Genomic DNA, 115343 nt, shown 5'->3' on the forward strand with positions numbered 1-115343 from the left:
AGGCCTATCAGACTATCGCGAGAATAATTGCCAGCGATGCAGTAAACGTTTGGATTTTCAGTCCCCCTTACTTAGTCGCCACAACGAACCACATTCATGGTTTCTGGGAAAGCCAACCCACACCTTCAATAAATATGACTGAAGTCTACCGAACCCGGTAAGCTTTGCATTCTAGGGGGTGAACTTGTAGGGGTTAATGTCTCCTTCTCTTTCCCAATGGTTGTTTACTTTTTACAACGTTCTATTTCGGCTGCGATAAGCATCCTGTTGGTTTCGATTTTGGTTTTCATCGCGGTTCTTGCCGTTCCGGGAGACCCAGCCGAGATTATTCTTGGCCTCAACGCTCATCCTGAAGCCATCTCAGCTCTTCGGGAAACACTAGGGCTAAATACACCGCCTTTTACGCGGTTCTTCAAATGGCTCGGAGGAATATTTACCGGTGATCTAGGCGAAAGCCTAAACTACCAAAAACCTGTAATCCACTTAATCGCTGAACGTCTCCAGGTTTCTTCGCTCTTGGCTTTTGGCAGTGTAATGGTTGCGATGCTAATTTCTATTCCGCTTGGAGTGTTAGCTGCCCGCAAGCACGGAACGTTGCTTGATCCGCTAGTCATTACCCTTTCTCAATTGGGAGCTGCCGTACCATCATTCTGGTTGGGACTCATGCTTATATTGTTGTTTTCAGTTGAATTACGTTGGCTTCCTGCTGGCGGATACGTTCCTTGGGAACGAGATCCCTTAGGGACCTTACGTAGCCTATTACTCCCAATCTTAGCTTTGGGGTTGGGTCAGGCAGCAGTGATGACCCGGATGACTCGTGCCGCTATGCTGGACATTTTAGTTAACGATTATATTAAGACAGCCCGTGGAAAAGGATTACCAGAATTCCGAATCATCACATTTCACGCCTTTCGGAATGCCTTAATTCCCGTTGTAACCATAGTGGGGTTAAGCCTAACTAATATCTTCATTGGTTCGATAATTATCGAACAGGTGTTCGCTCTTCCGGGACTCGGACAGTTAGCGCTCACTGCTATCGGTACCCGTGATTACCCCCTAATACAGGGTGAAATCCTAGTATACGCGATTGCAATAGTAACCTTCAGCTTCTTGGTAGACATCAGCTATGGTTTACTTGATCCTCGGATTCGTTACGACTGATGCCCTCCTTCCGTTTCAATTTTCTGGCTGGTTCGGTGCTAATTGGCCTTTTATCTGCCATGAGTTTTGTTAGTTTTTTTTGGTTACCCCATGACCCTAGCGCCTTAAATTTTGAAGTACAGCTACAGGGAATTTCACGTGCTAATTGGCTTGGTACTGACGAATTCGGTAGAGATTTGTTTAGTCGACTATTAGTCGGCAGTCGAGGCACTTTCTACGTAGGATTTGTTTCAGTTGGAATTGGACTTTCTATCGGTAGTTTTGTAGGTTTAATGGCCGGGTATATTGGCGGCGCAATAGATGAAGTATTAATGCGGCTAATTGATGCTGTTTATGCATTTCCGGCTATCCTCATGGCCCTTTTGTTGGCTACGGTGTTAGGACCAGGAACGTTCACAGCGGTTCTTGCTATTGGGGTCGCTACAATCCCGATGTTTGCCCGAATCACTCGTGCGTCGGTTATTTCCGTTAAACAGAAAGCGTTTATCGAGGCTGGCAAAGCATTGGGCGCTGGACATATGAGACTTATCTTCCGATATTTTCTGCCAAATATCAGCTCTCCCATTATTGTGCAGGCAAGTATAGGTCTTTCACTGGCGATTTTGGCGGAAGCTGCATTAAGTTTCCTTGGCCTCGGAACACCACCGGATGTGCCTAGTTGGGGCAACATGCTTCGTGAATCACAAACCTTTTTGGCATTTAGTCCCTTACCCGCTCTCGTTCCTGGGATTGCGATAACCATCGCTGTCTTTGGCTGGAGTCTCCTTGGGGACGGTATACGCGATATTGTCGATCCTTTTACACGGGACGGTTAGTTAAACAACTAAGAGTCTGCAAGTCCACCCTTCGCAATTTTTTATAGCTTGCCGCATGACGACAACCTTAAACCCAAAATGGGTTTTGAGCCACAGACCTTTTCGGTGCGTTTTCAACTCCTGTCAGGGCAATGAAAAAGCCTGTTAGCCTGCCTTATACTGATGGGACATTTTGGATATTTCTCTTAGGATTAGGATGGTGGAAACAATCATGACCCAAGAAGAAAAATTTGTTTTCGACCTACAGGGCTTCCTTTTGATTAGTAACGTTTTGTCTCAAGAAGAAGTAACTCGGTTAAACCAAATTACCGACCGTGTATACCCAAGGAATTATGACGACAGCTCCGGGAACCGAAAAAACTACAAGAATATGCCGAACGTCTCAAGATGGGATCCCGCATGCCAAAATTTAATCGACCACCCAAGAATAGTGACCTACCTCGAAACGTTGCTAGGTCCTCATTTCAGGCTTGATCACGATTATTCAATTTTCATGAACCCGAGTGGCCAGGGAGGACCTCTTCACGGCGGTCCTGAAAGAGATGCGGGAAGTCACTTTTACAAACACTACGAGGGTACTATTCGGAACGGCCTATCAGTCGTAACTTTCTTTCTTAGTGACGTGGGTCCTGGTGATGGTGGTTTTGTTTGCGTCCCTGGTAGCCATAAAACTAATTTTCTTTGGGACTTGCCTGAAGACGTCAAGCATCATCAGCGATTTCCACCTTACGTAGAACAGCCTATCGCTAAAGCCGGGGACGCCTTACTATTCACAGAAGCTCTCATCCACGGAACGCGCCGCTGGGAAGCAGCCCATGAACGTCGCACCTTTCTGTTTAAATACAGCCCTGGGAATATGTCTTGGGCGTCGGAGTATTACGATACTAACGATTATGTGAATCTCACCGACCAGCAACGCCGTATTCTTGCGCCCCCGTCCACTGGCGGTCGAGAAAGGACTTTGCAGTGAGAGAATTTCCCAACGTTATTGTTGTCTTAACTGACGACCAAGGGTACGGAGACCCATACCGCCACGGCAACCCTATTTTACTCGTGAAACCTTGGGCGATTTCCTCATGACGATACTGGTAACAGGAGCAGGAGGTTTTATTGGTCAGGGCGTTGTCACTGAACTGTCAAAGCGGCATGAGGTTGTGGCTATTACAACTGGCCCAAAGCACTCTTGGATGTCAGAGATTGTTCGTGGTAACTTCGGCAATCCTGAAGATTTAAGGCAACTCGACAACTACAACATAGAAGCTGCCGTACATTTAGCCGCCGTGACAGGAGGCGCACCTGAAGAAGATGCATTTTCAGTCAATGTACTCGGGACTCGTACTTTATTGCGTTATCTTGCTAACCGCGGTTGCAGAAAGATTGTTTGTGCTAGCTCAATTGCGGCTGTCGGCTTCCAGAACACCTCATTCCGTCCTTTAGCCCTGCCAATCCCCGACGAGCACCCTTGTCTAGACCGCGACGGGTATGGTGTATCTAAATCTTTGATGGAAGAGGTTACGCGTTATATCCACCGTAGCGTCCCAGAGTTAGATATCATTAACCTTCGGCTTAGTTCTGTTACTCCGAACGATCCACCCCGACCGCTTGTCGGAGTGAGTCCTTTGCGAATGTGGTCTCTCGGCACAATCACCATAATGAGCTTACGCGACGCGGTATCGGCGTTCACCCTCGCTGTTGAGTCGAAACTAGTTGCTGGCGTACGAACTATGAACGCTGCTGGTCCGCGGGCCTGGGTAAATGAACCAGTAGCCGACGTTTTGAGGAACTGGTATGGAACAGCTATAGATGTTTCTCATTTCGGCCAGAAGGGGTATGAGTGGGCCGGGGTTTTTGACGTCACTAAGATACGTGACGAATTAGGTTTTACGGCCCAGGACGGACCCGAGGTTTTGCACCCAAAAGACTACCCGGGACCACCCGGAATTTAGCAACCAGACTGGCTCCGGATCAACGAACTAGCAAGAAACCTGTTTTGACTGTTGTTTAACACCAAGCGAACCATTTAGCTTCAGGTACCACCGTCAAACTCAAAGACCTGGGTCATTTTGGCCCACCACTCCCCTACTTGTCGGGTTTTAAGAGGAACTTGCATTGGACCGCACAAGTCCCACCAATCCTGGGTAGTTGGATCGCTAGCGATTTCCGCCATATCTTGGTCGTAGTTATTACCAACGTACTCGTAATAACTAAATAGCACATGTTCCCCGCTATCAGGCTGACGATGAAAAATCGAATAGTTTGTAATATTTGAATTTGCTATCCGCTCCAGAACAGCCTCCCATACATTAGAGTGCAAACGAATGTATTCTTCTAAATCCTTAGGGTTGACTCCTATGACCATGCCATGCCGCTTTTTTGACATTTCGTGGCCTCCTAAGAACTATGCTACTGCTCCCATAAAAACAATTGTAAAGTTCGCAGACTTTGGCTTCCATTAACTTTCCCAATTCCACACGTAATTTCTCAATAAAACAACCGCTACTTATTATTTTTGAGAGCGAATTAGTCTCTTAGGACCTAGTCCTAGAGTTCTCCTAAGATTTGCATTCTAGGCAAAGTCTGGAATAAACTTTCTAGTATGAATCAACATGAGAAGTACCTTTGGGACTTACGAGGTTATCTGGTGGTAAAAAACGCACTTACATCCGATGAGGTTGCTTCTATGAACGCCTTCGTTGACGAACATGTGACGGGTAGGAAAGAATCGGGGACCTACCACCCTCGACAAACTTCAGACAACAAGGTGGGCTCTTTCGCGGGTTCCGACCGGACAAGATTCACTGATGGGGATGACCGCGCTTGGTCTTCAGCTTCCCTTCTTTCTTGGGGGGGTCCATTTATCGACCTTATCGACCATCCGTCGATCGCTCCCTACTTAGAAGAGGTCCTACAGCCTGGCTACCGACTAGATCACGACTACCTAAAAATCGATAATAAGGTTGCGGACCGACTCCTGTATTTGCATGGAGGTGGACAAGGCGCAGGTGGACCAACAGATCTGGTAGGTCCCACTGACGGCGGCCAGTGCTACTACCGTTATAACAATGGCAAATTCTATAGCGGCTTAATTGCGGTGGCGTACGAATTGCGTGACGTCCAAGAAGGCGATGGCGGTTTTGCTTGTGTTCCAGGCAGCCATAAAGCTAACATTGAATTGCCGCAAAACTGGAAAAAAAGCGAGACTCAAGATGAAATCCCGGAAGTGGTGGATCGGGTATCAGCTAACGCAGGTGATGCCATCATCTTTACTGAAGCCTGTGCACATGGGACTATCCCCTGGCAAGGAGACCGCGAACGGCGAACTCTCTTTTACAAGTACACTCCTCATGCTGTTGCCTGGAGCCCGTGTTACTACAATGCCGACCATTACGGGGATCTCACCGACCGACAACGAAACATGTTGATGCCGCCAAGCGCATACGGCGCAAACACCACAAGGGATGAAATATGGAAAAGGGCGCAGGAGGAGCAGGCTGAACTCTTGCGTTTGCGAGAAGAAGTAGAAGCGCTTAGGGCTTCTGCCTAAATAGTTCTATTAATATACAAAGAGATAAAGTAGGGGTCGCTAGGGTCATGGCGACCCCTACTTTATCTCTGAGCGAATCATCTAGCGGTTATCCCTAGAATAAATAAACCCTATCTCGGGTTCATTTATGTATATCCCTAGATTCTATTCTTTCGAAACTCGAACCCCTAACGTAATCTAGAAACCTGCTTCGGTTCCGAAGAACCCCCCAAAACCTCCGGCCTCCTCACTCTTAGACGCCAACTAGAGCGTTTCATTATTCATTGTTGCCTACTGATCACTCCTGTGAGCTAACGAATTTTGGCCATTTCTTTGCCCACGGCAAAGCAGCCTCGAGCTGACCTGCCAACTGAAACAAAACATCTTCTCGGCCAAATCTAGCACCAAATTGTACTCCGATCGGAAACCCCTGATCGGTCCAAAAAAGCGGTAAAGTAATTGCAGGTTGACCTGAGACATTAAAAGGCCAAGTGAAGGTAGCTAACCCGAGAGGCTTTTCCTTATCAATGCGATGTGTTTCTAATTCTCTGAGCCCATATTGATTCCTATCGTGGTTTAAGAATCGAAACGGTAGGACCGGTAAAGTGGGTGTCACCAATATATCAAAACCCGTTTCCCACCATCCTGCCAATTGCCGGGCAAATTGATTTTGTTGGCGGAAAGCATTTGTAAGCTCTACCCCGGTTATCTCCTTCGATGCTTCGACAGCTCTCCATGTGTTCCTCTCCACATCATCAGGACCAATCTTTCGACCTATAAGCTGACTAACCCGATCTACTTCACAAGCCACGTGAGTATTCTTAATGGCTAAGAAAGCATTGCGAATTGGATCAAGCCTTAGATCGTCGAAACACTTAGGGCTACTCTCTTCAACCTCGTGCCCAAGTTCAGTTAAAAGATTTCCAGTTTCTTCTACAGCCCTAGCGCAAGGCAAATCCCAACCGGCATCAGATTGTCGTAACGTTCGTAGTCCAATACGAAGTCGTCCAGGATCCGATGTAACTTCTTCAAACCAGGGTCTCTGGGGAAGAGCGATTTGGAAAGGATCACCGGGCTCTGGACCAGCGCAGGCATCAAGAACCCCAGCAGAATCTCTAACTGACCGGGTCAGAACATGTTCCTGTGATCTCCGTCCAAATCGGTCTCCAAACTCAGGGCCAAGACTTATGCGGCCGCGGCTAGGTAATAAACCCACTAAGCCACACGCACTCCCTGGAATACGTATAGATCCTCCAGCATCACTGCCGTGAGCGACCGATACAAATCCTGCAGCAACCGCCGCCGCAGAACCACCGCTTGAACCTCCAGTAGTTCGTTCTTTATCCCACGGATTAATCGTGGCCCCATAAGCTGCCGAATCAGTAATAGGGCTCAGTGCTAGTTCAGAAAGATTTGTCTTACCGAGAACCGCAAATCCGGCTCGCTTGTACCGCTGAACTAAATAACTATCATGATCTGCCCGATAACCGTTTTTCTTAAGGACATACATTCCTAAATGATACGGCTCGCCCTGCAACGGGATTGAGTCCTTCAGTAATACGGGTACACCCTGGAAAGGTCCATTCGGTAACCCAGATCCTACCTCTCGCTTTGCGCGCTCAAACCGCCTATGGATTACAGCATTTAGTTCTTGATCTAAACTTTCGATTCTTGCGATAGCGGCTTCTAAAAGTTCAAGTGCCGAAATTTCCCTGTTTTTTATCATTGCTGCTTGAGTAGTGGCATCCATCTTCAAAAGTTCACCCATAACCACACAATAGCCGACGCCATGTAGATTGCTCTGATAAGCCACTATCCTATGATCTCCTACTTCGTAAACAAAAAGAGGCTTACCCAGCGTCCCAAAACTTAATTTTGGCTATCACAGAGCCTTATCGGGGTCTAGTCCTTACAGTAATGCTATATGTATTGGAGCCAATGGTCGGATTTGAACCGACGACCTATCGATTACGAATCGATTGCTCTACCACTGAGCTACATTGGCACTCGATTAAAATTGTAGTCAACCCCTGTTAACAAATAATGCCCAAGGTTCCTTATCACTTGTAATCTTTTCTCTTCGTTTCACATTAAGGCGCCCGGTCTAATAAAAACAGTGTTCCTGGTGGCCAGGGGCAGAATTGAACTGCCGACACCACGATTTTCAGTCGTGTGCTCTACCAACTGAGCTACCTGGCCATGAGAAGGCGTTCTATCTTAACTTCTTGCAGCGAAACGCACAGCTCACTTGAGTTTTTGGCGGAGCCGACGGGATTCGAACCCGCGACCTTCTGCGTGACAGGCAGATATGCTAACCGCTACACTACGGCTCCATAGTCCCGAGGCACAGGCGCCCGGCATCATACCGGTTGACTCATAAAACTGTCAACGTAATTGGTGGCTGGTAACACCCTCCTCATGAGACTGTACTTGCAAGGCCAGTCCCAACTCTTTAATTTTGGCCCGAAGGGCTTCAGGTCCATACCCAAGTTCCTCATGCTGATACAACGGTTCTCCATGAGGAACTTGGGTATCAGGTACACCAAGGCATAAAAGGCGAGGTCCACCACCCTTTTTCTGTAACACTTCAGCAACTGCAGAACCTAATCCACCAACAACCGTATGATCTTCCACGGTAATAAGCACCTTTGAAGATTCTGCCAGTTTGAGTAGAAGTTCTTTATCCAGCGGCTTGACAAAACGTGCATTAACTACCCCTACACGTGGATTATCATCAACCGCATCCAGACCATATTGAACTGTAGGACCAATTCCTAGGATATAAGCGTCTATACCCGGTTTGACAACCTCCCAAGTGCCCCATTCTATTTCCGGCCATTGCTCGAACGGCACCTCAGGCACCTTTTCTGTACCCCCCCTAGGCCAACGAAGGGCAACGGGTCCATCTATTTGGAGAGCTGCTTTAAACATAGACCGGAGCTCAAGGACATTGGTTGCCATAGCAATCGAAATGTTAGGAATAATACGGAGGTACGCCATATCGTATATTCCTTGATGTGTAGCTCCATCCCCACCAACAAGACCAGCACGATCAATCGCAAAAATAACGTTTAGGTTCTCAATACTAATGTCGTGAATAACCTGGTCAAGGCCTCGCTGCAAAAAGGTAGAATAGATTGCCAGTATAGGCTTTTCTCCCCGAAGAGCTAGCCCTGCACTTACAACCACCGCCACGTCCTCTGCAATACCTACATCCAAGTATTGATCGGGATGTCGTTGGCTATATTCTACTAGTCCGCTGCCTTCCCTCATGGCTGGCGTAATGACCCAAATTCTGTTATCTCTCTCAGCCAGCTCTATAGCGATATCGCCAAAGGCATCAGACCACTGGTAAGATTTACCGCCATGCACCGGATTGCTCAAGTCAAACTTGGTTGCACCATGCCACAGAATCGGATCAGCCTCAGCTATCTCGTAACCCTTACCCTTGGTGGTTACTATATGGAGCATTGTCGGACCCTCTAGTTCATTTACGCGTTCTAGGAAATATAGTACTTCCAAAACATTATGACCATCAATCGGTCCAACATACCGCAATCCCATAGCGTGAAATGGGTTAGCGCTAGCAGGGTCTAGGAAACGCCGAGCTGCTTTTTTCGCTCGACTGCCAAATTCAGCAAGGGGCGACCAAAACCCACTTAAGGCCTCCTTGCTGGATTTCTCTGCTCTTTGAAACCATCTTTGTACCTGAAGGTGTTTCATGTGGTGGTTTAGAGCCCCAACGTTTTCGCTTATAGACATTTCATTGTCATTCAGAACGATCAACATTTTAGGTTTAATGTGCCCAATCTGGTTTAGGGCAGCCAGAGCGATACCCCCGGTAAGAGCTCCATCCCCAATCACGGCTGTAATATCAAATTTTTCGCCATGAGAGTCACGGGACAGAGCCATTCCTAACGCAGCAGCTAAACTAGTACTAGCATGACCCACGGTCAGGGCATCGTACTCAGACTCGCTAGTTGCAGCGAACCCGGCAAGCCCACCTGTGTTCCGGATTGTACTGATGAAATCTTTCCGTCCAGTGAGAATTTTATGGCCATAAGTTTGATGGCCAACGTCCCATATTATACGGTCCTTCCGGGCATCAAATAGATAATGCAGGGCAACCGTTAACTCAACTACTCCAAGGCTGGACGCTAAATGACCACCGGTGACGGAACAAACCCGAATTATTTCTTCCCTAAGTTCTTTGGACAGCGCACGAAGCTGACTTTTCTGCAACTCCTTAACGCCTTCCGGATTGTTTATGTGTTCCAACAGGCTCATAACGGCTACACTGCCCTTTCAGCTGACTCTCAATTGTTTATTTTAGCAAAATCGTTTTACAAAACCTGTAGGCACGGTTCCTAAGTAACCTAATCCTTACATAACGGTTGTCTTAAGAGAACGACTAAGAACCAATTTTTAGGGACTGATCAAAACTAACCCCTCGAAAGTTGCTAGATAGACTGCTTGGCTGTATATACCTATCAAGAGTACACTCGGATTAAGGAAATTTTGAATCACTAAAGGTTTTAGACTCCCCTCAATCGACCACCAATGTCGGTCCGATAGTGCGCACCTGGAAACTGGATTCGTTTAACACTGGCATAAGCACCGATAACGGCTTCTTCGAGAGAAGGTGCACGAAAAACCACGTTGATAACCCGACCACCTGCCGAAACCGGGCTTCCCAAGATTTCATCAGTCCCAGCGTGGAATATAAGGGCTTCTTCGGAGAGGTCCTTTGGGATTTTAATTGGAATCTTAGTTTTATACTTCCCTGGGTAACCCGGCGCCGCCATTACGACACAGGCAGCAAACTCTGACGACCATTGCAGGTCAATCTCTGCCAGGTCTCCATCGGCAGAAGCCTCAAGTAACGGTAAAAGATCAGATTTCAATAGGGGACAAAGCACTTGAGTCTCGGGGTCTCCGAAACGTACATTGTACTCCAGTACCTTCACACCTTTCGCACCAACCATAAGCCCAATGAACATCACCCCCCGAAAGGGCATCCCATCAACCTTGCAAGCTTCTAACGTCGGCCGGACAATCGACTGCTCAACTTCTTGTAATTTGCCCCCACTAAGTAAATCAACCGGAGCCACAGCCCCCATACCACCGGTCATTGGCCCCAAATCATTATCGTAAGCCTGTTTATAATCCTGAGCAACTGTGAGAATTCTGTACGAAGTTCCATCTGACAAAAGATGAAGGCTCACTTCCTGACCTTCAAGGAATTCCTCGATAACTATCGTTCGGGGTCCTTTTTCAAATAAAGATTTAACGGCAAGCTGAGCCTCAACATTTGTTTTGGCAATAGTTACCCCTTTCCCAGAAGCTAATCCGGAATCTTTAACAACGATAGGGGCATCGATAGAATCTATATAAATATTTGCCGCGATAGGGTCACTGAATATTTCATGTTTTGCTGTAGGGATGCCATGCCGAACCATAAAGCCTTTAGCGTAGGCTTTCGAACCTTCAAGCCGAGCCGTAGCTCTAGAAGCGCCGAATATCCGCCGTCCGTCCTTTTTGAACACATCAACTATGCCCTCAACAAGAGGGCTCTCAGGGCCGACAACAGTGAAGTCAATTCCCTCTTGCCTCGCGAGGTCGAGGAGATCCCGAGGTGATATTTCTCCAGGAACGATGCGCGCTACGTTTCTCATGCCAGGGTTTCCAGGACAAACTAAAACTTCTGACACTCTTGGGGATGCGTTAATTTTCCAAGCTAGAGCATGTTCTCGGCCACCGGATCCTACTACTAGCACTCTCATACTGAACCCCAACTAACGTCCTCATATTCCCCCCGGAGTAGCCGACGCAAAGCTTCTGGGTAAGCCATATGTTCTTCCACGAGGATACGCTCTGTTAGGCTCTTTTCGTTATCCGTGGAGTAAACCTCGATACAACGCTGCAGCAGTTGTGGCCCAGTGTCTACCCCAGCGTCAACAAAATGAACTGTACAGCCAGCTCGACCTACATGAGCTTCGATAGCTTGCTTTTGTGCATTTAAACCTGGAAACAACGGTAACAGACTCGGGTGAATATTAATTATGCGGCCGCGGTAGTCTGTAACAAAGGATGGCGAAAGAATCCGCATAAAACCAGCCAAGCATATAACATCGATCTGCATTTGTTCGAGTTTATTTCTAACATCCGCCTCGAAATCACTAGTGTCCTGGTATGGGACGTAGACACTTTCTATCCGATTCTCTATGGCTTTCTTCAAAGCACCAGCACGCCTCCTATTACTTATAACCAAAACAATCTGACCAAGTTCATTGTCACTCGGGAAAGCCTCAATAAGAGCATTTAGATTACTCCCTTTTCCTGACGCCAACACCGCGACTCTAGCTGGCCTACTGATTGGGAATAACCCCATTCAAGACCCTCCGTCACCGAGTTTAGGACATCGTTTTCGCCAATACCGAGAGAGCCCCATCACGGTCATTTCAGCGTTACTGGATTGGTGATACTTTGCGGCCAGTGTGGAAGTAGCTCCCGCTTGGGTTAAGTCCCGATCGCTAAGATCACAGACTCGTCGTTGCAATTGAAGTTCAGTTTCACCAGCTTTGATACCGCTCAAGATTTCCTGAGCCCATAGATGGTTTTGTTCCTTCACGCTTTTTAGGTGCTGTTGGACATCATTTACCTGCCCAAAGTGAGTCAATAGAAATCTTTTCGGTGAACACGATAGGATCTTATCTAGGGTAATATCCCAAAGATCTATATCTACCTCGGGGGGAGGTAGGGCCGGTCTAGTTACTGGGAAGCCAGAAAGCTTGATCCCGAGTGCATCGCCACAAAATAATGATCCGTCATCAAGAAGATATGCTACATGGTGAGAGGCGTGCCCAGGACTGTAGATAACTGTTGCTTGACGTTGGCCTAGTTGCAGGATTTCTCCCCCGGCCACCGTTTGTATCCGATCCTTCGGCACAGAAATCATCGGGCCCCACAATCGGTTCATCTGTTCCCCATAAATACGAGCGGCACTGGCTAGCAACTTTGCTGGGTTATTTAAGTGAGAACCACCTCGCTCATGGACAATCACTTCAGCGTCGGTCATGGAAACTAAAGCACCTGCGGCGCCTGCGTGATCTAGGTGGATATGAGTTACAAGAATGGCGTGAAGCGCTTCCAATTCAAAACCAGCATCCCCTATACCAGCAATAACGGTATCCAATGTGCTACCTGGACCCGTTTCTACCAGTACAAATTCCCCTCCCCCAATAGGAACTAGGTAGACTCCGACCGTGCCTGTTCTGCCGTCGTGTTGAGAATCAACAAGGAAAACATCTCCGAGTCTCTGAAACGTTTCTCCCTGGATCACAGTCACAACAGTTCTTCTTCGTCTTCTACTCTTGACACTAACTCTCCTACACCTTCTAGGATAATCTGGATGGTGTCCCCTACGCTTAGGGGGCCCACACCTTCAGGGGTTCCTGTCAAGACAACATCCCCAGGTCCCAGGGTCATGAATTGACTGATGTAACTCAATATTACAGGCACCGGGAAAATAAGGTCCTCAGTATTACCATCTTGTTTAAGTTCCCCATTAATAAGAGTCTTTATAGAGACGTTATTGGGATCAAGGTCGGTTTCTACCCACGGGCCAATCGGACAAAAGCCATCTGCAGATTTACCGCGGGTCCACTGAAGATCACCACGTTGCTTGTCTCTTGCAGTAACATCACACGCACATGTATAACCAAGTACATAATCTAGAGCATCCTCAACCTCAACATTGCGCATTGTCCTGGCCATCACAACAGCAAGCTCACCTTCATAGTGGAGATTTTGCGTCCACCGAGGGTAAGGAATCGGGTCACCAGATCCCCGTATCGAGTTAAGGCCCTTTAAAAACAATCCCGGTTCAAGTGGGAGTTCATCTACGCGCCCGCCCATCTCTCGAACATGATCCGTATAATTCCTTCCCACACAGACAACCACCTTTGGATCACACGGAGGCAATAAAAGTAAATCCGAAAGCGGGGTAATTTTACCAGTCCGACATCCCAACAAAGCAGCAAGCTCAAAAACCTTGCCTCCTTCGATCTCCCCCCAATACTCACCGTCACAACTACGATAGCGCACTCGTTTCATAAGTATTCCCCCAGTAAGTCTAAGCTGAAGTTTCTACCATCATAATATCCTGAGCGCAACAGTTTTATGGAACTCTAACTCCACTTATTGAGTTTTCTCAAAAATATGAAGTTGGTAAATATGCTCCTAATTTTGTGACAACCCAGCAAGTTCAGATGAAGATTTTTCCCATTGCTCAATAGCTGCTAGCAGAGCTGCTTGGACATCTTCGTACTCAATCCCCAATTCTGCAATACGCTCCACACTAATCTTGTCAGGCTGCGCAAGGACCTGATCGAAATCCTCGAGTGTTTTCTCGAAATAGTCTATCTGTTTTTCTAAATGGGAGACTTCTTGCTCCAATTGCCACTTCGACTTCTTGGTTCTATTTTTCGGTGAAGACGTCCGAAGAGCTGCTTCTTGAGGATCTGCACTCGGTTCTTTAGATTCCCGACCACGTAAATCCTGATAGTAATCCCAATCACCGTCAAAAACTCTCAAACGCCCTTCACGCATCTCCCAAATTTTGTTACTGACTCTCTGCACAAAACGTGTGTCATGAGAGACAATCAGAATGGTGCCATCGAAACCGCGCAAGGCTTCTTCCAAAGCCTCGATCATTTCAAAATCCAAATGATTAGTAGGTTCATCCATTATTAACAAATTGGCCTTTGAAAGCGTTAATTTCAATAAACCAAACCGGGCCCTCTCCCCTCCCGATAAGTTAGACATCAATTTATATTGTGATTCGTAGGGAAACATAAACCGACCTAGTAGATTATGCGCTTCTACGTCGCCAACCAGTCGTATTAATTCAGTTATGAGTGTAGCTTTTGGGTCAGCACCTTGAAGAGTCTGTTCATAAAACCCTACTCTAACTCGAGCTCCGAAACGTACTACACCCTTCAAATCATCGCTTGATACTTTACCAAGAAGCATCTGTAGTAAAGTCGACTTCCCTGCTCCATTCGGACCGACAAGGGCAATTCTTTCGCGTTTCCTGACAACAACACTGAAATCATCGAAGAGCGTGTTTTTGTAGCTCTTTGTTAGGTGCTCTGCTTGGATAACCATGTTGCCACTTGGGGTACTCGGGAATGTGAATGATGTTTTAGGCAGAGGGCCCTCTACCTCTTTAATCATTGTCTCTTCGAAGCGTTCTAACCGACGCTCCATCGCTCTAGCCCGCCGGTGTAATTTCTCATTCTGCCTAGCCCATCGCCTCATCCTTGTGCTAGATTCTGACAACCGAGCTTGCTCTCTTTCTTGTTTTTTCCGGGTAGCTTCTTGAATCTGCGCCTGCTTACGCCACAACTCGCGACAAGTTGTAGGATTTCCTTTTCCTACACGAATTCCGCCCCAAATAACCTCAGCGGTGCGATCACAAATCCTGTCAAGAAACTCTCGATCATGGGAAACCACTAGTGCGCTACCGGGATACTGCCCAAGGTAAGACCCCAACCAAGCACGCATATCTATATCCAAATGGTTCGTGGGTTCATCAAGAAATAGTATTTCAGGCTGTTGCATTAAAAGCCTGGCAAGGCCTAACCGGGTCAACTCGCCGCCAGAAAGACTAGAAGCCCTTTCGTGCACCCGCCCCTTAAATCCAAAAGCATGGAGCACGGCTTCTTGCCTAGCTCTAGTTTGGTCCCCTCCCCGCCGCTCGAAACGTTCATGGATGACTTCCCACGTAGAATACCGTTTATGGTCGTCCAGGCCAGCCTTTTCTAATTCTGCGAGTTGGGCACCAAGATCATGAAGAGGTATGAATGCTTCTTCAACAAGCTCCTGCACCGTCTTATTTTTGACTTCTCCATCTTCTTGAGTGAGAAGTCCACACGAAGTCTCTTCTCGGACAAATACAGAACCTCCGTCGACCGGTTCTGTTCCCGAAAGTAACCTCAGAATCGTGGTCTTTCCGGCGCCATTTCGGCCGATGATTGCAGTATTCGATCCCGAAAATAGCTCTAAGCTAGCCCCTTTCAAAACGGTTTGGCCGCCATAATATTTATCAACTGAGTGGAGAGCTGCGAGGAGCATGGCCTCATTATGCCCACAATGGCCTGAAAAACTATCAAATATACCAAATTAGCTGTAAAGCGAGACTGCTTGACTGGCTCAGAAGAGTTGCCACATTTATCTTCAAGCGGCAACACTACCGTCAGAGCAATATCACCGCTTGCCAATATTTGCCCCGGCAAAACCCTAGGCTTGCCGGGGCAATATGGTGGAGGCGGCGGGAGTCGAACCCGCGTCCGAAAGCGGCTAGGCTAGCGTCTACAGACATAGTGCTCGATTTATTGTCGGCGCCAAAGTAGCTCGAGAACAAGCGTCATTCTAGCGCTTACGCGTCTAAAGTTTCACCCAATATACCAACGCGAAAATACGTGGGCTAACCCCCTTTAGGACACCTTACCTGCGAGCCAGAGGTAGAGCTTCAGGTCGGTGGCTTCGCTTATGCAGCGAGAGCGTAAGTGTTGCTATTGCCAGATAATGGCGTAGCGGATTGATAACCGGGCCAACCGCTATCCCGGGCCTGCAACTATGCCGTCACAACGCCTCCGTCAAAACCAAGTCGCCCCCTCGCGTTACACAGATATCGTATTGGGACCAAAAGGGGCTTTAATATACCATAGGCAGGGTTAACCGGTGAAATGCATCGGGCTTTAATTTACCTTTCTGTTACACCAATCAACCCAACTCAGCAACCTCGGTATACTCTTATACCTATATGAGTTACGCAGTTTCGATGGAAGGAATAGTCAAGGAGTTCCCGTTAGTCCTCGCAAACGACTCGGTTAACTTCAGAGTAAGTTCGGGAGAAGTTCACGCCCTCATTGGTGAAAACGGCGCAGGAAAAAGTACTCTCGTCAAAATACTTTACGGCCTACAACAGGCTGATAGTGGAAGAATAACTATCTATAACGATACGGTCTATTTCAAGAGCGCTAAAGATGCCATCAATCTTGGGATTGGAATGGTTCACCAGCATTTCATGTTGGTCGACACGCTAACTGTATTAGAGAATTTGATCTTGGGAGCAGAGCCGACCACAGGACCTACTCTCGACTACCAGGCAGCGCGCCGATACACTAAAGATTTGATACATAAATTTGGTTTCGATATTGACCCAGACATTCGAATTGAGGAATTGCCCCTCGGTTTACAACAACAAGTTGAAATCTTAAAAGCCTTGTATAGAAAAGCCAAAATCCTTATCCTAGATGAACCTACGGCAGTCCTTACTCCTCAAGAAACCACGGGACTATTTACCTTTATTAGAGAATTCGCTACACAGGGCAATTCCGTTATTTTTATCAGCCACAAATTAGACGAAGTAATGGATCTTTGTGACAGAATGAGCGTAATGCGGGACGGGAAGATGATCGGGACGGTGAAACACTCAGAAACTGATCAAAGGGAACTTGCGAACATGATGGTTGGCCGCGAAGTAATACTTCGAGTAGAGAAGGGTCCTGCAAAGCTTCAAGAAGCGCGTTTAGCAATGGAAAATGTAACCGTAAAGCATCCAGGGACTCCACGGCCTGTGCTGAATAAGATTTCTTTTAAGCTACGTGCTGGCGAGATTCTCGGCGTAGCAGGCATAGAAGGTAACGGTCAATCGGAACTGGTTGAATGCATAGCAGGTTTGTTACCACTCGAATCGGGTTCTGTGATTCTAGACGGGACAAACATAACAAACCTCTCAGCTCGGGAACGAAGAGAAATGGGGCTTAGTCACGTCCCGGAGAATCGGAATGTTCGTGGTCTCGTCGCGAGCTACAGTTCAGCGATGAACAGCATCCTTGGTGACCACTATAGAGCTCCTTATAGTGGTATTTTCGGTATGCTTCAGATGCCTGCGATAGAAGGTCACGCAAAAAGCTTGGTTAATGCTTATGATATTAGGCCACCGTCTATTACTTTACCCGCCGACAATTTCTCTGGAGGCAACGCTCAAAAACTTGTGGTAGCCCGTGAACTTGAACGTGATACACGTGTTCTAGTATTGGCACAACCCACGCGCGGCGTGGACATTGGTGCGATAGAGTTCATTCATCGGCAAATAGTGCTGGCTCGCGATAGAGGCCTTGCGGTCCTTCTTATCTCTGCTGATCTTAATGAAATCATGAGCCTTTCTGATCGAATCTTGGTTATGCATGAAGGCGAAATAACGGGAGAGCTAAGCGACAAAATCGCTACTACGGAAGAACTCGGGTTACTTATGGCTGGATCACGAATAGGTCGCAACTAAAATAGACTCTAGATAATTTGTTTACTTTGCCCTCTCAAGGAAACTACGAACGTGTACAGCAATTTGGGGAAACTCTATAAGGAACGCGTCATGGCCGTGAGGCGAATTAATTCGAGCATAATCAGCCTGAGGTAAAGCATCGACTAGGCCTTTTTGCTCGTTTTCTGGGTAAAGCACGTCACTGCTAATCCCCATAACCAGGGTAGGAATATTCACACCCTCCAAAACATCGCCCAACCGACCCCGCCCCTCCGAAAGGTCAAAATCATCCATTGCCCGAGTAATATAAAGATATGTATTTGCATCAAATCTCTCAACAAGTTTTACACCCTGATACGCCAAATAGGACTCTATCTCAAAACCTACGTCTAGCAACTCCCGAGATGCACTGACCCGCTCCCGTCCAAATTTTGCCTCGAGGGAATCGAAACTCCGATACGACAACATAGCTATAGCCCTAGCAAGACCTAGACCACTTTCAGGTTGACTGGCTAGTTGATAGTTACCACCTTGCCAGGTTGGGTCGGCCGTGATAGCTCGACGGGCAACTTCATTAAGCCCTATTGCCCAGGCTGAGTGCCGAGATCCAGAGGCAATCGGAATAATTGAACGAACTAATTCTGGATACATAACGGCCCACTCCAAAACCTGCATAGCCCCCATGCTGCCCCCGATAACCGTTGCCAACGAAGTAACCCCGAGATGTTTTACTAGCCTTGCCTGAACCTCGACCATATCTCGAATTGTGTAGCGTGGAAATTCGAGACCGTACGGTTTACCGGTAGATGGATTAATAGAACTTGGCCCCGTAGTTCCGTAGCAGCCTCCTAGGACATTACTGCTAATAACATAGTAGTGGTTAGTATCTAAAGCTTTGCCAGGACCTACCAATGGGTCCCACCATCCGGGTAACTGTTGGCTTTCGTGTCTACCTGCAGCATGGGCAGACCCAGTCAATGCGTGACAAATTAGAATCGCGTTCGTCCCTTTTGCATTTAGCTGACCATAAGTTTCATATGTCACCGCAACATGATCAAGATGGTTACCAAGAACCAGCTCTAGGGGCCTTTGAAAAGTAGCAACATCAACCACTTTCGAGCTTACAATTCCAACGCTACCAACTTCACTGGCTTCACTCCGAGCCACCAAAACAGTGTGGTCTCCCCAGGTTTCGTGAACAAGCGTTTTCATGACCGGCTACTATCCCAGTCCAATGCCTGACGGAAGTCTTGCTTGAGGTCTTCAGCAGATTCTAAGCCTACACTAACCCTTATCAACTCAGGTGTTACCCCAGCTCCATATCTAGCTTCCTCGGACAGACTAGAGTGAGTCGTAGCCCAAGGACTTATTACGACTGTTTTGACATCACCAATATTGGCTAAATGCGATGCGATTTCAACCCGATCCAGGAATGCCTTCGCCTGCTCTACGCTTTCTGTTTCGAAACAAAACACACCCCCATGGCCGTTTTGCAACACCTTAGAAGCCACGCCATGAGAGGAATGAGTGGGGAGACCTGGATAAAGCACTCGTTTTACTCCATCTTGACTATCAAACCACCTAGCTAGGTCTAGTGCAGAATCACAAATTCGTTGAACCCGAATTGGCAATGTCTCAAGTCCTTGCAGCGCTAGAAATGCCGAAAACGGACTTAGAGTCATTCCCATAGCAAACAGTCCCAAATCATGGACACGGGCTGCAAATGGAGCAACAGGATCACGCTGCAAGTAGCTTTTCCCTCTTACATCTTGCACCCCAAAAGCAGGAAACCGTTCAGTTGACCAGTCGAAAGTACCCCCATCAATTACTGCCCCTCCAATAAAGGTTCCGTGACATCCGATCCACTTCGTAGCCGAATGAGTCACGATATCCGCACCAAGTTCTAGGGGTTTACAAAGATAACCAGCACACCCCCACGTATTATCAACAACCAAGGGCGCCCCAACCTTATGACAGGCTTCAGCAAGAGCCGAAATGTTTGGAACCGTAAGGCTTGGATTAGCAATGGTTTCTACCCAAACACCAACGGTATCTCGGCTAGCATGCGAGGCCACAGCTTCCGGGGTTGGGTCAATTGATTCTATTCGACAACCCCAAGGATGCAAAAGTTTCCGGACCACGCTCATCGTACCCCCGAATACCTCTTTTGAAATCAATAATTGAGCATCCGGTTTTGCAAGACTAAAAAGGAGGGCTGTTGTGGCAGCTTGACCTGAGCTAAGCGCGACTGTCCGCGCGCCACCTTCCAAAGTATTAAGCCTGTCCTCCAATACCTTTGTCGTAGGATTGTGCATTCTCCCATATTGATTACCAGGAACCGATCCAGAGAATATTGCAGCTGCGTGGTCAGCGCTGTCAAAGACAAAACTACTAGTCGCCGCAATAGGCACGGCGCGAGAACCAGTGTTCTTATCTGGATCCTCTTGACCAGCGTGTACCGCCTGGGTTTCAAATCCTTTGGGTTTAGTCATGTTGATTCTCCAGTAATCTCAAAACAGAAACTAATTTCTCTAGAGCGTCGAAACGCTTACCTGTTTGCCTGCCCTATCACTCCGGACCGCCCAGGGCTACTAATAGCTCGATTAATACACCTAAACCGCTACCAGGTCTTTGACAAAACCTGAAGTTGCCTCCTATCCTGACTACAAGGCCCATTTTCAGCGCTAAAGGCCCCTTATCAAGTGTCAAAAGTAAAGCATATCTGAACCTGAGGAAGCAACTTTTGTCCGCCCCAGAAGTAAGACTGCAAACCAAAGTCCTAGGAAAGCGGGTTACCATCTACTCATGAGCAACTCCCCAATTATTGAAATTCCATTACTCAACCTGAGGGGAGAAATTAACGAGCTATGGGATGAGATTAACGAAGCGTTTCAACGGGTCCTCAGATCAGGTCATTTCGTTCTTGGACCTGAGGTCGAAGCTTTCGAATCAGAGGTCGCTAATTTCTTAGGAGTACGCTTCGCAATTGGCCTTAACTCCGGTACAGATGCCCTCACGATCGGCCTCAAATCCTTAGGCATCTCCGAAGGCGACGAGGTAATCACTACTGCGTTCTCCTTCTTCGCCACAGCAGAGGCTATTATCCATGCAGGTGCTTCGCCGGTTTTTGTTGATATAGATCCGGAAACATTTAATATGGACCCCAAACGCATAGAGGAAGCAATTACGTCACGAACTCGGGCAATAATTCCGGTCCACCTTTACGGTAATCCAGCACCGATAGAAAACATTGCATCGTTAGCTGGGAAATATAACCTTTCTGTCTTGGAGGACGCTGCCCAAGCATTTGGCGCTATATACGAGGGAAAACCCTTAGGAAAAACAACTACCCAACCATTCGTTGAGCAAAGAGTTGGTTCGCGCTCTGAAGCAACGGCTTTTTCGTTTTATCCGACCAAGAATTTGGGCGCTTACGGGGATGGCGGTTTGTTGACCACCAACGACCCTGAAATAGCAAAAAAGGTCCTAATGTATCGAAATCACGGAGAATTACCAAATCAACGATATAGACATCAAGTAGTTGGTTATAACTCCCGCTTAGATGAATTTCAAGCGGCGATTCTGCGCTTGAAATTAACCCGGATCGACAATTGGAACGACCTACGACGAAACGCAGCTGCTTCCTATCGGAACTTGTTAGAAAGCACTAGAGATGCCAGAGCTCCTACTCATTATGACGGTCACATATACCACCAATTTTCCATCATGCTACCACCCGATGTTCGTAAGGCAGTTGCTACCTACCTTTACGACCAAGGTATTTCTACAAAGATCTACTATCCTGAATCGTTGACCGTGCCACACCAGACCCGGAAAACATTTACTCCGGTATCAGACAACACGGCTAAATCCGTGTTGTCAATACCAATTTGGCCAGGCATTCCATCGGATTCTCAGGTCAGAGTTGTCGATACAATAAAAGAGGCGTTGAGGTTATCTGGAAAAGAGGCTTAGTTAATGGGACTACTAATTCATGTTACCGCGGACTCGATCTAGTCATTCTAGCCTAAGCGCCAAAAACACAAATCGTGATTTGACTCTGGATTTAAAAAGATCTTAAAAAGTTATTATTCTGACTTAGTTAGCGGTTGTGCTGGCAAACCTCACGACCTTACTCACATCACATTCCCATGGTATCTTGCCTTTCACCCCGCCGGCTCAACGCGGTGGCGACCCCCGAACCAGGTCAGGCCGATAGGAGCAGCCTTAAAGGGTAATCGTCAGGTGCCGTTGCTTACCCGGCGGGGTTTCTAGTGTTAGAAATCAAGGGCATTCTTAGCAACTTTGAAAACACTCCTAAGGCAACCGGCATTCCCACTATTCTTAGCTCCGCACTATCAGATTCTCCTGATCTTGGTGTGTTTTCAAATACGGTAAGTCCTAACCAAAACCCTGGAATATTTATCCCTTTACGCCTGGCTTTGCTCGGTAAATCCTCGTTACATCAGGAACACGTTGAACATTCTCCTTGATAAATTCGATTTCACTAAGATCCTTTACATCTACTCGAAAGTGGATCCGGGCAGATAAGGCATCTTGGACGTCAGCTGAAACCCGGGTAGCAGATTTGTTCATTGAGGCAACGATGTGGAGGATATCTTTTAATAGGCCAGGCCTGTCGACTGCAATGATCTCGAAATCAGCGGGAAACACTTCGCCAGAAGGCGCATCCCATGTCACATTAGCCAAACGACCTTGATCGTTAGTCATCAACCGTTTCACACTAGAACAATCAAATCGGTGTACTGAAACCCCCCGACCGCGCGTAACGTACCCTACTACCTCATCTCCCCTAACCGGCGAGCAGCATTGGGCAAGTTTAGCAGGGGCATCCATTCCATCAACAAGAATCCCGTTTACCCCACGCTTGATAGGTTTAGGGAGGGCACTTTTGGTCTTTTTAGATTCAGCCAAACCTGGTACTAAACATTCTATAACCTCTTTGCTTAGTAGCTTGCGATTGGCAACCGCCAAAAAAAGATCCTCAGCTGAGTCCGAGCCTAGTAGTAGTTTAGCTGCCTCTTCTAATCGTCCTCGCGTAACATACTGGGAAACTGCTAATTGCCGCCGCCTTAGGCCTCGTTCTAAAGATCGCCTTCCGGACTCGAGTTGCCCCTTTTTCTCCTGCTGACGAAAGTACGTACGAATTTTTTGCTTGGCGCTTCGCGTAACAACCACATTCAACCAATCAGCAGACGGACCATTTTGAGAACTTCTATTGGTTAGTATTTCAACACGGTCACCAGTTCTAACTTGGTAGTTGAGGGGAACAATTTCGCCGTTTACTCGAGAACCGATACACCGATGGCCTACCTCAGTATGCACCTGATAGGCGAAATCAAGTGGGGTGGATCCCTTAGGCAAATTAATAACATCGCCTGCAGGAGTAAAAACGAACACTCGTTCGGAAAGAAGATCGGTCTTCACGGTTTCTAGGAAACCCCCAGCGCTTTCTTCCTGAACATCTAGATCTAACAGTTGTTCCATCCAATCTAGTCGGCGACGAATCTCCCCAGCATCATCTAAGCCTTCCTTATAAGCCCAATGGGCAGCAACCCCATACTCTGCAACCCGATGCATGCGCCTCGTTCGGATCTGAACCTCGAGGGGTTGTCCTAACTGTGCGATTACCGTCGTATGAAGTGATTGATAACCATTTGTTTTTGGTACGGCAACATAATCTTTGAAACGGCCTGGAATAGGGGTCCAGAGGTTATGCACAATCCCGAGAGCTCGGTAACAGGCAGCCTCTTCGTACTCGACATCGACAGCTCCATGAGGTTCTATAATCACCCGTACTGCCATCAGATCGAAAATCTGATCGAGATTTTTATTATCCTGATCCATTTTTCTGTAAATACTATAAAGATGTTTACTCCGACCGCCAATCTCGAAGTCCAGGCCCTCCGCTCCTAACCGCCTTTGAAGAAGTTCTATTGAACTCGCAACATATTCCTCACGTTCAGCATGCCGAGTAGTCACCATTCTGCGCAAAGAAAGAGCTTTCTCCGGATCGGCATAGGTAAAACTAAGGTCTTCGAGCTCGCTCTTTATGTGTCCGATACCAAGCCGATGCGCTAAAGGCACAAAGATTTCAAGGGTTTCACGAGCAATTCTTAGCTGCGTGCTTGTTGGCATAACAGCTAAAGTCCGCATATTATGCAACCGATCGGCTAACTTTACTAAAATGATCCTTACATCTTCAGCCATTGCTAGAAGCATTTTTCGTAGATTTTCAGCTTGTTCGTCTTCGTAAGCTCGGACCGCCAGCTTGCTAATCTTGGTCTCTCCCTCTACGATTCGTCGTACATCTTGGCCAAATGCCTCTTCGATTTCCTCGAAAGTTACCGAGGTATCCTCGACTGTGTCGTGAAGAAGGCCTGCGATTAGCGTGTCAGAATCTAATTGCATATCAGCCAGAAGAGCTGCAACCGCTACTGGATGAGTAATAAATGGCTCACCTGATACACGACGCATGCCCTGATGAGCTTTTTCTGCCATTCTAAGAGCTGAAATGACCCTGTCCTGATCTAATTCTGCCAGGTAATTAGTCTTGTCTCGAAGGGTACCGAGTAGGCCTTCCATCTAGAGGAAGCAGTTTAGCACCCTTGTGGTTCTTATCGCTCGAAACAAACTTATCGAAAGCTAAATCTAGTACCAAGAAGATAAAGTCCTATTGCTCCTAGCACCGTATTACCGAACCAAAGGCCGACCCAGACAGGTAGGACCCCGGTTTGAGAAAGTAACTGCCCCAATGTAAGAAGTAGATACCAACTGATTATCAAAACTAACGAAAGCCCGAAACCCACGCTCCTACTACGTCCGTAAAGGATGCTCAACGGTAGGGCAACAAGCAACAAGGTGAAATTAGCTACGGCCTCCGCTAATTTTCGATGGAACAGTACAATCGCCCGTCGCTTTTCATTATAGTTAAGATTATTGTCAAACAAGCTACCCCGAAGTTCACTGATGGAACGCGAATCCTCAAACCCCCCGCGTCCGAACCGCGAAACAAGGTCGTCCAAATCCATTTCAGCCGTTAACAAAAGACTTTGATCAGAAGATTCTGGTCGGTTATAAGCGGGAATAAGATCGCGAATCACAGACTGGGGATCATCGGTAGTTTTTTCCAAAACACTAAAATCTACAATAATTGCTTTGTAATCGAATAAACGCAATCCCGCTTCCTCTAACCTTGCCTTACTAGCAAACACGATAGTCAATTGTTGACCGTCCCACCTCTCAACGCGCACCTCTTTAAGCATTTGACTTCCCCGATCGATCGAATCGAAATGGAAAGAAAACTCGCCAATTGGAATATTCTGCCTTGCGAGTCTAAATAGACCACTACCTCCGCCTGTCAGCGTCCAATAATTTGTTGCTGATGCCTTATTCGCTCTTGGTACCACCCATTCGTTTAACGCAACGGACGAGAAGGTACAGGCGACTGCCAAAAGAAGGGAAATAAGAACGAGCCGCCAGAAGCTAATACCACCTGCCTGTACAGCCAAAAGCTCGTTGTCCGTTGCCAGACGACCTACACCCAGCAGCACTGCAAGCACCAAAGATGCCGGTATTGTCTGAACTACGATCGAGGGAAGTAATGTAGCGAACCATCCGAACATCTCGAGGACAGGTGTGCCTACAACCCATTGGAGTCGGGGAAGCACCCCGGTCAATACCGCTAGGCCGCTGAATAAAACTAACCCGAAACAGAACGGGGGAAGGATAAGCCTTAGGACATACTTGTCTAAAAGCCTGAAAGCTTGCATCTCAAACACTATACCTATCACTAGAGCTACTTATAACCGGAACCCCAAAATGATACTAAAGTCATTCCTCTCATATCGATAACCGGCTGTAAGGTCTCCACAACAAGTAAACCATTCGACACTAATTCCGTGCCCAAGAACCGTTGGCTTCTCATTGCCAGTAATCGCGGCCGTTAGATTAACAGCTGCAAATGGTGTAACTACTAAATCTCGATATGCAATTGGTAGAGCAACTTGTACACCGAGTTCTTCCCAACGGGATTGATGCTCCCGGAATTCGTAGTCGGCCCATACACCGACATCAAGCTTCTCTCGCTTCAGACCAGCTGAACCACCGACCCTTAGGGCATTCCTATGGGCTTCATCTTCAGAGATAGTACCTACCCAGGCTTTACCAATAAAGGACATACGGTTGACATTAAACCTGATCCCTGCCTCGGCTTCCAACTCTAGAGCATCCTGTCCGGGAGCCAAAAAATCGTAGGTTAGCTGCAAACTAAAATCTCCCTCAGCGTCACGTGGGAGTTTTCCTTGAACCGATGTTAGAAAGTCAATTTTACTAGTATTTGCGAGACGGTCTAATGCTTCCGAAAAAGGAGATTCTGCGTTGGTATGCACGCGTGTATACCTAAATTGACTTTCGGTGGGACCAAATCTTAGGACCCATGTTGGTTCTGCAAAGAGCCCAAATTGCGCCGAACCTAGAGTGGGATAACTGGTAGCCTCAAATCCACCTTTAAATAAAAAATATCCGATTGAGGTAACAGGCGACTTGACAATCCCCTCTAAGCCAGCACCCAAACGCGCCCCAACTACAACGCCGCTATTAAGCATCTGGCTGCTCGTTGCCCCAAAACCGTTGAGGTTGAGGCTTACCACTAAGCCTTTGTTCCATTCTTTATCTAAAAGTGTTGCTTCAAGCCCAAGGACTCCTTCATGCAGATAATCAGAGTTAGCTTGGTGATGGTTTCTAATGTGTAATCTACCGTCCAAGCCCTGGAAAATCTCCTCTTCAAGCAAAAAATCGAACCTGGGACCCTCTCGGGTAAGCCCAAACTCAGCATCAACAACGGCTGTTTTAAGACTTACGTTCCCGTAGCCTAGTAACTTTGGTTTCTTTCCATAGGAGCCCAAGCCAAGACTGATGTCGATTCCAGGAGAAAGCCGAATCTCAGAAGCAGTCACTTCAAAACCAGATTCGACTTCCCCCGTCTTTGAATCAACACTCGCATAGTTAAATTCAATATCAGGAATCAGTTCTGCTAGCGCTGCTTCATTAAGTTCTATCGCTTCCCCTAAAGGGAGGCTAATACCTCCTGTTTGGAACAAGCCGTTACGCAATAAGATTTCTCCTGTATCGAGATCAAGATCGACTCCCGTACCCCGAAACTTGTAAAAAGGTTCGCCCTCACCGATGCATGTAGTCGCCGTGCCGTGGAAAATTGTGAATTTCTCGCCATCCAATAAAGCTGAGTCACCCTCTGCTGCAAATTGTTCCCCGACGATATTTACCTCTGTGAACCATGCCTGAAACACTTCTAACTTCATTTGAATTTGACTAGCGATACCCGAAAATTTGGGACCTACAAACGACGCGGTGGTAAACATCAGATCAGCACCTAAAGATTGAGTTTCTTGAGACTCGATGACCCAATCTCCGATAATCATTTTTGATTCTGGAATTCGTATCTCTGTTTCCTGTTCGTCTTGCACTCCAAGAACCAACATTTCATCACTGATGATTGCCCACCCATTTTCGGCATCTGTTAAACAGACGCCGTCGTAAAATTCGATTGTTCCGCGTAAGCTGTTACTACGGAAGTTACCAAACAAAGCAGTGCCGAATTCAGCAACTGTTACTTCACCAACATAAGTTTCGATGTCTGGGCATTGGGCTAGAGCCTGCGACAGAGCAGAGGCGCCTACCAATACAGATACTATAGCTACTAGCCAACGGATCACAACTAATGTTACGGCAAATATTCTTGGAACCGGGCTAGACTTTCAGGATCGACTTCGGTAGCAGCTTCAAATATGGACGATCCCTCATTTTCAACAGCCACAAGTTCCAATAGGCTATTTGCTATCTTTGAACTAAGAGTGAACACCCCATCTGTAAAAGTATAAGGCCCTACCAATAAAGATATACCAGAAGAAAATTCAAGGATTATCGCCTCGGCCTCTATAGCGGGTGATTGGCCAACGACCCCGCCGCTTAGTCGGAGAATCTTGGTATCTACAAAATAAGATAACTGTTCAGCTTGGATGGTCGTAGCATCTTTACTGAGGGTTACTTCCCCTCCAGCTCTGATCACCGAACTCTCAAAATCGATGTAAAACTCAGAAGCCTGAAATATGCCAAACTCTCCACTAGCTTCCACGGTTTTGGCCTTGATGAAGACACCCTGCTGTAGTTCTATGAAGGGCGCAGTAATGACAACTCCAGAAACACGGTCTGTTATCTCCCCACCTTGAGGCAATGTGGTTAACCCGGTGGCAATATCAAACGTTTGCTCACCGAACGGAACCACGGTTAGGCCAACTAAAGGATCCCCCTTTTTTGTTTCATTTTGCACATTAGCGGAAAAACCCGCAAACATGAGTAAAAGAATGCAAAGGGTTTTAAGGTTGAGAATTCTTTTCACCATCTGTCGTACAACTCCCAAAGACATTAAATTTCTATATTCGTGTTGGAGCCAAAGTAAGACTGAAATCATCGTGGAATACACCGTCTTTAAGCAAGGTCATTCCTTCATCTAAAAAGGCGTTGTTAACCCCTTCCAATACCTCTTCCAGGGTCTGATGTCGTCCGAGCTGCTGATACCCAACTCCCATAGACATTAAACGGCCAAAAGGCGTTTCCATCCTCAACATCAATCCAGTAGCAAGCTTTTGCTTGACCCTAGACCATTCTGCCTCTGTAGGTCCCTCCTGGGTGATCTCGGAAATTACATCAGCAAACCTTTTCTTTACCTCCTCTTCTTGTTCAGGTTCGCAAGATAGGTAAGCCATGTAGGCCCCATATCCCACACCGGCGCTGTGGCCTAAAGAGGCTATATCTGCCAATCCATTATCCACTAGCGTCCAATAAAGCCTACTACCCACAGAGTCTCCAACAAGATTGCCCAAAATAGTCGCCGCGTAACGCCTTGGATCAGAGGCGCTTACCCCAGGGCTGAAGGTTGCCATATGAACCCGATGAATATTTTCGTCAATTATTCTGTGCTGCCCAAATTGGGGAGTAAATTTATCAAATTCAGGAATATCACTTCTTTTTGTTGACCACGCTGTTGTCAATTGGTTGATTTGTTCCAGGACTTCTTCCCAAACAAAATCTCCACATATTGCTAGGATTAACCTGTTTGACCGATAACTGGCTGAAAAATACTCTCTCATTCTTTCGGGAGTCAAGCTTTCGATGCTATCTGAAGTCCCTAAAATACTGTTACCATAGGGGTGTCCACTGAAATACCTGAGGCTCGCTTCGTCGAAAACCCTGAATTGGGGCCTATCGAGATACATTCCAATTTCCTCGAGGATTACTTTCCTTTCAACCTCGAAATCTTGTTCTCGTAAAGAGGGAGTCATCATATCAAAAAGAAGGTCAAGAATCCCTGGCAATTTGTTTGGCAAAACGGCAGCATAGTAAACTGTTCTATCTTCACTAGTGTAGGCATTAAAACTTGCGCCTAACTCATCAAACTCGCGATTTATATCGTCTGCACTACGCCTGGAAGTACCCTTAAAAAGCATGTGTTCAAGAAAGTGAGACACACCGGATTCAGAGGGGTTCTCATGACGTGAGCCAGCCCCAACAAAAATACCTGCCGCCACGCTTTGGGCGTTGGGGATTTGTTCGCCAATTATTGTTAGGCCACATCCTAATTCGGCCTGAAAGATTGGTAACTCACTCACGGAAGCGTCCTATCCGTTTCTATTTTGCCCTGTAGCCGAACCGGACCTAGGGTAACTACGGTCGGTGACGGAGCAGGTAAAGCAAAAAGATATTGGTTCACTTCGTCAAGCGAGAGCACAGTGATCTTCTTATGGATTTCATCTAACGATCTTGACCGGCCCCTCAGATAGGCATCTTGCGTTAACGCCGTCGCTCTAGCTCCGCTTGACTCACCTTGCAAGACTAGGCTCGATAACAAACCAGTTTTTGCCCTCTCTAACTCTTCTTTGTTTATGCCTTTCCTCATCTTAGACAACTCATCTTGAACAACTCTTAATGTTTCAGAAGCCCGATCTGGTTTTGTACCAGCATAACCAACAACGTAACTAAAGTCCTTTAACGCTCTGGTGCTAGCGCCCACACTATAGACTAGACCTCGTTTTTCACGAACCTCCGTGTGTAATCGTGACCCTGTACTGCCGCTCAGAACTTGAAGGCCTATAACGTGGTGGTACCAAAAGGGACTATTAGGCGCCGTAGTTTCGAACGCCAGTCCTATCTGTACTTGGTTAATGTCCTCTTGAGAATGAACATACGTCCTGGGAGCTACACTCACACTCGGCGGATTAGCAGAACCTTTTTGCTTCCAATTACCAAAATTCGATTCTGCCGCTTTAATCACAGTCTCCCAAGACAACCCCCCAGCTATACCTAGGATAGCCCATTTTGGGCTAACTCTACGCCAGTAGTCGTTCTTAATTATTGTGGGGGTAAGAGCTTTAAGGCCTTCTTCAGTACCGTATGGACTTCTTCCATGGGAAGAACTAAAAAATGTCGTACCCAATTTTTCGAAAAGCCTCTGGTCAGGGTGATCCGCCAGAGACGCTCGTTCCTGAACAACAACTGCCTGTGCACCAGGGAATTCTCCCTGATCGAATCTTGGATCACGTATGCTTTCAGCAATTAGCTTTAGGGCCTCAGGGAGCACAGAAGCCAGACACGAAATCCCGAAAGTCGTATACTCTCTTCCTGCTGAACCACCATGCCTTGCTCCCAAGGCGTCGAGAGAATCCGAAAAGGCTCGCGAATTCATCTTCCTGGTGCCACGCTGCATCCATTCGGCCAAAACTGCGCTGCTACCATCCAAACCCTCAGGATCAGTAACTGAACCCACCGGCAACAATAGAGATGCACTGGCGGTCTTTAACCACGGCATGGGCTCAAAAATCACCGTTAAACCTGAATCAAGTTCTTTCCTTTGTGACACAGAGGGTTCCGGCATGTGATTGAGTATATCTGTAACCAACCCCGTTACATGAGAATCATTATCCAATTTCTTAAATACACACCGTCTACTTTCGATACGGAATGCTGAGTGGGGCAAGGTTCGCGTAATTATTAAGATATTCTTAAGGTTCAACTTTTTTTATGATGAACCTGGATTAGCTTCCCTAGTGATCAACCAAAGCTTCTACTGCTACCTTTGGATCTTTGCTCGCAGCCAAACTAGAACCAATCAGCACAGCATCCGCAAGATCACTAATTGGCTCTAAATCTATTCGAGTGCGGTAACCTGATTCAGCGACAAGCAATCCAGTGTACCCGAGGTTCCGGGCTTCAGTAAGGAGCATTGGGGCAGTTTCGAGATTAATTTGCAAATTTGACAGATCACGGTTGTTAACACCAATTATTTCTGCGCCCGATTCGATAGCTATCTGCAATTCTTTGCGATCATGAACTTCTACCAGGAGATCTAAGCCTAGTGCTGATCCTGCTGCCACATAAGACTTGGTTCGATCTCCCAGAATAGCTACGATAAGGAGCGCCGCAGTAGCTCCTGCTTCAACAGCTTCAGTAAGTTGGCTTGGATGCACTGTAAAGTCTTTACGCAAAATTGGAAGTGGCACTTGACTAGATATAGTACGCACGTGCTCGAGTGAACCACCAAAATATTTTGGTTCTGTCAACACACTTAGAGCACTTGCTCCTCCTGCAAAATAGGATTGAGCAGTTTGTAGTGGGTCGATATCAGCTATAAGTCCACCAGATGGGCTGGCCCGCTTGACCTCCGCGATAACACTCAAACCAGGAGCCTTCAGGGCTTCTCCAAATCCCCGCCATTCAAGCGGCTCGGGATTTGATTTGCTTAAAGGAGCGCCCTGACGGTAGGCAGCGGAACGTTCTCGCGCAATACGACCCAAAACCCCGGGGACTATGTCTAGTTCGCGTAAGGAAACAGGCTCCGCAGAAGAATATTTTTTCACGAGACCACCTTCAAATACAATTCAGTAAGTGTAAAACCCAGCAAGGTTGCCAACCTCTCCCCACGCTATTTCTATTTCAGTTACGGCTGCGTGTGCAGGACCATTTCGAAGCATCACAACTAAATGGTCAAGTTCGCTTTGCAAACCTTCAGCCACAACCTCAACTCGTCCGTCAATAAGATTTTCTGCGTATCCCGCCAAACCTAAGTCTAAAGCATGACGACGAACGAAACCACGAAACCCCACGCCCTGAACTCGGCCGTGTACAAGTACTGTTAGACGTACCAACTCGTTTCGAGCCTCCACGAGTTCAATGCTACCTCGTTTTCTCATCCAGGGAATGCTATCTTATTTTTGCTGGATGTTAAACCAGCTTTGAGTCCTATGGCTTCCCTAAGGATAAATACCCGCACTCGGCGCATTATCCTCGTTATTTTGCTATTTGCGCTTGTCTCGGTTCTTGTTGCTACACCAATCACCAACATTGGCCGAGACTGGGTCCTTTCAAAAATCTCGGTAGCTTTAACCCAATCAGGGCTTAACGTGCAATATCTGTCAGCTAGCGGAGTCCCTTGGACTGGTGTAACTTTAGACGCCGTCGATATTTCAGGTAATGGAATGGACATTCAAGCTGAGCAGTTAGCGTTCCGATATTCCTTGCCATCACTGATAACCGGTAGATTACCAATATCAATTTTTGGTGATGGTTTGGAAGGCCGGGTTAATCTTGCTCAACTCTTGGCATCCCAGAGCTCAAGCTCAGGGGGGCTGCGTGTTGCAATCAAGAACTTGGCCCTTTCTAGGATTGGCCTTGACATCACGGATGTACCGTTTGCTTTACCTGATCTGGACCTGGATAACGTCCATATTGAGGGGACTCAACAAGGTTTTATCTTTACCGGAACAATCTCGACTGATGGAGGAACTGTATCAGCGCGAGCTTCAATCCACCCCGACACTATGAACGTTGATGTAGAGGTAACCCAAGCTGACGTAAAGGTTGCTCGTCATTGGTGGCCTGGAGCAATTGGTGGGACCGTCTCGGGTAAAATCCGTTTCTCTCCAGACGGCATACGCGGAGATTTCGACGTTCGCGAAGCCGTTATAGAAGAACTTGGTCGTGAATTCAGCCGATTAACGGGGCCGGTGACACTCAATTATCCTCGTATTGAAGGTCGCCTCACCGGCCATACACTTGGTGGGGAAGCTACGGTAGTCGGATCGGTGGAGATTGAGGACCGCTCTTGGGAGGCTACTGCGACTGGTTCAACTAATTTACAGAAGTCAGTGGTATGGCTTGGCGAACTCCTAGGTACGCCCGATCTTCGGGATGTTCCCATTAAAGGCACGACAGATGTAACTATAAAAGGTTCTGGTTGGACGGCTTATGAGCTCAACGGCAACCTCACTGGCAATGGTCATTTAATCGGGAAGCCTTTAGAAAACCTAAATACCGATTTTTCTTACAGCTCAACTAGGGCCCCGCAGGTGACATTATCCGCGTTTTACGCAAACGGCTCAATCGCAGCTTCAGTAAACGATGATCCTGCAGGACTTATTCTTAGCGCACAAGGCGCTAATTTGGAACTCTTGCCGGAGTTAACGGCTGACGCAGAAATCTCTTTACGAAGTATTGGCGGCACCTTAAGTGGCGGAGGGTCTTCTTCGGTCAATTGGTCACTCGGGGGCAGGGACCTAAAAGCAGAGCTGTTAGCTGATTTCACCCCAGACGGTTGGCCTGTTTCTATCTCAGCAACCGACGACTTAGGAGCCTCAGCAAACGGAACAGTGTTATTCCAAGAGCAACACTTAACAGGACAGGTATATGTACAACAGCTGGAATTACCATATCTCAAACAAACTCTCGACTTAGGAATTGAGGCTGATGGTCCTTTAACTGCTCTGCCTATTTTCGCCACAATCAAATCGGGAATTGCGGTCAGCACCAAGCATAGCCAGTGGCAAGTCGACCCTGACCTAAATGGGACTATCACCACAGTTGCACGCGGGTGGCGTTTAACCGAAATTGTTGGGGACACACGATCGGCCGACTTTTTAGGTGAACTTGACATCTTTACTGGAGATGGCCAAGTAGATTTCAGCATCTCTCCTGTCCCAATAGCAGGTTCATTGAACGCACTCGCAGGACTTACCAATGGCCAATTACGTATCAACTCGGGAGATATAACGGTTGAAGGTAATCTTGACGTACACGAGCTAGGGATGCATGGCGTTTCGGCTGGACCCCTTAGCGTACGCACCTTTCTCGTCACTAATGATGGTTCTCCTAATCTTGAACTTACTGGAGGGCCTATCGATGTTGAGCTTGACAACACTTCTTTCGCCGCAGAATTCAAAAAGTTTGCCCTCTCTGGCGGAGGGCAAGACGCACTCATTTCCGGTGAAATTTCTGGGACTCTTGCAGATGTTGGGAACCTCACAGCTGATCTGACAGCTGATATTGGCGGTGCTTCAGTAGACCTGACTGGTAACGGACCAATGTTTAACCTATCTATTGCCCTGCCAGCCGGCTACCCCGTTACTAGTGCCACATTGTTGGTTCCGGCTCTATTCGAAGGCAGCGCTGATCTTATAGACGGCACTGTAGCAGTCCAAGGTGCCGTTGGCCCGTTTAATGTCCAAGCCGACGGATTCGTGGAAGATGGCCTTCTGTACGCCAACAGTGTTATCTCTGCTGCAGGGAGAAGCGTTACTGCCTCAATAGATTCCCTAGGCGCCTTAGCCATCAACGGTGACCTTGACCTCGCCTCAACTACACAAGTTTTAAGCCTACCTTTACCTATTGAACCCTCTGGCCATCTTTCAGCATCGCTTAGCGGTGATTTCATGTCGCCAGTTGGACTGGTGGAATTGTCTGCCGCGACAGGTCCCACGGTCACCCAAGCCGTCTTAAACGTTGACAAAAGTACCGTCGAGGCAGAAGGAACCATCAAAATTCTTGACGAGATCATAAACTTTCAAGGTAGTGTTTATCCCGCAGTAAATCTAATGGGATTAACTAATTACGGTCAGCTAAGTTTAGTGGGCTCCACTTTAAGTGGTAGTGGAGAAGTTCCGGAACTTCAGATTGGGGAAATTTCTCTTCCCTCCCAGCTTTGGCATTTATCGGGCGACTTGAACGCAGAGATAGCCGAAATGTCAATTGGTGAAACGCAAGGGAGCATTTCTTGGGGACCGAATGGCCTAAATCTCAATGCGAAGGTAATCCAGGGGGCAACCTGGGGCAATTCGATAGGTTCCCTAACCGGGACCTACTCTCTAGGGAGCTCCCAACCAAATGGTTATTTCGAAGGGGACTTATTGCTCGAAAGTTCCTCCTTCCAGCTTCAAGGTTCCCCAAGTGACGTTAAATTCACTGGAACAGCGATACTAGATGACTTTCTTGACACTCCCCTGCCTTTGCTCGGGAAAGCTGACATGGAAGGCTCTGCGGATTTAGTCAACCTATCGTTGGAAACCACCTTCGCGTGGGATTCATTGGAAAATTCTTTAGGCGGCAAATTCTCTGCCGTCTTTGGCGACCAAGGAATTCGCGTCACTTCGGGTTCCCTCAGTGGAGATGCTATAGAAATTGCGTACGATGGCCTCTCGATCAATCTAGCGACTTCTGGGTTTGATCCCAATGCTTTCATTGATCTTCCGGTTACCGTTTCGCAAATAACCGGCATCTTGGATTACGATCTGGAACAGCAACATTGGAATGGCAAGCTTCGGGCTGCAATGCAATCATTAGACGTGTTAGGCGCTTCTGGGGAGAGTGTTCTAACGCTCGAAGGTCGGAACAACGATCTTTTCCTTGACGGAATGGTGAGCGACGGACCCGTTCAAGCAGAAATCCAGGGCTTCCTATTACCCACCTTACAACTCGGCATAAGGGCGGATATCTATGCAGGCCTAGGTTCTCTGATAGCCAACATGACTGCCACTAACGAAGGGCTCGTTGCAGACGGTGTTTTAAGTTTCAGCGGCCTCACTTCACCCGGCGGTAAGTGGGCTATCGATCCCTTGGATATTCCTCTCGCTTTCGATTCTGAAACAAAAACAATCATTTCTCGTTCGCCACTAGGGGAAATAAATATCAACCTAGACTCTCTTACCGGTTCTTTGCAGTTAGGACTCCAGGCTTTCGGCGCAACTCACACCGCAAGACTTTTTTTCGAAGGAACGCCACTACTACCCCTCTTAGAGGGGAATATTGATGGAAGTCTTGTAAATGGATCGTTTCGTGCGAAAGGTGGAGAATTAGATTTTTCTGGCAACTTAGATCCCAAAGCAATAACTTCAATACCAAAACGAATCGGGCCAATAATGGTAACCGGTCGCGCTGGATTTAACGGAACTTGGACGGCCTACGCTTCAACTCGCTTGGAAAACTTGGGTCTTCCCTTAAACGTTTCCGTAAACGCGAAGGGATCGGGGCAAGAATACACTGGAACTGGCCAAATCTCCTCAGATGGACCTCTTTTGCCCTTTGAGCTATCAGGAAGCGGACTGAATGCTCGTATTGAATCCGACTTGAGTGCATTAAACACTGACTTACTCACCACACTACTCCCCTTCCCAGCCACACTAATTTCATCAGGGTCGGTTATCGTTAAAACAGGTATCGAACTATCAACTGCCATCTCCTATCAAGCGACAGGTAGCTTAGCTGGCACACCGATAGAGATAGACGTAACGGGAGATCATCTAGCGGGTAAATTGGTCGCAAATGCTACCGGGCATACTGTTACTGCCACGTGGGCCGAATCGACCCTTAACCTCGAAGCTTCTGGGCCATCTTTGTTTCTTGCCGGGCTAGCAGAAATCGATCACAAAAACCTGAAAACCAACATAGCGGGTTCGGTGCTTGAAGAGCCTTTCCAGGTAACTGCCGAAATCTCTCTTAATGAGTTGATTGGCAACTTAGAAGTTAATTACGGTAGCGCGAAAACAACAGGTCAATTTTCTCATTCGGACCGCACGTCAGTAATGGATTTGCACATTTTTGCGCCTAGTGACAGCCCATTACCCTTACCTATCGAGGCGCAAGCGAAACTAAATGCCGCATCGGGAGTAGTTCACCTCTCAAGCTTAGAAGCCACTAGCGATCAAACCTGGGCCCTCAAGGCGGAAGGTCCAATCTTTCCTGATTTTTTACTTACCGGGACTATCGATCATTACCAAACGGGTTTCAAAAATGTGGAATTTACAGGCCGCAAGGAGAACAACTCCTATGTTGTCGATCTAGTCCACCAGGCTATCTTCGGACGAATCACCGCTGACAATAAACTCAATATTCTCGAAGCTAGTCTAGAAGGAGAAACGTCCTTACCAGGGTTAGGTGGTTCTGCAAGAACAGATCTTTTTTGGTCTATAGAAAACGGCTTTTTGGGGGAAGCATCCGCGATCCTAGAGCCAGCCGATGGATGGAACATAACGGTTAATGCCAGTGGTCAGGGTGATTTATACGTGACCACCGCTGCACAAGAAAATGGCAAGTCGGTCTTAACTGCCAATACTCAGATTGGAAGTCTTATTTGGAGCGATCCACCGATAACAGGTAGTGCTGACATTGAACTTGAAATCGGGGCCATTATTGGTTTGCCGCCCCAAGCTGACTTAAGAGTCGTTGGGAATCCGTTAATAAGCGGTAGCCTTTACTCCCCTACGCTCGAAGGTCAATTGGGGTTATTAGGCATTTTAGATATGGATGGATTTGGGAGTTTCGACTTAACAGGGGGACGTATTGAGCTTAATAAAGAAGACTCCTCAATAACCGGTACGGTGGACTCTTCCGGCTGGAAAACCTGGTTGAGCCTCAAGGACATATCAATTCAACGTCTACTGCCGACTATTAATTCACCTTTCGTTGACCTGGAGGCTCAAACGTCTAATCCCTGGACGTCAACAGAAATCGCTATTTCACACTTCAGGGCCCACACGCCAAGTAGCAGCGTCGTAGGCAAGGGTTCCCTAAATGAATTCCTTAAGGGTGACTTTGAACTTGATTTAGCCCTGTCTGATTTGCCCATTACCGAGGCTGATTTGTCTGGGCACCTTCGTGGACCATTCTCGGTCAACGGACTCATCGCTAACGGTTACCAGAAGATGGATTTAACAGGCCTTGCCGCTGTAGAGAACGCATCATTTGGGGGTTTAGAAGCTTCTCTAACAGGAGATGTATATGTCTCCGGAACTATAGGTGAGCCTACCCTCCAAGGTACTTTAAATGGTAGCAACACGGTTTCCGGGTCGGTTTCTGGTTCAGCTTCCTTAGCTACGGGAAATTTCGAACTACACTCGACTTTAGCTGCATATGATATTGGGACAGATTTAACGATTTCCCGTTCGGACGGCGTGTTAAGAACCCAAGGCAGTTTGGACCATTCATCCGGTAGTTTTCGTACCAACCCAAAATCTCAAGAATCCAATCGCTTTCTCGGCAGCGGCTTGTTTGACGGTTGGCACCTAAAGGTCGATGAGCATCTTCCTGAAGCTCACCTCTACAGTAGATTAAGTTCCCTAAACAACGGTTTTGGTGGGGAAGCCAACATGAACTTGTCATTCCCCAACAGCCAAGGTACGTGGTTAGACGGACGAATCAATAATGCAACGGTTTTTGGATTAAAAATAGGTTCCGCCATTGTTAACGCCACACGTTCTCAGGGAACCATTACAGGTAGTCAATTCTCAGCAATTGCTGACTTAGCAACACTAAGCTGGACGCTAGAACAGATGGCAGCCCAACTGCCAAGGGGGCTAAATCTAGCCATGTCAGGTTCGGGAGATGCCTCTAGTGCCGCACTTTCCGCAATCCTCACTGGAACTATCGAAGAACAGACCCTGATGCCCATTGCCCTACAAATAACACCCGATTATTTAGGAGCCACAGGCCAGGGGACATTCTTGGGTGGGACCGCTACGGTTAACGTAAGAGCAACTCCAACCACAGGATGGTCCGGGGGAATTGATCTTTCAGCTTTAGATTTAGGTTCTGGATTAATAACGACTAGCACTACCGTTAAAGGCCTTTTAGAACATCCTGAAATTAATTCTGACCTAAGCATTTTTGTTGGTAATTACCTCTTGGAAGGAACAGCTCTTGCAGTCCTCAATAAAACCACTCTAGAACGACTTGAGTTTAACCAAGTCCTTAAAACACCTAGCACGAAACTATTGACCGTTCGCGGCGAACTAAATGATGGCCCTGGCTCGGTAACGATATCATCAAGCCAATCAGATGACTTCGTGCTCACCATTCCGGCTTTATCGCCTACAGCAACCATTAGTGCACGTGGTCGAACTGAAGTTACCGTTGGCCCAACAACTACAGTCTTATCATCTTCCCCTCAAGGACATGTCTTAATAGAAGTATCGTTACCCCCTCTAGAAGGCCTGGCAGTAGAAGCCACAATACCGCCTTCTAGCGTTAACGATTTATTAGCTTCTCTCCGCAAAGAAGGCTTGCTCTTCCAAGGAACAAACCGGTCTCAAGGCAAAGGCAGGGTGATGATTACGCCAATGCCCTCAATAACCATAGAGGACTTCGCCTATTACGGTACTGAAATCAATGGCACAATCCGAGGATCACTTGGCCTAGTGTCTAGAGCGGAATCGGGCTTACCCCAATTTGGGTTAGCTGGTGAGTTAAGTGGGGTTGTTGACCTTCCGCATGAAATCCCTTACATGCCCAATGTCCTATCAGGTCGGGTCGTCCCGTTCGTGACGAAAGTAGCGTTTACCGACCCAGTATCTGAAGTCGGGACACCTCCGGATTCCCTGACTGTGTATCACAATTCAGCAACTGGCGAAGGACACGTAATTGCAAATATTTCTTGGGATAATGGTTTATTAGATACGAAATTTACTTATGGCAAAGAAGTAATGGGTTCCCTACATGTTCAAGACCTTCCATGGCAGGGCACCGAGATTATCCCAAGTGTTAATCTCAACGCTAATGTCGATATAGCCAATGGTTCATTAGTTGGGTCTGCTACTGCTTTAAGTGACGTAGGTAATTTACATATTTCAGGGAATTGGGGTTTAGCTGGTCTGGTTCCCTCTGGTTTAATCAGTAATCCTAGTACCATTCGCGCTATCGATGCTAGGATTTCTAGCTTCACGCCTGCTCGTCTCCCAATAGCTAATAACGTGGTTCCTAATCTCAAGGGTGAAGTCAATGGCATAATTCGAGTGCGGGGTGATCGATACATCGGTCAACTCGTTTCACCTGAAATGTCCGTTCTTGAAACAGTTCTTCCGACCCAAATTGAGTTCGACGGCAACCTCAGTAAACTATCGGCCCGCGGATCAATCTCTGGTAGCTCCGTTTCACTCTCGGTAACACCAGAAGGATTAACTGCGGTATCTCGTCTTGAGCGTTTTCCTGGCGAGGTTATAGCTAAAGCGGTGATTGGAGATCCCGGCGTTACTTCGGAGGTCACTGGGTTGTTACGACTCACGTACCCTTTCAAATCTGGAATGCCGACTGAACTTAGGTTAGCTACCGAACATGTTCGCCTTGAACGAGCTGGTGTTATCACTGAAGGGAACGTCTCCCTCAGCTTAATCGACCAGATATTGACTGTTGATCAAGCCTCATTCCGCGGGGCAGGACGTTGGGAAGCAAGTGGTCAGTTAACTCCCGACATCCTCGATTTCGAACTTGTCGCTATTGAGGCTGATTTCACACCCATCTTAAGTCTTTTCCCCAGGCTAGCCGCATTCGGAATTGGGGCCAGCGGGAATCTTGAAATGAAAGCCGCTGGCACACTAAACAATCCGTCTATAGGTCTCACCAGCGACTCTTTGGGACTCACTTTAACTGGAGGCAATTACCTTTTAAGCGACGCAAATTTCATGCTTGATGGGGACGCGCTTCAACTTACGGGGGAACTCCGTGGTTTAGACCAACTTAAAGGCATCATGACTTTTATCGGGCGTGGAAAAGTGCGCCTTGACCCAGCCACAGTGGAAGATTTACTCGTCGATTTTTCTGGCTCAATGTCCATACCAATTGTTGGGTTTATAGAAGATCTTTCTGGCAAAATCACTACCGAAAATGGGGACGACCTCCGAATAAAGGCCACTGGCAATATGGGTAACCCAGTACAAATTGAAGGGGTAATATCGCCACTCAGCCTTACTGTTAAGGGCACCGACTTGTTACTTTCTGCGCCAGATATTCTTCTTGAATCAAGTCGAGCTAATATGAACATCAACCTTTCATTAGATAAGGTCCTACGTATAGGGGGGTTAGTCACCGCTGAAGAGTCCCACTTTACTCTAGGAATTAAACCCAATCGACGTGCAAATTCGACTCCTAATAAGGCACTTGAAAATATTGTTTTCGATGACTTGCGTATTCTATCGCCCCAACAGATTTATGTCAGTGAATCTTTCGGAAGCCTCGAATTAGGACTTGACCTGAGGCTTCTAGGTAACGCTGCAACACCAAGATTATCGGGGCAGGCAACGGCCCTGAGAGGAATTCTTCGCTTCTCTGGACGAAACTTCGATGTTGTTTCAGCTGAAGCTACGTTCGATCCTTCTCGCGGTGTCTACCCCGAAATTATGATTTCAGGCCGTACGACTTTTGAAAAATCTCGGGTGTTGCTAAGCTCCGAACCTGGCCTTGAGTTTATCGGACCGAACGGAACTAACAGTTTCAACGTTAATCTTATGCTTGAGGGCGAAATTATCCCTTCTGAGATAGCTAATGAACCTTTTACTCTTGATTTTGCGCCTACGTTAACTAGCAACGCCGTCATCCAAGAGCCGGCCACAGATGCTGCTGTTTCCCAGCCCAGGCCACTCACTGAAAACGAACTCTTCACCCTAGTAACCCTTGGAAGAATCGAAGTTCAACCTAACTTAGCCGGAGAAGGCGGCCTGGCTCCTACGGTAGTTACCACCGCTTTAGACACCGCGTTTAGTTTGCTGCTTCTCTCTGAGTTACAAGATTTTATTAGCGAAGCACTCGCATTGGATGTTGTTGAGATTCGTACTACTGCTTTCTCCTCTGTACTGGATTATCGCGATGAAGATCCTTTCGGAGTTTCGTTCCGGCTCGGTCGATACCTTCGGGATGATTTGTTCGCTAGTTACCAGATTGGTAGTTTTGATGATCCTGAACAGATTTACTTCTTTACTAATGAACTGCGTCTTAGTTACAACTTCGGTACCTTGGGCGTTGATCTTTCTGGTCGCGTTGATTTCGAGAGGGAACGGGGTCCCACGCCAGTCGCTGGGTTAAGCCTAGCTATTCATTACGCTCTCTCAGACCAAATGTCGCTAGATTACGGTTTCGACTTCAACTCATTGCAATTCGGTGTATCGTTCCGCTTTTAGCAAACCAACCTACCTCTTTTCGAAACTAAAAGTCAGGTAGCGATACGGTAGTATGCGGCAATGATTAGGGGACTGACTAACGAGCCAGTTGAAAACTCGTGGCAGGAAGCCTTGACGCGAGGTCGCCTCGCAAGGGCATATAAGTTATATGCCCTTCAAGATAACTCCGATACTGCAACATTAGAGGCTTTAAATGCACTCACTAAGATCGAGGTTCTCATTCGTAGTCGATCTTGGAACCAAGTCCACCGTAGGCTAAATCGCCTTGAATCGCCTCCCGAAATACTAGACTGGGAAAAAATTAAAGTACAACTCAATTTCCTTAAAGCCTCAGCTACGGCCCTCGATAGGAGGAACCCAGAGGAAGCTCTGAAGGAACTTACAAACGTGACCTTACCCTTCCTGCAGGCCGAAGTTAAGACCCAACGGGGCACGGCATTAATTTTTATGAAGAACTTTGCTGGGGCTGATAAAGAGTTCCGAGAAGCACTCGCCCTTGACCCTGAGAATTACCGGGCGCTAACTAACCTCGGTAACATGGCTTTAGAACAAAACCGTATTGATGAAGCAATTGAATCTTACGAAAAGGCCCTCAAATTAAATGGGGATTTTGGTAATGCTCATCACAACCTCGGAATTGCGTACCGGCGTAAAGGACAAGTCGGCAAAAGCGTCCATTCTTTGAAGAAAGCGCAACGTGCAGGCGGTCGGGTTGACCGGGAAGAAGCACGTGCGACTTTAAGTGAAAACAGTCGTGGTTCCACCATGAAATTCCTTCGTTGGTTAGGCTACGCCATAATACTAGTCGTAGTTTTTGTTTTTCTTCGCAACCGCGGTTTTATCTAAATCGTTTCGTTGATTTTAGCTCCACTAACCTCGGCCTTTTGCTACCACCCTTTAAGGTGTACCACCAGTTTATTCCCCCTGCCGATGGCTGTCATTAGTTATTGACATCGTTGCATCTTGAGTACTGGCACGAGGCTCCAGCCCAAATCGATTCTCTCCCTCTTCCCCTTTGACGCACCACCAATACAGTAGTGGGATATACCCAATAATTGTAAATGAGATCAGGTACCACCAACCTGACCGATTAGTATCGTGGAGTCTCCTAACCGCAACAGCAAGACCCGGTAAAAAAGTTAATAATCCAAAAGCATTACCCAAAGAAACAGGATCCCCTTGCTCAACACCTACTACCCCATCAATTACCCCTAATATTAGGCCACCAAGCACGACAAATAAAACGAATAACCAAAATTCTGACCGGGAAGCCCTTCCCCCGAAATTAACGTACTTGTTGAAACAAATTCTTACTGCACCAAAAAAATCCATTTAGATTCCAACCCCTAACCTGAAGACAAACTAACGAAAAGAGTCTTAAGGAGATCGCTTAGTAACTAACGACATAATGCAAGCTAAGCCCAAGCATCCTTTCATCAAATCGTACGAAAATCCCCTCATATAAACTGTAAGTTTAATAACGCTCACCACAACCTTCAAAACCGATAACAGGTTCTGCGGATTGGGCTTCATTATATTAAATACACGGTTTTCCCACTTATATAACCCTGAATATATGTATTATTTGCAACATGATTGATTTGAAGCGTAATTCCAAAAGACAATTAGTACCTGCTACGGGTAAACGAACACGCTTATCATCAATCTATACGCCTAACCAGAGAGAAGATTTCAAAATCAGTAGGAGCAAATTTTCAGACTTCCTCACTTGCCCTCGTTGCTTTTATGCGGACAGGGTAATTGGACTCGATGCACCTGGAACACCAGGGTGGACACTTAATGAAACTACCGATCTGCTTCTCAAGAAAGAATTCGATGCATGTCGCGAAACACAAAAACCCCACCGTTTATTTATGGAAAATGGTTTAGAGCATCTCGTCCCACTGCAACACCCGGAAATGGATAATTGGCGCAACTCACTCCATCACGGCTTAAAAGCAAGATTTGGTGATACTAATATCATTCTGTTCGGCGGCGTAGACGATATTTGGCAAAACACCACCAATGGGAAACTTGTGGTTGCCGACTACAAATCACAGGCAAACACCAGACCTCTCGAACCATGGTCTTATCTCTCTGACGCCTACAAACAAGGCTATAAAATGCAAATGGATTTCTACGCCTACCTTCTACAACTCATGGGTTTCGACGTTGAAAAAACAGCATATTTTCTTGTTTGTAATGCCGATAGGACAGCAGCGGCCTTTAACGGTGAAATGAAGTTCCAGGAAGTTCTAATACCGTATAAATGGAACTCAGATTGGATTGAAGGCAAGGTTTGGGAAATGATTGCTTTGCTGAATAATGCCAATATCCCACCAGCAAACCCTAGTTGCAAGAACTGCGCTTATGCAAGACAACGAGCTAGCCTAGAGGGAGAATGAACGACTTTAAGACTGGCTTACCCGAGAGTCTAGTAAAAGCCTACCGATCAACAAATTATGAAGTGCATACCGACCCTGCGTTTATTATAAAAATTGGCGAATTCAGCTCGGGTCTGAGAAATTTATTTCGCAAACTAAATCTCTCAACTGGATATTTTATTACAGCGTGTAATCCGCAGGGCATAGAACTATCTAACGCGAAAAATAGAAGTCTGCACAACGCTTTGCGTAACGATTTGCAAAGTTCAGGTCATCAGATAGTGAATGGATTCGGTTCAGATCCTTCCGGTACATGGGATGGCGAACCGAGTTTCTTGGTCTTAGGAATTTCATTGGGTCAAGCGAAATCCCTAGCGGTGAAATTTAAACAGAATGCGATTGTAGGGTGTGATGAAACGTGTATCCCTGATCTAATATTACTCCGATAAATGGTGTTGAACTCAACTACTCCACAGTTACGGAGTGGTTCGGGGTAGTGATTATAGTTGAACCCCCCTAATTTTTCATTAATTCATTTTTTCTAAAGAATAAACTTCATCAACGCAATTGAATTTCTTATCCCATGCTTGCATTTCTTCAGACGTCATTAATTCCTGAAATTCTTCCATGTCAGTAATGTGCATCATCAAAGCAATCTTTCCTTCTCTTATGACACCTATATCGTAATCAGTGAAAAACCCTGCTGCCTTTTCTTTCGTGGCATTAAACATCTCCATATAGTCATCAGTGGTTCCGTCAAAAGTTGATACGACGCATATATTCATAATTTTCTCCTAATTATTAAAATGCAGTAGAGTTGTTTTTCAACTAGAAGTTAACTCTACTACCAAAATTATCCAAAAGTATAGTAATTGAATCAAAAATGGGACAAGTGTTTCTATATCTCTCTACGTAATGCTCGCTAACAAATTTGTCGCCGCAAGGTACGAGATAGAGTCTCAAAAATCACTATGTTTTTCTTGATTATCCCGCAGCCTTCCTAATTATTTCATCATAAGAGTTTCTATTTTTGTTTTATTTTCCGGCATGGTAACTTAGTTAATAACATTTTGAACTACCAAAGGAGTCTCGAGTGAATAGATTAATTACTAGTATGTTCTTAGCTATGGCCACAATTTTCCTGGCCAGTGCTGCCTTCGCAGATGGGCACGATACTTGCGGTGATATCACGATAGCCGAGATGGATTGGGCTTCAGCAGAGCTTATAGCCAACATTGACAAAATTATTTTAGAAGAAGGTTACGGTTGCTCAGTTGAGCTAATTCCAGGTGCTACCATGACTACCTTTGCTTCGATGGATACAAAAGGTGAGCCTGATGTTGCGCCTGAACTTTGGGCGAACGCAGTGCAAACTCCTCTTGCGAAAGCAGAAGATGAGGGCCGCCTATTCATGTTGAATGGGGCGCCGATTACTGGAGCTGGTGAAGGATGGATGATCACTTCAAAAACTGCAGAGGCAAATGGGTTAAAAACATTGGATGATGTTTTAGCAAGACCTGACCTTTTTCCGCACCCTGAAGATCCTTCAAAAGGCGGAATTGTAACTTGCCCGTCAGGATGGGGATGCCAAATTGCAACGAATCAGCTATTCAAAGCGTTTGACATGGAAGCTAAGGGTTGGATGTTAATTGATTCAGGCTCCTCTGCTGGATTAAATGGCTCAATAGAAAAGGCAGTTACCAGAGATGAATCATGGTTTGGTTATTATTGGGGCCCTACGGTTTTAGCTTCCTCAGCAGGACTAACACTCTTAGATATGGGTGCCTTCTCTGGCAATGATAACTGGGACAACTGTGTTATGGATCCCGAGTGCCAAGACCCAGAACCAACAGGCTGGGTTGTATCTGAAGTAACTTCAGTGGTTGCAGCAAATTTCATTGAAAACGGCCCAAAAGCTGGGAAAGCTTACATAGAAAATAGAAGCTTTCCGGCGGCCGTTATGAGCGAGATGCTAATGTATATGAATTCTAACCAAGCAAGCGGCGAAGATGCAGCTTATGAATTTTTGGCAAAACACCCAGATCTTTGGACAACATGGGTGACTCCAGAAGCTGCTTCTTTAATTAAAGAAGCACTTTAAGATTTATTAAGGAATTAAGGATGGGCCGTCATATTACGGCCCATCCTTAATTTTAGGAGGAAATTTTGAGCCTATTTACAGAATTTCCCAAAATGGGCAGGACCGACTTAAGAGATTTTAAAAAAGGAATTGATGAAAGTTTTCGGGATTTTACATTTAATTACGGCGAAGCTATTGAAACTTTTTTTGATCCCTTATTATTTTTTCTTGTTTGGTTAGAAAAATTATTCCTGAATACGCCCTGGCCAATAATTATCGTAATAATCGCGGTGCTTGTATATTTTGGATCTAGAAGTATAAAACTCACGATTGGGGCTGTTTTAGCTTTTTTGGTTATTGGCTATTTAGACATGTGGGACGATACAATGGCAACGCTAGCCATCATTTCTGTCGCTACTATTGTTTGCATAAGTGTGGGGATACCAATTGGTATCTTAATGGCTCGGTCTGAGAGAACCCAAACGCTTATAACCCCTATTCTTGACGTAATGCAAACTATTCCAAGCTTTGTATATTTAATCCCAGTAGTAATGCTTCTAGGGATCGGGAAAGTACCAGGACTTTTAGCAGTATGTATTTATGCTATACCACCAATTGTTCGCCTAACAAATTTAGGAATAAGACTTGTTGACAAAGATGTCATGGAAGCATCAGAGGCATTTGGGGCGAGTTATAGACAAAAATTATTAGGAGTACAGATACCCTTAGCCCTGCCGAATATTTTTGCTGGCGTTAATCAAACTATCATGATGGCTTTGTCAATGGTTGTAATAGCTTCCATGATTGGCGTAAAAGGATTAGGCGTCCCGGTTCTAAGGGCGATATCAAATCAATATTTGGCCTTAGGAGTAATGAATGGGTTGGCTATTGTTGTCTTAGCTATTTTATTTGATAGAGTTTCTCAAAAAATTGGTAAACGTTTACAGGCTCACACAGAAAGCACAAAATGATGTCTGATGTAAAAGTTGCTATAAAAAATCTGTACAAGATCTTCGGTAACAATCCATCAACTATGATTGATAAAGTTAAGGATGGTATCTCAAAATCTGATCTATTGGAAAACCATGTACATGTTCTTGGGCTTGATGACGTCAACCTTGAGGTAAAAGAGAGCCAGCTTCAAGTTGTTATGGGGCTTTCCGGTTCTGGAAAATCCACATTAATTCGCCATATTAATCGACTTATTGAACCAACCTTAGGAGAGATTCTCGTAGATGGCGATGATATTTTATCAATGTCAGTTTCTGAATTACGTGAATTTAGAAGAAGAAAAGCAAGTATGGTGTTCCAAACATTTGGATTATTGCCACACCGTAAGGTGATAGAAAATATTAGTTATGGCCTTACTATTCAGGGCGTAACTAAACAAGAAGCTTTTGAAAGATCAGCTCAATGGATAGAAAGCGTTGGTCTGAATGGTTTCGAAAATCATTATCCTGCACAATTATCCGGTGGCATGCAACAAAGGGTTGGATTAGCGCGTGCACTTGCAACTGATGCAGACATTCTGTTGATGGATGAAGCTTTTTCGGCATTAGATCCACTCATTCGATCGGATATGCAAGACGTTTTATTAGCACTTCAACATAAGCTTCACAAAACTATTATCTTCATTACACATGACCTCGATGAGGCCTTAAAGCTCGGAGATAATATTGCTATTTTGAGAGATGGTGCGGTTATACAATCTGGCTCGGCAGAGGATATTATCTTAAAACCGGCAGACGATTATGTAACAGATTTCATAAAAGATATTAATAAAGCACGAGTACTAAAAGTAAGCGCTGTAATGGCTAACACAGATACCATCATGGGTCCAGAAATACAGGAAACCACAATAATAGAAGATGCCCTGCAAACTGTCTCTAAATCTGGTTCAAACGGCGCAATCGTAATGAAAAACGGAGAAAAAGTGGGAACAGTCTCGTTAACTGATATGATACTGGCAATCGCACGCTCTAGCAAAAATACCGATAGTGATACCGTTTATAGGTAGTTTTTGTTTTATTCAAAACTAAAACAATTCGTTTTTTATAATCAGACTATTCTTTCTAGGCTGTACATCTGTCCGCTAGTTCAACCATAGCAAACCGATGAATTTCAATTGTCACTGAAGACCAGAAATCTTGGGAGAATTCGCCAGAAAAGACTTTTATTATCTATTCTACAGTTACACTTTTGGCCAGATTACGAGGTTGGTCTACATCAAAACCAAGCCTGTCAGCAGTTTCGTAGGCAAGGAGTTGTAACGACACCACATTAATTAGTGGTGAAACTAGTTCATGCGTTTCAGGAACAGGAATCACCATATCAGCATGCTTAGGTACTAACTCATCACCAGGATTAGCTAACACAATAAGTTTCCCATCACGAGCTTTAATCTCTTGTAAATTTGAAATTGTTTTAACGTAAAGATCACTCTTAGTAGCCACAGCAACAACTGGCATGTTCTCATCAATAAGCGCAATCGGCCCGTGCTTCATCTCCCCAGTCGCGTAAGCCTCAGCATGAATGTAACTAATCTCCTTAAGCTTTAAAGCTCCCTCTAGAGCGGTGGGGAAATTAATCCCACGTCCTAAGAAAAGATAGTCACTGCAGCCCTTAAAGGTTTCAGCGACCTCAGCAATAGCACTTCGGTAAGCTANAGCCTGCTCAATNAGAGAGGGCACNTCTCGCAAGCTAGCTATAATTTCCCGAGCATCCTCTTNGGGTAACGTTTTCCGAGTTTGACCTAGCCACAAGGCGAGCAGTTCGAAGGCAACTACCATCCCAATGTAAGCTTTTGTACTAGCTACACCAATTTCCGGACCAGCATGCAGGTACAAGACNTNATCAACTTCTCGACTAATAGAAGATCCCTTAACNTTTAAGATTGCTAAACTCTGGGCGCCCCTCCGANGGGCCTCACGGAGAGCCTCGAGCGTGTCAATCGTTTCTCCTGATTGCGATACCACTATGCACAATGTTCGGGAATCAACAATCGGATCGCGATATCGGAATTCACTCGCGACCTCAACCTCAACTGGGATCCTAGCTAACTTCTCAATTAAGTATTCACCTACCAGACCAGCGTAGNAAGCTGTACCAGCNGCNGTAANNACAATCCGGTCAANACTTGCTGGATCCAAATCAATGCCGAGTTCAACTGAGTCATCAGCCCCCAGCCGACCACCCAGCGTGTTCTGCACGACGGCAGGCTGCTCAAAAATTTCTTTCAACATGTAGTGCGGGTAACCATCTTTTTCGGCCTGCTCTACATCCCAATCAATCTGAGTTACTTCTCGTTCGAGTAAGGTGCCACTAAAATCAGTAACAACTACGCCATCATGACTTATGACTGCCATATCACCATCATGCAGAAACATCACATTCTGGGTGTGAGAAAGCAGCGCAGGAACATCACTAGCAACAAAATTCTCTGACTCACCAAGACCAATAACCATCGGGCTAGTTGCTCTAGCCACTACGATCTCATTATGATCTGAATGAGAAACAACCAGACCGTAAGCACCACTTATTTCAACTAAGGCCTTACGAACGGCAGAGGCTAAATCACCACTATAGTGATTTTCAATCAGGTGAACAATTACTTCGGTATCCGTTTCGGACATGAATTCATGCCCGCCTTGAGTAAGTTGTTCCTTGAGTTCACCGTAGTTCTCAATGATGCCGTTATGAACTACAGCTATTTTGTTGTCCTCTGACAAATGCGGATGAGCATTAGTATCAGTAGGTTTCCCATGAGTTGCCCAGCGCGTATGACCTATACCAACGGTGCCTTTAAGAGCCGAAAATTCGAGGATGCTTTTTAGCTCAGTTAGTTTCCCCGCAGATTTCACACAAGTAATAGTTGAAGACGAAGTGTCGGGACCTTGTACAACGGCAACTCCAGCTGAGTCATAACCCCGGTATTCAAGGCGTTCTAGGCCATCCAGCACTACCTCTGCTGCTTGCCTGTACCCGACGTACCCAACAATGCCGCACATGATAGTTTTTGTGTACCTCCAGAAACCTGCCGAAATATTCGTCGAGTCGAGAAGTAATCCTATCTGACTTGAAACTCTAGAACTACTACGTAAAACCNACTCCANCAGTTGACGGAAGCGNNGTTATTTTCGCTCCCNCATTTTTGCCNTTTGTTTTATTTAGTTAATCCGAATTGGCCCGGAACATTTGCGAGTGAGGGGCCTTGCTTCTCAGGAGGGGCCCGCAGACTTTCGTGCAAAATGGCACCGTTCGCGCTTTCAGCATCTTTTGCCTATCCCCTGGCCAGTAATGCCAGGAGCCCTCCACCTCGTCACCAGTTTTAACTTGGGCTTGCGCTTCCTCGCGTCCCTTTATTCTACTTTGGGCATCNCCCTTTCCCAAGAGCTTAGGGATCTGATCCCGTTGCTCCATAATACTCTTCTAATGATAGACCCATCATCTTCCCTTGAACTGCGAAAAACACCCGGNTTAAGGNATGGGCGCNCTATATTTNTNTTCTNNGCCAATTAGGGTTTTCATTCTCGTAATTCGTAACCCGCGCCTTTAATAGTATCCATAACGTTATCCATGTACTCATCAACCTCTCTATCATTTAGAGACCGATCAGCGTGCTGGAAGCGGAATCTCAACGCAAGGCTCTTAAACCCATCCGGAACTTGCTTACCCTGGTACAAATCGAAGGGCTCAAGAGTCTCTAGAAGCTCTCCCGCAGGACCACTAACTAATGCCGCAATGGTCGAGTACGGAACGTCAATAGGAACAATTACAGCCAGATCCCGCTCGGCATGTGGTTGACGACCAAAATCCTCATACACAAGGCGCTTAGCCTCGAGAGGAAGTGTCAACTCAGCAACGAAAACCTCTTCAAGCCCATACGCTTTGCTTACTTCCGGATGAATTTGACCAACTGTCCCAACCTCACGACCATTCCACATCACAGTCGCTGCCACACCAGGATGAAGATGATCGACCGTGGTGCTTATTAATTCCAGGTCAGAATTTCTCACTGAAGCCAGTCGTTCCAGCACCCCTTTAATAACAAAAAAATCTAGCTTCCTAGACTCGCTAGCCTTCCAGCTGGTNTCCTGCCAAATTCCCGACATAAGAAAAGCAAGATGCTCTTCTTCCTTTTCCCTAAAAACCCTCCCAATCTCGAACAAGGCGAGGGATTGAACGCTACGGTTCGCTTCGGCAGAAGCTAGCAAAGCTGGATAGAGAGCAGTTCGAAGCAAACTCCTCTCAACACCCTGTGGGTTAAGCAAGTTAACACTTGCTTCAGGAGCACGAGATCGAGAAACCTCATCTGGACCAGTGAAGGAGTAACTTAGAGTCTCTTGGAATCCACTGTGCGCGAAAGACAAACGAAGGGCTCTATGGGTGAGATCAGCAGATTCAGGCACAAAGCGCATGGAAGGGATGCTTTCACCAAGCTTATCGTAACCATACAATCTAGCTACTTCCTCAATGACATCCTCTTCTATNGAGATGTCNAACCGCCANCTTGGTGGNGTTACNGTCCAAAGGTCATCTTGGTTTTCCTGAATCACACAACCGAGTTTCTCCAAGTATTCTCTCTGAATATTTCGGGGCACATTAAAATCCATAAGAAAATGAACTCGTGATGGCCTGAATTCGACGCCAGTTGGGACAAAATCAGTACCAACCTGGGTTAAACCAGGATGTATCCTCGCCCCAGAAAGCTGAGCTATTAATTGGGCTGCCCGGGCGTTAGCAACAGGTGGAATGTTCGGGTCAACCCCTCTTTCGAAACGATAATGAGCATCCGTTACTAACCCATGCCTCCTGGCAGTTTTACGTACCGTCACAGGATCGAAATGAGCAACTTCAAGAGCGACGGACGTTGTTGTAGCATGAACACTATCGTTCAGACCACCAATAACGCCAGCCAAACCAATTACCCTCGTGTTATCACCGTTGGGAGTCGTAATGACTAGGTCGTTTTCTGTAAGAACTATTTCGCTCTCATTTAGGGCAGTAAACCGTTCACCCTCAGAGGCTTTCCTAACAATTATGGTGTCATCACCAAGAAGATTACGGTCGTACGCATGTGATGGTTGACCTAACTCGAACGTAACGAAATTAGTTACATCGACAACGTTATTACGAGGGCGCAAGCCTAGAGCCGTTAAACGACGTTGAAGCCATAAAGGACTAGGCCGTACCTCAACACCATCAATTTGTTGAAGTGTAAATCTGGGACAAGCCGTTACATCCTCGACTTGTAAGGACAATTCATCAGCTACCCCCACATCGGAGATTTCTATTCCCGATGCAGGATGTTTAAGCTCCAAATTCAGTTTTGCGGAGAGGTCCCTTGCAACCCCTAAAGCACTAAACGCGTCAGCCCGATTTGGTGTCAATTCAAACTCAATAAGGCTCTCCGAAGGCCATGATTTCGAAAGGTCGGCACCAACCGGAAGGTCCTCCCAAAATTCAATAAGGCCTCCAGAGTAATCGTAAAGACCTAATTCTTTCGGACTACATAAGACTCCTTCGCTTAGTTTGCCCCCTACTTCACGTGAGATCACCTTTAAATTCCCATTCGACAAGACCGCCCCAGGAAGAGCGAGGGCAGTTCGGAGTCCAGGACGAGCATTGGGAGCTCCACAAACAACCGAGAGGCCTCCCCTACCATCGTCGACAGTCGCTACCACCAAATGATCGCTCCCCGGTATGGGTTGAGTTTTTAGAATGTCAGCTACTATTACGTTTTTTGGGGCTCCTGGCAAAGTGGAGACGTTATCCACCTCGAGTCCGATCCCTATTAACGTTTCGACCAATACATCAACTTCGGGTAAGTCATTGACTAACTCATTTAGCCATTCAAGCGGGAGCTTCATACTATCCCTCGGAACTGATTAAGAACACGAATATCACTGCTATAGAATTGCCTGATATCAGGAATTCCGAATGGTATGAGAGCTAGTCTTTCTATCCCAAATCCGAAAGCGAAGCCAGTAACTCCTTCATAGCCTGCTGCTTCAAAAACCTTTGGGTGCACCATTCCACAACCCCCAAGTTCAAGCCATTGTTCCTCTCCAGTTCGNGGATTAGTCCACCAAATAGCAAATTCGGCGCCGGGTTCCACAAAAGGGAAGTAAGCTGGTTGCAGTCTCGTTTTAACCTCTTTGCCAAACAAAGCCGTAGCCATTTCTGCGATGGCTCCTTTGAGGTCAGCCATAGTTATTCTTTCGTCCACTACTAAGGCCTCTAGTTGATTGAAAGTAGCTTCGTGAGTAACATCGACAGCCTCATTCCGAAATGTCCTTCCTGGGACGACAACCCGAAACGGTGGTTGGTGAGACTCCATATACCGGATTTGCATTGGGCTCGTATGGGTTCTCATTACCCGACCATCAGTGGTGAAAAAAGTATCTTGCGTATCGCGAGCTGGATGATCTTTAGGGAAATTTAGCGCTTCGAAATTATAGTAATCTGTTTCGAGTTCTGGCCCGACAGCAACTTCATAGCCAAGAGAAACAAAAACGTCGAGCAGCTTATTAGTAATTAGCGTTAGGAGATGTAGGTTCCCTTGTTTACCTGCCGTCCCGGGCAAGGTAACGTCTACACCCTCAGCATGGAGTTGTTTCTGTAACTCTTCGCGACCCAAAACGTCGTGCCGCTCTTTGAGAGCATTATCAATGCTGGACTTTATACGGTTTATTCGTTGGCCAGCTTCCCGGCGCTCTTCAGGCTTCAGAGCCCCCAGGCTCTTTAGTTGCTGAGTGATCAACCCTTTTTTTCCCAAATACTGTACGCGCAACTCCTGAAGTTCGTTGAGATCAGAAGTGCACTCAATTTCCTTAAGGGCTTGTTCCAACATAGCCTTGACGCCTCCAAAAAAAATTCTGCCCATTACAGGCAGTAAAATATGGACGCAGAATCGCTACTGCGTCTAACGAAAAAACGGCGAAGCTGACGAGCTCCCCATGAATAAGAAGTCTATCGGCAAGCAGTCCATACGTCAACAGTCCCTAGATTACTGGCTCAATAAACTTATAGTTAGGAAAAACAACACATAAGCAAGAATTACTTATCTACCTTTGGGTTTCAGCAAATGATAACGGTTTTGAATAAGCCGTAGTTTTTCGCCCCCATTGAAGCTTAGAACTTCTCCTAAGCATTGACTTCGCGGTAGAAACCGCCCCGAATTAATTATCCTTTGGAACCACTATGCTGGAAACTCTACGCCAACCGGGCGATATTTACGACACCCCATCACCTGGCCAATATTTAACCAAATTTTTAAGTTTCACTAAGATCGAAAACATCGCAGAACCAGGTCCCTCTGAGTTGGAACACATCGCTCTCTAGCCCGGTGCTCTGAGAAGATTTTGATCCCCACTCTTCAGCCGCATGTTCTTCGGAAAATGGCCCAACAAGGCCTTCAATCCCTTGCCATTCTGCAGGGTCTATTGCCCGTTGTAATTCGCGCCGTTCTCCGCGAACATCTTGAATTATTCGGAAGAAAAGATCTCCATGCTGTCCAGCGATAGAAGCCAACACACTGTCAAGCTTAGCAACATCTACTAATGGAAAACTGAAAAGTCTAACTACCTTGGGATACTTACCTGGGATTTGGAATATTTCTGTTTCGGGAAACGCTTTATGTAATTCCTCAGCGATTTGTTCAAGGTATTCGACATTCACAACCGCTAACGGAACAGAATTAATAATCCTATATTTTTGAGGGTCAGTGCTTCTCAACTCTTCAAGATCAATTCCCTCGCCTCGAGCTCGTTTTAACACCTCTTCAGACGGAGAGTGATCAGCTATTCCCATAAAAACGCCCTATAAATAATCATTACCTCAACCCAATATTTAGTGCCTAACACTCACGCGCTGCCTGATCAAAAGTTTCGACCAAATGAACCGCGCCAAGAATCTCTCCTAAGGCAATCATAAGGTGACGATAGTGATGCAGGTGTGCAGCTTCCCCCATCAAACCCAAACGCCAGATTTTCCCAGTAGTCTCGCCTAAGCCGCCAGTAACAGAGATTCGGTAATCAGATCTAAGGGTATTTCTTACAAAGAGGTCATCTATGCCTTCGGGTAAGGTTACGGCAAGTACAGTGGGTAGTCGAAATTCGTTTGGCACGAACGCCTTGAAACCTATCGTTTCCAAAGAGATGATACAGGCATTGGCTACAGTCCTAACCCTCGCGGCTCTATTATGTACACCTTCCTCTAAGGCTGCCTTCACAGCCTCGCCAGTTGCCCAGTGCAGTTGAACCGGTACAGTGTGGTGGTAACTCCTTCCCTCCGAGGGACGCCAATAATTCATCATGCTATCCACATCCCCGTACCAAGTGCTGACTGGCTTCACTCGTTCTCTAATTGTAGTCAAAGCCCTTGGGCTGAGTGCTACGGGAGCAAGACCAGGGGGAGCAGATAAGCACTTTTGAGAACCGGTATAGGCATAATCTATCCCACAACATCCCATATCGAAGGGAAGCATTCCGACTGTCGTTACCGCATCAACCGTAAACATCGCTCCAAATTCCGCAGCTATAGCTCCGAGTTCTTCAATTGGATTAATAACGCCGGTACTGGTTTCTCCATGCACCACTGCTAAAACCTTCGGCTGTATCCGCGCTANAGATTCCCGGACGATTCCTGGGGCTATGGGAGAACCAGCGGGAAAACGTACTGGACTTACTGCCGCGCCTAGTCTACTAGCCATATCGATCATCCGTTCACCAAAGACGCCGTTAGAAGCAATAACCACCTTTTCCCCGGGTTCCAGGAGGTTGGCAAATCCGACTTCCATACCAAACGATCCTGAACCAGATAACACACAGGCGAAACCATCATCAGGACTTCCATAAAGGACTTCCAGGTCCCGAGCTAGACCATCGTTAAACGAAACCATATCGGGATCCATATGACTCCGCATGGGCCACGCAAGAGCCTTAAGCGCCCGGGGATGAATCGGGGTTGGTCCAGGTGTATACAGGCGAACTTCATATTGCATTCTCTTCCGTCCTCTGTCAGCTGCAAACTAAACTACAAATGCGCTTTTTACAGTCTTAGTAAGCCGAAAGCTACGAAATTTAAACCCATCGGGCGGCCCAAAATAATATAGTTATAAGTCATCCGATAAACGGGAGTTTACCTACTCATCAAACGATAAGTAAAGCCCTCGGTTTCACATTAGCAAACTACCCATCAAAAATTCCTCGATTCACTGGAGGCTGCAACCACGATCATGCTATTTCCACCTTAAGTTGTACCCTCCAGTGTAACCGAGTATAATACGGTCACGTGGCGCATTAGCCCCGACTGCCTCAAGTTTTTGGGTGGGTTCGAAAGACCCGCCTTTTTTCGTGTGGCAGAAAGGAGGTGAAATGGATCTTACAGATGCAGCAGTTGAAATTCTAGAACCACTAGGCTTCGAAGTTCTGGAACTAAAAGTTAGAGAACAAGGCTCTAGGAAGGGAATATTGCTTCGTGTTGACCGACTCGACGAGAATTTGGTCTCCGTCGCTGACATTTCCAAGGTAAGCGAAGTCTTCAGTCTTGAATTGGATCGACTTGACCCATTCCAGGACGCCTACCGCCTCGAAGTAGAATCCCCAGGGCCAAAACGACCACTAATCCGTCTGAGGCACTTTGAGAGATTTGCTGATTTAGCAGCAAAGTTTCGAGTGGCGGGAAAGTCGTTCCGCGGCACCATCCGTACTGTCGAAGACGGTCTAATCACCCTAGAGACAGAGCAGGAGACCAAAGAATTAAGATTAACCGATATTGAAACCGCACGACTCGATGAGTGGCCCGAGTCGCCGCGATGAATAACAACTAAATAGGGGTGTAACTATGAACAAGGACTTTATGGATGCTTTAAGCCTTCTGGCCGCGGAGCGAAACTTAGAAAAAGAACAGCTGCTGATCAATTTTGAAGAATCCCTGGAACAGGCTTTCGAGCGAAATATTGAGCCAGGAAAACAAATTGAGGTTAACCTCCATCCTGAAACTGGCGAGATGGAAGTCTTGGTCATCATGAGAGTGGTAGAAGAAGTTGAAGATGCCGACACAGAGATTTCCCTCAAAGAAGCAATCGACCTCGACGATACAGTAGAAGTGGGAATGGAAATGGAATTTCCCATGGATCCCGAAAAATTCACTCGGATCGCCGTACAAACAACAAAGCAAGTAATCACCCAGAANATCCGTGAAGCTGAACGNACCATTGTTTATGAAGAATATAAGGACCGAGCTGGAGACGTTCTAACTGCGGTAGTATCCCGGACTGACAATAAGCGTAACGTCTTTGTAGATCTTGGAAGGGGCGAAGCTATTATGCCCCCAAAAGAACAAATACAAGGCGAGCGGTACCTAGTCGGTATGCGAGTAAAGGTTTATGTCATCAAAGTAGAACTATCTACTCGAGGACCTAGCATACTTGTATCACGAGCTGCCTCAGAACTTCTTGACTACTTAATGCGCCAAGAAATACCCGAAGTTACCGACGATACCGTAGAGATAAAGGCTGTTGCCCGGGAAGCAGGTCAACGATCTAAAGTAGCCGTGACCAGCTCAAACCCAAACGTTGACCCGATCGGCGCTTGCATTGGCCATCGTGGTAGTCGAATACAAGCCGTCACTGGAGAATTACAACGAGAAAGAGTAGACATCATTCTGTGGGACCCCAATCCACGAGAATTCATCCGTAACGCCCTCTCTCCCGCTAAAGTAGGGACCATCGAAGTGGATGCCGAATTGGTCGAAGCCAAAGTCATGGTTCCAACAGACCAACTTTCCCTTGCCATAGGGAAAGGCGGGCAGAACGTACGACTTGCTGCCAAACTAACCGGCTACAAAATTGATTTGATTGGATCTGAAACGGTTAGCGACCTAGATGCCGCTATGCAAGCTGCAGCTTCTAGGCTAGACGACACAGTAACTGACGATGACTCTCGCGCTGCTTTTGATGCGCTATTCTCGACAGCAGACGATCCCTCATCCAAACCAAAACCTGACCAGGCAGAAGACACTAGCCCCGACATTACCAACGATCAACCCGACAAGCCTTCTGGGGAAACGACCTCCTAAAATGCCGAATCCCCCCCATATTCCAACTCGACGCTGCGTCGTATGCCGTGATTCCCACCCGAAGCCGAAACTTCATCGTTTTTTTCGGGATGAGGCAGGACAATGGCAACCTGACCCAAAGGCAAAAACACCTGGTAGAGGAGCATGGCTATGCCAAACCTGCTTTAACCACCCTTCTACTAAGGAGCTTCAACGATTTTTCCGGAATCAGGCTAAACGGATCGAAGAATTACTCACCACCAAGAATCGAAATCTAGGCTTTACTGTTACCAGTGCCGGAGGGATTAATGTCTGAAAGAGTCCGAATTTACCAACTCGCTAAAGAGTTAGACGTGGAATCGAAGGTGGTTCTAGAGGCCCTTGATTCCCTGGGGATAGCTTACAAATCGCACGCTAGCACCCTAGACGCCGAAACAGCAGAAAATGTCCGCGATTTAGCACTTCAAGACCTTGCAAAAACACCTACGATAAACGACTCTCCTGACCTGCCAACCGAAGTAGAAAACCCCTCAGTTGAAAATGACTCCTCGGGAGCCGCTACAACCGATACCTCACCTCCCCCACCAGCACCAGATGCTCCAATTCGAGCTCCAGTAGTAACCATCATGGGACATGTCGATCACGGAAAAACTAGCTTGCTTGACTACATCAGGAAGACGGCTGTTGCTGAGCGAGAAGCTGGGGGAATTACCCAGCACATCGGGGCTTATCAAACCGAAACTAACCACGGGATAATTACCTTCCTCGATACCCCAGGTCATGAGGCTTTTACTTCCATCAGGCAACGGGGTGCAAACGTAACCGATATCGTGGTCATCGTCATTGCGGCAGATGACAGCATTATGCCTCAGACGCGAGAAGCTATCGCCCACGCGCAGGCTGCACAAGTCCCGATCATAATCGCAATTAATAAAACCGATTTACCTCAAGCCAACCCGGCTAAAGTGAAGCAAGACTTGATCCAGTTTGAACTTGTTCCTGAGGAATTTGGGGGCGACACTATCACTGTTGAAATTAGTGCCNAAACAGGAAGCGGAATAGATTCCTTATTAGAAATGATTTCTCTAGTTGCTGAGGTAGAAGATTTACGTGCGGATCCACAAACTACCGCATANGGAGTTGTANTTGAATCGATTCTNGATAAGCGCGCTGGCGTTTTGGCTACNGTACTTGTGCAACAAGGCACCTTAAGAGTCGCAGATACTGTCGTATCAGGAGAAACATGGGCACGTATTCGTCGTCTTACTGACCACAACGGGGGATCTATCGATCAAGCCGGTCCTTCAGTTCCTGTACAAATCCTTGGGTTCAACACTCAACCCCAAGCAGGAGATTCCGTATCGTGGGTCGAAAATGACCGGACCGCAAAAGACATTACAGCCAATATACAAAGGGATCGAGAAATCGAAAGCCGTGCTGATAGTGGGAAGACTGGCATTACGCTAGAAGACTTATTTCAGACTGNGAACGTCANTACTATTAAGATGATTGTCCGAACAGATACCCAGGGATCGCTTGAAGCTATTAAAAACATAATTTCCCAACTCTCAGAATCTACAGAAGAAGTCGACGTTCAAATACTATTGGCAGAGGTTGGCTCCCCAACAGACTCTGACCTCCTTTTAGCATCCACTGCTGATGCTCACGTGGTCGCTTTCGGCGTAAACCCAGCAGGTTCTGTGAAGAAAGCAGCTCATCGCCAAGGGGTAAATTTAAAATCTTATCGAATTGTCTATGACCTTATCGAGGATATAGAACGTCTAATTCATGGTCAAATCGAACCAGAGTTTGAAGAGCAGACTATTGGACAAGCTGAGGTACGAGCAGTTATTCAGATTCCTCGTAGTGGCAGCATAGCAGGCTCCTATGTAAATGATGGTTTGATTCGCCGTGGTGCTAAAGCTCGTGTAACTCGCGATGGTCAAGAGGTTTACAAGGGCTCAATTTCGCAGCTCAGGCGCTTCAAGGATGATGTGCGGGAAGTTACTCAAGGATTGGAATGCGGAATAAACCTTCAAAACTATGACAACATCCAAGAAGGCGACGTAATTCACGTCTATGAGTTAGTAGAAGTCTCAGGCTAAACCTATCGATGAATATACGAGGAGATAAACAATGCTAACGAATGTTAAGCGTTGCTGGAACTCACCGTTAGATTCGAACGATAAAAACGTTCTACTAGCTGGCGTATTCGCCTTGGTTTTTCTAATCGGTGGCATGCCAGGAATAGGACCGAAAGGCAGTTTCAATAAAACCTCTGGTCAAGACCTAGTTTCTCCTGATTCTGGCAGTCTAGTTGCTACGATTCGGCAATATCGATCTGGTCAAGTAATTACACAATCGAACTGGCCGGAACCACGGGCATTTTCTTCAGCACTTTTTAGGCTTAACACCAAGAGTTTTTCCTTCCTGCTAACTGGGTACAACCCGCTTAGCCGATTGGGCCTTTTACTCCTATTTGGCCGTTTGCAACTATAAAGATTTTAGCTTCGACTAAACCGCCAAAGACTTACCTATAAAGCGACTAACCAAGGAGTGAACATGAAATTTAATCGTAGGTCCGTAACCGGCATTCTAATAATTGGAGCGCTAGTTATATCCGGATATTACCTATGGCAACCGTTAGACCGTACGGGTAATCCAACACTTAAACTTGGCCTTGATCTTCAAGGTGGCCTAAGGGTTGTATTGCAAGCGGAAGAGGATGAACCCCTGAGGGAAGACCTGAATGCGGCACGTAATATCATCGAAAATCGCGTTAATGAATTTGGTGTCGCTGAACCACTTATCCAAACTAGTGGAACTAACCGTATTGTAGTTGAATTACCCGGTCTTACCGCCGAAGATCAAACGCGGGCTCTAAATCTTATCGGGCAACAGGCTATACTCGAATTTCAACTGGTAAAACGTCCTTCCGAAAATATGGCAAGTAGCCTACTGACCCTTGAAGATTTAGAACCGCCAGCCTTTACCGGTGAGATTGTGAAGTATGCTCGAGCCGACTTTTCTCCACCTGGCAGCGGCCAAATAGGTCCATTAGTAAACTTTGAAATCAAACAAGAGTTCGCAAAACAGTTTGGGGAATTTACTGGTCAAAATACCAAGCGGCGAATGGCGATTGTTCTAGATGGAAGAGTCCAGTCTGCTCCTACACTTCAGAGTCGCATCAGTGATTCGGGACAGATTACGGGAATAGCCACGCTCGAAGAAGCGGCAGACGTAGCCCTAGTACTCCGAACTGGTAGCTTACCTATAAATTTGCACGTTGAAGAAATCAGAGCTATCGGCCCCACCCTCGGACAAGATTCTATTAATGCTGGTAGGCGAGCTGCATTAGTAGGAGGAATCGCTGTAATCGCAGCCATCCTTCTATACTATGGGCCTTTATTCGGAACAGTCCTTACCCTCGGCCTCTTCCTTGTGATGTTCCTCATCTTTGGGATTCTAGCGGGCCTCGGAGCCGCATTAACTTTACCCGGACTTGCGGGCCTAGTGCTCACTATTGGCGCTGCCGTTGACGGTAACGTTATTAGTTTCGAACGAATCAAAGAGGAGCTCCGCGTGGGGAAAAGCCTTCGGCTAGCTATGCGCGGGGGATTCGGTAACTCGCTTTCAGCGATAATCGATGCAAACGTGACTACGCTCCTGGCAGCAGCAACCTTGTACCAGTACACAACTGGGGCTGTTCGTGGCTTTGCCATTACCCTANCGATCGGAATCGCTTGCGCGGTCTTTATCAATATTATTGTAGTCCCATTCATCCTAGACCTATTAACTATCCATATTCGGAGGCCTTTGCTCCCTAAAGGCTTTTATACGGATCGCCTTCGGTTTATTACTAAAGCCCCTCTTGTCTTAAGCGTTTCTGCCTTAGTTGCGATCACCGCAATCATCCTAGTACTAACCAATGGCCTCCGCTTATCAACTGATTTTACAGGAGGCACCACAGCTCTTTACCGTGTAGCAGAAGGTACTAACACCTCAGACGTTAGGACGGCTATTAGCAACTTGAATTTTGAAGGGCTGTCCGCCAATAGCGCTACAATCGTGAGTGTTCAGGACAATACCATTGAAGGGGAATTAATTTCTGTTAGGGTTGGCCTTACAGAAGCGGCGCAAGGTAGTGAGCAATTTTCCAACCTTCTGGCTAGCGCCCTAGGGGCTGAACTTTTATCGGCCGACTTCGTGGGACCGGCAGTAGGAGCAGATCTTNGNCAAGGAGCGATCTACGCTGTTCTTGTGGCTCTTGGGTTAATCGTGATGTATGTAGGATGGCGCTTCTGGCCGACTTGGGTCGTAGCAATAGCAGCCATCTTAGCAGTGGTACACGACGTCGGCCTTACTCTCGGAGTCCTCGACCTAATGAACGCGGAGTTTGGGATTCCAGTTTTAGCTGCTCTCCTTTTCGTAGTGGGTTATTCTTTGAACGATTCAATAATAATTGCAGATAGAATCCGTGAAAATTTACGTAAAATTCGGGGGAAATCTTATACGGAAATCGTCGACCTGTCGGTCAGCCAAACCATTGCCCGTACAGTGATGACTTCCACCACAACCTTATTACCAGTTCTCGCCCTCTTCTTTTTAGGTGGTAGCGTCCTACGCGATTTTAGCGTTACATTATTGATTGGGATCGCTGTTGGGACATACTCAAGCATTTTCATCCTAGCTCCGATGGTAGTCTGGTTTCGAAATAAGCGTAAACCCCTAAGGATATCTAACCGAAATTCCTGACTTGCTATGCAGTAAGTACTTTAATCCCCTGTATTTTTAGGGCGGAGTATAGACATATCTCCGCCCTAATCTGACTTACTGACTTAGGGTTTACTGTAGCGACCCCGTAATTTGCCGAACAACCCGATTTGAGAACGAAACAACAACCCGCCATCGTCCAGCCAACATTGGTACTTTAGAGGCTAATATATATATTCTGCTAACACCTTTGTCCTCTTCAGAAATCCAGAAGCTTTCTGAACCTACCTCTCGATTATCTGGCCCGAACCATTGAAGGGTTAACCACCCCGGTTTAGGCAGTGACTCGATAACAATCTCTAACGCAGGACTACCTTGATATAAACGAATATGGCTAGACGAATTAATCAAAATTCTTTTTGGTGCCATTATATTTGAGGGAACCGGCGGCAAGTACAACAACTTACAAGAGGAACTACCAAAGACTAATAGGGCAAATAATGACCCAATAGCAACAGACCTAGTAAACCTCACCAATTGCCTCTTAAGTTTCTTGTCCTACTTGGGGGCTCGAACACTTCAAGTTCGACCAAACATACACTTGTAAACTTATTTACCTTCTCGATTCTATACACACTAATTAATGCGGCCGCACAATATGAGGCGAAGGCTTTCTTCCGGACTTACAAAGTGCACCAATCGCTTTGCGCAGACAGCACCAGACCGAGTATTCTTCACTCCTTCGACTCTATTTCTATAAGCATCCACTTACCTTCGTTTTTGGTCCCAATATGGATAAATCTTCCATCTAGCGACTCTAAAACCAGTCCTAACCGATTTTCTAATATTCCTGTCAGCAATAGCGTTCCTCCCGGTTTAAGTACCCGAAAATATTCGTCCAGTAGATCCCTATGAAGCTCAGCATAGAGATTAGCGGCAATTATGTCGAACAAGAAGGACCCTTGTACGCANCTCTGATTCCTAAGTTCCCCGCAATTAAAGGTCGACCGACTAGCGTTACGAGCTGCGTTCTCCCTAGCCACAGGTATTACATTCCGATCAATATCTATTCCATGAGATTGTTTGGCTCCCAGCAAGTCCGCAGCGATCGTCAAAATTCCAGACCCACACCCAACATCGAGCACNCTATTACCTGTTAAATCTCTGGCAGCGAGAGCCAAGAGAGCCAATCTTGTGGTTTCATGATAGCCCGTGCCAAAAGCCATCCCAGGGTCCAGCCAGAGCACCTTCTGACAAGGCTCCAATAAAACAGTCTTTTTTGTAGAGGAAACTACAATTCGATCAAGATACAGCGGTTTTAGGCTCCGCCTATATTCGTCTAAATAATCGATTGAAGGCACCTCAGACCAAGTGCCCTTAAAAGGGACTTCTACTCGTTCAGGGAAAAAAGCTACTACATAACCACCATCTTGCACTAGCCCAATACAATCCCGATCCCACAAGATTCCAAACCTAAGATCTTCATCATCAAGAAAACCGGAAAAACGAAATTGAACCGTCACAACTCTGGGGAGGCAATTGCTAAATTTTCATCTTTAGTGATTATTTCGAAGCCCAGGCTTTCCGCTTCTTTGAGATAGAACTCAATATCCTTTGTTCGTGTATTGGGTCCAAGGGATGCCTTATCGAATGCCCTAGTGGCGGCCATAATCATGGTTTCTGCCAGGCAAGCCGGAATCAATCCATCGCCAAAGTGCATATCGACTTGGGTCTGCATTCTGCCTGGCGGTCGAACAACTCCCCCTGGAATTATGTGAACACCCTGTACCGTACGCACCGAATCATCGACATCAACTGGCCTACCAAGATCAAATACCCAAGCGCCCGTCTTAACATGTCTTTTATAGAGAACCGGATTAGGATCACTTGTAGCTGTAAATATTAGTGATGCAAGCTCAACTGTATTAATATCCTGCGTAGTCGTTATGCGGGTCTGGGGAAATTTGGTAGCAAGGGTTTGGGCACTCCGTTCTAACCGATCGGCATTGCGGCCTACCAAAATTAGCTCTCCGACCTCGCCAGCGATCATACGTGCAATCCCAAAGGCCACTACCCCATTAGCCCCAATAACAGCTGCTGTAGTCTCTTCGAGTGCGCCACCCTCCTCCTGAAAGCTCTTTAACAGACCCGGTATAGCTGCCTTAACTGTGCCAGCAGTAAAAGCGCCGCCGTTGGTAATAGCTATGTCTGGCACAGCTTTTTGCACGGCCTCACCCTTATCCCCAACAGTCGACCAAAATCCCCCNAGCCCGAACGTTTCTGCGCCAAGATCTCGAGCCAACCGGGCACCTTGAATAACCATGCGAGTCGCAACCTTTTGGTGCTCTCGTATTTGGTCCGGCAACAGCGGCCCAACAAGAAGCAATACCTTTAGCTTGCGTCCTTCCGGCAATTCTATGCCATCAATAATATCGACAAAAGTTGGCCGGAACCTTGGCAGCACTAGTCGCACAAGAACTTCACCAATAGGCCCCTTAGGAAACAGTCGTAGTAAAAATGCTTGGCTACGGGACTGCCAAAGATCCTCTATGCGCATCGGGTGAACCATAAAAGCAGATATCACTGTATTTGGATCGAGGCTAGTAACAGAAGGTGGAGTTCCAAAACGCACCTCAGTGCCATCCACCATCCGAGCAAGGTTACTCTTATGTCGCCAAACCGAAACAGCTAATAAAATCACAATTGGAGCTACCGGTAATCCAGGCACCACCAAACTCTCAAGAAACAGGGTACCAATGCCCGCTAATGTGGCGAAGGAAACGAAACCGAGCCAACCAAGGATTAATGCGAACACAATAACTGGAATCGAAACTAAAACAGTAGATATCCCGCCAAATAAATGAAGGCTGGCAAGAGCTCCAAATAAAAGACCTATCCCGCGACCACGAGGATTTCCTACCAGCAAAAGAGGGGCAATGGGATGAACGTGGCCAACGTAAGCCGCCAATACTGCCCAAGGACCACCGCCACCCAAGCCAACGGCTAGGAACCCCTTAAGCACATCGACCAGAAGAGCAAGAAGGGCTGTGGGGAGCCCAATAAGACGGATGCTATTCTCCATACCCAAATTGTGGGCGTTCAGTCGTCCCGGATCAGTCCCGGTTAGGGCTCTAATAATCAGTCCACCCAACGGGAACGCACCAATCGCGTAGGCTAAAGCGATACCAATTACCGGTAAGACAGCATCTATCACAACACCCTATCTTACCCACAGCCACCGCGGTAACGACATTTAACCCACTTTTCGTCGTATCTACCGTACAATGGAAACTGTGGAGGCCCGAACTCCCCCTCAAAACCTCGAAGCTGAACAAAGTGTTCTAGGGAGTGTCCTTTTGGACAACGAAGCTTACGGTATTGTCGAGGGTACTATTAGGGCAAATCATTTTTATAAAGAAGGCCATCGAAAAATATTCCGCGCGATGGAAAAGCTTGCCCAACGGGACGAACCAATAGACCTAGTAACTTTGACTGAAGAACTACGCCAAACAGGGGAATTAGAAAATGTCGGAAGCGTTCCTTACCTCATAGGACTGGCGGATAGCGTACCAACTGCNGCTTACGCTGAAAATTATGCCCGTATAGTCCGGGAAAAAGCTACCNTTCGAGACCTTATTTCTGCTAGTGGGCAAATTATGCAGAATGCTTATGACCAGTCGTTTCCTATCGAACAAGTACTTGATAAGGCAGAATCGAGCATTTTTGAGCTGTCGACCTCCAAACTTAGTCATGCTTTTCAAGCTATGCCGATTCTAGTCTCAGAGACTTTTGCCCACATCAATGAACTTTTCGCTAACCCTGATCCTGTATCAGGCCTTCGAACCGGTTTTCGAGAACTCGATAGTTTAACTGCTGGCCTTCAACCTAGCAGCCTAAACGTTTTAGCTGCTAGGCCTAGCATGGGAAAAACTGCGTTTGCTTTAACAATTGCACTAAACGTTGCCCTTAGGGAAAAGCAACCCGTTGGTATCTTCTCTCTCGAGATGTCGGCACTTCAACTCGTAACAAGAATGCTTTGTTCTGAAGCACGCGTTGATATGAGTAGAGTCCGTAACGGACAATTGTCTGACAGGGACTTCCAACGACTCGCTGATTCAGCCGGTCGGATGTCAGACGCCAACATTTTCATCGACGATGCCGCTGACATGACCGTCATGGAACTCCGAGCTAGAGCACGGCGTCTAATGTCGGAACACAATCTCGGTCTAATAATCGTAGATTACCTACAACTCATGACCGGTAGCGGACGAATCGGAAGCAGCGAGAACAGGCAGCAAGAAATTAGCGCTATCTCTCGAAGCCTCAAGGCTCTTTCCCGGGAACTTGATACGCCTGTTCTGGTGCTCAGCCAACTATCGAGAGCGGTAGAAAGCCGGCCTAACAAGAGGCCCATGCTTTCTGATTTACGTGAAAGTGGTGCTATCGAACAGGACGCCGACCTAGTAATGTTCATTTATCGGGATGAATATTATGACGCTCAATCTGATAAACAGGGGGTAGCTGAAATCATTCTCGGAAAACAACGGAATGGTCCAGTAGGAACTTTAGACTTACAGTTTCATAATGCTCATGTCCGCTTTAACGACCTGGCGCGACCTGTACCATAGAGCCGGGACACCTTTGATCGGCTTTAAACCCAGCTAACCACTTATACAAATCTCTTCGCCTTTCGAGCATAGCGCAGCTAAAGCGTTTTTCGGATATGAACGTAGGTCATAGGTGCATGCTAGGCTATTGAGATGCTACGGTATCTTTCTGCAGGGGAATCACATGGCCCGTCTCTGACTGTTCTTCTAGATGGCGTGCCTGCTGGCCTAGAGCTGGTTGCCTCAGATCACATCGACCCTTGGCTCCGTAGGCGTCAAGGGGGTTATGGACGAGGCCGTAGGATGGCCATAGAATCAGATCGGGCAGAGTTCCATGGAGGCGTCCGGTCCGGCCGCACTACTGGTGCACCCTTAGCAATAAATATTGAAAACAAGGATTGGAGCAATTGGAGCGCAATCATGTCTTCGCACCCAGGAAACGAACCTCGGGGTCGTTCTCTGACGGAAGCTCGACCTGGTCACGCTGACTTAGCTGGGGGCATAAAATACGGACATAAAGACTTAAGAGACGTGCTTGAGAGGGCATCGGCTAGAGAAACGGCTAGCAGAGTCGCTGCTGGAGCAGTGGCACTACGCCTCTTAGAAGATTCGGGGATACAGGGATGTGGAAGGGTAATCAGTTTAGCTGGAATTTCATGTGATGATGGAATGGACTGGGATGCGTTAGATAAATTAGACGAGAGCCCAATCCGCAGTTTTTCAGACACTAAGGAAGACGAAATTATTGACCGAATAGATAAAGCTAAGGTTGATGGCGATACACTTGGCGGAATTATAGAAGCCCGTTTTCGGGGTGTGCCGATAGGCCTTGGTAGCCACACTCAATGGGACCGGAAGCTAGATGGAAGATTAGCCCAGGCTGCTATGAGTATCCAAGCCATGAAGGGGGTAGAAATTGGCGACGGTTGGAGTAACGCCATCCGGCCTGGTAGTCAAGTGCATGATGCCATTTTTCATAATTCAGATGGCTACTATCGGAAAACTAATCGTTCTGGAGGGCTAGAGGCTGGAATCACTACAGGCGAAGAGCTGGTGATTCGTGCCGCTATGAAACCGATCGCCACTCTAATGCAACCGCTCCCAACAGTAGACGTTAGCTCTCGACAACCAGCTGACGCAGCTAGAGAACGCTCAGACACTACAGCTGTTCCCGCTGCATCAATTGTTTTACTCGGGATGTGTGCCCTTGTTCTTGCCGATAGTGTTATGGAAAAATTCGGTGCCGACACAATTACGGAAATTCAAGAACGGATAGCNACNCATCGGAGTTATACCCGTAACTTCTAACATTTTGATGACTGTGCCCTTGTCACAACAGGCTAATAACGTTACTTGGNTTGCCNTGGCCGGCTTTATGGGAACNGGGAAAAGCCGTATTGGTTTGGAACTGTCCCGGAGACTCAATTTAACCTTCGTGGACACTGATCGCATAATTGAGAAGGTTAGTTGTATGACTATTACCGATATCTTTCAGATTCACGGCGAAGAAGTATTTCGAGACTATGAAACCGAAGTTATTCGCAGGTGTCTTAAACTAAATAAGGTGGTAGTCTCGACCGGTGGCGGGGTCGTAACGAGAAGGATAAATCGAGAGCTGCTAAGTAGCCGAGGACCGGTCATTGTACTCTCAGCTAAACCGGAAACTATTTTTCGACGTACACGTAAACACAATAGACCGCTATTGGACACTAACAACCCCATGTCAAAAATCCGGCGCCTTCTCGCTCAACGCCAAAAAGCCTATGATGATATTGCTTCAATAACGATTTCGACAGACGCTCGGAACTCTCGCAGTGTGGTTTCCGAGATTATTCAAAGCCTTGCTAGGTTAAGATCGCGCTAATGAAAATCGATATCGGTGTCCAACCAACATACTCGACTTGGATCGAGGCCGGTGCCTTAGATCGCTTACCAGAAGTCGTAGATGCTTCCAATGTAGCTCTCATCACCGATACAGATGTAGCTCAACACTATCTAGAACCATCAGTTTTACGGCTTACCAACGCTGGAAAACGAGTTAGCACCTACGTTATGGAAGCAGGCGAAAAGAGCAAAACTCTTGCTACTTTCCAACATTTACAGAGCTTCCTTGCTACAGAAAACTTTGACCGTCATTCAGCGATAGTAGCCCTGGGAGGCGGAGTTGTTGGGGATGTGGCTGGNTTTGTAGCTTCGACTTTCAAACGGGGTATAGCGTGCTACCTGGTACCAACCTCTCTACTTGCGATGGCTGACGCCAGTATAGGTGGGAAAACCGCCGTAAACCTACCTGAAGGCAAAAATCTCATTGGTACTTTTTGGCAGCCCAAAGCGGTTTTGATGGATGTCCGTTTGTTGGCAACTTTACCTCCTTCAGTTTATAGAGACGGGGCCGTAGAAGTATTTAAACATGGCCTCATAGCGAACCCAAAACTATGTCGGGCTATTCTTGCAGGAGCACTAGATGATTTAGAGGACGAATCAACACTAGTCAAATGGATATCAGCTTCAGTAAACGTAAAGGCAAGCATTGTGGCTGAAGACGTCCATGAATCTGGAAAACGGGTTTTGCTTAACTTAGGCCATACACTAGCACATGCTCTCGAAGCTGCCAGTGATCACAGCCTAAGTCACGGTGAAGCAGTAGCCTACGGGCTACTTTTTTCTGGGCTCCTTGGGCGTAATCGTGGTTGGTATGACCCGACTGAATATCTCTTAGATTTTATAAGCTGGCTAAAGCCTCGTTCCATACCAGACTTACATTTTTCTGAACTAACGCCTTATATTTCTAGAGACAAGAAAAACCAAGGTCAAACACAAAGATTTATTTTATTACGAGCCGAAGCAGAACCGATCGTAGTCCAAAACCTAGTGAAGGCTGAACTCGAGCAGGCTTGGTCGGACCTCCAGGAGGTATTAACATGATTCTTATCCTAAACGGCCCTAATCTCAATTTACTAGGTACGCGTGAACCAGAAATTTATGGCACGATGACCCTAGAAGATCTTTCTGGTAAATGCCAGATATGGGGAGAAGATATAGGTTTTAACGTTACTTCCCGACAGAGCAATTCTGAAGGGAAGCTCATAGACTGGATTCATCAGGCTCAGACCGATGGTTTTCTTGGAGTCGTCTTAAACGCGGGGGGATTAACGCACACTTCAGTAGCACTACGAGATGCTATCGCTGGAGTCACGATACCCATAGTTGAAGTTCACCTATCTAACATCCATTCGAGAGAAGTCTTCAGGCATCAGAGCACAATTGGCGGGGTTTGCCTAGGTTCAATTGCTGGGTTCGGACCCACTAGTTACCAGGCTGCTATATTATGCCTGGGTCAATATCTCAACACCAGCCAAGAAGCTGCTAATAATTAAAACTGCTAACCTCTTAAGCTATAGCCTTTTCCTTTCTGCTTCTTCGATAGGAGAGTAAACGCCATATTTTTAGTTATCAATAATTCAGGTTCTAAGCGAAAAACCATTTTCTACGATAGTTACACCACCCCGCTCTGAAGGCTGGAACCTGAAAGGTTCCGAATCAGGTTGCATCTTCTTTTATCCGTACACCCCGATATGCATCTAAGAGTGCGAAAAAACAAAGACTCGACCTATAACGGACCCCTTACCTATATGTGAAGCTTAGAACCTCGTTCTTGGATTATCATTTGTTGATTTCTATACTTGAAGACACTAATATTGACACATTGATAACTTTTTGGCTTNTCCTAGATAGGAACATGGGTAGATCGACGAGCGGTACATTACCCCCCTTTTAAATTAACGAAGGAATCCTGTTTCACCCTCTTCTACATCAGGAAGATCATCAATTGATTTAAGGCCAAATTCTACAAGAAACCTTTCAGTAGTACCATAAAGCAATGGACGTCCCACAACGTCTTTTCGACCAGTAACCCGAATAAGTTCTCGCTCTAGTAGCGTGTCAGTAGTAGAGTGACAAGAAGCCCCCCGAGAAGCTTCAAGTTCACCTCGCGTGACTGGCTGACGGTAGGCTATTAGAGCGAGTGTCTCAAGAGCAGCTTCTGATAATCGGGGAAGTGGCGGAGGAGAGAGTATACTTGCTAGTTCAGGAACTAGTGTTGGCATTACAACCAAGCGGTACCCNCCAGCTACCTCCTCTATCTCAAGCCCAAGAGATTCTGCGGCCAAGAGCTCTCGAACAGAATNCAATCCCCGAGTCGCTGCAACTACCCCACCCAATAAGCTCGCCAAATCCTCGCGGGTGATCAACCGCCCAGCTGTCACAAGGGCTGCTAAAGTTAGCGCACGTTCATTCATCAAGTCATCGTCCCAATATATGCATGAATATGTCAAGTTTTATCCAGAACCACTAAAATAATTAAGCGTGTTTCCCATGCTCATACAAGCAATTTCCCTGAACTTCACGACAGACCTTATAGAATCTTTTGTCCTATTAAACCTTTATATTAGTGCCCGGTGCCCCGAAATTTACTAGCTTTTCTTCTCATGCTTTTTAATTGTGAACACCTGGCTAGAAACTCGTTGATCCTTAGAAACCCATATATTCATGCTAGATTTTCATTATTACAAATTTTTTCCTAAGCACTATTGGATAGCCTATAGCAAACCAAATCTCCAAAGGTACCTAATTCTAACGCGTCGACTGAATTTAGGTTATTTGATAACTAATTGGGACAGTCATTCTCCTGGCGACAAGACTGCCAAAAAGGCCTCCTGTGGGACTTCTACCGTCCCTAATTGTTTCATTCTAGCCTTTCCTCTTTTTTGATTCTCAAGCAACTTTCTTTTTCTGGTAATGTCCCCACCGTAACATTTCGCAGTCACGTCTTTGCGGAAGGCTCGTACGGTAGCCCTTGCCAGGATTTTCCCACCTATGCTTGCTTGAATTGGTACGGCAAACATTTGCCTAGGGATTACCTCGGCCATCTTGTCAACGATTTTCCGCCCAATATAGTATGCCTTGTCCCGGTGAGCTATGACTGAAAGAGCATCCACGCGTTCCTCATTGACAAGGATATCAACTTTAACAAGATCACCGGGACGGTCTTCTACAAATTCATAGTCCATGCTTGCATACCCTCGCGAAAGACTTTTAAGGCGGTCATGGAAATCATATAAGATTTCTCCAAAAGGAACTAAATACCTGAGCTCCACCCGTTTTCCGTGGTAAACCATATCCTGCATCTGACCACGACGATCCTGCAATAATGTCATGACCCCGCCGACAAAGTCCTCGGGCAGGTAGGCGCTGAATCGGACCCAAGGCTCTAAAATAGCCTCTATCCGGTCTGGAGAAGGTAGATCTGCAGGGTTGTGGATTCGTGACACATTCCCATCAGTCGTACGAACCTCGTAAACGACAGCCGGAGCAGTAGCGATAAGTCCTAAATTGTATTCTCGTTCAAGTCTCGCTTGGACCACATCAGCATGGAGCAGGCCTAAAAAACCACAACGAAACCCAAATCCTAGAGCTTGACTCGTCTCAGCATCAAACGTAAAAGCAGCATCGTTTAAGCTAAGCTTTTCAAGAGCCTCACGAAGTTTAGGATAATCCTCTGAATCAGTTGGGTATAAGCCACTAAATACAACCGGTTTCGCAGGTTGGAACCCAGGGATCGGCGCAGACGCAGATTCAGAATCTAGAGTCATGGTGTCACCAATTTGCGTGTCTCCAATATCCTTAATGGAGGCGGTTAACCATCCAACCTCGCCGGGACCCAATCGTTCAGTTACTACTAGATCTGGTCGGAAAATACCTACACGATCTACCTCGAATTTTTTACCGGTACTGGTAATGAAAATCTGGTCTCCTCGTTTAACGCTTCCTCCAAAAAGCCTAATAAACGAAATTACTCCCTGATAACTATCATAAAATGCGTCGAAAATTAGGGCTCTCATTGGACCTTCGCTATCCCCAGAAGGCGAGGGTAAATGTTCCACTATGGCTTCCAGAACATTTTCTACATTCTCGCCTGTTTTGGCAGACACCTTGATAACTCTATCCCCAGGTATCCCAACAACTTCTTCTAGTTCCATGATGGCCGCTTGTGGATCAGCATTAGGCAAATCGATCTTATTTATTACAGGAAGAATTTCTAGACCGTTTTCAATGGCGAGAAAAGCATTCTGTATTGTTTGCGCCTCAACTCCTTGACTAGCATCTACGACTAGCAGCGCACCCTCACAAGCCCTAAGAGCGCGAGAAACCTCATAACTAAAATCAACATGTCCGGGAGTATCTATCAAATTAAAGCAGTAAGCGATTCCGGCCTTGCTCGTGTATTCCAAGCGCATCGGAGTGGCCTTTATAGTTATTCCTCGTTCTCGCTCTAGATCTAGNGTGTCTAACATCTGATCTCTTCGATCCCGAGCTTCTACGCTCTGAGTAAGATCAAGGATTCTATCTGCTAACGTAGATTTACCATGATCTACATGGGCAATAATCGAAAAGTTTCGTATCTTCACATAACTATTCTACAGAAGCTTTACTCGATATCTCCAATTTAATTTTATAGTGCTACGGCAACCTATTACCCAAGTTGTGAAGAATCCCTGATCTAGTCTTCTATGAAACCTAATAAAGTCGTCATAACCATCATCTTCTAGCAGCGAAAAATTCAATTAATAAGTCAGAGCACTCCTCTTCCAGCATTCCTCCCTCTACTTCTAAGGAACGCTTCCATGACAGTTTATTTAGATCTACAACACTACCTAGGCATCCCTCTCTTCTATTGGTTGCACCGAATACAACTCGCTGAACATGGGATTGCAAGCACGCACCGAAACACATGGGGCACGGCTCAAGCGTTACGTATAATGTTGCCCCCTCTAAACGCCAATCACCAACTTCCTTGCTAGCCGCCTGCAAAGCAAGAATCTCAGCATGAGCTGTGGAATCTGTTCTCTGTTCGGTCTCGTTATAGCCCTCACCAACAATCCGACCATTAATCACAACAACCGCCCCGACAGGAAGCTCACCCGCCCTCGCTGCATTCGACGCTAATTCAATAGCTCGTTCCATAAATCCCTTGTCTGGTTCTACGAAACCAGTTCCGCTAGCACCACCAAGCCCTTGGACCCAAAGGATATTACTTCCTGAAGCAAGGACGTTTAGAGAATTTCTATCCTCACGTGGGACCTTATTGTCGATTAACCACCTTGATAGTTTCCGTCTTCCCCCAGAAAGTTTGACATGATCACCAGGTCGTCTATGACGAATAACCAAATCTTCCCACCTATCAAAAAATGAATCTGGAAACCCCGCAGGAAGTTGCGACGCGGTCTCCACCCGTATTTCTTTAGAAAAAGTTGATTGATTCGCAGATGCTATTACTTCAAGATGTCCACTCTCAACACGTAAAACTCTTCTTGGCGAAAGCTGTATCCTCGCACGCCCTCGATCTGCCGCGGCTAGTATCTCGTTAATGCGTAAAAAAGAAATTGAAGCTCCTGACCTGCCAAGCAAATTAGAAATTACCTGTCTTCGTAAGGCTAGGCTTTCACGCATTAACGAGTCTATACTCAAGCCATTATCATTTAGGGNTTCCTCAGCTCGGGCCCATAAATCCGCCCGAACCGATTGTTGGATTTGAGCTAGATTCCCAAGCCGGGAAATAGCACTTGGGTAACGGTTGACTATTTCAGGAATAATTTCATGTCGGAACCACGCCCGAGTACGATCTAAGTCACCGTTACTCTCATCTTCCACCGGACAAACACCAATAGTTGATAGGTAACTTCTGAGGTCTTTTCGGGCCAAGTTCAACATCGGACGAACAATAGACCCCCGTCTACTCTGCATCCCAATTGGATAAGCTGATCCTCTAAAGATCTGTTGCAATACTGTTTCAGCCTGATCATCAGCAGTGTGCGCAACAACAATAAGCCCACCCCCTAAACTCGCAAGGGTTCGCATCAAAAAGGAATATCTTAATGACCGAGCTATAGCTTCATCGTTGCCCCCCTTCTTAGCAACAATTTTAGGCCCATCCACCCGATCGCCTATAAAGTGAAGTCCTAGCAGACCTGCCTGAGTCGCAACGAATTCGGCATCCTTCGCAGATTGACTTCGAAAACCATGATCTAGGTGGGCAACCACGGGTTTTATCCCTTCTTCTACCAAGGCGTAGGCTAACGCTAAAGAATCTCCGCCACCGGAAACTGCAGCAACTAAAGATTCGCCATCCCAACCTGCTTCTTTAAGCCCAGCCAAGATGTTTTCAGAAACCTTCATAATGTATTATCCCAATTCCAAGCACACTTCGTATACTGATTTATGACGATCACAGTTATTGTCCTTGATTCTTTAGGACTCGGCTCCCTTCCGGATGCATCAATTTACGGAGATACTGGTGCTCACACCCTAGACCATATATTAGAAGTAGCGGGAACCGAACTCCCTAATTTCACGAAACTCGGACTCGGCTCCATCGAAGGCGTAAAAAAATTATCTCCGGCTAAATCACCTTTGGCGGCCCATGGGCGAATGATCGAGCAAGCTCTCGGGAAAGACTCAGTTACGGGGCACTGGGAGTTCATGGGTGTAAGTCTTGAACACCCGTTCAAGACTTACAAGTCCTTTCCCAATGAGATAATGTCCTCCTTCAATGCAGCAACGGGCAGGGACCACTTGGGTAACAGACCAGCCTCTGGTACCGTTATAATCGACGAATTAGGCGAGGAACACATAAAATCCGGCAAGCCCATTGTATATACCAGCGCCGATAGCGTCTTCCAGATTGCTGCTCATGTCAATATAATTCCAATAGAAGAACTCTATCGATGGTCCCAAAAGGCACGACTACTTCTGGTTGGTGAAAATGCCGTTGCCAGAGTGATTGCCCGACCCTTTGACGGAATCCCTGGAAGTTTTTTTCGGTTGGAATCTGCCCGTCGGGACTACGCGCTAAAGCCGCCACAGTCTACTGTTTTAAACTGCCTATCCTCAGCTGGATACGAGGTCATCGGAATCGGTAAGATTCCTGACATATTTGCCAACTCTGGTTTCACCGAATCCATTTCTTCCACCGACAATAACCATGGATTATCGTTGACCCTTGAGAAAATGCAAGCGCGACCCAATGGCCTTATCTTCACCAATCTTGTTGATTTTGACTCGCTATATGGACATCGCCGTAAACCCAATGAATACGCCCACGCACTTGCCACATTTGACCAACGAATTCCCGAGCTTTTGTCATCATTGGACCAAGAAGATGTCCTATTTTTTGTTTCTGACCACGGCAATGACCCCACTTGGCCAGGAAGCGATCACACCCGGGAATACGGGCTTCTCCTGGCTTACGGCCCAACAATTAAGCCCATTAATTTGGGTACCCGAAAGAGCTTTGCGGATCTAGGTGCCACGATAGCCGATATCCTGAAAGTTGATTGGCGTGGTATAGGAAATAGTTTTCACCACCTCGTTCAACTACAACAATAAACAAACTGGCCAAGCGAGATATTAGGCCTCTCGCCTGGTTAGACAACAACTATTATTAACGTGTAAGAACTTAAATTAGGCCAGAACTAAATACTTTCGACAAGCTCGATCAGAGCCTCTTGCGTATTGTCCCCTCGTCGACTAGCTAATCGATATATCCGAGTATATCCCCCACTCCGTTTAGAATACCGAGGAGCAATTTCGTCTACAAGCGACCGAAGAATCTTCCTGTCATGAATTTCGCGAGCCACGAGTCTGCGGGAATGTAAATCACCCTTACGAGCAGTTGTAATCAATTTCTCGACAAACGGCTGCAAATTCTTCGCCTTGGCAAGAGTAGTCTTAATTCTACCGTGCCGGAACAAAGCCGTAGCCTGAGCTCGCACCAAAGCAATACGGTGACTACTATTCCGATTAAGTTTTCTCCCACGCGAAAGATGTCTCATCAACTACTCCTTCAATTTTAGGCCCCGGCCATTTAACCGTTCCTTGATTTCGTCTAAAGATTTCTCGCCTACCCCTCCAACTTTCTTGAGGTCGCGCTCCGAAAGAGCCAAAAGCGCATTTACCGAGTCAATTCCTTCTTCCTGTAGAGAATGCAGAACCCGACTAGACAAGTCGAGATTATCTAGATTCATCTCAGTATCTGCAACGACTTCAGCTTCCTCCTCATGAATCCGGGCAGGAATGGTAATGGCCGAAACATTTTCATCCGCAGCATCTTCTGGATCATCGCTAAACACATTAAGTTGGCTACGTAGAATTTCTACAGCNTGGTCAAGAGCAGATCGTGGTTCTAAGCTACCATCTGTCCACACTTGTAGAACCAGGCGATCGAGATCTGTCCTTTGCCCAACCCTAGTATCTTCGAGTCTATAAGCGACTCTCCTTACTGGCGTAAACACTGCATCAACTGGAATGGAATTAATTCGCTCTTTGGTTGCATGAACATCAGCCGGAACGTAACCAACGCCAGGCTCTACCCGCACTTCCATTACTAATTGTCCTTCCTTCGTTAAAGTAGCAATGTGCAGTTCAGGATTTATTATTTCAGCAGAGGCTGGGACATCAAATTTGGCAGCGGTAACCTCACCTGCCTTCTCCACACGAAGGGTGAGAGTAACAGGCTCACCATCGTGCAACTTAACCACCATTTCCTTGAGGTTAAGTATTATTTGCATTACATCTTCTTTTACTCCTTCGATGGTCGAGAATTCATGGAGGACATCTTCGATATAAACACTCGTGACGGCGGTACCTGGGATCGCGGAAAGCATTATGCGCCGTAACGGGTTACCAAGAGTTACCCCAAACCCCCTAGCCAGCGGTTCAACAATAAACTCTCCGTAACTCTCGGTAACGTCAGCTTGAAATTCTGGGATTATTTGCAGTTGATCCATAGTCTCCTGGCCTAGCGTGAATAAAACTCGATTACCTGTAATTCGTTTACAGGTAACATTAGATCCTCTCGAGGAGGACGATTTAAGAAGCGGCCTTTTAGTTGTTCACTATCAAATTCTAGCCAAGGACTGATCTTCCCACGACTCCGCTCTTCGACATTGCCCTTAATGTGGGAATTGCTCCTACTTTTAGGGCGAACATCAATTTCGTCTCCTGGCTCCACTCGATATGAAGGTATATTAACGTTCTTTCCATTAACCCGCACGTGACCGTGACTAACGAACTGCCTAGCCTGTCGACGAGTATTTGCAAGTCCGAGTCGGTATACAATATTATCCAAACGCGACTCTAGGAGTTGTAGAAATATCTCCCCAGTAGCACCCTTCGTTCGCGAGGCCTCTACGAATAAATTCCGAAACTGCTTCTCACCCATATTATAGTAATAACGGAGCTTCTGTTTTTCACGTAATCTCGTTCCGTAATCGCTGGGTTTACGGCGCCTGCGTTGACCGTGATGACCAGGGGGGTACGGATGCCTCTCCATATACCGCTGAACCTTCGGAGTCTCCGTGAGGTTAACTCCCTCACGTCGACTTACCTTGACAGCAGGTCCTCTATAACGACCCATGTCGTCACTCTCCTTAAGCGCGCTTCCGCTTGCGAAGGCGGCAGCCGTTGTGCGGAATAGGGGTGTCATCAATAATGGTGCGCACGTTAACCCCTGTGGCTTGAATAGACCGGATCGCTTGTTCGCGGCCAGATCCGGTACCTCGAATAACAATATCTAGCTGACTAACGCCCATATTTTGGGCTTTCCGAGTAGCGTCAGCGGCAGCTAACTGGGCGGCATAAGGAGTTCCCTTTTTGGAACCCTTATACCCTATTGATCCGGAGGAAGACCAGGCCACCGGATTTCCGTCATTATCGGTAATGGTCACGATCGTATTGTTATAGCTAGCGTGTATATACGCCTTGCCTTCTGTTATATTGCGTCTAACACGCTTTCTTGTTTTTGCTGTGGCCATCAAATCCTCCTTTAGCTACTTCTTCGTCGGTGCACGCTTTTTGCCGGCAACCGTACGACGAGGTCCTTTGCGAGTGCGGGCGTTGGTCTTACTAGATTGACCACGTACTGGAAGTCCCCGCCGATGTCTAAGTCCTCGGTAGGACCCAATATCCATTAATCGCTTTATATTAAGCTGTTCCTCCCGACGCAGATCCCCTTCAACCCTATAGTCACTCTCTACTATCCCGCGAATCGCTGAAACCTCAGTTTCGGCTAGGTCTTGAACGCGAGTATCAGGACTTACTCCAGCCTTTTCTAGAATTACCCGAGACCGTGTAAGCCCTATACCGTATATATAAGGTAGTGCGTGTTCTACACGCTTACCTCGGGGAAGATCTACTCCTGCGATTCGTGCCATGGTTTATCCCTGCCTCTGCTTATGCTTAGGATTAGCGGAGCAGATAACATAAACTCGACCCCGCCGACGAATTACGCGACATCTGTCGCACATTGGTTTTACGGACGCACGTACTTTCATGCTATCCCCTTATCTTCGATAGACAATTCGACCCTTTTCAGGGTCGTAGGTACTGATCTCGACGACAACACGATCGCCAGGGAGAATACGGATATAATGTCGGCGCATCTTACCACCAACATGAGCTAGAAGCTCGGGTCCTGCATCTAGTTGTACCAGGAAAGTGGTATTGGGGCGAGCCTCAAGGACAACACCTTCAGCCCGAATTGTTTCCTGGTTAGTCTCTTCTTTCTTATCATCTTTACGATCTACATTCCTCCTTCTCTTAGTACTCCTACCGGGTCCTGAACGTCTACGCGCCATTAGAAGCCGGTCCTTTGCCATCAACACTAGTAACCTGATTATTTTCGCCAGCCGTTAGAATCCACGGACCATTTTCCGTAATGGCTACGGTGTGTTCGAAATGAGCGGAAAGACTACCATCAGCTGTGGGGGCCGTCCATTTGTCTTCAAGAATCCTTACTCCAGTAGCCCGTTCAGTAACCATGGGTTCGATTGCTAGAACCAATCCCGGACGCAATTGGGGACCCGTACCAGGATCTCCGAAATTAGGAAGTTCAGGAGGTTCATGATAGTCCCGCCCAATGCCATGGCCTACGAATTCCCGGACTACCCAGAATCCTGCATCCTCGACTACCCTCTGAATTGCCGCAGAAATATCGCCAAGTCGGTTACCCACTTTGGCAGCTGTTATACCGCCTAGGAGAGACTTTTGAGTGACTTCAAGCAACCGTCGCGTAGATAAATTGATTTTCCCTACAGGATATGTACAAGCCATATCTGCTAAATACCCCTGATACTTAGTCCCTATATCAACCGAAATAATGTCACCCTCCTTTAATACCTGGTGACTTGGAAAGCCATGTACAATAACATCATTAACCGAAGTACATAATGTATAAGGGAATCCGCGATACCCTTTATTTGCAGGTTTCCCACCTTGCGATGCAATCGCCTCCTCTGCTATTGAGTCCAACTCCACTGTGGAAATCCCAGGGGCAATAGCACGAGCAACAGTATCGAGAGCGCGTCGATTAATGTCCCCGGCCTGGGCCATCTTTTGTAACTCCCCTTGACCTTTAAGGATCATGACAATAACGCCTCGATGCGAGAAAGAACTTGGTCCATACCGCCATTTCCGTCAATCTCGTGCAAGTTTCCCTGAGACCGATAATAGGCCATCAGAGGTTCTGTATCTCGACGATAAATACGCATTCTTTCGGCAATTACTTCTTCAGAGTCATCGCTTCGCCCTTCCTCAGAAGCCCTGCGGAGAAGCCGGCTGATCAGTTCCTGATCGTCGACATCAAGAGAAAACACGGCATCAATCGAGACGTTATATTTAAACAAAACGTTCTTCAAAGCATCTGCTTGGCCAGGAGTACGAGGGAACCCATCGAGAAGGACCCTTAAGGGTGAGATTTTAGCAAGTTCTTCTTCAACCATCGAAACCATTAAATTGTCAGATACTAGTTCGCCCACATCCATTACTTCTTTAGCTTGGCGACCAAGCTCGGTACCCGCCTTTACATTATGACGGAGGATGTCTCCCGTAGAAATTTTCTTCAAGTGCCGCGAGGAGCACAACTGAGCAGCTTGCGTACCCTTCCCAGCTCCAGGAGGGCCCATTAAAAGGAGGACCTCGGTGGACTCAAGCTTCATCAGAACCGCCTCCCCCTTCCTCTAATTCGTCCTTTGCTAACGAATCCTTCGTAATGCCGCATCATTAACTGAGACTCGAGTTGCCTTAAAGTATCCAGCGCAACTCCCACCATAATTAGCAAGCCAATCCCGGAAAAAACGAAAGAAAGCTGTCCGGTCCATGTAAGCCACGCTAAGGCTTGGGGTAGGGCATTTACAGCACCTAGAAATAATGCTCCCCACAGCGTAATGCGGCCGGTAATCCGGGTGAGATGTTCAGTCGTTGGTTGGCCGGGCCTAACACCTGGCACGAAACCGCCATATTCCCGAAGATTCTCGCTTATTCGTCTTGGATCAAACGAAATCTGAGTATAAAAATAAGTAAACATCATGATTAGCAATGTACTAACCACCAGGCCTTGCCATTGGGCTGGATTGAACCACGCGCCTACGCTCTGTAACCATAAAATATCAGGAAAAGAACCAATTAACGTCTGCGGAAGAATGATAATTGACACTGCAAAAATGATTGGAATCACGCCCGCTGCGTTCAGCCTCAAAGGAATATAGGTGGTTTGTCCTCCTAGTACCTTTCGACCCACGACTTTTCGTGCGTATTGAACAGGAATGCGCCTCTCGGCTTGCTGCACTAAAACCATTCCAGCTACAGCCAGGATAAGCAGGATAAAGAATATAATTAAGGCGAAAATATTTCCCTCGCCCTGACTGATCAGAGAAAGTTGCTGCATAATTGCGCCGGGGAACGCCGCTACAATACCTGCATAAATTATCAGAGAAATTCCGTTTCCAACTCCATATTCACTGATTTTCTCGCCTAACCACATCACCATAGAAATACCGGCAACTTGGGTAATAACAACAATGATCCAGAAAAATGGGTCGTTATTCCAACCAAGTTTCAATGCACCGCTTGGGCCAAGTAGGGCGATAGCCAGGAAAAGAGCCTGGATGCCACCTAGTATGGTAGCTGCGTAACGAGTGTATTGGGTAATCTTCTTTCGGCCTTCCTCGCCTTCCTTAGATAGCTTCTCCAATGGAGGGTAGGTTGATGTTAAAAGTTGGAAAATAATGCTAGCCGTAATATAAGGAATAACACCAAGGGCAGCAATCGAAAAAACTTCGAAATTTCCCCCAGAAATAAAATTCAGTAGCGTAAAAATATCACCTTGGCCGAAATTTCCACCTTGGAGCGCCTCAATATCTATTCCCGGAGTAGGAATAAACACCATAAGCCGATATATAGCCAGCACCCCAATGGTTACTAGCAACTTCGCCCGGAGGTCGGGAACGACCATCGCATTGCGAAAAGCTGCCAACATTATGAATTCTCCTCACTATTGAACTCAATAAGCTCACCATCAGACCCCTTAGCGGTATCGGTTTTACTCAAACTATCGCCAACTCCTTCAGGGGCCATGCGGAGAGTACCCCCAGTTTCGGTAATTGCCAAAGCCGCTGCCTTGCTTGTTTCTTCAATTTCAACAACAAGATTCTTAACTTTAAGCTCGCCATTCCCGAGTATCTTTATTGGTAATGCGGCATTACCAATAAGACTAAGTTCGGCAAGACTTTCTGGTGTCACGGAAGCCCCATCCGCAAATCTATTGAGGTCTTCTAGGTTAACGATTTGGGTATATTCCTTAGCACGGTTAAAACCTCGTTTGGGTAGCCGTAGAATTAATCTTGAACGGCCGCCTTCCCAGCCAGCCCCCGCACTGAAACCACTACGGCTCTTTTGGCCCTTGTGGCCTCGACCTGCAGTTTTTCCTCTTCCGGAACCAGGACCCCGAGCTGTTCGCCTACGTTTCTTTTTAGAACCTGGTGAAGGTTTAAGTTCGTTAAGTTTCATCACTACTTGCCCTCGATCTCGATCAAATAGGAAATCTTATTTAACATCCCACGGACGTCCGGCGAATCCTTCACTTCTAGGGTCTGACAACGTTTACGAAACCCAAGTGCATGGGCTGTAGCTTTGTGTGACCCCCGAATGCCAATCAAACTCCTCTTGAGAGTGACCTTCATTGTGCTGCCTCACGCTCTACCTTGGACTCTTCGAACGTTCTAAGTTGACCTAAGCCATTGAGGACAGCATAGGTAACATTTGTCATATTGCGGGACCCTATTTCCTTAGTTAGGAGATTTTTGTAACCAGCTAATTCTACTATTGCTCGGGGTACACTGCCGGCTATAACACCCGTTCCTGCTCCCGCAGGTTTTAACATGACCTTACTGGTACCATGTTCACCAAGAACTTCGTGAGGCACAGTACCTGGTTCTTCAATTGGGACCTCAATCATATTACGGCGTGCTATGTTCTGACCCTTTTGAACGGCAATTGGAACTTCCTTCGCCTTACCGAGTCCAACGCCAACCCGGCCGTTTCGATCACCCATAACTACCATCGCTCCAAAACGAAATCGACGGCCTCCTTTGTATGTTTTTGCCGTCCTACGAATGTAAATTACCTTGTCTTCAAAGTCGGTAACTGCCATTAGAATTTCAGGCCTCCCTTACGAGCACCTTCAGCGAGAGCTTTTATCCGACCGTGGTAGCGATAAGAACCCCTATCAAAAACTACGCCCTCCACGCCAGCTTCTTTGGCTTGTTCTGCCAATGCCTTTCCAACCTCGAAAGCACGGTCGATGTTATTGGCACCAGTCGCGCCATTTCTACTGTTGCCTTGTACAATAGTCGTGCCTGTATTGTCATCAATGACCTGTGCATATATATAGCGCGAACTGCGGAACACACTCAGACGGTGTCGACCGGTATCGACGCGAGTCTGTATTCGCCGTCGAGTCCTAAGGGCGCGGCTTCGTCGTTGCACATTTATAGATCTCATTAACTACGCTCCCTTATCCGGCGGCGGAGACCGCTGCTTTACCTGGTTTGAGGCGAATAGTCTCGCCCTGATAACGAACACCTTTGCCATGATAAGAGTCCGGAGGGCGCACAGCTCTGATATTGGCAGCCACCTGGCCTACCGCTTGCTTATCAATCCCTGACACAATTATCCTCGTCTGTTCCGGCGCCTCAATGGACACGCCCTCAGGAGCTTCGATAAAGACTGGATGAGAAAATCCCAGTGTCAATTCCAGTCTCCGGCCTTCCAAAGAACAACGGTAACCGACGCCCTGTATCTCTAAGCTTCGAGAAAATCCTTCGCTCACGCCTTTAACTGCGTTAGCAATTAAACTGCGGGCTAAACCATGGGACGCCCGAGCATTACGATGATCGCTAGAGCGCTCGATAGTAAGAACGTCATCATCCTGCAAAACGCTTAGTTGGGAACTAATTCTTACCGTAAGGCTCCCCTTGGGACCCTTAACCGTAATCACCCCGCTATCGGCGGATACCTCAACTCCTTGAGGCAGTTCGACAGGCAATCTACCGACTCTCGACATCACCAGACCTCGCAAATCACTTCGCCACCTACGTTCTGCCGGCGAGCTTTACGGTCCGACATCAAACCTTGTGAAGTAGAAATCACAGCCACTCCGAGTCCGCCCCTAACGACCGGTACATCTTTAGCTTTAGCATAGGCGCGACGACCAGGTTTAGAAGTCCTTTGTATTGAATGAATAATAGGGGTCCGTTTGGGACCATACTTAAGTTGAATGCGTAAAATACGTTGAACCCCTTCGGTAATCTCATCAACGCTCTTGAGATAACCTTCGCTCACTAATAATTGAGCCAAGGACTTCTTTACATTACTAGCTGGCACATCAACTTTAGGCTCCGCTATCGCAATAGCATTCCTAATACGCGTCAACATATCTGCAATTGGATCCGTCAACATTTTAAAATCCCTTCTCGGGGTTGGTTTCCACGTCGTCCTCGCAGACCTCTACCCCTCGGCCTTTCCTCGTTAATTACCAACTTGCCTTAGTAACCCCAGGCAAGTATCCTTTATGGGCCATTTCCCGCATACAAATCCGACAAAGCCCGAAATCCCGCATATAAGCTCTGGGCCGACCACAACGCTGACAACGGTTACGCTGTTGACTCGAAAATTTCGGCGTCCGTTTAGCTTTAGCAATAAGAGCCTTCTTAGCCATACTCCTCCCTCCTATGCCCTAAAAGGCATCCCTAACAGATCAAGGAGGTTATATGCCTCCTCGTCACTGCTAGCACTAGTGACAATCGCGACGTCTAAACCCCTAGTCGCGTCTACTTGATCAAAGCTTACTTCAGGAAACACAATTTGTTCCTGGACCCCAAGACTATAATTACCTCGGCCATCGAAGCTATTTGGGTTTAAACCCCGGAAATCCCGAACCCTAGGTAAGGTCACATTAATTAACTTATCTAGAAAGGCCCACATCTTTACGCCCCGAAGGGTAACCTTCAAACCAATTGGCATCCCTGCTCTGATCTTAAAGTTAGAAACTGACTTTTTTGCACTTGTAATGACAGGACGTTGTAGCGTAATGGAAGCAAGCTCATTTAAAGCCTTATCCAAAACCTTTGAGTCTTCTCTAGCTTCACCAACACCCATATTCACCACGACCTTAAGTACTTTGGGAACTGCCATCCGATTAGTGTACTCATGTCGTTCTTGTAAGGTCGGTATGATACTTTCGTACAGTTTGACGATTGGCAATGTTGTCTGTGCCATCATTAGCCCCCTAGTCGTTCAGCTGAGCCCCAGATTTGCGGCTCACCCGAACCTTCTCTCCAGACTCAAGAATGGCATAACCAATTCGGGATATTTCTCCGGTTTGTGGATCTATGAGTTGGACATTAGTAGCGTTAATAGCCGCTTCCTGCTCAGTGAACCCACCTTGTGGATTTTCCTGGCTAGGCTTCTGGGTTTTACGCACTACGTTTACTCCTTCAATAACAACACGGTTACTACCATGGTTAATGGCGAGGATACGACCTTCGGCCCCTTTACTTCCGCCAGCTGTCACCTTAACGCGGTCACCGAGATTGAGCTTTATCCTTCGCATTACAAGACCTCCGAGGCGAGGGAGACAATCCTCATGAAGCGCTTATCTCGTAGCTCCCTAGCAACAGGCCCGAACACACGAGTACCCTGAGGTTCATTTTGTTGGGTGAGAAGCACGGCTGCATTGCTATCGAACCGAATGGAAGAGCCGTCTGGTCGGTTAACTTCTTTCTTAGTTCTAACTATAACTGCCCGAACAATTTCACCCTTCGCGACACCAGCCCTTGGTATGGCATCCTTAACGGATGCGACAATAACATCACCAACAGAACCAACAAACTGCTGTCCCGTACCCAAGACCCTAATACACTGGATACGCCGGGCACCTGAATTGTCCGCTACTTCTAGATAACTTTCTTGTTGAATCATACTTTTTACCCAACGGCTTTCTCAACTAGCCGGGTAACTCGGTATCGCTTGTTCCGGCTAATAGGCCGACAGGACATTATTTCTACTGTGTCTCCCTGGCCAAAGGCATTTTCTTCATCGTGCGCGGTGTACTTCCGTGAGACCGTAATCACTTTTCCGTAAATAGGGTGCTTAAACCGCCTCTCAACTCGGACAACGACAGTCTTATCCCCTTTATCGCTCACTACCCTACCCTGAACAATCTGTTTCATTCCTGAACTCCTACCCTCTCGCTACCTATCGTCAGCAATCTCGCTATTTCGCGCCGTGCCATGCGGATGCGACGGGGATTACTTAACTGTCCAACTGCAGCCTGAAAACGCAGTTCACGTAACTCTTCCCGACGTTTATTCACTTCATTCAAGATTTCGTCGTTATCGAAATTACGAACTTCATTGGGCTTCATCATAGGCCTCCCGTCTAACTACTCGTGTTCGAATTGGAAGCTTATGACTGGCAAGCCGAAATGCCTCCCGAGCCTGTTCTTCGGTTACGTTAGAGACTTCAAATAATATTCGCCCAGGTTTAACGACACTCACCCAGTACTCCACAGCACCTTTACCCTTACCCATCCGGACCTCTTGAGGCTTTCTCGTTACGGGCTTGTCGGGGAAAATCCGAATATAAATCTTCCCGCCACGTTGGAAGTAGCGACTCATTGTTATTCGACACGCTTCAATCTGATTTGACTTAATCCAAGCGGGTTCAAGAGCCACAAGTCCGTAATCACCAAAAGCCACGTAGTCCCCGCCCTTGGTAGCACCCTTCATGCGCCCGCGCATCTGTTTGCGGTACTTAACTCGCTTGGGAAGCAACACGACTACCGATCCTCCCGAGCCCGGGGCCGGTCAGTGCGGCGCCCACGCCGTCGAGCTTGTGGTCGCCGCCGACGGCGCTCATCACGCTTCTCTCTAGGCAATACAGCAGCCTTACGAGTACGCTCGCCCACAATTTCTCCATGGAATACCCAAGCTTTAATACCCACAATCCCATAGGTAGTCTTTGCTTCAGCAGTGCCGTAATCGATATTAGCTCGTAGGGTTTGCAAAGGTACGCGTCCTTCTGAATACCATTCAGACCTGGCCTGTTCTGTTCCACCCAAACGTCCTGAGCACCTAATCTTTACACCTAAGGCACCTGACTCCATTGTGCGTTGAACTGCCTGCTTCATAACCCTTCGAAAAGCGAATCGGCGCACAAGTTGCTCTGAAATGCGCTGCGCCACGAGTGGACCACTGGTGTTGGGATTGGGCACTTCTTGGACGTTTACAGCTACAGTCCCGTCAATCTGCTGGTCCAGGACACTGCGCAACGCCTTAATTGCCTCCCCGCCTCGCCCAATTACGACTCCAGGTTTAGCTGTGTGTATGGTGACAGTAATATTATGGGCAGCACGCTCTATCTCAATTCGTGCAATACCAGCGTGCCCAACGTCCTTGAAAATAGCGTTGCGAACTAACTCATCCTCTGCCAAAAGGGTAGGGTAAGCCTTACTATTGGCATACCATCTGGCAGAAGGTTCCTTATTAACCCCTAAACGAAACCCGATGGGGTTTATCTTGTTACCCACGGCGTTCCTCCCGTTCTCCAAGGGTGATTGTGACGTTACAGGTCCTCTTTCTTAGTAAATCAGCACGACCTCGAGCGCGGGGCAGAAATCTTTTTAACGTGGGGCCGTCGCCGACCTCAACCGCAGAAACAAAAAGGTTTTCCTCAAACATGTCGTGATTATTCACAGCGTTAGCCTTGGCGCTAAGCAGAAGTTTTAACATTGGCTTTGCAGAACGCCAATTAGTGAAGGTGAGAATATCCTCCGCCTGAACTATATTTCTACCCCTAATCAAGTCAGCAACGAGTCTGGTCTTTTGTGGGGTAACACGGAGTGTACCGAGAGTAGCTTTAGCTTCCACGACCTAATCCTTCCGATTACCACTGTGGCTACGAAAGGTGCGGGTGGGTGAAAATTCACCAAGCTTATGACCTACCATTGTTTCTTGAACAAACACCGGAACATGCTGTTTGCCGTTATAAACACCGATCGTGTGACCGACCATCTCCGGCACTACCGTACTCCGCCGGCTCCAAGTCCGAATGACGTGACGGTCACCAGATTCATTGGCTGCGTCTATCTTTCGAAGTAGATGACCATCAACGAACGGCCCCTTTTTCATGCTACGGGCCATTATCGATTCCCCTTTCGCCGGCGGACGATAAACTTACTGGTAGTCTTACGTCGATTCCGGGTCTTAAGTCCCTTTGCTTGCTGTCCCCAAGGGCTAACAGGTGGACGACCACCTGAACTGCGACCTTCTCCACCCCCGTGGGGGTGATCAACGGGATTCATCGCACGTCCTCTTTGATGAGGCTTTCTACCCAACCAGCGTTTCCGGCCAGCTTTACCTAAAACTATGTTCTTGTGCTCGGCGTTTCCTACCGACCCGACGGTGGCGTAACATTCACCGTGGACACGTCTTAGTTCACCAGAAGGAAGGCGAACCGTCACGTACGTTCCATCACGTCCTTGTATTTGAATACTAGTCCCAGCACTACGTGCTAACTGAGCACCTTTACCAGGTACCAATTCAAGCCCGTGAATTACAGCACCCACTGGAATAAACCGAATAGGCATAGCGTTACCAATTTGAGATTCTGCGTCTGGCCCATTTGCTACGATTACCCCGACGCGTAACTCGTCCGGTGCAAGAATATACCGTTTTTCTCCATCTAAATAATGCAGAAGAGCTATGTTAGCACTACGGTTCGGATCGTACTCAATCGAAGCTACTTTGGCTTGGACGCTTTCCTTATCCCGACGTCGGAAATCAATTTTGCGATAACGTCGTTTATGACCTCCCCCACGAAAACGGGAGGTTACCCTGCCACGATTATTCCGGCCGCCACTCTTCCTAATTGGTTCAAGAAGAGTTTTCTCTGGCTGCGTCCGTGTTATCTCGGCAAAGTCCGAGGTGGTCATGTAGCGACGAGACGGGGTATAAGGTCGGTATTTTTTAGTCGGCATCTACATTCCCTCCTCAGGTAAGTCCTTCTAATTCCTGAATACGTTGCCCATCTTCAAGAGTAACTATTGCCTTTTTGCGCCTGGGCCTGCGTCCCTTATAACGTCCCAAAGTCTTTTCCTTNCCAAGGACGTGCATAAGATTAATTTTTGTGACGTTCACTCCGAACACAGTCTCGACAGCATCTTTTATCTCGGTTCGGTTGGCTTCCGGATGCACGAAGAAAGAGTATTTACTTTTTTGAATACCTTCTACTGCCTTTTCGCTTAAAACAGGCGCAATTATTAGGTCGTGATGATTCATGTCTCGTCTCCACCAAAAAGAGCAGCATCCGCAATAACGTGCTCATGACGTAAAATGTCATACACGTTAAGACCTGCACCCTTCATGACGGTCGTCCAAGGAAGATTCCTAGCGGCACGTCGAACTAACTCATCATCAGTAACGAGTAACACTTTTTCTAAACCTTTAAATCCGTTTTCATCAGCCCAGCGAAGGAAATCTTTAGTTTTGCCATCCACCTGGAAACTCTCAACAAGGGTCAGCTTTCCATCATTTGCTCGGGCAGCTAATGCCATGTTCAGGCCAAGCCGTCGCATACGCTTTGGCAGTGTATACGCGTAGCTTCTCGGCCGAGGCCCNAATACNGTACCGCCGCCGACAAATATAGGAGCTTTACGGCTCCCATGCCTAGCTCGACCAGTGCCTTTCTGAGGATAAATTTTGGCCTTAGAACCGATGACCTCGCCGCGGGTTTTGGTTGATGCTGACCCCTGCCGACGCTTTGAGAGTTGCCAGGCGACCACCTCATGCAAAACGGACTCTTTCGGCTCCGGCAGGTCGAGAGTCACCTTTCGAGCGCTGCCAACAACATCTAGCGTGACATTCATCAAGAAACCTTCCTCTTTGAATCTTTGACTACAAGGACGCCACCGTTGGGTCCCGGGATTGCTCCTTTAACCAGCAAAAGATTTTCCTCAGGCCTAACTTCAACTATTTCTAGCCCCACAGTTGTGACCGCTTTTGCGCCAGAATGTCCTGCCATATGTTTACCCTTATAGACACGCCCTGGGGATTTACGTTGACCTATAGACCCTGAATGTCGGTGTTTTTTCTTCACTCCATGACTGGCTGGCATCCCTGACATTCCCCACCGCTTAATCACACCGGTAGTGCCCCGTCCCTTACTTGTACCCGTCACATCTACTTTTTGGCCCTGCTCAAAAATACCGACTGTTACGGATTCTTCTTCAGGAAGATAGTCCCTAAACTCAACAAGGTGCCTTTGGGCCGCCACTCCGGCCTTATCTGCATGCCCCTTCTCTGGTTTAATAGTAGCTTTCTTGGTTTTTTCAACCCACCCAAGTTGGACTGCTTCATAACCATCAGATTCTTGGGTTTTGCGTTGAACCACAGGACATGGACCTGCTAAAACGACCGTGACTGGCAGTAGATTATCCTCCCGCCAAACTTGAGTCATCCCTATTTTAGTCCCTAAAATACCTTTCATCACCGACCCCCGACGGTCTTGATTTCAATATCAACCCCGGTAGGAAGATCTAAGTGCATTAGGCTATCGATGGTGCTTTTCGTAGGAGACTTAATATCGATCAGCCTGTTATGGGTCCTAATTTCGAAATGTTCCCTACTGTCCTTATTGGTAAAAGGGCTCCTCAAAACACAAAACCGTCTGATCCGAGTAGGAAGGGGTACCGGACCAGCAACGTTTGCTCCTGTCCGTCGGACTGTTTCCACAATTTTGGTGGCAGAGCTGTCCAGGCTACGGTGGTCAAACGCCTTTAGCTTGATTCGTATCTTAGGGGTCGCCATAATTTATTTGGTGACTTGTGTCACGACACCCGCACCAACGGTACGACCACCCTCGCGGATAGCAAACCGCAAGCCTTCCTCCATAGCTATCGGCTTAATCAAACTCACCATCAGCTCCACATTATCCCCAGGCATAACCATCTCCACATCATCCGGTAACGTCACAACACCTGTAACATCAGTCGTCCGAAAGTAAAACTGTGGACGATACCCAGAAAAGAACGCGCTATGCCGACCACCTTCTGCCTTGGCTAAAACATACACGCTACCTTTAAACTCAGTGTGAGGTGTAATAGAACCGGGCTTCGCTAAAACCTGACCTCGATCAATCTCTTCCCGAGCTATACCTCGAAGCAANACACCAACATTATCCCCGGCTAAACCCTGATTCAGGGTCTTCCGGTGCATCTCAACACCTGTCACCACGCTAGTAGTAGTCTCTTTTAGGCCGACTATCTCTACTTCTTCGCCAGTGTTAACTGTTCCCCGCTCCACGCGGCCAGTGGCCACCGTCCCACGACCAGTAATCGTGAACACGTCCTCTACGGGTAGCAGGAACGGCTTGTCAACATCCCGCTCAGGCGTAGGTATATAACTGTCAATAGCATCTAGAAGCTGCCAAATCCTGTCGACCCACTCATCTTCTCCGCGTTGTGCATTTGGGTTAGCGTCCAAAGCTTCTAACGCTTTCAANGCACTACCCTTCACCACTGGAATATCATCCCCAGGAAACTCGTATTCGGACAACATATCCCGCACTTCCATCTCTACGAGTTCAAGTAACTCTTCGTCATCAACCATGTCTTCCTTGTTCATAAATACTACGATGTAAGGTACGCCCACTTGTCGCGCAAGCAGAATATGCTCCCTAGTTTGTGGCATGGGCCCATCGGCCGCATTAACCACTAGAACAGCACCATCCATTTGCGCAGCACCCGTGATCATATTCTTAATGTAATCCGCGTGCCCAGGGCAATCAACATGACTATAATGACGATCAGGAGTTTGGTATTCAACGTGGGCAGTATTAATAGTGATCCCCCGTGCTTTCTCCTCCGGAGCCTTATCAATCTGATCGTAACTCTGGGTTTCGATACTAGGATCCGCTGCCGCGGCAGTAAACGTAATCGCCGCCGTAAGGGTCGTCTTTCCATGATCAACGTGCCCGATCGTTCCAACGTTCACGTGAGGTTTGGTACGCTCAAACTCAACCTTAGCCATTCCAATATCCTTTCTCAATCTCATTCAACTTTGATGTGTTGGCGTCACACTAGCACTAAAAGATAATGTTGACACCAACACAACGACCTAATCCGACAATGGAGCTCGTGGACGGGGTTGAACCGTCGACCTCTCCCTTACCAAGGGAGTGCTCTACCACTGAGCTACACGAGCCCGGAAGCACCCCGTTTAGCAACTCCGGGGAACCCTGCGGTTATTAAAGCTCACAGGGTGGAGCGGGAGACGGGAATCGAACCCGCGACATCCAGCTTGGGAAGCTGACGCTCTACCGGCTGAGCTACTCCCGCTAATTCCAGAAGTTAGTCGCACCTCTGAAATGGTGGGTAGGGTTGGATTCGAACCAACGTAGGCATAGCCAACGGATTTACAGTCCGTCCCCTTTAGCCACTCGGGCACCTACCCGCAATGCTACCCAAAATGGGCGCCGCCCCATCCTTACTAAATGCCTTCGCATTTGTGAGTTCAACCGAACCGTGGAGCCACCCATCGGAATCGAACCGACAACCTTCCGATTACAAATCGGATGCTCTACCAGTTGAGCTAGGGTGGCGTCGCTTCGCCAGACACTCTATCCCGGGGCTCGGAATCAATGTCCAGTTTGCTAGCCTAGCACGCCCTCTCAAATAGTGTCAACAACCAGTAATATGCCTAATAACGCTGTCCCTGACTGCGTTTAGAGCTCACCAAACTCTGCAATTTGGTTCTTTATCTAATCCAGAGAACTCGGACACTAAGCATCAGGTGCTAAACTAAAGCCTATAACTCGTAGAGCCACGGAGGTTTCAAATGCGTATTGGGCCGTTAGGAATTTGGGAGCTACTTATTATTTTAGTGGTGGTTCTGCTTATTTTCGGTCCTCGCCGGCTACCAGACATGGCAAAGGGCATAGGACAATCAGTCCGAGAGTTTCGTAAAGGAATTAGGAATATGCAAACCGATATTTCCACGGCGGCAGAGTCAGAAGAGCAAGATAATGCGAACCAAAGTGATGTCACCACGGACAATAAAAGCTAGGCTTAGTAAAGCGCAATTCACTTTCAGCTTTGACCTTTATTGAACATATTGAAGAGCTAAGGAATCGCTTCTTAATTGTTTTGGGCGCATGGGTCGTGGGCTCAGGCATAGCGTTTGTATTCCGTGGCCGTCTTTTAACTTGGCTTAAGAACGCGATCCCTAGTCCGGCTGATGTAGAAGTAATATCCACTCGACTTCTGGAACCCTTCATGGTCAGCATGCAAACAGCAGCCTTCGCTGGGTTACTCTTTGCGTCACCAGTCGTACTTGGTCAGGTGTGGGGCTTTATTGCTCCTGGACTGTACAAACAAGAACGACGTTGGGCTGCCCCTTTTGTACTCATGTCTATGATTGCCTTCATTGGTGGGACCATGTTCGCTCGCTACCTGGTCTTACCCTTTGCTCTGCCAATTCTCCTCGGCTTCCTAGGACCTACAGTCACTACCTTCCTTTCGATAGGTGACTACATTTCGAAGATGCTTCTCTACATGACAGTTTTCGGATTTCTGTTTGAAATGCCCGTCCTAGGCTTCGTCCTTGCTAGGATTGGGTTAGTTAGGGCTGACCTGCTAACTAGGTACCGGCGCCACGCCATAGTCATAGGTGCTATTCTAGCGGCTCTAATCACTCCAACAGGCGACCCTGTAAACTTTCTCTTAGTAGCTGGTCCGCTTGTTGTCCTGTACGAGATAACCATACTCATCGTGCGTATTTCGCAACGAAAGGTAAAAGATGATAAATCAAATCGAGGATTTACGAGCCCAGATTGACGACCTCAACCTCGCCCTTCTAGAACTGCTCAACGCTAGGGCAAAAATAGCAGAAGAAATAGGTACCTTGCAAACCGCGAAGGGCCTCAGTCATTACGACCCAGTTCGAGAGCAAAAGATGCTAGACATATTAATGACAGCCAACAAAGGCCCTTTTACTAACAACACTCTAAAAAGTCTGTTTAAGCAAATATTCCAAGCCAGTATGCAACTCGAAGATGATCAAGACAAGGCTAAATACCTCGCTTCTCGATCAGTCCAAAGCAAAGACACAGTAGTATGCATCGGAGAAACAGCAGTAGGAGGAACAAACGCACCAGTCCTAATTGCCGGTCCTTGCGCAATAGAATCGCACGAGCAAGTATTTGCTACAGCAGAGAAGGTGTCTTCTAAAGGCATTAAGCTATTCCGGGGCGGAGCCTTCAAACCTCGTACCGACCCTTACAGTTTCCAGGGACTTGGGTTGGAAGCACTAAAACTTGCAAGAGCCGCATGCGATGAATTTGACTTAAATTTTGTAACCGAAGTGATGGACGCCCGCGACCTTCCTCAAATCCTAGATCATGCTGACGTTCTGCAAATCGGGGCGAGAAACATGCAGAATTTTTCTCTCCTCAAGGCTGTAGGAGCAACACAGAGACCAGTGCTTTTCAAACGGGGCCTTTCGGCAACGATAGAAGAATGGATTAGAGCAGCTGAGTACCTTTTAGACGCTGGCAACCCTAACGTGATCTTATGTGAACGCGGTATTCGTACTTTCGAACGGTATACTCGCAACACCCTGGATGTATCAGCAGTTGCTCTTGCAAAGATAGAAACCCACCTACCCGTACTTGTGGACGTTACCCATTCTGGCGGACGTCGAGACCTACTAGTTCCGCTCACCAAATCTGCTCTGGCTATTGGAGCGGACGGAATAATGATTGAGGTGCATCCCAACCCAACAGTTGCTCTCTCCGACAACAAACAACAAATAGACTTTGATGCCTTCGACGATTATCTTGAAAAAACTGGCTACCATAGGCGGCTAGACACAAAACGGAGTCACGAATACGGCTTCTAGGACTGGGACAAAAAAATGGAAGACATCATAAAGTTACTGTCTCAAACTATAAATGTGACACCTAACTACAAGCCTGATTTATGTCTGGCAGTAAAACAATCGCGAACCGCTTGTAGCGCTTGTAGTGAAGTATGTCCACACGAAGCCATAACCCTAACTAGTCAGGTAGAAATTGACGAAGTGGATTGCACGGGTTGTGGTTTATGTGTACGAAGTTGTCCCTCCTACGCTCTCGAAACGAACGAGACATTAAAGTCGGTTACCCACTTGCGCTGTAGCCAGGTGGACGGCGAGGCTGCTCAGATTCATTGCTTTGGCCGTCTTGGAGCCACTGATTTACTTAAATTATCAGATGATTCTAGTCATCTTCACCTCGGTCGAAGCAACTGCAGCGAGTGTCCGATTGGCAGCGACGCAGTTATTGGAGCAGTTGAAGATGAAATTTCAGTGGCAAAGAAACTAGCAAATGTTTGCGGTCAAGAGATTACTATTGAATTCTGCTCAGTGGAAAGTATGCCCCAAGATGTTGACGACTCTAACCTTAGTCGTCGTGATCTATTTAGGCAAAGCATTAAAGGTCTACAGCAAGCCACTGCAATCGCTTTATCGCCTCTAGATCCAGGAGACGAGACGAATGGCTTGCCAAACGAATTACGCCAGCGCTACTTCGTCCTCGATAATGCGAATTTAGCTCCTACAACTCAAGTTCCTTGGGTTTTACCTCGAATATCAGATGGTTGCATTATGTGCCCTGTATGTACTCAGGTTTGCCCTACTAATGCTTTCCATAGGACCTTTAACCCTAAACCTGACGAAGGCGCAGTCCTCGAACTAGACCCCGGTAGTTGCATGGGTTGTGACGCATGCGTCCAGGCCTGCCCTATCAATGTAATTACTTTGGACGACAAAGTAACTTGGGGAGAACTTTCAAATAAAACGATTGAAGCCTTTCACAAACCACCAGATCCTGATACTGCTGACACAATTCCCCGCTAAAACTACCTCGGTACAGAATCAGCTAGTGTAATCACGTAAGATGAGGCATGGCCATAGATGAGTGGGTTGTCGAGGCAATCGAAACGCATGGGGGAATGGGAATAACCCTTTTAGCGGTACAGCGCTATATTGACGAATATCACAATGAGGAGTTAGCTCTAAATACCATTAGAGATTCCTTAATAAGCTTAGCCAACGTAGGTCGCTTAATAAACATTGAAGATCTTTGGTACCTCAAAACAAAAACCAGCAAAGAAGACGCTTTGAAAAAACTGTTTGGCGATGATTAAGCCAGAAAATGATTATCAAGATTGAAATAAGTAAATACCTAAATTCCAAATAGAAAGCAGAGTTACACATGACCACAACAGCCACCCAGCCCTCTCCCAACTTTCAAGTCCTACAAGACTTTTATGAAATTGAATCATTGTTCAATCCAGCAGAACTAGTAATCAGAGATAGAGTTCGTGAGTATGTCTACTCGGAAATAATGCCTTACATAAAAGATTGGTGGTCAACTGCACAATTTCCACCTCATCTCCCCCAAGCATTTGGCGAACTAGGCATTCTAGGGATGACTATCCCAGAACAGTATGGGGGTGCTGGGGCTTCGCATTTAGCTTATGGCCTCGTAAATCGCGAATTAGAATTTGCAGATAGCGGGATGAGGTCTTTTGTTAGTGTCCAATCGNGCCTCGTNATGTGGCCAATTNATACTTACGGTAGTGATGCCCTNAAATCGCGCTGGCTTTCACCACTAGCAAGTGGTAATGCAATTGGCTGCTTTGGCTTAACTGAGCCGGGTGCTGGTAGTGACCCCGGGAATATGCAAACCCGAGTTCGCAAGGTTGGAAACCGTTACGTCTTAAATGGTAGGAAACGTTGGGTCACAAACGGAACTATAGCTGATGTGGCAATTATTTGGGCTAAGGACGAAGATACAGAACAAGTGTTGGGTTTCGCAATTGATACGAATACAGAAGGCTTATCGACAGTGGATATCACCTCTAAGATGTCTATGAGGGCTTCAATATCGTCAGAGCTATATCTACACGACGTAGAGGTCACTGAAGAAGATAGACTTGAAATAATTGGATTACGTGGGGCCTTATCGTGCCTTAATCAAGCTCGATTCGGAATTTCTTTCGGTGTACTTGGTGCCGCTACCGCCTGTTTCGAAGAAGCTACTACTTACGTGGCTAAACGACCAGCATTTGAAACGCCCCTTGCAACAAAACAGCTAATCCAGGCCCGACTAGCCGATATGCTAACGGGCCTAACTAAAGGCACTTTGCTCGCATTCCATTTAGCTCGACTGAAAGGTGAGGGGCGCGACTCACCCTCACGCGTAAGCCTTGCTAAGCGTGAAAACGTACGAGCTGCCGTTCAAATAGCTAGATCAACTCGAGACCTCTTGGGGGCCAATGGAATAACTACCGAATACACAACAATCCGTCACATGCTTAATCTTGAAGCAATTTCTACCTATGAAGGGACAGACAACATACACACACTAGTCCTAGGGCGCGAGATTACCGGACAGCATGCCTTCTAAAAGCCGCCTAATGCGTCATAGGAGTATTCTTGCCACCAACTCAACCAAGCTCCTCTTACCTTCCTAATTGATACCCCAACCGAATGTTATTAAGACATAGATTACTAAGGCTATGCTAGCTCTAACAAGGTGTCGCCACAAAATTACCTTTCCGAGCACAATCCAAGCGTTCAATAACCCACCTAGAGAGGCAAAAATTAACCCAAATACCAGAAGTGGCCTAGCAATACCTGGGGAGTAAATAAAAGCCACAGACGATACCCCTATAATTACAGCAGATATCATGAAAACTACCGCCATTATAGGTTTACGGCGAACAACAGACCAGGCTTGAACGAAGTTCGCTACAGCATAAAGACCAACCGCTACCAAGGAAACAATCTGCACCAAAGCTAATTCTAACCAATAGTCACCATCAGTTTGTACTAGGCTTAAACTAGACACCTATTGCCCTAATTTAAAAGATCCTCAAGCTGCACAGATTCGACTGGCTTATGACTCTTTCGCTGAATGAACCGTACCAACCAATCGTCAGAACTGATCCTATCGGCTACGACGATAAGCCTAGTTACGTCTCCCCTTCGATTAAACAACCTAGCGGCTCCTAGGGCTTCCATATCACTAGGGAGCAGCTCTGACTCAACAGTGCTTGCTTCTCGACGGAGAACTTGTGGATCGAAAGTACTTTGCGACAAAACAGAATAACTATCTGATTTGAAATAACGTAAACTTTGCGCTCCAACTACCCACGGTTGCCCAATGAAACCAACCAAGTGATAGTTAGAGGTTAATTCTTGTACGCCCTCTTGGCGCCACCTGTATCTCGCGTAAGCCTGATTTCGTTCCCATACGCGACGAACCCTTGCCGAATCCTGCAAAATATGCTGCAAAACTTCTATAGCCCGACCTTTTATTGTTGGTGTTAATGATACAGGTACAGATAATATCTGAGGGAACCTCCCAACGACACTTTGTAAAGTTTCAGAAAATTGAGCCACCCACGGATCCTGTCCAGCTCCGCGATTCACTTCTACACCCTCGGATAAATCTGGGACAATTAATAGGTCAACATCATCTCTCAAGGCAAGAGCCTGAGCAGCCGAAAGTCGGAAGATGAATGAAGGAATTTTTTGTAGCCTATAATCGTCGGGACCGCTACCTACCATACCCGGCTCAGGTAGTACTATCTCTGCCCCAGCATCTTTAAGAAGTTTCTTCCAAAAAGATCCATAACGATTCCACAGAAGCTGTGTGATGAAGCCGACACGCACGGCCGGTCAGTCTAGCATGAGATTCGCATTTAATTCATTGTGACTACTTAAGGCTATCTTCAAACTAGGTAAGCATTAGATCTATTAGAAAAGCAGAGCCGGATGGTTAAAGTAATACAATGGACCTTGGGTTTTACACAAACTTACTAAAGAAGTTATAGCGTAACAACCGGTGATAACATGTAGGAGGCTTTTTCTATGTCGTTGTTTCTAATTGTCCTGTCTGCATTAGTCACCGCATATATATTGCTTTTATTAGTTATAGTCCTAGGAATTATTTTACGCATAACCAAATCAACCAAAGACCACACTCCATTCGTAAGTGTTATTGTTCCAGCTCGAAATGATGAATCGTCCCTCCCAACCTTGCTTAATTCTTTGGAACAGCAGATTTATCCTGGAAAATTGGAATTCATTATTATCGACGACCGGTCGGATGATGGAACTAGTTCCATCATCCGTGAAGCATCTCGGCGAGATTCTCGTTACCGTTACCTTCGCCTGGATCTTCCTAACGACCATTTTTCTCCTAAGGTAAATGCTGTTAACGCTGGCATCCAGTCCGCAAAGGTTGAAATAATAATAACTACGGACGCGGATTGTATAGTGCCTCCATACTGGGTGAGGACCATGGTAGGACACTTCAGAAGTGACGTTTGCATGGTGGTTGGCTTAGTCGAAACCTCGCGAGCCCAGACTATTCTCACTTGGCACGAATATTTCGAAACTATCGACTGGTTTTCACTTATGCTGGCCATGCGCAGCCTCTTGCGATTAGGCCTTCCGTTAGCCTCAACGGCTAACAATCAAGCCTATCGCCGTGAATCCTTTGAAAAGATCGGTGGTTTCAGTGGTTTTGGAAAATCTCCAAGCGGCGATGAAGACCTCTTAACCCAAAAGCTAGCTAAATTACCTGGCATGAAAATAGTCATTGCAGATGATCAGGCCTGTAGAGTCTTTACTCAACCAATGCCTTCCTTTAAATCACTGCTCCGACAACGCATACGTTGGGTCTCGCGATATCACCATCCTATGCACTACCAACCTGGGTTCTTAGCGGGCCTAATTTTGCTTGCAGGTCAAAGCACGATGCTGACGATTGCCATAGTTGCAATTCCCTTTGCACCCAAAATCGCCCTCTGGGTCATTCCCCTCTGGGGAATTAAAATGGGGGTAGAATTATTTGGCATCAACTTAGGACTCATTCAACTCGGCCGGCGAGACCTTGTAGGTTTACCAACCTTACTTTGGGCTGTACTCCACGCACCCTTCATCGCAATAATATCGGTGTGGTCTCTCATTAAACCAGGAGATTGGTCGTACGAAGAAGTCCAGTCCAGAAAACGTGACCTTTATCAGCGTTTCCGTAAAGTTGTTAAAAAACACTCTCCTCGCTCCACCTCATCTGGACCGAAGTAATCCTTACTACGGTTTAGGTGGTAAGCTACGATGTCTGCCCCAAGAAAGCTCAAATGGGGCTCTTCTAGGAGGCCTAAATGAAGGTATTCGTCCTTGGTGGAGACGGCTTCTGCGGCTGGCCAACTAGTCTTCATCTTTCTCGCCTTGGATACGATGTAATAATCATTGATAACTTAAGTCGACGTAATATCGATAACGAATTAGAAGCTGGAAGTTTAACACCAATCCAACCCACCGGAACTCGACTCCGAGTTTGGCAAGAGAGCACAGGAAGAAAAATAGTCTTTCATAACCTTGACATAGCTACCAATTACCACCGTCTCCTCACTTTGATCAAAGACGAACGACCAGAAGCTATTGTTCATTTTGCAGAGCAACGGGCTGCTCCTTACAGCATGAAAAGCGCTTACCACAAGCGTTACACTGTTAACAATAACCTTAATGCTACCCACAACGTCCTCTGCGCAATAGTTGAAAGCGGTGTAGACGTTCATTTGGCTCATCTGGGAACCATGGGCGTTTACGGGTATGGCACAGCCGGAATGAAGATACCTGAGGGTTATCTTCCAATTGAAGTAACGACCGATACTGGTGAAAAAGTTCATCAGGAAATTCTGTATCCTGCCAACCCTGGCAGCATATATCACATGACGAAAACCCAGGATCAGCTCTTCTTCGCCTACTACGCCAAGAACGATGAAATCCGAATAACAGATCTACACCAAGGAATTGTCTGGGGTACAAACACTGAAGACTCACTCCTTGACGAACGGCTTGTCAATCGTTTTGATTACGACGGTGATTACGGTACAGTTTTAAACCGATTCTTAATGCAAGCAGCTGTAGGATACCCTCTGACCGTCCACGGCACAGGCGGGCAGACTCGAGCTTTCATCCACATTCAAGACACTGTTCGCTGTATCCAACTCGCTCTCGAAAACCCTCCAGACAGAGGTGATAGAGTGCGTATCCTAAACCAAATGACTGAAACTCACAAAATCCGTGATCTTGCCAAACTAGTTGCAACTACTACTAATTCGGAGGTGGCCTATGTGGAAAATCCCCGTAAAGAAGATCCAGAGAACGACCTCCACGTCCGCAACGACCTTTTCTTAGATCTTGGCTTAAACCCGACTACCTTGAGCACAGGATTGCTTACTGAAGTTACGGATATTGCGACAAAATATTCTTACAGGGTTGACCTTAACAAAATACCCTGTACTAGCGTTTGGACAAGCAAACACTTCGCTGGTATCCCAAATCAAACGTCCAAGGGGAACAATTGACCCTTAGATACCGCTTATAGGCCTAGGCTTTCGTTCAGTTTCGGCAACCCCGCCCGTACCTAGGATAAAGGTAGACTAGGATAACGCTCCGGCATTAGCATGCGAATCGCCTACTTCACCGAAGTTTTCCTCCCCAAAATTGATGGGGTAGTAACCAGGCTACTCCACACTCTGGAACACCTTCGCCGCCTTGATCACGAGGCTATTATTTTCGCCCCCACAACATCTAATGAAGCCCTGCCAGAGGATTATTTTGGGCACAAAGTCGTTCCAGTACCTGGGGTCGCATTCCGCCCCTGGTACCCGGAACAAATACTAGGTTTACCCCGGCGCCGGATAGGTCGAGAGTTAGATTTGTTCCAGGCAGATGTAGTTCATGTAATTAATCCTGTAGTTATGGGACTTTGGGGAACTGCAATTGCCAAGCAACGTAATTTGCCTCTGCTCTCGAGTTATCACACCGATCTTGCACAATACGCCCGACACCTCCGACTCTCTTTTCTTATTCGTCCCGGTCAGGCTTTCTTACGAGAGGTACACAATCGAGCTCACATTAACCTTTGTACAAGCCAGCCAATACTCAATGCAGCGCGAAATCAGGGCATTAAGCGGGTTCGCCTCTGGCATAAAGCGGTGGATACAAATCGTTTCAACCCTAGTAACCAATCTTCGCAGATGCGTAATTTTCTCACCGAAGGGCACCCTGATGAAGCCCTGATGATATATGTCGGCCGATTATCTAACGAAAAACGCATCTCCTGGTTACTGGATCCAATTAGTAAGTTATCGGGGGTACGTCTTGCCATTGTGGGTTCCGGTCCTGCCGAATCATCCCTCAAAGAGCTTTTTAGAGGTACTAGGACGCTATTTACGGGATATATGGGCGGAACCGATTTGGCCAAAGCATACGCAAGTTCAGACGTTTTTGCCTTTCCATCAGATACCGAGACGCTTGGGTTCGTCGCATTAGAGGCTATGGCTTCAGGAGTACCCGTAGTCGGTGCCCGAGCGGGAGGGATCCCAGACGTCATTCAACACGGTGAAAACGGCTTACTTTTCTCGCCTGGCAACCTTGATAACCTTAGAAATCAGCTTAAACTGCTTTTGGGTAATATACATTTGCGTAATAAACTTGGATCTCAAGCAAGAATCGATACTGAAGCCTGGAGCTGGGAGAAATCTACACTAAAACTCTTAGATTCCTATAACCTAGCTAAAGCAGTGCGACGCAGATTCGACCCACCTAGCGCATTGTAAAAAGATTTTTTAAGGTATGAGGCCAATCTAATCACTGATAACCACTCAATTAGAGTTTTGTTCTCAGGCCTTGCCAACTTCCGTATTCCTATCAATCAAGGCGGGGAACAACTAGCGGAGTCTTCACTACCGGATCCGGTACCAAATCAACGTTCACACCATATATCTCACGTATACGGTCTTCCCTAAGCACCTCAGCAGGTGGTCCGGCGACTATATTACGGCCGGAGTCAATAAGGACTAATGTTTGAGCGATCTTAGCAGCTAAAACTAAATCGTGAAGGATTACAAGAGCGCCGATTCCTTCTCTTACCTCACGGCGAATCAACCTAATAAGTTTTACCTGGTGTTGGAGGTCTAAATGGCTCGTTGGCTCATCGAGAAGGAGGAATCGAGGGCGCTGGGCTAAAGCACGAGCTAATATAACCCTTTGACGCTCTCCTCCGGACAAGGTGGCGATCAATCTTCGACGTAAATTCCAAGTATCTGTTCGTTCCATGGCCTCTTTAGTAAAGCGCCAATCACTCTCCTGCTCGGACCCAAACAATCCGAGGTGAGGCATCCTACCCATGAGAACAATTTCTAGAGCAGAAAAATCACCCGGTAGAATATCTTTTTGTGGAACCACCGAAAAGCTTCGTGCTAGCTCCCGGCGACCATAACCTCTCAGTGGACGGCCATCGAGAAGTAACTGTCCTTTCCTTGGCCGCAATAATCTTGTCAGCAAGGCAATTACAGTACTTTTCCCGGCCCCATTAGGCCCAGAAAGTACAGTTACTTCTGCCTCTGGTACAACCAAATGGAGATCACTAATAACGTCCCTACCATCGTAACCAGCTGAAACGCCACGAACCTCAATCACCGGACGACTCGCTGCGTTCTAAGGAGGAAAAGAAAAAACGGTCCACCCACCAGAGCGGTGATAACACCAATAGGAATTTCAACTGGCGCAATAAGGGTACGTGCGACCAAATCAGCAAGAACCATAAAAATAGCTCCTAAAATCACGGTCAATGGAATGAGAACACGATGATCCGGACCAAATGCCAATCTTACTGCATGAGGAACCATAAGGCCTACGAAACCAATGATTCCACTAACACTAACAGCAGCGGCAGTAGCGAGAGTAGCTGCAGCAACGAGCACAAGTTTGGTTGTTTCAACATTAAGGCCAAGCTGAGCTGCTTGATCTTCACCTAACTGAAGCAAATTAAGGTATCTACCCGATAAACCAATGATCGATAGGGCAATCACCATAAGAGGGAAAACGATAATTACCTCATCCCAGCTAGCTAGAGAGAAGCTACCAAGTAGCCACGCTATTATTCCCGCAACCTGTTCCCTCGCAGATAGCATTAAAAAAGACGTAATGGCGGTAAAAATTGCGCTCAATACTGCACCCGCAAGAACTAAAGATAGTACAGGAAGTCGCCCTCTCTGGCGGGCTAAAAACACCACAACTAAAACGGTTACAAGCCCAAAAATAAATGCAACAATCGGTAAACCAACTCCTGCGAATAGTAGGAACCCTGCTCCGAAAGCCATTACAATAGTCGCTCCCAAAGCAGCCCCGCTAGCCACCCCTAAAAGGTATGGTTCGGCTAAAGGATTGCGAAACACTGCCTGATAGGTTGCACCAGAAACCGCAAGCGCCCCGCCCACCATACCTGCGAGAAGGACTCTCGGCACTCTAATCTGCCAAACGATTACATCGTAAGTACTTTCAACCTGGCCAGTGATACCATTCCAAACAGCTTGGCTAACAGCGCTAAAAGAAAGATCGATCGAGCCAATACCAGTTGCAAAGATCGACACTAATAACAACGTAAACCCAGAAAGTCTTAATGGCCCCAACCACGCCAGAATACGCTTGCCGCTTGGTCGCTTAGCATAGTTGGTCAAAACAAATCCGGATGCAAAAGATCAGCTAAAAGCCGGATAGCTTCTCCTAACCTTGGACCTGGACGGTTCATCACGTCAACTTCCGATTGACTTAGTTCGGCTACTCGGCCAGATTTAATTGCTGTTAACTGCGACCATCCTGGCCTAGCACTTATCGTTCGAAATGTCTCCCCAAATGGCGCATCTCCCAACACAATAACTTCGGGATCTGAAGCAACAATAAATTCCGGATCCAATTGGGGGAAACTTCCCATCACTTCAGTCACGATATTGACACCACCAGCGCTACTGATTAACTCCCCTATAAACGAATTAGGACCAACACTATAGGGTGTAGGGTCAAGTTCAAAATAAATACGGGGAGACGACTCCCTACCAACGACAAGCCTTTCTAACTCATTAATCTCTCCATTAATACGGCCAATCAATAGAGCTGCTTCCGTTTGAAGGCCAGTAATTTCACCAACAATTCGGAAGAATGCAAATGCCTCCTCGATAGTCTGAGGTACTCCTGCGAAAACCGTCACCCCAAATTCATCAAGAGCCGCTGCTACTCCACTAAACTGATCAGCAAGCACGAGATCCGGTTCTAGCGCTATAATAGCCTCAAGATCGACAGAAAATGGGGAACCTAAATCCGCTAACTCCATAACTTCTGGCGGGTAATTGCTGAATGTATCTCGTCCCACAAGCTGATCACATGCGCCTAAAGCGCAAACAGTCTCAGTAGCGCTAGGCATTAAACTTATTATGCGTTTAGGCTTATCAGCGATTGTGACCATTCGGCCAAGATAATCAGTCAGGACTAACGGAAAAGAAGTAGCTACAGCAGAAAAGAAAAAATATGTAGCCCCAAGAACTAAGATAGATCTCAATACTCTCACAGTTGCCTCCAACAGGCTCCTGCGAAGGACAGAAATTCTACCTAAAACCTAGGTTGGCCGCCAAGGGAGGCCTAAAACTTCCCTAAGGCTGCCCTTCCTCGTCCTCGCAAGGGGTGCAGTCTCCTTGACGTCCGGTATTCGGGCTAGTTCGAAAGACGTGAATTCAGCAAACCACTTTCGAATCTACCGTTGCGGGACAGCGCCGGATTCTCACCGGACTTCCCCGGAACGTCTTGGGTGTAAGTTATCGTAGGCTACAAACCAATCCCTGTCAAACTAACGCCTACCCCATGGTAGGCTCGGCCCGTGAGTCAGATAGTTCCACTTGAGCTACTTGAGCTACCTGTTGGGCTAACACTACCTAATTTCACCCCGCCTCCAAGATTCCGGAATACCCGATTCGAAACATATTGTCCGCAGGATCCCAGCCAAATAATGGCACTAGATCGTTTAGATAATTTCGTGAGATCTATGCCCTCTTTTACTCCCAGCAGAGGATTATTTCACTTGAGACGGAGGAAAATAGTCGGAACTGGTCTTTACTTAGATGGGGGATTTGGGGTTGGTAAAACTCATCTGTTAACGGCCCTTTATTATGCGGCTCCCTTTAACGAAAAAATCTACCTTTCCTTTCAGGAATTGGTCTATTTAATAGGAGCCCTAAGCCAGAGAGAATTACGTCAAATGCTGGGGGGACATCGACTTATTTGTCTCGACGAGTTTGAACTAGACGATCCCGGAAACACACTAATAATTAAGAACTTCCTTGCAGAGATTTTCCTAGCGGGAGGTACCATAGTCACAACCTCTAACACTACACCCAACGCACAAGGCGAAGGGCGCTTTAATGCCGAAGATTTTCGGCGAGAAATTCAAAGTATCGCCACGCACTTCGACGTGCTTTTGATTGACGGACCCGACTACCGGGATCGTTCATTATCTGGAAATTTTTTATCGGAAAACTGTCTCCGTAAGCATACCTATTGTGACTCCTCAGACGGCATAAAGGTAACCGGGACCTGGCCTCAACTCATGGACGTTCTAGCCTCGCTCCACCCAATTCACTACAAAAATTTTTTAAAGGGTATCGGCGCCCTTTATATTTCTGGAGTCGAACCAATAGCTTTTCAAAATAATGCACTCCGCTTCGTACACTTTATTGACCAACTGTACGACCAAGAAGTGCAATTTAAGGCAGCAAGCTCGGTAACTCTCTTGGAGCTTTTTGATCCTAGTTACGTAAACAGCGCTTACGTAAAAAAACACTATCGTTGCCTTTCTCGGTTAAGAGAGTTATTAGTTGGATCTGAAGCCCGAGCTGACGCCGCAACAGAATAACACTAAGCTTCACTCAAACCTAAAGGTACTGCTTTCCCAAAAACACGAAGCCTGATTCGATCACCCGGTTTGACATCACAATTTGGACCGGTCTGCACCAAAAATGGTTCTGACGAAAGACGATTTTTCCCGAGCAATTGACACCTGTAAGTTAGATCATGTCCCTTAAAAGCCCGAGATACCACCTCTACTGGAAAACCAGCGTCCCTATCAAAAACAAGGGCTTCCGGGCGAACTGAAAGTAGTACAGCGCCATTTGCTGGTTGGCTCAGCTCCAGGGCTCCTAACGCCGTTTCAGCCACATTACCCCGCGCCGATCCATGAATAAAATTAGCCATGCCAAGGAACTTAGCAACGAAAGCAGTCCTGGGACGCGAGTAAACTTCCTCCGGCGAACCAAACTGTTCCACCCGACCTGCTCGCATAACCGCAAGCCTATCTGCAAACATCATTGCTTCCTCTTGATCATTAGTAACAAGAAGCGCAGTAGTCCCACTAGCACGAAGAATCCGACCAACCTCAATACGTGTATTATCTCGTAATCCTGCATCCAGGTTACTAAATGGTTCGTCTAACAGTATGAGATCTGGCCTCGGGGCCAAAGCACGCGCCAAAGCCACTCGCTGCTGCTGGCCCCCAGACAACTGCCCCGGAAAGCGCTCACGAAAAATTGTGAGCCCAACAAGATCCATAACTTCCCTAGCACGGTCAATACGCTGAGACTTAGAAAGCCCCTTAATGCCAAATGCGACATTGCTCAAAACGTCAAGATGAGGAAATAGTGCATAATCCTGAAATACAAAACCTATTTTGCGTTTTTCTGGTGGGATCCACACATTAGGACCCGAAACCATAAACCCAGAAACCTCAACTAAGCCTCGATCAAGCATCTCGAAACCTGCAATGAGCCTAAGTAAGGTCGTTTTCCCACAACCAGATGGCCCAAGTAAGGCGACGAATTCTCCTTGTTCAATTTTGAGATTGAAATCCACTACTGCGGGATGCGGTTGGTCAGGAAAGCTCTTAATAATTCCCTGTAATCGCAAAACACTCTGGGAAATCTTTTCTTTAGCGCTAATTTGGGGCGCGGAGGGTTGACTCTTGATCATAACCAAGTACCTAGATTAGGTAATTCAAAAGATTTTAGCAAAAATCTTACTGGACAGCTAGGTATTAACCTAATTCTTTTGAGACAGAACTCCAATGTCTACAGCTCGGGTAATAATATCACGGACAATAGCCTTCGAACCGCCAGACGGTCCCATCCGTAAACGTCCAGCATGTGCTGCGATATCGCGGTCTCCTTTGTTATAACGAAAGCGTAGGAGGTGGCTAGCTATTTCATCAGGATCGGCTCTGGATATAGTCAGAGCTGGACCCAATAAACGCCGTTGATTAATCAAGAACGCTTCTGTGTAGTAAGGAGGTACTGGGAAAGCAATTATTGGGATTCCAAGTCCAGCTGCCTGTTCATGTGCTGTACCTGCCGTACCGAGAACCACCTGAGCCCCTGCTAATAGGTCATAAAACCTATCTTCAAAAACCCAAACTTCCTTATCTTGATTATGTAATACAGCCTTTAGGCCTCCCACTCCATTACCAGATTCAGTGCGCCAACCAGGAAATCGGGGTAGTTCACCTCCCGACCAAGCAACGGCACCACTTAAAGTTCTAGTCTTCACCAAAGACGCAAGCATGGTCCCAAGCGCGGAAACAGCATAATCCCGTGAACCTGGTAAAAGGACCACAGAAAATCCCTTCTTAGTTAGACATGAAATTGGATTACCGTCCGCAGCATCAAGAATTGGATTACCTAAAAATTCTACTTTAGCGAGACCCATCCCTCTAAGATGACTCTTAGTTTCAACATCCCGGACATATACCCGTTCAGCTAACCTGCTCATTAACATACGCTCTAACGGAGTAAACACCTCCATGAATACTCTGCGCATGCCTCCCTTCGGTCTTCCACGACCATGAAGAGCGGAAACCAACGCCTGGTACACGAATCGACATTTTGTTTTTACCAAGGCTGACTGAAGTTGTGCATATATGTCCCCAATTACTATTAAAATATCTGTTTCCAACCTCTTTAAGTCGCTCCATTGACGCAAAGTCAGTCCCACAAACCCAGCACAAAGATCCCGCCGTAACATTGAAGCTGAATGAAGCGTAAGGCCTCCACTAGGCATCACTCTGCGTGGACCTAGGATTTCGAAACCAGCCTCCTCGTACGAATCACCCGTACCGACTAATGGATAAGCCCTTACATGCAAATCAGGACGGACTTCACAAACCTCTAAGCCTAAAAGAGCCCCAATAGCATCTTCACCATGACCATTAGAAAGTAGTGTTATGTTAGCCAAAAAACAAGATCTCCTCTGTTACCTAAACCCTCCATTACCTAAATGAAATCTCTCTATAGAGTCCGTGAATTAATCACTTATCTTGCAGGTTTGGAGTGGTTCCCCAGCCAAGCTTTTGTCGCAAGATATCGTAAGAAGTCCTCCGACCATTCGAGACGAGTATCAAGTCAGTAGGTGCGGCAGTAACTACTATACGATCCCCAGTATGTAACTCGACACGCTCCTGCCCATCAACTAGTAAGGCTACCTCAGCAACTGAAGTCTTTAGTTCTAGGCTTACCTGTGATCGACCATCTAGTACAATCGGCCGGTTGGTAAGAGCATGGGGGGCAATTGGCGTCACCACAAAAGCCCGTAGGCCCTGGGTCAAGATAGGGCCGCCCAAAGACAAAGAATACGCCGTAGATCCCACCGGGGTAGATACCACCATGCCATCCGCCCGATATTGGATGGCATGCTGATGGTCTACCTCCATATCGATCCCAATTAGACGTGTCATCACCCCTTGTGACAAGGCAAATTCATTTAATGCATATCGTGTTATCGGAATATCACGTTGAACAGTAGCCTGCAACATCATCTTTGGATTTAACCGCCAACCACTTGGAACCGCACCAGAAAGAAACGCCATAATTTCTTTTGGACTGTGCTCTGCAAGAAACCCAAGTTTTCCAAGATTCACTCCTAGAACAGGTACGTGGGTCCCAACAAGCCTCCGTGCAGTAGAAAGCAAAGTGCCATCCCCGCCAACTGAAATTACTAGATCAGCCTCTTTAGCAACTTGGTTGAGATCTAACTCGCCATAAGTATCTGTCTCAACGTCAACACCTAGGGCAAGAAGGCGTGATGATATATCTGCTACTAGTGACTGAGCCTCAGGCTTGAATCTGGTACTGGTTACTACTACGTGACTTAGTTGGGCTGCATTAGCTTCAAAAGGTTTCATGCTTTATTCACAGCCGCTACATGTACTAACAGCATTTGAGTCACTTCCACTAATGACAGTCCATCCGTATCAATATGCAAAGCATCCCCAGCGGGTTTAAGCTGCCTAGCGTCCAACAAATCACGCCGTGCGAGCGCGTCCCCTACAAGGTTTAGATCCGAACTCCTCTCGCTAACTCGTCTAGATGCTCGAGCTTCAGAAGAGGCAGTGAGATAAAACTTTATATCAGCATTTGGAAAAACTATAGATCCCATGTCTCTACCTTCAACAACGAAAGGAGGTTCAAGGCCCTGTAGTCTTGATTGAACCCAGGACCTGACACCTGGATGAGAAGATACTGCTGATACGTTCTCGTCAATCTGATCTGTGTGCAACTTCTGGCTCACCTCCACACCATCAACCAAAATCCTGTTAATTGTGCCGCTTGATTGAAATAAAATCTTATGCTGTTCAAGAAGAGTGATAATACCTTCCTGGTTATCGGGACTCACGTCCTGTCTTAAAGCCAAAAGAGTAGCGGTCCGGTAAAAAAGACCACTGGAAATAAATGGAATATCAAGTTGTCGGGCAACCTCTACACCCACACTAGATTTTCCTGTGGCGGCCGGACCGTCGAGCGTAATTATGATGGTGGACTCACCCATCGGTGTCATCATAACGCCTATGAGCGCAACATCGCCCAATCATCGAAGAATCCCGGATAAGTTTTCGCTACACAAGATGGGTTTTTTAGCTCTAGATCAAATCTAATGCTAGCGATAGCAAAGGCCATAGCCATACGATGATCACCATAGGTATCGATGGTGATACATCTCGGACTAGTTCGAAGAGGATGTACGACGATCGAATCAGTACCCTCCTCTACACGGACACCTAATCGCCTTAGTTCGGTGGACAAAGCTGTCAAGCGGTCAGTTTCTTTAATCCTCATATTAGCCACGTTAGTTATGGTGACAGGGGAATCCGCAAACATGCCTAATACCGCTACCGTTTGAGCTTGATCGGGCATATCATTTAAGTCAAAATCTCCTCCCCTAAGTTGACCATTACGGGGACCAATGACTTCGCAACTATGATCGCGCCAAATTACTTGACAACCCATCTCATCCAGAATCTCAGTAATCCTACGGTCACCCTGCAAGGAAGAGTTGCCCAAGTTTCTGATTTCTACCCTTCCCCCTGAAGCAGCAGCAGCAGCCCAAAAATACCCTGCGGACATAGCATCACCTTCAATCCGATGAAACTGAGGCTGATAAGCCGATGGGAGAACATAAAAGGAATTGTGGCCTTCTCGATCTACCATTACGCCAAAATCCGCCATTAGCGCCAACGTCATGTCTATAAATGGCTTCGACTGGAGTTCTCCAGTTACTTCAATTGCAACAGGCGCATCAGCCAAGGGAGCCACCATGAGAAGGGCTGACAAGTACTGGGATGACCGATCTCCAGCAATATGAGTCTTACCTCCCTTAATACCATCAGCTCTCACTATCACGGGTGGGGATCCTGTTTGGAACTGTGCTTCCGACTTGACCCCAAGACCTGCTAAAGCGTCCAACAAATCCTGGATAGGCCGTTCTCGCATACGCTGATTACCATCAAGTCGGAAAGATCCTTGACCAAGAGCAACAAGGGCGGTAAGAAATCTTATCGAAGTACCGGAAAGGCGAAGGTCAAGATCAGCTTCCTTAACGGGAATTCGGCCTCCGCAGCCCTCAACCATGAACTGGTCGTCCTCAACTTCAACTGAGATCCCAAGAGTTCGGAGGGCTTCAACCATAACCTGGCTATCCTCAGCAATTAAAGCCTTTTCAAGAACGCTCTCTCCATCCGCTAATGCAGCCAATACAAGAGCACGGTTTGTCAAACTTTTGGATCCCGGCACCTCAAAAGACATGTCAACCCGACCCATTGGGGCTAAACTCATCGTCTTAGGATAGGTCAACATATCACTCCGGAGAATATCACTTTAAGACTATTTATTTAACACAACATGATCGTTAGGGTTACCTCAGCCTTAAGAATATTTATTTCAAGTCTTAGGAGCCAGCTTAGAACGTGTAAGCTCAAGATATGAATTGCGTTATGCAACTTCCAATAAATCACATCTCACAATAATTCAATTTTTTTGTCCCCAAACCTGATTCAATTGCATTACACGGATAATTTCCCTAATGTACGAAGGGGCTCCCTTTGTTGCCCTCAAGGTATACTGGTATCAAAGGGGCGCTTACCTCCGGTAAATCCCATTGAACAAATGTTTGGCGCTCAATTTAGAAATCAGATCGGTTACAGCTAAGGCAAAAACCGATACTACCCAAAAGCCAACTAACCTGCTAAACTGGTCAGGTTTGTTCAGTTTTTTGTCTGCTCACCCTCGTGGTTTCGGTAAGGAGTACCATGAAAAAAGATATTCACCCTAAACTAGTTCCTTGCAAGATATATTGTGAAGGCGAAGTAGTTCTAGAAACCTACAGCACTAAAGCTGAGATGACTGTTGATGTTTGGTCAGGTAATCATCCTTTCTACACTGGACAGCAAAGGTTTATAGACACTGAAGGCCGTGTTGAAAAATTCCAGAAGCGCTTTGGTGACAGCTATCGTAGGCAAAATAATAAGTCTTAGGCACATCTGTTGAGCACCATAAACGCACGAACACATGTAATAGGTCTGTGACAGACGGTACAATCGTATCGATCGAAGTGTTACTTTGATTTCACGTAAGTGCTAGTGCGAAATTCTCGCATAATACGAGGATAAGCTATTACCCACAATATCCCCAGGACAATAACTTTCCCCCACATAGTATCTAGATAGGGAACGCCTAAGGTGGAAAGAATGCTAATCAAAATAACAAAGATTACCGCCAAGATTAGGGATTTCAAGAATAGACGCACCATCTTACCTAAAGTAGGTTGGCCGGCCATCTGAACAGGTGTTTTTTCCACTTGTTTTACGCTCTTATTTTCCACCATAAGCCAATTGTATCCCCAAAGCACATCGCAGCCAAGGCAACGCCAATAATCAAATAAGGATAATGTCTACGCCTCCAGACCCCACGGGGCGTTGATATGGTCGGTAACCTGTTACCTGACTTGAACAGGTAAACTCGGAGTATGCATTCCAGCGTCCCTTGTCATTCTAATGAAAATGACACAGAACCGCAGCCGCTAATTCGCTTAAAACTAGGCGGGGTCAACTTTGTTCTACTTGGTACCGCTCATGTTTCCCGAGAAAGCGCCCAGGCGGTAGCGGATCTAATTGCTACGGAATCCTTCGACGCCGTAGCAATTGAACTTGACCAAAATCGCTATGCGGCTATCACGGAACCAGACCGCTGGGCCCAGCTTGATCTCTTTCAAGTAATACGTCAAGGTAAAGCGGGTATGGTAGCTGCTAACCTAGCACTGGGCGCCTTCCAAAAACGTTTAGCTGATCAAGTGGGCATTGAACCAGGTGAGGAAATGCGAGTTGCAATACATCATACCGAAGCTGCTGAATTGCCACTCTTATTGGTTGATCGTGACATAGGCATCACGTTACGCCGCACCTATCGTAATATACCTTGGTGGCAACGCTTTAGCCTGATGGGTGGCCTACTTTTCAGCACATTTTCCCGCCAAAATATTTCTCCCGAAGAGATAGAGAATCTTAAGCAAGGCGACATACTAGAAGCCACATTCGCCGAATTCTCAGAAGGTTCTCAAGCTCTTTTTACTCCACTGATAGCTGAGAGAGACCTATATATGGCTTGTAGGATTTACCTCGACGTTTTTGGCGGCAATTCTTATTCGTCCT

At 46.8% G+C, this 115343-nt stretch carries 114 protein-coding genes, 7 tRNA genes, 2 other RNA genes and 1 riboswitch (2 of these 124 cut by a window edge); of the genes, 40 read left to right on the plus strand and 83 right to left on the minus strand.

Going from position 1 to position 115343, the window contains the following annotated elements; all coding sequences use genetic code 11:
* The 5 genes from CMO31_00440 to CMO31_00460 all read left to right on the plus strand — a co-directional run.
* Positions 1 to 161 carry the final stretch of an ABC transporter substrate-binding protein gene (locus CMO31_00440; protein MAZ52472.1) on the plus strand. The gene continues 1345 nt to the left of window position 1, outside the view, so 161 of the gene's 1506 nt are visible here — the last part of the coding sequence; the start codon falls outside the window, past its left edge; the stop codon is at positions 159 to 161.
* Between the two features lie 55 nt (positions 162 to 216).
* Positions 217 to 1161 carry a peptide ABC transporter gene (locus CMO31_00445; protein MAZ52473.1) on the plus strand — a complete coding sequence of 315 codons (945 nt, stop codon included), beginning with the start codon at positions 217 to 219 and terminating at the stop codon, positions 1159 to 1161.
* On the plus strand, positions 1161 to 1976 hold the full coding sequence (locus CMO31_00450) for a peptide ABC transporter permease (GenBank protein MAZ52474.1): 816 nt from the start codon (positions 1161 to 1163) through the stop codon (positions 1974 to 1976). The genes CMO31_00445 and CMO31_00450 overlap by 1 nt, the downstream gene beginning before the upstream one ends.
* Before the next feature lie 211 nt (positions 1977 to 2187).
* Positions 2188 to 2946, plus strand: coding sequence for a hypothetical protein (locus CMO31_00455; protein MAZ52475.1), 759 nt, complete (start codon positions 2188 to 2190; stop codon positions 2944 to 2946).
* A gap of 106 nt (positions 2947 to 3052) precedes the next feature.
* Positions 3053 to 3922 (plus strand): hypothetical protein, encoded by an 870-nt coding sequence (locus CMO31_00460; GenBank protein ID MAZ52476.1) that lies wholly within the window; start codon positions 3053 to 3055, stop codon positions 3920 to 3922.
* An 80-nt stretch (positions 3923 to 4002) separates the two neighbouring features.
* Here CMO31_00460 and CMO31_00465 read toward each other — a convergent pair whose 3' ends face one another.
* Positions 4003 to 4335 (minus strand): hypothetical protein, encoded by a 333-nt coding sequence (locus tag CMO31_00465; GenBank protein ID MAZ52477.1) that lies wholly within the window; start codon positions 4333 to 4335, stop codon positions 4003 to 4005.
* A 237-nt stretch (positions 4336 to 4572) separates the two neighbouring features.
* Between CMO31_00465 and CMO31_00470 the strand changes: the two genes are divergently transcribed.
* On the plus strand, positions 4573 to 5520 hold the full coding sequence (locus CMO31_00470) for a mitomycin antibiotics/polyketide fumonisin biosynthesis protein (GenBank protein MAZ52478.1): 948 nt from the start codon (positions 4573 to 4575) through the stop codon (positions 5518 to 5520).
* 277 nt (positions 5521 to 5797) lie between these two features.
* Here CMO31_00470 and CMO31_00475 read toward each other — a convergent pair whose 3' ends face one another.
* The 11 genes from CMO31_00475 to ssrA form a co-directional block, all read right to left on the minus strand.
* Complete coding sequence (locus tag CMO31_00475) at positions 5798 to 7312, minus strand: hypothetical protein (protein ID MAZ52479.1); 1515 nt, start codon at positions 7310 to 7312, stop codon at positions 5798 to 5800.
* A 117-nt stretch (positions 7313 to 7429) separates the two neighbouring features.
* Positions 7430 to 7504: transfer RNA gene (locus tag CMO31_00480), tRNA-Thr, on the minus strand.
* Between the two features lie 118 nt (positions 7505 to 7622).
* Positions 7623 to 7698 (minus strand) — tRNA-Phe (locus CMO31_00485).
* A gap of 58 nt (positions 7699 to 7756) precedes the next feature.
* Positions 7757 to 7832, minus strand: a tRNA-Asp gene (locus CMO31_00490).
* A 52-nt stretch (positions 7833 to 7884) separates the two neighbouring features.
* Complete coding sequence (dxs, locus tag CMO31_00495; GenBank protein MAZ52480.1) at positions 7885 to 9786, minus strand: 1-deoxy-D-xylulose-5-phosphate synthase; 1902 nt, start codon at positions 9784 to 9786, stop codon at positions 7885 to 7887.
* Between the two features lie 248 nt (positions 9787 to 10034).
* The gene (locus CMO31_00500; protein MAZ52481.1) at positions 10035 to 11282 is read right to left on the minus strand and encodes a phosphoribosylamine--glycine ligase; all 1248 of its coding nucleotides are present in this window, start codon (positions 11280 to 11282) and stop codon (positions 10035 to 10037) included.
* Positions 11279 to 11890, minus strand: a complete 612-nt coding sequence (gene purN / locus CMO31_00505) for a phosphoribosylglycinamide formyltransferase (protein MAZ52482.1) — start codon at positions 11888 to 11890, stop codon at positions 11279 to 11281. Before purN ends, CMO31_00500 begins: the two co-directional genes overlap by 4 nt.
* Positions 11891 to 12847 carry an MBL fold metallo-hydrolase gene (locus CMO31_00510; protein ID MAZ52483.1) on the minus strand — a complete coding sequence of 319 codons (957 nt, stop codon included), beginning with the start codon at positions 12845 to 12847 and terminating at the stop codon, positions 11891 to 11893.
* Entirely contained in the window at positions 12844 to 13614 is a 771-nt protein-coding gene (locus CMO31_00515; GenBank protein ID MAZ52484.1) for a 2-hydroxyhepta-2,4-diene-1,7-dioate isomerase, read from the minus strand. The genes CMO31_00510 and CMO31_00515 overlap by 4 nt, the downstream gene beginning before the upstream one ends.
* Positions 13615 to 13740: 126 nt before the next feature.
* Positions 13741 to 15636 (minus strand): hypothetical protein, encoded by a 1896-nt coding sequence (locus CMO31_00520; GenBank protein ID MAZ52485.1) that lies wholly within the window; start codon positions 15634 to 15636, stop codon positions 13741 to 13743.
* 185 nt (positions 15637 to 15821) lie between these two features.
* Positions 15822 to 16179, minus strand: a transfer-messenger RNA (tmRNA) gene (gene ssrA / locus CMO31_00525).
* 148 nt (positions 16180 to 16327) lie between these two features.
* On the opposite strand from ssrA, the gene CMO31_00530 reads away from it, so the two are divergent.
* Positions 16328 to 17851 (plus strand): heme ABC transporter ATP-binding protein, encoded by a 1524-nt coding sequence (locus CMO31_00530; GenBank protein MAZ52486.1) that lies wholly within the window; start codon positions 16328 to 16330, stop codon positions 17849 to 17851.
* A gap of 21 nt (positions 17852 to 17872) precedes the next feature.
* Here CMO31_00530 and CMO31_00535 read toward each other — a convergent pair whose 3' ends face one another.
* Positions 17873 to 19042: a homoserine O-acetyltransferase gene (locus CMO31_00535; GenBank protein MAZ52487.1), complete on the minus strand. Its 1170-nt coding sequence runs from the start codon at positions 19040 to 19042 to the stop codon at positions 17873 to 17875.
* A complete protein-coding gene (locus CMO31_00540) occupies positions 19039 to 20322 on the minus strand; it encodes an O-acetylhomoserine aminocarboxypropyltransferase (GenBank protein MAZ52488.1) in 1284 nt (427 codons plus the stop codon). Before CMO31_00540 ends, CMO31_00535 begins: the two co-directional genes overlap by 4 nt.
* Positions 20323 to 20635: 313 nt before the next feature.
* Here CMO31_00540 and CMO31_00545 point away from each other — a divergent pair, with 313 nt between their 5' ends.
* Positions 20636 to 21805: an erythromycin biosynthesis sensory transduction protein eryC1 gene (locus CMO31_00545; protein MAZ52489.1), complete on the plus strand. Its 1170-nt coding sequence runs from the start codon at positions 20636 to 20638 to the stop codon at positions 21803 to 21805.
* A 196-nt stretch (positions 21806 to 22001) separates the two neighbouring features.
* An RNA gene (gene ffs, locus CMO31_00550) (signal recognition particle sRNA small type) lies at positions 22002 to 22098 on the plus strand.
* A 154-nt stretch (positions 22099 to 22252) separates the two neighbouring features.
* Here ffs and CMO31_00555 read toward each other — a convergent pair.
* From CMO31_00555 to CMO31_00590, 8 genes are all read right to left on the minus strand, one after another.
* Positions 22253 to 24436, minus strand: coding sequence for a GTP pyrophosphokinase (locus CMO31_00555; GenBank protein ID MAZ52490.1), 2184 nt, complete (start codon positions 24434 to 24436; stop codon positions 22253 to 22255).
* A gap of 50 nt (positions 24437 to 24486) precedes the next feature.
* Positions 24487 to 25644 carry a hypothetical protein gene (locus tag CMO31_00560; protein MAZ52491.1) on the minus strand — a complete coding sequence of 386 codons (1158 nt, stop codon included), beginning with the start codon at positions 25642 to 25644 and terminating at the stop codon, positions 24487 to 24489.
* Positions 25645 to 25653: 9 nt separating this feature from the next.
* Positions 25654 to 27585 carry a hypothetical protein gene (locus tag CMO31_00565; protein ID MAZ52492.1) on the minus strand — a complete coding sequence of 644 codons (1932 nt, stop codon included), beginning with the start codon at positions 27583 to 27585 and terminating at the stop codon, positions 25654 to 25656.
* Between the two features lie 8 nt (positions 27586 to 27593).
* Positions 27594 to 28271 (minus strand): hypothetical protein, encoded by a 678-nt coding sequence (locus tag CMO31_00570; GenBank protein MAZ52493.1) that lies wholly within the window; start codon positions 28269 to 28271, stop codon positions 27594 to 27596.
* Positions 28272 to 28302: 31 nt separating this feature from the next.
* Positions 28303 to 29538: a peptidase M16 gene (locus tag CMO31_00575; protein ID MAZ52494.1), complete on the minus strand. Its 1236-nt coding sequence runs from the start codon at positions 29536 to 29538 to the stop codon at positions 28303 to 28305.
* Positions 29535 to 30800 carry a peptidase M16 gene (locus CMO31_00580; GenBank protein MAZ52495.1) on the minus strand — a complete coding sequence of 422 codons (1266 nt, stop codon included), beginning with the start codon at positions 30798 to 30800 and terminating at the stop codon, positions 29535 to 29537. The genes CMO31_00575 and CMO31_00580 overlap by 4 nt, the downstream gene beginning before the upstream one ends.
* A gap of 169 nt (positions 30801 to 30969) precedes the next feature.
* A complete protein-coding gene (locus tag CMO31_00585; protein ID MAZ52496.1) occupies positions 30970 to 31782 on the minus strand; it encodes an indole-3-glycerol-phosphate synthase in 813 nt (270 codons plus the stop codon).
* A gap of 21 nt (positions 31783 to 31803) precedes the next feature.
* Positions 31804 to 32070: an acylphosphatase gene (locus tag CMO31_00590; GenBank protein MAZ52497.1), complete on the minus strand. Its 267-nt coding sequence runs from the start codon at positions 32068 to 32070 to the stop codon at positions 31804 to 31806.
* Between the two features lie 96 nt (positions 32071 to 32166).
* On the opposite strand from CMO31_00590, the gene CMO31_00595 reads away from it, so the two are divergent.
* A complete protein-coding gene (locus tag CMO31_00595; GenBank protein MAZ52498.1) occupies positions 32167 to 42135 on the plus strand; it encodes a hypothetical protein in 9969 nt (3322 codons plus the stop codon).
* 60 nt (positions 42136 to 42195) lie between these two features.
* Complete coding sequence (locus CMO31_00600; protein MAZ52499.1) at positions 42196 to 42981, plus strand: hypothetical protein; 786 nt, start codon at positions 42196 to 42198, stop codon at positions 42979 to 42981.
* Between the two features lie 69 nt (positions 42982 to 43050).
* Here CMO31_00600 and CMO31_00605 read toward each other — a convergent pair whose 3' ends face one another.
* Entirely contained in the window at positions 43051 to 43467 is a 417-nt protein-coding gene (locus CMO31_00605) for a hypothetical protein (GenBank protein ID MAZ52500.1), read from the minus strand.
* 260 nt (positions 43468 to 43727) lie between these two features.
* On the opposite strand from CMO31_00605, the gene CMO31_00610 reads away from it, so the two are divergent.
* Both CMO31_00610 and CMO31_00615 read left to right on the plus strand, forming a co-directional pair.
* Positions 43728 to 44540: a hypothetical protein gene (locus CMO31_00610; GenBank protein MAZ52501.1), complete on the plus strand. Its 813-nt coding sequence runs from the start codon at positions 43728 to 43730 to the stop codon at positions 44538 to 44540.
* Positions 44537 to 44968 (plus strand): hypothetical protein, encoded by a 432-nt coding sequence (locus CMO31_00615; GenBank protein ID MAZ52502.1) that lies wholly within the window; start codon positions 44537 to 44539, stop codon positions 44966 to 44968. The genes CMO31_00610 and CMO31_00615 overlap by 4 nt, the downstream gene beginning before the upstream one ends.
* Positions 44969 to 45046: 78 nt before the next feature.
* Here the strand turns inward: CMO31_00615 and CMO31_00620 are convergent, their stop codons facing one another.
* On the minus strand, positions 45047 to 45304 hold the full coding sequence (locus tag CMO31_00620) for a hypothetical protein (protein ID MAZ52503.1): 258 nt from the start codon (positions 45302 to 45304) through the stop codon (positions 45047 to 45049).
* A gap of 329 nt (positions 45305 to 45633) precedes the next feature.
* Here CMO31_00620 and CMO31_00625 point away from each other — a divergent pair, with 329 nt between their 5' ends.
* From CMO31_00625 to CMO31_00635, 3 genes are all read left to right on the plus strand, one after another.
* Positions 45634 to 46620, plus strand: coding sequence for an ABC transporter substrate-binding protein (locus CMO31_00625; protein MAZ52504.1), 987 nt, complete (start codon positions 45634 to 45636; stop codon positions 46618 to 46620).
* Positions 46621 to 46712: 92 nt separating this feature from the next.
* Entirely contained in the window at positions 46713 to 47570 is an 858-nt protein-coding gene (locus CMO31_00630) for an ABC transporter permease (protein MAZ52505.1), read from the plus strand.
* Positions 47570 to 48616: a glycine/betaine ABC transporter gene (locus CMO31_00635; protein ID MAZ52506.1), complete on the plus strand. Its 1047-nt coding sequence runs from the start codon at positions 47570 to 47572 to the stop codon at positions 48614 to 48616. The genes CMO31_00630 and CMO31_00635 overlap by 1 nt, the downstream gene beginning before the upstream one ends.
* A 163-nt stretch (positions 48617 to 48779) precedes the next feature.
* Here the strand turns inward: CMO31_00635 and glmS are convergent, their stop codons facing one another.
* The 6 genes from glmS to CMO31_00665 all read right to left on the minus strand — a co-directional run bounded on the left by glmS (position 48780) and on the right by CMO31_00665 (position 56602).
* On the minus strand, positions 48780 to 50606 hold the full coding sequence (glmS, locus tag CMO31_00640; GenBank protein MAZ52507.1) for a glutamine--fructose-6-phosphate transaminase (isomerizing): 1827 nt from the start codon (positions 50604 to 50606) through the stop codon (positions 48780 to 48782).
* Positions 50607 to 50769: 163 nt separating this feature from the next.
* Positions 50770 to 51018, minus strand: coding sequence for a hypothetical protein (locus tag CMO31_00645; protein MAZ52508.1), 249 nt, complete (start codon positions 51016 to 51018; stop codon positions 50770 to 50772).
* Between the two features lie 104 nt (positions 51019 to 51122).
* A complete protein-coding gene (locus CMO31_00650) occupies positions 51123 to 53468 on the minus strand; it encodes a phenylalanine--tRNA ligase subunit beta (protein ID MAZ52509.1) in 2346 nt (781 codons plus the stop codon).
* A complete protein-coding gene (locus tag CMO31_00655) occupies positions 53465 to 54451 on the minus strand; it encodes a phenylalanine--tRNA ligase subunit alpha (protein MAZ52510.1) in 987 nt (328 codons plus the stop codon). Before CMO31_00655 ends, CMO31_00650 begins: the two co-directional genes overlap by 4 nt.
* Positions 54452 to 54873: 422 nt before the next feature.
* Positions 54874 to 55410: a hypothetical protein gene (locus tag CMO31_00660; GenBank protein ID MAZ52511.1), complete on the minus strand. Its 537-nt coding sequence runs from the start codon at positions 55408 to 55410 to the stop codon at positions 54874 to 54876.
* A gap of 46 nt (positions 55411 to 55456) precedes the next feature.
* Complete coding sequence (locus CMO31_00665; GenBank protein MAZ52512.1) at positions 55457 to 56602, minus strand: aminotransferase class V; 1146 nt, start codon at positions 56600 to 56602, stop codon at positions 55457 to 55459.
* Between the two features lie 373 nt (positions 56603 to 56975).
* Here CMO31_00665 and CMO31_00670 point away from each other — a divergent pair, with 373 nt between their 5' ends.
* From CMO31_00670 to CMO31_00695, 6 genes are all read left to right on the plus strand, one after another.
* A complete protein-coding gene (locus CMO31_00670; protein MAZ52513.1) occupies positions 56976 to 57419 on the plus strand; it encodes a ribosome maturation factor RimP in 444 nt (147 codons plus the stop codon).
* A 25-nt stretch (positions 57420 to 57444) separates the two neighbouring features.
* Positions 57445 to 58680, plus strand: coding sequence for a transcription termination/antitermination protein NusA (nusA, locus tag CMO31_00675; protein MAZ52514.1), 1236 nt, complete (start codon positions 57445 to 57447; stop codon positions 58678 to 58680).
* On the plus strand, positions 58538 to 58975 hold the full coding sequence (locus CMO31_00680; GenBank protein ID MAZ52515.1) for a hypothetical protein: 438 nt from the start codon (positions 58538 to 58540) through the stop codon (positions 58973 to 58975). Before nusA ends, CMO31_00680 begins: the two co-directional genes overlap by 143 nt.
* The gene (locus CMO31_00685; GenBank protein ID MAZ52516.1) at positions 58968 to 60764 is read left to right on the plus strand and encodes a translation initiation factor IF-2; all 1797 of its coding nucleotides are present in this window, start codon (positions 58968 to 58970) and stop codon (positions 60762 to 60764) included. The genes CMO31_00680 and CMO31_00685 overlap by 8 nt, the downstream gene beginning before the upstream one ends.
* Positions 60765 to 60795: 31 nt before the next feature.
* Positions 60796 to 61158: a hypothetical protein gene (locus CMO31_00690; protein MAZ52517.1), complete on the plus strand. Its 363-nt coding sequence runs from the start codon at positions 60796 to 60798 to the stop codon at positions 61156 to 61158.
* 63 nt (positions 61159 to 61221) lie between these two features.
* The gene (locus CMO31_00695; GenBank protein MAZ52518.1) at positions 61222 to 63414 is read left to right on the plus strand and encodes a protein translocase subunit SecDF; all 2193 of its coding nucleotides are present in this window, start codon (positions 61222 to 61224) and stop codon (positions 63412 to 63414) included.
* 90 nt (positions 63415 to 63504) lie between these two features.
* Here CMO31_00695 and CMO31_00700 read toward each other — a convergent pair whose 3' ends face one another.
* The 3 genes from CMO31_00700 to CMO31_00710 all read right to left on the minus strand — a co-directional run bounded on the left by CMO31_00700 (position 63505) and on the right by CMO31_00710 (position 66562).
* Positions 63505 to 63906: a hypothetical protein gene (locus CMO31_00700; GenBank protein ID MAZ52519.1), complete on the minus strand. Its 402-nt coding sequence runs from the start codon at positions 63904 to 63906 to the stop codon at positions 63505 to 63507.
* Positions 63907 to 64106: 200 nt separating this feature from the next.
* Complete coding sequence (locus tag CMO31_00705; GenBank protein ID MAZ52520.1) at positions 64107 to 64895, minus strand: 50S ribosomal protein L11 methyltransferase; 789 nt, start codon at positions 64893 to 64895, stop codon at positions 64107 to 64109.
* Positions 64892 to 66562, minus strand: coding sequence for a glycerol-3-phosphate acyltransferase (locus tag CMO31_00710; protein MAZ52521.1), 1671 nt, complete (start codon positions 66560 to 66562; stop codon positions 64892 to 64894). The genes CMO31_00705 and CMO31_00710 overlap by 4 nt, the downstream gene beginning before the upstream one ends.
* 94 nt (positions 66563 to 66656) lie before the next feature.
* Between CMO31_00710 and CMO31_00715 the strand changes: the two genes are divergently transcribed.
* The 5 genes from CMO31_00715 (at position 66657) to aroQ (ending at position 71356) form a co-directional block, all read left to right on the plus strand.
* Entirely contained in the window at positions 66657 to 68000 is a 1344-nt protein-coding gene (locus tag CMO31_00715; protein MAZ52522.1) for a replicative DNA helicase, read from the plus strand.
* A 132-nt stretch (positions 68001 to 68132) separates the two neighbouring features.
* Entirely contained in the window at positions 68133 to 69287 is a 1155-nt protein-coding gene (locus CMO31_00720) for a chorismate synthase (GenBank protein ID MAZ52523.1), read from the plus strand.
* 7 nt (positions 69288 to 69294) lie between these two features.
* On the plus strand, positions 69295 to 69843 hold the full coding sequence (locus tag CMO31_00725; protein MAZ52524.1) for a shikimate kinase: 549 nt from the start codon (positions 69295 to 69297) through the stop codon (positions 69841 to 69843).
* Positions 69843 to 70904 (plus strand): 3-dehydroquinate synthase, encoded by a 1062-nt coding sequence (gene aroB / locus CMO31_00730; protein MAZ52525.1) that lies wholly within the window; start codon positions 69843 to 69845, stop codon positions 70902 to 70904. Before CMO31_00725 ends, aroB begins: the two co-directional genes overlap by 1 nt.
* Positions 70901 to 71356 carry a type II 3-dehydroquinate dehydratase gene (gene aroQ, locus CMO31_00735; protein ID MAZ52526.1) on the plus strand — a complete coding sequence of 152 codons (456 nt, stop codon included), beginning with the start codon at positions 70901 to 70903 and terminating at the stop codon, positions 71354 to 71356. Before aroB ends, aroQ begins: the two co-directional genes overlap by 4 nt.
* Before the next feature lie 402 nt (positions 71357 to 71758).
* Here the strand turns inward: aroQ and scpB are convergent, their stop codons facing one another.
* The 3 genes from scpB to tilS form a co-directional block, all read right to left on the minus strand.
* Positions 71759 to 72277 carry an SMC-Scp complex subunit ScpB gene (gene scpB / locus CMO31_00740; protein ID MAZ52527.1) on the minus strand — a complete coding sequence of 173 codons (519 nt, stop codon included), beginning with the start codon at positions 72275 to 72277 and terminating at the stop codon, positions 71759 to 71761.
* 381 nt (positions 72278 to 72658) lie between these two features.
* Complete coding sequence (locus CMO31_00745) at positions 72659 to 74446, minus strand: elongation factor 4 (protein ID MAZ52528.1); 1788 nt, start codon at positions 74444 to 74446, stop codon at positions 72659 to 72661.
* A gap of 130 nt (positions 74447 to 74576) precedes the next feature.
* A complete protein-coding gene (gene tilS, locus CMO31_00750) occupies positions 74577 to 76214 on the minus strand; it encodes a tRNA lysidine(34) synthetase TilS (GenBank protein MAZ52529.1) in 1638 nt (545 codons plus the stop codon).
* 42 nt (positions 76215 to 76256) lie between these two features.
* On the opposite strand from tilS, the gene CMO31_00755 reads away from it, so the two are divergent.
* Positions 76257 to 77423, plus strand: coding sequence for a phosphopentomutase (locus tag CMO31_00755; protein ID MAZ52530.1), 1167 nt, complete (start codon positions 76257 to 76259; stop codon positions 77421 to 77423).
* A gap of 86 nt (positions 77424 to 77509) precedes the next feature.
* On the opposite strand, the gene CMO31_00760 is transcribed toward CMO31_00755, so the two are convergent.
* From CMO31_00760 to CMO31_00935, 36 genes are all read right to left on the minus strand, one after another.
* Positions 77510 to 77869: a 50S ribosomal protein L17 gene (locus tag CMO31_00760; GenBank protein MAZ52531.1), complete on the minus strand. Its 360-nt coding sequence runs from the start codon at positions 77867 to 77869 to the stop codon at positions 77510 to 77512.
* A 3-nt stretch (positions 77870 to 77872) separates the two neighbouring features.
* Positions 77873 to 78823 carry a DNA-directed RNA polymerase subunit alpha gene (locus tag CMO31_00765; GenBank protein MAZ52532.1) on the minus strand — a complete coding sequence of 317 codons (951 nt, stop codon included), beginning with the start codon at positions 78821 to 78823 and terminating at the stop codon, positions 77873 to 77875.
* Positions 78824 to 78834: 11 nt separating this feature from the next.
* The gene (locus CMO31_00770) at positions 78835 to 79452 is read right to left on the minus strand and encodes a 30S ribosomal protein S4 (GenBank protein MAZ52533.1); all 618 of its coding nucleotides are present in this window, start codon (positions 79450 to 79452) and stop codon (positions 78835 to 78837) included.
* Between the two features lie 13 nt (positions 79453 to 79465).
* The gene (locus tag CMO31_00775; protein ID MAZ52534.1) at positions 79466 to 79849 is read right to left on the minus strand and encodes a 30S ribosomal protein S11; all 384 of its coding nucleotides are present in this window, start codon (positions 79847 to 79849) and stop codon (positions 79466 to 79468) included.
* A 15-nt stretch (positions 79850 to 79864) separates the two neighbouring features.
* Positions 79865 to 80248, minus strand: coding sequence for a 30S ribosomal protein S13 (locus CMO31_00780; GenBank protein ID MAZ52535.1), 384 nt, complete (start codon positions 80246 to 80248; stop codon positions 79865 to 79867).
* Positions 80249 to 80251: 3 nt separating this feature from the next.
* Complete coding sequence (locus tag CMO31_00785) at positions 80252 to 80368, minus strand: 50S ribosomal protein L36 (protein ID MAZ52536.1); 117 nt, start codon at positions 80366 to 80368, stop codon at positions 80252 to 80254.
* A gap of 9 nt (positions 80369 to 80377) precedes the next feature.
* Positions 80378 to 80671, minus strand: coding sequence for a translation initiation factor IF-1 (locus tag CMO31_00790; protein MAZ52537.1), 294 nt, complete (start codon positions 80669 to 80671; stop codon positions 80378 to 80380).
* Positions 80661 to 81458, minus strand: a complete 798-nt coding sequence (gene map, locus CMO31_00795) for a type I methionyl aminopeptidase (GenBank protein ID MAZ52538.1) — start codon at positions 81456 to 81458, stop codon at positions 80661 to 80663. The genes CMO31_00790 and map overlap by 11 nt, the downstream gene beginning before the upstream one ends.
* On the minus strand, positions 81455 to 82030 hold the full coding sequence (locus CMO31_00800; protein ID MAZ52539.1) for an adenylate kinase: 576 nt from the start codon (positions 82028 to 82030) through the stop codon (positions 81455 to 81457). Before CMO31_00800 ends, map begins: the two co-directional genes overlap by 4 nt.
* Complete coding sequence (locus CMO31_00805; protein MAZ52540.1) at positions 82030 to 83349, minus strand: preprotein translocase subunit SecY; 1320 nt, start codon at positions 83347 to 83349, stop codon at positions 82030 to 82032. Before CMO31_00805 ends, CMO31_00800 begins: the two co-directional genes overlap by 1 nt.
* Positions 83349 to 83879, minus strand: coding sequence for a 50S ribosomal protein L15 (locus tag CMO31_00810; GenBank protein ID MAZ52541.1), 531 nt, complete (start codon positions 83877 to 83879; stop codon positions 83349 to 83351). The genes CMO31_00805 and CMO31_00810 overlap by 1 nt, the downstream gene beginning before the upstream one ends.
* 2 nt (positions 83880 to 83881) lie before the next feature.
* Positions 83882 to 84052: a 50S ribosomal protein L30 gene (locus CMO31_00815; GenBank protein MAZ52542.1), complete on the minus strand. Its 171-nt coding sequence runs from the start codon at positions 84050 to 84052 to the stop codon at positions 83882 to 83884.
* Complete coding sequence (locus CMO31_00820) at positions 84049 to 84522, minus strand: 30S ribosomal protein S5 (protein ID MAZ52543.1); 474 nt, start codon at positions 84520 to 84522, stop codon at positions 84049 to 84051. The genes CMO31_00815 and CMO31_00820 overlap by 4 nt, the downstream gene beginning before the upstream one ends.
* Positions 84522 to 84872, minus strand: a complete 351-nt coding sequence (locus CMO31_00825; protein ID MAZ52544.1) for a 50S ribosomal protein L18 — start codon at positions 84870 to 84872, stop codon at positions 84522 to 84524. The genes CMO31_00820 and CMO31_00825 overlap by 1 nt, the downstream gene beginning before the upstream one ends.
* 13 nt (positions 84873 to 84885) lie before the next feature.
* Positions 84886 to 85434, minus strand: coding sequence for a 50S ribosomal protein L6 (locus CMO31_00830; GenBank protein ID MAZ52545.1), 549 nt, complete (start codon positions 85432 to 85434; stop codon positions 84886 to 84888).
* Positions 85434 to 85829, minus strand: a complete 396-nt coding sequence (locus tag CMO31_00835; protein MAZ52546.1) for a 30S ribosomal protein S8 — start codon at positions 85827 to 85829, stop codon at positions 85434 to 85436. Before CMO31_00835 ends, CMO31_00830 begins: the two co-directional genes overlap by 1 nt.
* A gap of 73 nt (positions 85830 to 85902) precedes the next feature.
* Positions 85903 to 86088: a type Z 30S ribosomal protein S14 gene (locus tag CMO31_00840; protein MAZ52547.1), complete on the minus strand. Its 186-nt coding sequence runs from the start codon at positions 86086 to 86088 to the stop codon at positions 85903 to 85905.
* Between the two features lie 11 nt (positions 86089 to 86099).
* A complete protein-coding gene (locus tag CMO31_00845) occupies positions 86100 to 86648 on the minus strand; it encodes a 50S ribosomal protein L5 (protein MAZ52548.1) in 549 nt (182 codons plus the stop codon).
* Positions 86649 to 86658: 10 nt separating this feature from the next.
* Positions 86659 to 86973 carry a 50S ribosomal protein L24 gene (locus CMO31_00850; GenBank protein ID MAZ52549.1) on the minus strand — a complete coding sequence of 105 codons (315 nt, stop codon included), beginning with the start codon at positions 86971 to 86973 and terminating at the stop codon, positions 86659 to 86661.
* Between the two features lie 8 nt (positions 86974 to 86981).
* Positions 86982 to 87350, minus strand: a complete 369-nt coding sequence (locus CMO31_00855; protein ID MAZ52550.1) for a 50S ribosomal protein L14 — start codon at positions 87348 to 87350, stop codon at positions 86982 to 86984.
* Positions 87351 to 87355: 5 nt separating this feature from the next.
* Positions 87356 to 87601, minus strand: coding sequence for a 30S ribosomal protein S17 (locus tag CMO31_00860; GenBank protein MAZ52551.1), 246 nt, complete (start codon positions 87599 to 87601; stop codon positions 87356 to 87358).
* The gene (locus tag CMO31_00865) at positions 87598 to 87795 is read right to left on the minus strand and encodes a 50S ribosomal protein L29 (GenBank protein MAZ52552.1); all 198 of its coding nucleotides are present in this window, start codon (positions 87793 to 87795) and stop codon (positions 87598 to 87600) included. The genes CMO31_00860 and CMO31_00865 overlap by 4 nt, the downstream gene beginning before the upstream one ends.
* Complete coding sequence (locus CMO31_00870; GenBank protein ID MAZ52553.1) at positions 87782 to 88207, minus strand: 50S ribosomal protein L16; 426 nt, start codon at positions 88205 to 88207, stop codon at positions 87782 to 87784. Before CMO31_00870 ends, CMO31_00865 begins: the two co-directional genes overlap by 14 nt.
* A gap of 2 nt (positions 88208 to 88209) precedes the next feature.
* Positions 88210 to 88959, minus strand: a complete 750-nt coding sequence (locus tag CMO31_00875) for a 30S ribosomal protein S3 (GenBank protein MAZ52554.1) — start codon at positions 88957 to 88959, stop codon at positions 88210 to 88212.
* Positions 88952 to 89299, minus strand: a complete 348-nt coding sequence (locus CMO31_00880; GenBank protein MAZ52555.1) for a 50S ribosomal protein L22 — start codon at positions 89297 to 89299, stop codon at positions 88952 to 88954. The genes CMO31_00875 and CMO31_00880 overlap by 8 nt, the downstream gene beginning before the upstream one ends.
* Positions 89300 to 89302: 3 nt before the next feature.
* Positions 89303 to 89572 (minus strand): 30S ribosomal protein S19, encoded by a 270-nt coding sequence (locus tag CMO31_00885; GenBank protein ID MAZ52556.1) that lies wholly within the window; start codon positions 89570 to 89572, stop codon positions 89303 to 89305.
* Complete coding sequence (locus CMO31_00890; GenBank protein MAZ52557.1) at positions 89572 to 90408, minus strand: 50S ribosomal protein L2; 837 nt, start codon at positions 90406 to 90408, stop codon at positions 89572 to 89574. The genes CMO31_00885 and CMO31_00890 overlap by 1 nt, the downstream gene beginning before the upstream one ends.
* A 13-nt stretch (positions 90409 to 90421) precedes the next feature.
* Positions 90422 to 90709 carry a 50S ribosomal protein L23 gene (locus CMO31_00895; protein ID MAZ52558.1) on the minus strand — a complete coding sequence of 96 codons (288 nt, stop codon included), beginning with the start codon at positions 90707 to 90709 and terminating at the stop codon, positions 90422 to 90424.
* Positions 90706 to 91296 carry a 50S ribosomal protein L4 gene (locus CMO31_00900; GenBank protein MAZ52559.1) on the minus strand — a complete coding sequence of 197 codons (591 nt, stop codon included), beginning with the start codon at positions 91294 to 91296 and terminating at the stop codon, positions 90706 to 90708. Before CMO31_00900 ends, CMO31_00895 begins: the two co-directional genes overlap by 4 nt.
* On the minus strand, positions 91296 to 91916 hold the full coding sequence (locus tag CMO31_00905; protein MAZ52560.1) for a 50S ribosomal protein L3: 621 nt from the start codon (positions 91914 to 91916) through the stop codon (positions 91296 to 91298). Before CMO31_00905 ends, CMO31_00900 begins: the two co-directional genes overlap by 1 nt.
* Positions 91916 to 92236: a 30S ribosomal protein S10 gene (locus tag CMO31_00910; GenBank protein ID MAZ52561.1), complete on the minus strand. Its 321-nt coding sequence runs from the start codon at positions 92234 to 92236 to the stop codon at positions 91916 to 91918. Before CMO31_00910 ends, CMO31_00905 begins: the two co-directional genes overlap by 1 nt.
* A gap of 3 nt (positions 92237 to 92239) precedes the next feature.
* Complete coding sequence (gene tuf / locus CMO31_00915) at positions 92240 to 93457, minus strand: elongation factor Tu (protein MAZ52562.1); 1218 nt, start codon at positions 93455 to 93457, stop codon at positions 92240 to 92242.
* Positions 93458 to 93556: 99 nt separating this feature from the next.
* Positions 93557 to 93631 (minus strand) — tRNA-Thr (locus CMO31_00920).
* A 58-nt stretch (positions 93632 to 93689) separates the two neighbouring features.
* Positions 93690 to 93765: transfer RNA gene (locus CMO31_00925), tRNA-Gly, on the minus strand.
* 30 nt (positions 93766 to 93795) lie between these two features.
* Positions 93796 to 93880: transfer RNA gene (locus CMO31_00930), tRNA-Tyr, on the minus strand.
* Positions 93881 to 93952: 72 nt separating this feature from the next.
* Positions 93953 to 94028, minus strand: a tRNA-Thr gene (locus CMO31_00935).
* Positions 94029 to 94264: 236 nt separating this feature from the next.
* Between CMO31_00935 and CMO31_00940 the strand changes: the two genes are divergently transcribed.
* The 6 genes from CMO31_00940 to CMO31_00965 all read left to right on the plus strand — a co-directional run bounded on the left by CMO31_00940 (position 94265) and on the right by CMO31_00965 (position 98876).
* Complete coding sequence (locus CMO31_00940) at positions 94265 to 94492, plus strand: twin-arginine translocase TatA/TatE family subunit (protein ID MAZ52563.1); 228 nt, start codon at positions 94265 to 94267, stop codon at positions 94490 to 94492.
* Between the two features lie 29 nt (positions 94493 to 94521).
* On the plus strand, positions 94522 to 95262 hold the full coding sequence (tatC, locus tag CMO31_00945; protein ID MAZ52564.1) for a twin-arginine translocase subunit TatC: 741 nt from the start codon (positions 94522 to 94524) through the stop codon (positions 95260 to 95262).
* A complete protein-coding gene (gene aroF / locus CMO31_00950; protein MAZ52565.1) occupies positions 95225 to 96325 on the plus strand; it encodes a 3-deoxy-7-phosphoheptulonate synthase in 1101 nt (366 codons plus the stop codon). The genes tatC and aroF overlap by 38 nt, the downstream gene beginning before the upstream one ends.
* 15 nt (positions 96326 to 96340) lie before the next feature.
* Entirely contained in the window at positions 96341 to 97321 is a 981-nt protein-coding gene (locus tag CMO31_00955) for a hypothetical protein (protein MAZ52566.1), read from the plus strand.
* Positions 97322 to 97368: 47 nt separating this feature from the next.
* The gene (locus CMO31_00960) at positions 97369 to 97611 is read left to right on the plus strand and encodes a hypothetical protein (GenBank protein ID MAZ52567.1); all 243 of its coding nucleotides are present in this window, start codon (positions 97369 to 97371) and stop codon (positions 97609 to 97611) included.
* A 68-nt stretch (positions 97612 to 97679) separates the two neighbouring features.
* Positions 97680 to 98876, plus strand: coding sequence for an acyl-CoA dehydrogenase (locus tag CMO31_00965; protein MAZ52568.1), 1197 nt, complete (start codon positions 97680 to 97682; stop codon positions 98874 to 98876).
* Between the two features lie 63 nt (positions 98877 to 98939).
* Here CMO31_00965 and CMO31_00970 read toward each other — a convergent pair whose 3' ends face one another.
* Positions 98940 to 99320 carry a hypothetical protein gene (locus CMO31_00970; GenBank protein MAZ52569.1) on the minus strand — a complete coding sequence of 127 codons (381 nt, stop codon included), beginning with the start codon at positions 99318 to 99320 and terminating at the stop codon, positions 98940 to 98942.
* 8 nt (positions 99321 to 99328) lie between these two features.
* Positions 99329 to 100147 carry a hypothetical protein gene (locus tag CMO31_00975; GenBank protein MAZ52570.1) on the minus strand — a complete coding sequence of 273 codons (819 nt, stop codon included), beginning with the start codon at positions 100145 to 100147 and terminating at the stop codon, positions 99329 to 99331.
* A gap of 198 nt (positions 100148 to 100345) precedes the next feature.
* On the opposite strand from CMO31_00975, the gene CMO31_00980 reads away from it, so the two are divergent.
* The 3 genes from CMO31_00980 to CMO31_00990 all read left to right on the plus strand — a co-directional run bounded on the left by CMO31_00980 (position 100346) and on the right by CMO31_00990 (position 104109).
* Positions 100346 to 101566: a hypothetical protein gene (locus CMO31_00980; GenBank protein ID MAZ52571.1), complete on the plus strand. Its 1221-nt coding sequence runs from the start codon at positions 100346 to 100348 to the stop codon at positions 101564 to 101566.
* A gap of 77 nt (positions 101567 to 101643) precedes the next feature.
* Positions 101644 to 102852 (plus strand): NAD-dependent dehydratase, encoded by a 1209-nt coding sequence (locus CMO31_00985; GenBank protein MAZ52572.1) that lies wholly within the window; start codon positions 101644 to 101646, stop codon positions 102850 to 102852.
* A 99-nt stretch (positions 102853 to 102951) separates the two neighbouring features.
* A complete protein-coding gene (locus CMO31_00990; GenBank protein ID MAZ52573.1) occupies positions 102952 to 104109 on the plus strand; it encodes a glycosyl transferase in 1158 nt (385 codons plus the stop codon).
* Positions 104110 to 104200: 91 nt separating this feature from the next.
* On the opposite strand, the gene fecE is transcribed toward CMO31_00990, so the two are convergent.
* The 3 genes from fecE to CMO31_01005 are packed head-to-tail and all read right to left on the minus strand — an operon-like array spanning position 104201 to position 106793.
* Positions 104201 to 104971 (minus strand): Fe(3+)-dicitrate ABC transporter ATP-binding protein, encoded by a 771-nt coding sequence (gene fecE, locus CMO31_00995; GenBank protein MAZ52574.1) that lies wholly within the window; start codon positions 104969 to 104971, stop codon positions 104201 to 104203.
* Positions 104968 to 106011, minus strand: a complete 1044-nt coding sequence (locus tag CMO31_01000; protein MAZ52575.1) for an iron ABC transporter permease — start codon at positions 106009 to 106011, stop codon at positions 104968 to 104970. Before CMO31_01000 ends, fecE begins: the two co-directional genes overlap by 4 nt.
* Complete coding sequence (locus tag CMO31_01005) at positions 106008 to 106793, minus strand: ABC transporter substrate-binding protein (GenBank protein ID MAZ52576.1); 786 nt, start codon at positions 106791 to 106793, stop codon at positions 106008 to 106010. Before CMO31_01005 ends, CMO31_01000 begins: the two co-directional genes overlap by 4 nt.
* 213 nt (positions 106794 to 107006) lie before the next feature.
* A riboswitch (cobalamin riboswitch) is annotated at positions 107007 to 107143 on the minus strand.
* A gap of 58 nt (positions 107144 to 107201) precedes the next feature.
* Here CMO31_01005 and CMO31_01010 point away from each other — a divergent pair.
* Entirely contained in the window at positions 107202 to 108233 is a 1032-nt protein-coding gene (locus tag CMO31_01010; protein MAZ52577.1) for a cell division protein ZapE, read from the plus strand.
* A 2-nt stretch (positions 108234 to 108235) separates the two neighbouring features.
* Here the strand turns inward: CMO31_01010 and CMO31_01015 are convergent, their stop codons facing one another.
* The 5 genes from CMO31_01015 to aroA form a co-directional block, all read right to left on the minus strand.
* A complete protein-coding gene (locus tag CMO31_01015) occupies positions 108236 to 109342 on the minus strand; it encodes an iron ABC transporter ATP-binding protein (protein MAZ52578.1) in 1107 nt (368 codons plus the stop codon).
* Between the two features lie 69 nt (positions 109343 to 109411).
* Complete coding sequence (locus CMO31_01020; protein ID MAZ52579.1) at positions 109412 to 110599, minus strand: hypothetical protein; 1188 nt, start codon at positions 110597 to 110599, stop codon at positions 109412 to 109414.
* A 73-nt stretch (positions 110600 to 110672) separates the two neighbouring features.
* On the minus strand, positions 110673 to 111545 hold the full coding sequence (locus tag CMO31_01025) for a hypothetical protein (GenBank protein ID MAZ52580.1): 873 nt from the start codon (positions 111543 to 111545) through the stop codon (positions 110673 to 110675).
* Positions 111542 to 112189 (minus strand): cytidylate kinase, encoded by a 648-nt coding sequence (cmk, locus tag CMO31_01030; protein MAZ52581.1) that lies wholly within the window; start codon positions 112187 to 112189, stop codon positions 111542 to 111544. The genes CMO31_01025 and cmk overlap by 4 nt, the downstream gene beginning before the upstream one ends.
* 17 nt (positions 112190 to 112206) lie before the next feature.
* Positions 112207 to 113472 carry a 3-phosphoshikimate 1-carboxyvinyltransferase gene (aroA, locus tag CMO31_01035; GenBank protein ID MAZ52582.1) on the minus strand — a complete coding sequence of 422 codons (1266 nt, stop codon included), beginning with the start codon at positions 113470 to 113472 and terminating at the stop codon, positions 112207 to 112209.
* 473 nt (positions 113473 to 113945) lie between these two features.
* Here aroA and CMO31_01040 point away from each other — a divergent pair, with 473 nt between their 5' ends.
* Positions 113946 to 114170 carry a 50S ribosomal protein L31 gene (locus CMO31_01040; GenBank protein MAZ52583.1) on the plus strand — a complete coding sequence of 75 codons (225 nt, stop codon included), beginning with the start codon at positions 113946 to 113948 and terminating at the stop codon, positions 114168 to 114170.
* A gap of 80 nt (positions 114171 to 114250) precedes the next feature.
* On the opposite strand, the gene CMO31_01045 is transcribed toward CMO31_01040, so the two are convergent.
* Positions 114251 to 114520 (minus strand): hypothetical protein, encoded by a 270-nt coding sequence (locus tag CMO31_01045; GenBank protein MAZ52584.1) that lies wholly within the window; start codon positions 114518 to 114520, stop codon positions 114251 to 114253.
* 141 nt (positions 114521 to 114661) lie between these two features.
* Here CMO31_01045 and CMO31_01050 point away from each other — a divergent pair, with 141 nt between their 5' ends.
* Positions 114662 to 115343, plus strand: the 5' portion of a protein-coding gene (locus tag CMO31_01050; protein MAZ52585.1) for a conjugal transfer protein TraB. 557 nt of this gene lie beyond the right edge of the window; only the first 682 of its 1239 coding nucleotides appear in the window; the start codon lies at positions 114662 to 114664; its stop codon lies beyond the right edge, outside the window.

This window comes from Trueperaceae bacterium, assembly GCA_002707365.1.
Classification (GTDB): Bacteria; Deinococcota; Deinococci; order Deinococcales; family Trueperaceae; genus UBA6957.

Bases quoted from the DNA above. Each gene is read 5' to 3' on its own strand.
- CMO31_00445 (MAZ52473.1), top strand. From the start codon at position 217: ATGGTTGTTTACTTTTTACAACGTTCTATTTCGGCTGCGATAAGCATC.
- CMO31_00450 (MAZ52474.1), top strand. From the start codon at position 1,161: ATGCCCTCCTTCCGTTTCAATTTTCTGGCTGGTTCGGTGCTAATTGGC.
- CMO31_00455 (MAZ52475.1), top strand. From the start codon at position 2,188: ATGACCCAAGAAGAAAAATTTGTTTTCGACCTACAGGGCTTCCTTTTG.
- CMO31_00460 (MAZ52476.1), top strand. From the start codon at position 3,053: ATGACGATACTGGTAACAGGAGCAGGAGGTTTTATTGGTCAGGGCGTT.
- CMO31_00465 (MAZ52477.1), bottom strand. From the start codon at position 4,335: ATGGTCATAGGAGTCAACCCTAAGGATTTAGAAGAATACATTCGTTTG.
- CMO31_00470 (MAZ52478.1), top strand. From the start codon at position 4,573: ATGAATCAACATGAGAAGTACCTTTGGGACTTACGAGGTTATCTGGTG.
- dxs (MAZ52480.1), bottom strand. From the start codon at position 9,786: ATGAGCCTGTTGGAACACATAAACAATCCGGAAGGCGTTAAGGAGTTG.
- CMO31_00500 (MAZ52481.1), bottom strand. From the start codon at position 11,282: ATGAGAGTGCTAGTAGTAGGATCCGGTGGCCGAGAACATGCTCTAGCT.
- purN (MAZ52482.1), bottom strand. From the start codon at position 11,890: ATGGGGTTATTCCCAATCAGTAGGCCAGCTAGAGTCGCGGTGTTGGCG.
- CMO31_00515 (MAZ52484.1), bottom strand. From the start codon at position 13,614: ATGAAACGAGTGCGCTATCGTAGTTGTGACGGTGAGTATTGGGGGGAG.
- CMO31_00520 (MAZ52485.1), bottom strand. From the start codon at position 15,636: ATGCTCCTCGCAGCTCTCCACTCAGTTGATAAATATTATGGCGGCCAA.
- CMO31_00530 (MAZ52486.1), top strand. From the start codon at position 16,328: ATGAGTTACGCAGTTTCGATGGAAGGAATAGTCAAGGAGTTCCCGTTA.
- CMO31_00535 (MAZ52487.1), bottom strand. From the start codon at position 19,042: ATGAAAACGCTTGTTCACGAAACCTGGGGAGACCACACTGTTTTGGTG.
- CMO31_00540 (MAZ52488.1), bottom strand. From the start codon at position 20,322: ATGACTAAACCCAAAGGATTTGAAACCCAGGCGGTACACGCTGGTCAA.
- CMO31_00545 (MAZ52489.1), top strand. From the start codon at position 20,636: ATGAGCAACTCCCCAATTATTGAAATTCCATTACTCAACCTGAGGGGA.
- CMO31_00555 (MAZ52490.1), bottom strand. From the start codon at position 24,436: ATGGAAGGCCTACTCGGTACCCTTCGAGACAAGACTAATTACCTGGCA.
- CMO31_00570 (MAZ52493.1), bottom strand. From the start codon at position 28,271: ATGGTGAAAAGAATTCTCAACCTTAAAACCCTTTGCATTCTTTTACTC.
- CMO31_00580 (MAZ52495.1), bottom strand. From the start codon at position 30,800: ATGCCGGAACCCTCTGTGTCACAAAGGAAAGAACTTGATTCAGGTTTA.
- CMO31_00595 (MAZ52498.1), top strand. From the start codon at position 32,167: ATGGCTTCCCTAAGGATAAATACCCGCACTCGGCGCATTATCCTCGTT.
- CMO31_00600 (MAZ52499.1), top strand. From the start codon at position 42,196: ATGATTAGGGGACTGACTAACGAGCCAGTTGAAAACTCGTGGCAGGAA.
- CMO31_00605 (MAZ52500.1), bottom strand. From the start codon at position 43,467: ATGGATTTTTTTGGTGCAGTAAGAATTTGTTTCAACAAGTACGTTAAT.
- CMO31_00610 (MAZ52501.1), top strand. From the start codon at position 43,728: ATGATTGATTTGAAGCGTAATTCCAAAAGACAATTAGTACCTGCTACG.
- CMO31_00615 (MAZ52502.1), top strand. From the start codon at position 44,537: ATGAACGACTTTAAGACTGGCTTACCCGAGAGTCTAGTAAAAGCCTAC.
- CMO31_00620 (MAZ52503.1), bottom strand. From the start codon at position 45,304: ATGAATATATGCGTCGTATCAACTTTTGACGGAACCACTGATGACTAT.
- CMO31_00625 (MAZ52504.1), top strand. From the start codon at position 45,634: ATGTTCTTAGCTATGGCCACAATTTTCCTGGCCAGTGCTGCCTTCGCA.
- CMO31_00630 (MAZ52505.1), top strand. From the start codon at position 46,713: ATGGGCAGGACCGACTTAAGAGATTTTAAAAAAGGAATTGATGAAAGT.
- CMO31_00635 (MAZ52506.1), top strand. From the start codon at position 47,570: ATGTCTGATGTAAAAGTTGCTATAAAAAATCTGTACAAGATCTTCGGT.
- CMO31_00660 (MAZ52511.1), bottom strand. From the start codon at position 55,410: ATGGGAATAGCTGATCACTCTCCGTCTGAAGAGGTGTTAAAACGAGCT.
- CMO31_00670 (MAZ52513.1), top strand. From the start codon at position 56,976: ATGGATCTTACAGATGCAGCAGTTGAAATTCTAGAACCACTAGGCTTC.
- CMO31_00680 (MAZ52515.1), top strand. From the start codon at position 58,538: ATGACTCTCGCGCTGCTTTTGATGCGCTATTCTCGACAGCAGACGATC.
- CMO31_00690 (MAZ52517.1), top strand. From the start codon at position 60,796: ATGCTAACGAATGTTAAGCGTTGCTGGAACTCACCGTTAGATTCGAAC.
- aroQ (MAZ52526.1), top strand. From the start codon at position 70,901: ATGATTCTTATCCTAAACGGCCCTAATCTCAATTTACTAGGTACGCGT.
- CMO31_00755 (MAZ52530.1), top strand. From the start codon at position 76,257: ATGACGATCACAGTTATTGTCCTTGATTCTTTAGGACTCGGCTCCCTT.
- CMO31_00760 (MAZ52531.1), bottom strand. From the start codon at position 77,869: ATGAGACATCTTTCGCGTGGGAGAAAACTTAATCGGAATAGTAGTCAC.
- CMO31_00770 (MAZ52533.1), bottom strand. From the start codon at position 79,452: ATGGGTCGTTATAGAGGACCTGCTGTCAAGGTAAGTCGACGTGAGGGA.
- CMO31_00775 (MAZ52534.1), bottom strand. From the start codon at position 79,849: ATGGCCACAGCAAAAACAAGAAAGCGTGTTAGACGCAATATAACAGAA.
- CMO31_00780 (MAZ52535.1), bottom strand. From the start codon at position 80,248: ATGGCACGAATCGCAGGAGTAGATCTTCCCCGAGGTAAGCGTGTAGAA.
- CMO31_00785 (MAZ52536.1), bottom strand. From the start codon at position 80,368: ATGAAAGTACGTGCGTCCGTAAAACCAATGTGCGACAGATGTCGCGTA.
- CMO31_00790 (MAZ52537.1), bottom strand. From the start codon at position 80,671: ATGGCGCGTAGACGTTCAGGACCCGGTAGGAGTACTAAGAGAAGGAGG.
- map (MAZ52538.1), bottom strand. From the start codon at position 81,458: ATGATCCTTAAAGGTCAAGGGGAGTTACAAAAGATGGCCCAGGCCGGG.
- CMO31_00800 (MAZ52539.1), bottom strand. From the start codon at position 82,030: ATGAAGCTTGAGTCCACCGAGGTCCTCCTTTTAATGGGCCCTCCTGGA.
- CMO31_00805 (MAZ52540.1), bottom strand. From the start codon at position 83,349: ATGTTGGCAGCTTTTCGCAATGCGATGGTCGTTCCCGACCTCCGGGCG.
- CMO31_00810 (MAZ52541.1), bottom strand. From the start codon at position 83,879: ATGAAACTTAACGAACTTAAACCTTCACCAGGTTCTAAAAAGAAACGT.
- CMO31_00815 (MAZ52542.1), bottom strand. From the start codon at position 84,052: ATGAAGGTCACTCTCAAGAGGAGTTTGATTGGCATTCGGGGGTCACAC.
- CMO31_00820 (MAZ52543.1), bottom strand. From the start codon at position 84,522: ATGGCAGTTACCGACTTTGAAGACAAGGTAATTTACATTCGTAGGACG.
- CMO31_00825 (MAZ52544.1), bottom strand. From the start codon at position 84,872: ATGAGATCTATAAATGTGCAACGACGAAGCCGCGCCCTTAGGACTCGA.
- CMO31_00830 (MAZ52545.1), bottom strand. From the start codon at position 85,434: ATGTCGAGAGTCGGTAGATTGCCTGTCGAACTGCCTCAAGGAGTTGAG.
- CMO31_00835 (MAZ52546.1), bottom strand. From the start codon at position 85,829: ATGTTGACGGATCCAATTGCAGATATGTTGACGCGTATTAGGAATGCT.
- CMO31_00840 (MAZ52547.1), bottom strand. From the start codon at position 86,088: ATGGCTAAGAAGGCTCTTATTGCTAAAGCTAAACGGACGCCGAAATTT.
- CMO31_00845 (MAZ52548.1), bottom strand. From the start codon at position 86,648: ATGGCACAGACAACATTGCCAATCGTCAAACTGTACGAAAGTATCATA.
- CMO31_00855 (MAZ52550.1), bottom strand. From the start codon at position 87,350: ATGATTCAACAAGAAAGTTATCTAGAAGTAGCGGACAATTCAGGTGCC.
- CMO31_00860 (MAZ52551.1), bottom strand. From the start codon at position 87,601: ATGAAACAGATTGTTCAGGGTAGGGTAGTGAGCGATAAAGGGGATAAG.
- CMO31_00865 (MAZ52552.1), bottom strand. From the start codon at position 87,795: ATGAAGCCCAATGAAGTTCGTAATTTCGATAACGACGAAATCTTGAAT.
- CMO31_00885 (MAZ52556.1), bottom strand. From the start codon at position 89,572: ATGGCCCGTAGCATGAAAAAGGGGCCGTTCGTTGATGGTCATCTACTT.
- CMO31_00890 (MAZ52557.1), bottom strand. From the start codon at position 90,408: ATGCCGACTAAAAAATACCGACCTTATACCCCGTCTCGTCGCTACATG.
- CMO31_00905 (MAZ52560.1), bottom strand. From the start codon at position 91,916: ATGAAAGGTATTTTAGGGACTAAAATAGGGATGACTCAAGTTTGGCGG.
- CMO31_00910 (MAZ52561.1), bottom strand. From the start codon at position 92,236: ATGGCGACCCCTAAGATACGAATCAAGCTAAAGGCGTTTGACCACCGT.
- CMO31_00940 (MAZ52563.1), top strand. From the start codon at position 94,265: ATGCGTATTGGGCCGTTAGGAATTTGGGAGCTACTTATTATTTTAGTG.
- aroF (MAZ52565.1), top strand. From the start codon at position 95,225: ATGATAAATCAAATCGAGGATTTACGAGCCCAGATTGACGACCTCAAC.
- CMO31_00955 (MAZ52566.1), top strand. From the start codon at position 96,341: ATGGAAGACATCATAAAGTTACTGTCTCAAACTATAAATGTGACACCT.
- CMO31_00960 (MAZ52567.1), top strand. From the start codon at position 97,369: ATGGCCATAGATGAGTGGGTTGTCGAGGCAATCGAAACGCATGGGGGA.
- CMO31_00980 (MAZ52571.1), top strand. From the start codon at position 100,346: ATGTCGTTGTTTCTAATTGTCCTGTCTGCATTAGTCACCGCATATATA.
- CMO31_00985 (MAZ52572.1), top strand. From the start codon at position 101,644: ATGAAGGTATTCGTCCTTGGTGGAGACGGCTTCTGCGGCTGGCCAACT.
- CMO31_00990 (MAZ52573.1), top strand. From the start codon at position 102,952: ATGCGAATCGCCTACTTCACCGAAGTTTTCCTCCCCAAAATTGATGGG.
- CMO31_01005 (MAZ52576.1), bottom strand. From the start codon at position 106,793: ATGGTCACAATCGCTGATAAGCCTAAACGCATAATAAGTTTAATGCCT.
- CMO31_01015 (MAZ52578.1), bottom strand. From the start codon at position 109,342: ATGATCAAGAGTCAACCCTCCGCGCCCCAAATTAGCGCTAAAGAAAAG.
- CMO31_01025 (MAZ52580.1), bottom strand. From the start codon at position 111,545: ATGAAACCTTTTGAAGCTAATGCAGCCCAACTAAGTCACGTAGTAGTA.
- cmk (MAZ52581.1), bottom strand. From the start codon at position 112,189: ATGGGTGAGTCCACCATCATAATTACGCTCGACGGTCCGGCCGCCACA.
- aroA (MAZ52582.1), bottom strand. From the start codon at position 113,472: ATGAGTTTAGCCCCAATGGGTCGGGTTGACATGTCTTTTGAGGTGCCG.
- CMO31_01040 (MAZ52583.1), top strand. From the start codon at position 113,946: ATGAAAAAAGATATTCACCCTAAACTAGTTCCTTGCAAGATATATTGT.
- CMO31_01045 (MAZ52584.1), bottom strand. From the start codon at position 114,520: ATGGTGGAAAATAAGAGCGTAAAACAAGTGGAAAAAACACCTGTTCAG.